The 115,343-nt window shown below is 55.9% G+C and carries 96 protein-coding genes, 1 tRNA gene, 1 riboswitch and 1 other annotated feature (1 of these 99 running past the window's edge); of the genes, 48 read left to right on the top strand and 49 right to left on the bottom strand.

From position 1 onward, the window contains the following. The 3 genes from cdd to OXR61_RS11660 all read right to left on the bottom strand — a co-directional run. Positions 1–567, bottom strand: partial view of a cytidine deaminase gene (cdd, locus tag OXR61_RS11670; protein WP_021509287.1) — the 5' portion only. Its footprint begins 330 nt before the window's first position; 567 of the gene's 897 nt are visible here — the first part of the coding sequence; its start codon is at positions 565–567; its stop codon lies off the left edge, out of view. Between the two features lie 124 nt (positions 568–691). Beyond that, the gene (locus OXR61_RS11665) at positions 692–1,384 is read right to left on the bottom strand and encodes a CidB/LrgB family autolysis modulator (RefSeq protein WP_021509288.1); all 693 of its coding nucleotides are present in this window, start codon (positions 1,382–1,384) and stop codon (positions 692–694) included. Next, the gene (locus OXR61_RS11660) at positions 1,377–1,760 is read right to left on the bottom strand and encodes a CidA/LrgA family protein (protein WP_021509289.1); all 384 of its coding nucleotides are present in this window, start codon (positions 1,758–1,760) and stop codon (positions 1,377–1,379) included. Before OXR61_RS11660 ends, OXR61_RS11665 begins: the two co-directional genes overlap by 8 nt. Positions 1,761–1,911: 151 nt before the next feature. Here OXR61_RS11660 and OXR61_RS11655 point away from each other — a divergent pair, with 151 nt between their 5' ends. After that, positions 1,912–2,259, top strand: coding sequence for an endonuclease domain-containing protein (locus OXR61_RS11655; protein ID WP_021509290.1), 348 nt, complete (start codon positions 1,912–1,914; stop codon positions 2,257–2,259). A 651-nt stretch (positions 2,260–2,910) separates the two neighbouring features. Here OXR61_RS11655 and metG read toward each other — a convergent pair. Next, positions 2,911–4,944 carry a methionine--tRNA ligase gene (metG, locus tag OXR61_RS11650; protein WP_031280054.1) on the bottom strand — a complete coding sequence of 678 codons (2,034 nt, stop codon included), beginning with the start codon at positions 4,942–4,944 and terminating at the stop codon, positions 2,911–2,913. A 162-nt stretch (positions 4,945–5,106) separates the two neighbouring features. Here metG and apbC point away from each other — a divergent pair, with 162 nt between their 5' ends. After that, complete coding sequence (gene apbC / locus OXR61_RS11645) at positions 5,107–6,219, top strand: iron-sulfur cluster carrier protein ApbC (protein ID WP_021509292.1); 1,113 nt, start codon at positions 5,107–5,109, stop codon at positions 6,217–6,219. A 3-nt stretch (positions 6,220–6,222) separates the two neighbouring features. Here the strand turns inward: apbC and OXR61_RS11640 are convergent, their stop codons facing one another. Next, positions 6,223–6,666: a GNAT family N-acetyltransferase gene (locus tag OXR61_RS11640; RefSeq protein WP_021509293.1), complete on the bottom strand. Its 444-nt coding sequence runs from the start codon at positions 6,664–6,666 to the stop codon at positions 6,223–6,225. Between the two features lie 290 nt (positions 6,667–6,956). On the opposite strand from OXR61_RS11640, the gene ahpC reads away from it, so the two are divergent. Continuing rightward, positions 6,957–7,520: an alkyl hydroperoxide reductase subunit C gene (gene ahpC / locus OXR61_RS11635; protein WP_010617942.1), complete on the top strand. Its 564-nt coding sequence runs from the start codon at positions 6,957–6,959 to the stop codon at positions 7,518–7,520. Between the two features lie 70 nt (positions 7,521–7,590). After that, positions 7,591–9,159, top strand: coding sequence for an alkyl hydroperoxide reductase subunit F (gene ahpF / locus OXR61_RS11630; protein ID WP_021509294.1), 1,569 nt, complete (start codon positions 7,591–7,593; stop codon positions 9,157–9,159). A gap of 52 nt (positions 9,160–9,211) precedes the next feature. On the opposite strand, the gene OXR61_RS11625 is transcribed toward ahpF, so the two are convergent. Continuing rightward, positions 9,212–9,409, bottom strand: a complete 198-nt coding sequence (locus OXR61_RS11625) for a hypothetical protein (protein ID WP_021509295.1) — start codon at positions 9,407–9,409, stop codon at positions 9,212–9,214. Positions 9,410–9,754: 345 nt separating this feature from the next. After that, a riboswitch (TPP riboswitch) is annotated at positions 9,755–9,851 on the top strand. Between the two features lie 33 nt (positions 9,852–9,884). On the opposite strand from OXR61_RS11625, the gene thiM reads away from it, so the two are divergent. The 3 genes from thiM to fbaB all read left to right on the top strand — a co-directional run bounded on the left by thiM (position 9,885) and on the right by fbaB (position 12,666). After that, positions 9,885–10,670, top strand: a complete 786-nt coding sequence (thiM, locus tag OXR61_RS11620) for a hydroxyethylthiazole kinase (RefSeq protein WP_031280055.1) — start codon at positions 9,885–9,887, stop codon at positions 10,668–10,670. Next, the gene (gene thiD, locus OXR61_RS11615; protein ID WP_021509297.1) at positions 10,667–11,467 is read left to right on the top strand and encodes a bifunctional hydroxymethylpyrimidine kinase/phosphomethylpyrimidine kinase; all 801 of its coding nucleotides are present in this window, start codon (positions 10,667–10,669) and stop codon (positions 11,465–11,467) included. The genes thiM and thiD overlap by 4 nt, the downstream gene beginning before the upstream one ends. 146 nt (positions 11,468–11,613) lie before the next feature. Further along, positions 11,614–12,666 (top strand): class I fructose-bisphosphate aldolase, encoded by a 1,053-nt coding sequence (fbaB, locus tag OXR61_RS11610; protein ID WP_021509298.1) that lies wholly within the window; start codon positions 11,614–11,616, stop codon positions 12,664–12,666. Positions 12,667–12,871: 205 nt separating this feature from the next. On the opposite strand, the gene OXR61_RS11605 is transcribed toward fbaB, so the two are convergent. From OXR61_RS11605 to OXR61_RS11585, 5 genes are all read right to left on the bottom strand, one after another. Further along, positions 12,872–13,558: a GntR family transcriptional regulator gene (locus OXR61_RS11605; protein WP_021509299.1), complete on the bottom strand. Its 687-nt coding sequence runs from the start codon at positions 13,556–13,558 to the stop codon at positions 12,872–12,874. Positions 13,559–13,657: 99 nt separating this feature from the next. Continuing rightward, positions 13,658–15,118, bottom strand: coding sequence for a mannitol dehydrogenase family protein (locus OXR61_RS11600; protein WP_021509300.1), 1,461 nt, complete (start codon positions 15,116–15,118; stop codon positions 13,658–13,660). 52 nt (positions 15,119–15,170) lie between these two features. Then, a complete protein-coding gene (locus OXR61_RS11595; protein ID WP_021509301.1) occupies positions 15,171–16,454 on the bottom strand; it encodes an MFS transporter in 1,284 nt (427 codons plus the stop codon). 151 nt (positions 16,455–16,605) lie between these two features. Then, positions 16,606–17,616: a Zn-dependent oxidoreductase gene (locus tag OXR61_RS11590; protein ID WP_021509302.1), complete on the bottom strand. Its 1,011-nt coding sequence runs from the start codon at positions 17,614–17,616 to the stop codon at positions 16,606–16,608. A gap of 297 nt (positions 17,617–17,913) precedes the next feature. Further along, a complete protein-coding gene (locus OXR61_RS11585) occupies positions 17,914–18,459 on the bottom strand; it encodes a chorismate mutase (protein ID WP_021509303.1) in 546 nt (181 codons plus the stop codon). A gap of 230 nt (positions 18,460–18,689) precedes the next feature. Here OXR61_RS11585 and OXR61_RS11580 point away from each other — a divergent pair, with 230 nt between their 5' ends. From OXR61_RS11580 to OXR61_RS11570, 3 genes are read left to right on the top strand one after another with little or no spacing between them, the layout of a single operon-like run. Next, positions 18,690–19,325, top strand: a complete 636-nt coding sequence (locus OXR61_RS11580; protein ID WP_021509304.1) for a hypothetical protein — start codon at positions 18,690–18,692, stop codon at positions 19,323–19,325. Between the two features lie 41 nt (positions 19,326–19,366). Next, a complete protein-coding gene (locus OXR61_RS11575; protein WP_031280057.1) occupies positions 19,367–20,197 on the top strand; it encodes a cytochrome b/b6 domain-containing protein in 831 nt (276 codons plus the stop codon). After that, a complete protein-coding gene (locus OXR61_RS11570) occupies positions 20,194–20,967 on the top strand; it encodes a molybdopterin-binding protein (RefSeq protein WP_021509306.1) in 774 nt (257 codons plus the stop codon). The genes OXR61_RS11575 and OXR61_RS11570 overlap by 4 nt, the downstream gene beginning before the upstream one ends. Before the next feature lie 55 nt (positions 20,968–21,022). Here the strand turns inward: OXR61_RS11570 and OXR61_RS11565 are convergent. Continuing rightward, positions 21,023–21,098, bottom strand: a tRNA-Asn gene (locus OXR61_RS11565). Positions 21,099–21,406: 308 nt separating this feature from the next. Here OXR61_RS11565 and OXR61_RS11560 point away from each other — a divergent pair. After that, the gene (locus OXR61_RS11560) at positions 21,407–22,528 is read left to right on the top strand and encodes a Gfo/Idh/MocA family oxidoreductase (RefSeq protein ID WP_021509307.1); all 1,122 of its coding nucleotides are present in this window, start codon (positions 21,407–21,409) and stop codon (positions 22,526–22,528) included. A gap of 132 nt (positions 22,529–22,660) precedes the next feature. Here OXR61_RS11560 and yegS read toward each other — a convergent pair whose 3' ends face one another. From yegS to OXR61_RS11520, 8 genes are all read right to left on the bottom strand, one after another. Then, on the bottom strand, positions 22,661–23,560 hold the full coding sequence (gene yegS / locus OXR61_RS11555; RefSeq protein ID WP_021509308.1) for a lipid kinase YegS: 900 nt from the start codon (positions 23,558–23,560) through the stop codon (positions 22,661–22,663). A 229-nt stretch (positions 23,561–23,789) separates the two neighbouring features. Continuing rightward, positions 23,790–25,160 (bottom strand): tRNA 5-hydroxyuridine modification protein YegQ, encoded by a 1,371-nt coding sequence (yegQ, locus tag OXR61_RS11550; protein ID WP_021509309.1) that lies wholly within the window; start codon positions 25,158–25,160, stop codon positions 23,790–23,792. A gap of 139 nt (positions 25,161–25,299) precedes the next feature. After that, positions 25,300–26,007 (bottom strand): two-component system response regulator BaeR, encoded by a 708-nt coding sequence (gene baeR, locus OXR61_RS11545; protein WP_031280058.1) that lies wholly within the window; start codon positions 26,005–26,007, stop codon positions 25,300–25,302. Positions 26,008–26,016: 9 nt separating this feature from the next. Further along, positions 26,017–27,402 (bottom strand): two-component system sensor histidine kinase BaeS, encoded by a 1,386-nt coding sequence (gene baeS / locus OXR61_RS11540; RefSeq protein WP_021509311.1) that lies wholly within the window; start codon positions 27,400–27,402, stop codon positions 26,017–26,019. After that, positions 27,399–28,805, bottom strand: coding sequence for a multidrug transporter subunit MdtD (gene mdtD, locus OXR61_RS11535; protein ID WP_031280060.1), 1,407 nt, complete (start codon positions 28,803–28,805; stop codon positions 27,399–27,401). Before mdtD ends, baeS begins: the two co-directional genes overlap by 4 nt. Before the next feature lie 98 nt (positions 28,806–28,903). Continuing rightward, entirely contained in the window at positions 28,904–31,978 is a 3,075-nt protein-coding gene (mdtC, locus tag OXR61_RS11530) for a multidrug efflux RND transporter permease subunit MdtC (protein WP_241798297.1), read from the bottom strand. Further along, complete coding sequence (locus tag OXR61_RS11525; protein ID WP_267412197.1) at positions 31,975–35,097, bottom strand: MdtB/MuxB family multidrug efflux RND transporter permease subunit; 3,123 nt, start codon at positions 35,095–35,097, stop codon at positions 31,975–31,977. Before OXR61_RS11525 ends, mdtC begins: the two co-directional genes overlap by 4 nt. Next, positions 35,097–36,326 (bottom strand): MdtA/MuxA family multidrug efflux RND transporter periplasmic adaptor subunit, encoded by a 1,230-nt coding sequence (locus OXR61_RS11520; protein ID WP_021509315.1) that lies wholly within the window; start codon positions 36,324–36,326, stop codon positions 35,097–35,099. Before OXR61_RS11520 ends, OXR61_RS11525 begins: the two co-directional genes overlap by 1 nt. Positions 36,327–36,566: 240 nt before the next feature. Between OXR61_RS11520 and OXR61_RS11515 the strand changes: the two genes are divergently transcribed. Together OXR61_RS11515 and OXR61_RS11510 are read left to right on the top strand one after the other, a co-directional pair. Then, entirely contained in the window at positions 36,567–37,529 is a 963-nt protein-coding gene (locus OXR61_RS11515; RefSeq protein WP_021509316.1) for an aldo/keto reductase, read from the top strand. A gap of 221 nt (positions 37,530–37,750) precedes the next feature. Then, entirely contained in the window at positions 37,751–39,085 is a 1,335-nt protein-coding gene (locus OXR61_RS11510; protein WP_021509317.1) for a carbohydrate porin, read from the top strand. A gap of 115 nt (positions 39,086–39,200) precedes the next feature. Here the strand turns inward: OXR61_RS11510 and yegD are convergent, their stop codons facing one another. From yegD to OXR61_RS11495, 3 genes are all read right to left on the bottom strand, one after another. After that, complete coding sequence (gene yegD, locus OXR61_RS11505; protein WP_021509318.1) at positions 39,201–40,553, bottom strand: molecular chaperone; 1,353 nt, start codon at positions 40,551–40,553, stop codon at positions 39,201–39,203. A 75-nt stretch (positions 40,554–40,628) separates the two neighbouring features. Continuing rightward, positions 40,629–43,193 (bottom strand): diguanylate cyclase, encoded by a 2,565-nt coding sequence (locus OXR61_RS11500; RefSeq protein WP_267412192.1) that lies wholly within the window; start codon positions 43,191–43,193, stop codon positions 40,629–40,631. Positions 43,194–43,536: 343 nt separating this feature from the next. Further along, on the bottom strand, positions 43,537–44,148 hold the full coding sequence (locus OXR61_RS11495; RefSeq protein WP_021509320.1) for a phosphatase PAP2 family protein: 612 nt from the start codon (positions 44,146–44,148) through the stop codon (positions 43,537–43,539). A gap of 229 nt (positions 44,149–44,377) precedes the next feature. Here OXR61_RS11495 and udk point away from each other — a divergent pair, with 229 nt between their 5' ends. The 3 genes from udk (at position 44,378) to asmA (ending at position 47,577) form a co-directional block, all read left to right on the top strand. Then, positions 44,378–45,016 (top strand): uridine kinase, encoded by a 639-nt coding sequence (gene udk, locus OXR61_RS11490; RefSeq protein WP_010615887.1) that lies wholly within the window; start codon positions 44,378–44,380, stop codon positions 45,014–45,016. 120 nt (positions 45,017–45,136) lie between these two features. Then, a complete protein-coding gene (gene dcd, locus OXR61_RS11485; protein WP_021509321.1) occupies positions 45,137–45,718 on the top strand; it encodes a dCTP deaminase in 582 nt (193 codons plus the stop codon). Between the two features lie 59 nt (positions 45,719–45,777). Then, positions 45,778–47,577, top strand: a complete 1,800-nt coding sequence (asmA, locus tag OXR61_RS11480; protein WP_021509322.1) for an outer membrane assembly protein AsmA — start codon at positions 45,778–45,780, stop codon at positions 47,575–47,577. A gap of 118 nt (positions 47,578–47,695) precedes the next feature. Here asmA and OXR61_RS11475 read toward each other — a convergent pair whose 3' ends face one another. Beyond that, positions 47,696–49,264, bottom strand: coding sequence for a TerC family protein (locus OXR61_RS11475; RefSeq protein ID WP_021509323.1), 1,569 nt, complete (start codon positions 49,262–49,264; stop codon positions 47,696–47,698). 789 nt (positions 49,265–50,053) lie between these two features. Between OXR61_RS11475 and wbaP the strand changes: the two genes are divergently transcribed. From wbaP to gndA, 23 genes are all read left to right on the top strand, one after another. Further along, positions 50,054–51,487 (top strand): undecaprenyl-phosphate galactose phosphotransferase WbaP, encoded by a 1,434-nt coding sequence (wbaP, locus tag OXR61_RS11470; RefSeq protein ID WP_021509324.1) that lies wholly within the window; start codon positions 50,054–50,056, stop codon positions 51,485–51,487. 299 nt (positions 51,488–51,786) lie between these two features. Beyond that, the gene (locus OXR61_RS11465) at positions 51,787–52,917 is read left to right on the top strand and encodes a polysaccharide export protein (RefSeq protein WP_031280061.1); all 1,131 of its coding nucleotides are present in this window, start codon (positions 51,787–51,789) and stop codon (positions 52,915–52,917) included. Positions 52,918–52,926: 9 nt separating this feature from the next. Next, entirely contained in the window at positions 52,927–53,361 is a 435-nt protein-coding gene (locus OXR61_RS11460; RefSeq protein ID WP_021509326.1) for a protein-tyrosine-phosphatase, read from the top strand. Between the two features lie 12 nt (positions 53,362–53,373). Further along, positions 53,374–55,551 carry a tyrosine-protein kinase Wzc gene (wzc, locus tag OXR61_RS11455; RefSeq protein ID WP_021509327.1) on the top strand — a complete coding sequence of 726 codons (2,178 nt, stop codon included), beginning with the start codon at positions 53,374–53,376 and terminating at the stop codon, positions 55,549–55,551. Between the two features lie 395 nt (positions 55,552–55,946). Then, positions 55,947–56,864 (top strand): glycosyltransferase family 2 protein, encoded by a 918-nt coding sequence (locus OXR61_RS11450; RefSeq protein WP_021509328.1) that lies wholly within the window; start codon positions 55,947–55,949, stop codon positions 56,862–56,864. A gap of 70 nt (positions 56,865–56,934) precedes the next feature. Beyond that, positions 56,935–57,687, top strand: coding sequence for a glycosyltransferase family 2 protein (locus OXR61_RS11445; RefSeq protein WP_021509329.1), 753 nt, complete (start codon positions 56,935–56,937; stop codon positions 57,685–57,687). Between the two features lie 155 nt (positions 57,688–57,842). Then, complete coding sequence (locus tag OXR61_RS11440) at positions 57,843–58,877, top strand: glycosyltransferase (RefSeq protein ID WP_021509330.1); 1,035 nt, start codon at positions 57,843–57,845, stop codon at positions 58,875–58,877. A 69-nt stretch (positions 58,878–58,946) separates the two neighbouring features. Then, positions 58,947–61,157, top strand: coding sequence for a phage tailspike protein (locus tag OXR61_RS11435; RefSeq protein WP_031280062.1), 2,211 nt, complete (start codon positions 58,947–58,949; stop codon positions 61,155–61,157). A 309-nt stretch (positions 61,158–61,466) separates the two neighbouring features. After that, positions 61,467–62,729 carry a colanic acid biosynthesis pyruvyl transferase WcaK gene (gene wcaK / locus OXR61_RS11430; protein WP_021509332.1) on the top strand — a complete coding sequence of 421 codons (1,263 nt, stop codon included), beginning with the start codon at positions 61,467–61,469 and terminating at the stop codon, positions 62,727–62,729. A 3-nt stretch (positions 62,730–62,732) separates the two neighbouring features. After that, a complete protein-coding gene (locus OXR61_RS11425) occupies positions 62,733–63,956 on the top strand; it encodes a glycosyltransferase (RefSeq protein WP_021509333.1) in 1,224 nt (407 codons plus the stop codon). Next, positions 63,953–65,293: an MOP flippase family protein gene (locus OXR61_RS11420; RefSeq protein WP_021509334.1), complete on the top strand. Its 1,341-nt coding sequence runs from the start codon at positions 63,953–63,955 to the stop codon at positions 65,291–65,293. Before OXR61_RS11425 ends, OXR61_RS11420 begins: the two co-directional genes overlap by 4 nt. A 525-nt stretch (positions 65,294–65,818) precedes the next feature. Then, on the top strand, positions 65,819–66,715 hold the full coding sequence (galF, locus tag OXR61_RS11415; protein WP_021509335.1) for a UTP--glucose-1-phosphate uridylyltransferase GalF: 897 nt from the start codon (positions 65,819–65,821) through the stop codon (positions 66,713–66,715). A 45-nt stretch (positions 66,716–66,760) separates the two neighbouring features. Continuing rightward, entirely contained in the window at positions 66,761–67,774 is a 1,014-nt protein-coding gene (galE, locus tag OXR61_RS11410) for a UDP-glucose 4-epimerase GalE (protein WP_021509336.1), read from the top strand. A gap of 519 nt (positions 67,775–68,293) precedes the next feature. Next, the gene (gene rfbB / locus OXR61_RS11405) at positions 68,294–69,373 is read left to right on the top strand and encodes a dTDP-glucose 4,6-dehydratase (RefSeq protein WP_021509337.1); all 1,080 of its coding nucleotides are present in this window, start codon (positions 68,294–68,296) and stop codon (positions 69,371–69,373) included. Then, the gene (gene rfbD / locus OXR61_RS11400) at positions 69,373–70,260 is read left to right on the top strand and encodes a dTDP-4-dehydrorhamnose reductase (protein WP_031280063.1); all 888 of its coding nucleotides are present in this window, start codon (positions 69,373–69,375) and stop codon (positions 70,258–70,260) included. Before rfbB ends, rfbD begins: the two co-directional genes overlap by 1 nt. A 37-nt stretch (positions 70,261–70,297) precedes the next feature. Beyond that, a complete protein-coding gene (gene rfbA, locus OXR61_RS11395) occupies positions 70,298–71,179 on the top strand; it encodes a glucose-1-phosphate thymidylyltransferase RfbA (protein WP_031280064.1) in 882 nt (293 codons plus the stop codon). Then, positions 71,179–71,727 carry a dTDP-4-dehydrorhamnose 3,5-epimerase gene (rfbC, locus tag OXR61_RS11390; protein ID WP_021509340.1) on the top strand — a complete coding sequence of 183 codons (549 nt, stop codon included), beginning with the start codon at positions 71,179–71,181 and terminating at the stop codon, positions 71,725–71,727. The genes rfbA and rfbC overlap by 1 nt, the downstream gene beginning before the upstream one ends. Positions 71,728–71,737: 10 nt before the next feature. Beyond that, a complete protein-coding gene (locus tag OXR61_RS11385; RefSeq protein ID WP_031280065.1) occupies positions 71,738–72,658 on the top strand; it encodes a glycosyltransferase family 2 protein in 921 nt (306 codons plus the stop codon). 15 nt (positions 72,659–72,673) lie between these two features. Then, on the top strand, positions 72,674–73,522 hold the full coding sequence (locus OXR61_RS11380) for an ABC transporter permease (protein WP_071813643.1): 849 nt from the start codon (positions 72,674–72,676) through the stop codon (positions 73,520–73,522). Further along, positions 73,512–74,882, top strand: coding sequence for an ABC transporter ATP-binding protein (locus OXR61_RS11375; protein ID WP_071813645.1), 1,371 nt, complete (start codon positions 73,512–73,514; stop codon positions 74,880–74,882). The genes OXR61_RS11380 and OXR61_RS11375 overlap by 11 nt, the downstream gene beginning before the upstream one ends. Next, positions 74,872–76,770 (top strand): class I SAM-dependent methyltransferase, encoded by a 1,899-nt coding sequence (locus tag OXR61_RS11370; protein ID WP_071813647.1) that lies wholly within the window; start codon positions 74,872–74,874, stop codon positions 76,768–76,770. The genes OXR61_RS11375 and OXR61_RS11370 overlap by 11 nt, the downstream gene beginning before the upstream one ends. A gap of 36 nt (positions 76,771–76,806) precedes the next feature. Then, positions 76,807–78,954 carry a glycoside hydrolase family 99-like domain-containing protein gene (locus OXR61_RS11365; protein ID WP_155519930.1) on the top strand — a complete coding sequence of 716 codons (2,148 nt, stop codon included), beginning with the start codon at positions 76,807–76,809 and terminating at the stop codon, positions 78,952–78,954. Between the two features lie 223 nt (positions 78,955–79,177). Then, positions 79,178–80,587, top strand: coding sequence for an NADP-dependent phosphogluconate dehydrogenase (gndA, locus tag OXR61_RS11360; RefSeq protein ID WP_021509346.1), 1,410 nt, complete (start codon positions 79,178–79,180; stop codon positions 80,585–80,587). A gap of 35 nt (positions 80,588–80,622) precedes the next feature. Here gndA and OXR61_RS11355 read toward each other — a convergent pair whose 3' ends face one another. The 12 genes from OXR61_RS11355 to hisL all read right to left on the bottom strand — a co-directional run bounded on the left by OXR61_RS11355 (position 80,623) and on the right by hisL (position 90,532). Further along, positions 80,623–81,738: a succinylglutamate desuccinylase/aspartoacylase family protein gene (locus tag OXR61_RS11355; protein ID WP_031280067.1), complete on the bottom strand. Its 1,116-nt coding sequence runs from the start codon at positions 81,736–81,738 to the stop codon at positions 80,623–80,625. Positions 81,739–81,850: 112 nt separating this feature from the next. Beyond that, positions 81,851–82,648: an ABC transporter substrate-binding protein gene (locus tag OXR61_RS11350; RefSeq protein WP_021509348.1), complete on the bottom strand. Its 798-nt coding sequence runs from the start codon at positions 82,646–82,648 to the stop codon at positions 81,851–81,853. 66 nt (positions 82,649–82,714) lie between these two features. Further along, positions 82,715–83,191: a YbaK/prolyl-tRNA synthetase associated domain-containing protein gene (locus OXR61_RS11345; protein WP_021509349.1), complete on the bottom strand. Its 477-nt coding sequence runs from the start codon at positions 83,189–83,191 to the stop codon at positions 82,715–82,717. A 104-nt stretch (positions 83,192–83,295) separates the two neighbouring features. Beyond that, positions 83,296–83,907: a bifunctional phosphoribosyl-AMP cyclohydrolase/phosphoribosyl-ATP diphosphatase HisIE gene (gene hisIE, locus OXR61_RS11340; RefSeq protein WP_021509350.1), complete on the bottom strand. Its 612-nt coding sequence runs from the start codon at positions 83,905–83,907 to the stop codon at positions 83,296–83,298. Continuing rightward, positions 83,901–84,677: an imidazole glycerol phosphate synthase subunit HisF gene (gene hisF, locus OXR61_RS11335; RefSeq protein ID WP_021509351.1), complete on the bottom strand. Its 777-nt coding sequence runs from the start codon at positions 84,675–84,677 to the stop codon at positions 83,901–83,903. Before hisF ends, hisIE begins: the two co-directional genes overlap by 7 nt. Then, complete coding sequence (gene hisA / locus OXR61_RS11330; RefSeq protein ID WP_021509352.1) at positions 84,659–85,396, bottom strand: 1-(5-phosphoribosyl)-5-[(5-phosphoribosylamino)methylideneamino]imidazole-4-carboxamide isomerase; 738 nt, start codon at positions 85,394–85,396, stop codon at positions 84,659–84,661. The genes hisF and hisA overlap by 19 nt, the downstream gene beginning before the upstream one ends. Next, positions 85,396–85,986 carry an imidazole glycerol phosphate synthase subunit HisH gene (gene hisH / locus OXR61_RS11325; protein ID WP_021509353.1) on the bottom strand — a complete coding sequence of 197 codons (591 nt, stop codon included), beginning with the start codon at positions 85,984–85,986 and terminating at the stop codon, positions 85,396–85,398. The genes hisA and hisH overlap by 1 nt, the downstream gene beginning before the upstream one ends. Continuing rightward, positions 85,986–87,053, bottom strand: coding sequence for a bifunctional histidinol-phosphatase/imidazoleglycerol-phosphate dehydratase HisB (hisB, locus tag OXR61_RS11320; protein WP_021509354.1), 1,068 nt, complete (start codon positions 87,051–87,053; stop codon positions 85,986–85,988). The genes hisH and hisB overlap by 1 nt, the downstream gene beginning before the upstream one ends. Next, positions 87,050–88,126 carry a histidinol-phosphate transaminase gene (hisC, locus tag OXR61_RS11315; protein ID WP_021509355.1) on the bottom strand — a complete coding sequence of 359 codons (1,077 nt, stop codon included), beginning with the start codon at positions 88,124–88,126 and terminating at the stop codon, positions 87,050–87,052. Before hisC ends, hisB begins: the two co-directional genes overlap by 4 nt. Further along, positions 88,123–89,430: a histidinol dehydrogenase gene (hisD, locus tag OXR61_RS11310; RefSeq protein ID WP_021509356.1), complete on the bottom strand. Its 1,308-nt coding sequence runs from the start codon at positions 89,428–89,430 to the stop codon at positions 88,123–88,125. Before hisD ends, hisC begins: the two co-directional genes overlap by 4 nt. A 3-nt stretch (positions 89,431–89,433) precedes the next feature. Then, the gene (gene hisG, locus OXR61_RS11305) at positions 89,434–90,333 is read right to left on the bottom strand and encodes an ATP phosphoribosyltransferase (RefSeq protein ID WP_031280070.1); all 900 of its coding nucleotides are present in this window, start codon (positions 90,331–90,333) and stop codon (positions 89,434–89,436) included. A gap of 54 nt (positions 90,334–90,387) precedes the next feature. Beyond that, positions 90,388–90,509, bottom strand: a sequence feature (His leader region). Then, complete coding sequence (gene hisL / locus OXR61_RS11300) at positions 90,485–90,532, bottom strand: his operon leader peptide (protein WP_100396937.1); 48 nt, start codon at positions 90,530–90,532, stop codon at positions 90,485–90,487. It overlaps the preceding feature by 25 nt. Positions 90,533–90,712: 180 nt before the next feature. On the opposite strand from hisL, the gene OXR61_RS11295 reads away from it, so the two are divergent. After that, positions 90,713–91,540: an SDR family oxidoreductase gene (locus OXR61_RS11295; RefSeq protein WP_021509358.1), complete on the top strand. Its 828-nt coding sequence runs from the start codon at positions 90,713–90,715 to the stop codon at positions 91,538–91,540. Positions 91,541–91,575: 35 nt separating this feature from the next. Here OXR61_RS11295 and OXR61_RS11290 read toward each other — a convergent pair whose 3' ends face one another. The 7 genes from OXR61_RS11290 to puuD all read right to left on the bottom strand — a co-directional run bounded on the left by OXR61_RS11290 (position 91,576) and on the right by puuD (position 98,500). Beyond that, positions 91,576–93,072, bottom strand: coding sequence for a glucosyltransferase domain-containing protein (locus OXR61_RS11290; RefSeq protein WP_071813649.1), 1,497 nt, complete (start codon positions 93,070–93,072; stop codon positions 91,576–91,578). A 66-nt stretch (positions 93,073–93,138) separates the two neighbouring features. After that, positions 93,139–94,431 (bottom strand): DUF6056 family protein, encoded by a 1,293-nt coding sequence (locus OXR61_RS11285; RefSeq protein ID WP_155519931.1) that lies wholly within the window; start codon positions 94,429–94,431, stop codon positions 93,139–93,141. Continuing rightward, positions 94,421–95,350 carry a glycosyltransferase family 2 protein gene (locus OXR61_RS11280; RefSeq protein ID WP_021509359.1) on the bottom strand — a complete coding sequence of 310 codons (930 nt, stop codon included), beginning with the start codon at positions 95,348–95,350 and terminating at the stop codon, positions 94,421–94,423. The genes OXR61_RS11285 and OXR61_RS11280 overlap by 11 nt, the downstream gene beginning before the upstream one ends. After that, positions 95,350–95,706, bottom strand: coding sequence for a GtrA family protein (locus tag OXR61_RS11275; RefSeq protein ID WP_021509360.1), 357 nt, complete (start codon positions 95,704–95,706; stop codon positions 95,350–95,352). The genes OXR61_RS11280 and OXR61_RS11275 overlap by 1 nt, the downstream gene beginning before the upstream one ends. A 167-nt stretch (positions 95,707–95,873) precedes the next feature. Continuing rightward, positions 95,874–97,160 carry an FAD-binding oxidoreductase gene (locus OXR61_RS11270; protein WP_031280072.1) on the bottom strand — a complete coding sequence of 429 codons (1,287 nt, stop codon included), beginning with the start codon at positions 97,158–97,160 and terminating at the stop codon, positions 95,874–95,876. Between the two features lie 21 nt (positions 97,161–97,181). Beyond that, positions 97,182–97,739 carry an HTH-type transcriptional regulator PuuR gene (gene puuR / locus OXR61_RS11265; RefSeq protein WP_031280073.1) on the bottom strand — a complete coding sequence of 186 codons (558 nt, stop codon included), beginning with the start codon at positions 97,737–97,739 and terminating at the stop codon, positions 97,182–97,184. After that, positions 97,736–98,500 (bottom strand): gamma-glutamyl-gamma-aminobutyrate hydrolase, encoded by a 765-nt coding sequence (puuD, locus tag OXR61_RS11260; RefSeq protein ID WP_021509363.1) that lies wholly within the window; start codon positions 98,498–98,500, stop codon positions 97,736–97,738. Before puuD ends, puuR begins: the two co-directional genes overlap by 4 nt. Positions 98,501–98,711: 211 nt before the next feature. Here puuD and OXR61_RS11255 point away from each other — a divergent pair, with 211 nt between their 5' ends. Beyond that, the gene (locus OXR61_RS11255) at positions 98,712–100,127 is read left to right on the top strand and encodes a glutamine synthetase family protein (RefSeq protein ID WP_021509364.1); all 1,416 of its coding nucleotides are present in this window, start codon (positions 98,712–98,714) and stop codon (positions 100,125–100,127) included. Between the two features lie 366 nt (positions 100,128–100,493). Then, positions 100,494–101,852, top strand: a complete 1,359-nt coding sequence (locus OXR61_RS11250) for an APC family permease (RefSeq protein ID WP_021509365.1) — start codon at positions 100,494–100,496, stop codon at positions 101,850–101,852. Positions 101,853–102,011: 159 nt separating this feature from the next. Here OXR61_RS11250 and sbcB read toward each other — a convergent pair whose 3' ends face one another. Then, complete coding sequence (gene sbcB / locus OXR61_RS11245; protein WP_021509366.1) at positions 102,012–103,433, bottom strand: exodeoxyribonuclease I; 1,422 nt, start codon at positions 103,431–103,433, stop codon at positions 102,012–102,014. 202 nt (positions 103,434–103,635) lie between these two features. On the opposite strand from sbcB, the gene dacD reads away from it, so the two are divergent. The 3 genes from dacD to tmaR all read left to right on the top strand — a co-directional run bounded on the left by dacD (position 103,636) and on the right by tmaR (position 106,515). Beyond that, positions 103,636–104,802, top strand: a complete 1,167-nt coding sequence (dacD, locus tag OXR61_RS11240; protein WP_031280074.1) for a serine-type D-Ala-D-Ala carboxypeptidase DacD — start codon at positions 103,636–103,638, stop codon at positions 104,800–104,802. A gap of 162 nt (positions 104,803–104,964) precedes the next feature. Then, positions 104,965–106,023: an FUSC family protein gene (locus OXR61_RS11235; RefSeq protein WP_021509368.1), complete on the top strand. Its 1,059-nt coding sequence runs from the start codon at positions 104,965–104,967 to the stop codon at positions 106,021–106,023. 171 nt (positions 106,024–106,194) lie between these two features. Continuing rightward, complete coding sequence (tmaR, locus tag OXR61_RS11230; RefSeq protein ID WP_021509369.1) at positions 106,195–106,515, top strand: PTS system regulator TmaR; 321 nt, start codon at positions 106,195–106,197, stop codon at positions 106,513–106,515. A gap of 43 nt (positions 106,516–106,558) precedes the next feature. Here the strand turns inward: tmaR and OXR61_RS11225 are convergent, their stop codons facing one another. Further along, positions 106,559–107,626, bottom strand: a complete 1,068-nt coding sequence (locus tag OXR61_RS11225) for a LacI family DNA-binding transcriptional regulator (protein WP_021509370.1) — start codon at positions 107,624–107,626, stop codon at positions 106,559–106,561. Positions 107,627–107,725: 99 nt separating this feature from the next. On the opposite strand from OXR61_RS11225, the gene OXR61_RS11220 reads away from it, so the two are divergent. Then, complete coding sequence (locus OXR61_RS11220; RefSeq protein WP_021509371.1) at positions 107,726–108,496, top strand: YdcF family protein; 771 nt, start codon at positions 107,726–107,728, stop codon at positions 108,494–108,496. Positions 108,497–108,712: 216 nt separating this feature from the next. On the opposite strand, the gene OXR61_RS11215 is transcribed toward OXR61_RS11220, so the two are convergent. Next, positions 108,713–109,624 (bottom strand): ketopantoate reductase family protein, encoded by a 912-nt coding sequence (locus OXR61_RS11215; protein ID WP_021509372.1) that lies wholly within the window; start codon positions 109,622–109,624, stop codon positions 108,713–108,715. 210 nt (positions 109,625–109,834) lie between these two features. Between OXR61_RS11215 and fusA the strand changes: the two genes are divergently transcribed. Next, complete coding sequence (fusA, locus tag OXR61_RS11210; RefSeq protein WP_021509373.1) at positions 109,835–111,934, top strand: elongation factor G; 2,100 nt, start codon at positions 109,835–109,837, stop codon at positions 111,932–111,934. 39 nt (positions 111,935–111,973) lie between these two features. Here the strand turns inward: fusA and OXR61_RS11205 are convergent, their stop codons facing one another. Together OXR61_RS11205 and OXR61_RS11200 are read right to left on the bottom strand one after the other, a co-directional pair. Next, complete coding sequence (locus OXR61_RS11205) at positions 111,974–112,759, bottom strand: PhnD/SsuA/transferrin family substrate-binding protein (RefSeq protein WP_040679873.1); 786 nt, start codon at positions 112,757–112,759, stop codon at positions 111,974–111,976. Then, a complete protein-coding gene (locus OXR61_RS11200; protein ID WP_031280076.1) occupies positions 112,656–113,723 on the bottom strand; it encodes a fatty acid desaturase in 1,068 nt (355 codons plus the stop codon). The genes OXR61_RS11205 and OXR61_RS11200 overlap by 104 nt, the downstream gene beginning before the upstream one ends. Positions 113,724–113,940: 217 nt before the next feature. On the opposite strand from OXR61_RS11200, the gene OXR61_RS11195 reads away from it, so the two are divergent. Continuing rightward, the gene (locus OXR61_RS11195) at positions 113,941–114,963 is read left to right on the top strand and encodes an LLM class flavin-dependent oxidoreductase (RefSeq protein WP_021509376.1); all 1,023 of its coding nucleotides are present in this window, start codon (positions 113,941–113,943) and stop codon (positions 114,961–114,963) included. A gap of 152 nt (positions 114,964–115,115) precedes the next feature. Here the strand turns inward: OXR61_RS11195 and OXR61_RS11190 are convergent. After that, positions 115,116–115,343: hypothetical protein (locus tag OXR61_RS11190; protein ID WP_267412160.1), on the bottom strand; the 228-nt coding region annotated here is incomplete at its 5' end.

Raw genomic sequence — 115,343 nt, 5'->3', positions numbered from 1 at the left:
ATCGCCCTGCGGCAGGAAACCGTGGTCGACCGGCGTCAGCAGCCGTTCACTGATATTGAGATCGGCCGGGCCAAAGGCATCGGGTAAATAGTCGGCCAGCGTGCTGACCGCGCGGCCCGGCAGGCTGATGCGAATCGCCGTACCGCTATTGAGTTCATTCATAAACTGGCGGCAGTGTCCGCACGGCGTGTAGTTGACGGTAATGGTTGCCAGCTGTGCTTCGCCCCGCAGCCAGGCATGCGTGACTGCGCTCTGCTCGGCGTGGACCGTTTGCTGCAGTGGCGCATGTAAGAACTCCATATTGGCACCGAAGTACCAGTGGCCACTGATGCCGCGCGCAATAGCGCCCACGTTAAAGTGCGAAACCGGTGCCACGGCACAACAGGCGGCAATCGGCAGCAGTGCGAGTGCCAGCGCATCATCATCCAGACCGGTTGCCTGTTGCAGCTGAGTCACCTCCTGCGGTCGCAGCACGCCGTGAAAATCAGCGGCATCCAGCAGCGGCTGAAGCGCGCTCTGCAGCGTAGCGGGCAGGGCAGAGAAAGCGGAAGTGAATCGTGCATGCATGATGTTATGGCCTCATTAACTCGTCAGCGGCGAAGCGCCGCCTCAAGGTTTATATGTGATCCATGTCGCTATGACAATGCAAGCTGATTGGCTTGTTTCAACTTTGCGAGATCTCTCGCAAGTTTTACCCCAGTAAGCGCATCAGCAAAGGAAAAATGAAGGGCGCCAGTAACGAGGTGATGATGCCGCAGATTACCAGCGCCAGTGAGCTAAAGGCGCCTTCCTGATAGTCAATCTCCGCGGCGCGCGCGGTGCCGAGCGCATGAGACGCGTTGCCAATCGCCAGCCCGCGTGAGGACTTGCTGCGCACTTTAAACAGATTCAGCAGCATGTGACCAAACACCGCGCCCAGCACGCCAGCAATCAATACACAAATGGCGCTGATGGCGGGAATACCGTGTAGCGAGCCCGACACTGCCATGGCGATGGGCGTGGTCACCGACTTCGGCAGAATGGTGGCTGCGATTTCCGGCGTCGCCCCCATCCACAGCGCGATCGCCGTGCCGGACACCATGGCGGTAATGCTGCCGATAAAACAGACGCTGATGATGGTTTTCCAGCGCGCGCGAATCTGGTGCATCTGCTCATACAGCGGCAGCGCCAGCGCCACCACGGCGGGCTGCAGCAGTTGATTAAGCAGCGCGCTGCCAGCGAAATAGCGCGCGTAGGGCAGGTGCGTCAGCAGCAGCAGTGGAATAATGATCGCCATGGCCACCAGCAGTGGATTGACAATCGAGAGGTTGATTCTGGCTGCCAGACGGCGTGCCAGCAGATACGCCACCACGGTAAGTGGCAGTGACCACCAGGCGTCACTCATGGCCGGACTCCTTCGGACGCTGCAGGCGCTCGGCGCTCAGGCCGACAATCAGCAACACCAGCAGGGTGCTGACCATACATGAGACGACAATCGGGCCAAACTGTGCGCTGAGGATATCGGTGTAGCCCATCACGCCAACGCTGATCGGCACAAACAGCAGCGCCATGTAGCGGATCAACAGCTGACAGCCGGGTTTCACCCACGTTACCGGGATAATCTGCAGCGCCAGCAGGGCAAACAGCAACAGCATGCCAAGGATGCTGCCGGGAATGGTGAATGGCAGCAGGGCGGCAAGGCCGTTGCCGGCGTACAGCGCGGCATAGACGATGGCAAAGGCGCGCAGATAGCGCCAGCAGGCAGATAGCACGGTGGGCATGTCAGGCTCCTGTTTTCGTGGCGCTTCATCATACGCATTAAGCGCTTAGCGTGCTAGCGATCACACTGGAATGCAGATTCAGGATTTCAACACCTCTGCTTTGAAGCTGAGTAAAGCGGCGTAAGCTGGTGGCCAGAGCGAAGGAGCAGCGATGAACCACACCGTGCAACCGCAGCGCGCGCTGCGAAAGGCGATGCCGCAAGCGGAGCAAAAACTATGGCGCTATTTACGCAACCGAAATGTGTGTGGCGCGAAGTTTCGCCGCCAGCATCCAGTTGGAGGGTACATCGTTGATTTTGCCTGCGTTGAGCAATCGCTGATCGTGGAACTGGATGGTGGACAGCACAATACGCCTGAAGATCAGGCTTACGATGCCCGGCGCACGGCGTATTTACAGCGCTGCGGCTGGCGCGTAATTCGCTTCTGGAATCATCAGGTATTTAATGAGTTTGAGGTGGTGATGGCGGAGATTTATCGCTGTCTGATATTGGCGCGATAAGCGCGGTGCGGTTTTCCCCTCACCCCAGCCCTCTCCCGCAGGCGGGAGAGGGGGTATTCTTGTGCGGGGTTTTGCTATGTGCAGGTTTGATACCTGGGTAACAACGTGCGCTGTTCGGCCCTTTTTAATGCGGGAGAGTGAGTCAAGCGAACGAGGTGCAGGCATGGCTCTGAACCCAGAGCCCGCACTCAGCGGTTCCCTCTCCCGTAAGCGGGAGAGGAGGTAGTCTTGTGCGGGGTTTTGCTATGTGCAGGACTGGCTCTGAACCCAAACCCCGCACTTAACGGTTCCCTCTCCCGTAAGCGGGAGAGGGTTAGGGTGAGGGCCAGAGCGCACCAACCCTTACTTCACCGGCATACCCGGCTGGGCACCGCTATTCACTGTCAGCACAAAGCTGCGCTTCTGGAATCATCAGGAGTTTAATGAATTTGAGGCGGTAATGGCGGAGATTTATCGCTGTCTGATGCTGGCGCGATAAGCGCGGTGCGGTTTTCCCCTCACCCCAGCCCTCTCCCGCAGGCGGGAGAGGGGGTAGTCTTGCGCGGGGTTTTGCTATGTGCAGGTCTGGCTCTGAACCCAACCCCCGCACTCAGCAGTTCCCTCTCCCGTAAGCGGGAGAGGGTTAGGGTGAGGGCCAGCGCGCACTGACCTTTACTTCACCGGCATACCCGGCTGGGCACCGCTATCCACTGACAGCACAAACAGATCTTTGCCGCCAGGGCCGGCAGACAGCACCATGCCTTCGGACACGCCAAAACGCATTTTGCGCGGCGCCAGGTTAGCGACGATGATGGTCATCTTGCCCACCAGCACCGACGGATCCGGATAAGCGGCGCGAATGCCGGAGAAAATCTGGCGCTTCTCGCCACCCAGATCCAGCTGCAGACGCAGTAGCTTATCGGAACCTTCTACCAGCTCAGCCTGCTCGATCAGCGCTACGCGCATGTCGACTTTGGCGAAGTCATCAATGGTGATGGTCTCGCCAATTGGTGCATCGGCCAGTGGACCGCTTGCCGCCGGCTGGTTCGCCGCCGCTGCGTCCTCTTTCGAAGCCGCAATCAGCGCCTCCACTTTTGCCATCTCAATACGACCATACAGCGCTTTAAACGGCGCTACGCTGTGGTTGAGCAGCGGCTGCGCAATGCCATCCCAGCTCAGTTCGCTTTGCAGGAAGGCTTCTGTGCGCTCGCTCAGCGACGGCAGCACCGGCTTCAGCCAGGTCATCAGCACGCGGAACAGGTTGATACCCATCGAGCAAATCGCCTGCAGGTCGGCATCGCGGCCTTCCTGTTTCGCCACCACCCACGGTGCCTGCTCGTCAACGTAGCGGTTGGCCAGGTCGGCCAGCGCCATGATCTCGCGGATCGCACGGTTGTATTCGCGGCTTGCCCAGGCTTCACCGATCTTCTCTGACGCATCAACAAAGGTCTGATACAGCGCCGGATCTGCCAGTTCGCTTGCCAGCTGGCCATTAAAGCGTTTGGTGATAAAGCCGGCGTTGCGTGAGGCGAGGTTCACCACTTTATTAACGATGTCAGCGTTCACGCGCTGGACGAAATCTTCCAGATTAAGGTCAATATCGTCGATGCGCGAAGAGAGCTTGGCCGCGTAGTAGTAGCGCAGGCTGTCGGCATCAAGGTGCTGCAGCCAGGTGCTGGCTTTGATGAAGGTGCCACGCGATTTCGACATCTTCGCGCCGTTCACCGTGACATAACCATGCACAAACAGGTTGGTCGGCTTGCGGAAATTGCTGCCTTCCAGCATCGCTGGCCAGAACAGGCTGTGGAAATAGACGATGTCTTTGCCGATGAAGTGATACAGCTCGGTGCTGGAATCTTTCTTCCAGAACTCGTCGAAATCGATGTCGCCGCGTTTGTCGCACAGGTTCTTAAACGATCCCATGTAGCCGATTGGCGCATCCAGCCAGACGTAAAAATATTTGCCCGGCGCGCCAGGGATTTCGAAGCCGAAGTACGGCGCATCGCGGGAGATATCCCACTGTTGCAGACCGGCTTCAAACCACTCCTGCATCTTGTTTGCAACCTGCTCCTGCAGCGCACCGGAGCGCGTCCACGCCTGCAGCATCGCGCTGAAGGATGGCAGATCGAAGAAGAAGTGTTCAGAATCGCGCATCACCGGCGTCGCACCTGACACCACCGATTTCGGCTCAATCAGCTCGGTCGGGCTGTAGGTCGCGCCGCACACTTCGCAGTTATCGCCGTACTGATCGGGCGATTTACATTTCGGACAGGTGCCTTTGACGAAGCGGTCAGGCAGGAACATGCCTTTTTCCGGATCGTACAGCTGCGAAATGGTGCGGTTTTTAATGAAACCGTTCTCTTTCAGGCGCGTGTAAATCAGCTCAGACAGCTGGCGGTTTTCGTCGCCGTGCGTGGAGTGATAATTGTCATAGCTGATGTTGAAACCTGCGAAATCGGTCTCATGCTCCTGCTTCATTTCCGCAATCATCTGCTCCGGCGCGATACCCAGCTGCTGGGCTTTCAGCATGATCGGCGTGCCGTGGGCGTCGTCCGCACAGATGAAGAACACCTGATTGCCACGCATTCGCTGGTAACGGACCCACACGTCAGCCTGAATGTGTTCAAGCATGTGACCTAAGTGGATAGAGCCGTTTGCGTACGGCAGGGCGCACGTTACCAGTAGTTTTTTAGCGACTTGAGTCATAATTTGCGTAGCATTCCGTGAATAAAAAATCGGGCTTAGATGTTAACCGAAGCACCCTCTGGCGTAAACACAGCAGCTCGGCCACGTCACTTTTAGCGCCTATCTGATATGATTGATGGCACACCGCCATCGTCTGGCGTCATGACTAAATAAGGAGTTGGGATGACCGCACAATCCCGGGACCATCATTCACCTGAAGCATTGCGCGCCGTGGTTATCGGCGTGCTGAGCGAGTTTGAGCATCCGACGCTGCAACACAATCTGACTACCCTCAAAGCGCTACGCCACGTGGCGCTGCTCGACGACAAGCTGCACATTGAACTGGTGATGCCATTTGCCTGGGCCAGCGCGTTTGAGGCGCTGAAAGCCCAGACCAGTGCAGAACTGCTGCGCCTGACCAACACGCGCGCCATCGACTGGCGGCTGCGTCATGACATCGCCACCCTGAAACGCGTGAAAAATCAGCCGGGCGTCAACGGCGTGAAAAACATCGTCGCCGTCAGCTCCGGTAAAGGTGGCGTGGGCAAATCCAGCACCGCCGTGAATATGGCGCTGGCGCTGGTGGCCGAAGGCGCGCGCGTCGGTATTCTTGATGCGGATATTTACGGTCCGTCGATCCCGGACATGCTCGGCACCGAAAAGCAGCGTCCCACCTCGCCGGATGGCACGCACATGGCGCCGATCATGGCGCACGGCCTGGCAACCAACTCAATCGGCTATCTGGTGACCGACGATAACGCCATGGTGTGGCGCGGACCGATGGCCAGCAAGGCGCTGATGCAGCTGCTGAACGAAACGCTGTGGCCGGATCTCGATTACCTGATTCTGGACATGCCGCCGGGCACCGGTGACATTCAGCTGACGCTGGCGCAGAACGTGCCGGTGACCGGCGCGCTGGTGGTGACCACGCCGCAGGACATTGCGCTGATTGATGCGCGCAAGGGCATGGTGATGTTCGAAAAAGTCAGCGTGCCGGTGCTGGGTGTGGTGGAAAACATGAGCATGCACATCTGCAGCGAATGCGGCCATCACGAGCCAATCTTTGGTACCGGCGGTGCGCAGAAGCTGGCTGAGGATTATCACACCCGCCTGCTGGCTCAGCTGCCGCTGCACATTAATCTGCGCGAAGATCTCGACGATGGTGAACCGACCGTGATTCGCCGTCCGGAGAGTGAATTCACCGCGCTGTATCGTGAACTTGCGGGCCGGGTTGCCGCCCAGCTTTACTGGCAGGGCGAGGTGATTCCGGGCGACATCGCCTTCCGCGCGGTTTAAGCCTTAGCTGCCGCTGGTGCGTGACGCCAGCGGCAGGTGCATCAACACGTACTGACCCTGTTCGCTCTCTCCCAGCGCTTCGCGCTGCCAGCCGTGCTGCTGATAAAACTGCAGCGCCGCTTCGTTCTGGAGCAGACATTTCAGCGCGCCGGTGGAGGTAAAACGTTGCTGCACCGCGTTCAGCAGCGCACTGCCGACGCCCTGGCCCTGAAAGGCCGGATCGACATACAAACTGTGCAAAAAATTATCGTTATCCATCACGCCGGCAAAGCCTGCACGGTGGCCGTCGGTCTCCGCTACCAGTACCGTTTCACCGGGGATAATCGCGTCGAAATCTTCCAGCTGCCAGTCGTCGCCGGCCAGCCATGTCCAGTTATGACGGCGCGCCGCGAGATACAGCGTGCGTAAAAAAGGGCGGTCGGCTTCTTCAAAAAGACGAATTTTCACTTCCAGACTCCATGACGAGTAAGCGGGCACGTTTTGTAGCGGCGTTGCGCACGCAGTTGAATTGTGCAGCAAAGATGATTGAATGTTTATAAAAAAATAGCAGTTGCCGCGCGCAAAGATAAAGCCTGTTAACTCTGCGGCTTTTCTGTGTAGAATGCCGCGGCAAGCCGCATCAAATCTGGCGTCGGCACTTTGATAGCTTTTGATTATCTGATTGATAACGTCTGCATATTAGAAGTTGGCCCGAAAATTATGTAGCCTGCATCACATCTTTTTAACGGAGGTCACCCATGTCTATCATCAATACCAAAATCAAACCGTTCAAAAACGCTGCATTCAAAAACGGCGAATTCATCGACGTAACCGAGAAAGACGTTGAAGGTAAATGGAGTGTTTTCTTCTTCTACCCGGCTGACTTCACCTTTGTATGCCCGACTGAACTGGGTGACGTGGCAGACCACTACGAAGAGTTCCAGAAACTGGGCGTAGACATCTACTCCGTTTCAACTGACACGCACTTTACCCACAAAGCCTGGCACGGTTCTTCAGACACCATCGCGAAAATTCAGTATGCGATGATCGGCGACCCGACCGGTGCTCTGACCCGTAACTTCGAAATCATGCGTGAAGCAGAAGGTCTGGCTGACCGCGGTACCTTCATCGTTGACCCGGAAGGCATCATCCAGGCCATCGAAATCACTGCAGAAGGCATCGGCCGTGACGCGTCTGACCTGCTGCGTAAAGTGAAAGCGGCTCAGTACGTGGCTTCTCACCCAGGTGAAGTTTGCCCGGCTAAATGGAAAGAAGGCGACGCAACGCTGGCTCCATCACTGGACCTGGTTGGCAAAATCTAAGTCACCTACGCCCTTTGATCTTTCTTCCATCGGGTGCTGCGGCACCCGATTTTCTTCACAGGAACTCACTATGCTCGACACCAATTTAAAAACCCAGCTCAAGGCCTACCTTGAGAAACTAACGAAACCGGTTGAGTTGATTGCCACACTGGACGATGGCGCAAAATCCGCAGAGATCCGTACTCTGCTGACCGATATCGCGAGTCTGTCTGATAAAGTCAGCTTCCGTGAAGAGAACGATCAACCGGTACGTAAGCCATCATTCCTGATTACTAACCCAGGCAGCCACAGCGGTCCGCGCTTTGCCGGTTCGCCAATGGGCCACGAATTTACCTCACTGGTGCTGGCACTGCTGCAGACCGGTGGACATCCGTCGAAAGAGGCGCAGAGCCTGCTGGATCAGGTTGTTGCGCTGGACAGCGACCTGCATTTCGAAACCTATTATTCTCTGTCGTGCCACAACTGTCCGGACGTGGTACAGGCGCTGAACTTAATGGCGGTGCTCAATCCGCGCATCCGTCATACCGCCATCGACGGTGGCATGTTCCAGAACGAGATCACCGAACGCAACGTCATGGGCGTGCCGGCGGTTTACCTCAACGGCAAAGAGTTCGGTCAGGGTCGCATGAGCCTGGCAGAAATCGTCGGTAAGGTAGACACCAACGCGGATAAGCGTGCGGCTGAAGAGCTGAACAAGCGTGATGCCTATGAAGTGCTGATCGTCGGCAGCGGCCCGGCGGGCGCTGCGGCGGCCATCTACTCGGCGCGTAAAGGCATCCGTACCGGCCTGATGGGCGAGCGCTTTGGCGGCCAGGTGCTGGACACCGTTGACATTGAAAACTACATCTCCGTGCCGAAAACCGAAGGGGCGAAGCTTGCCGGTTCCCTGCGTGCGCACATTGATGACTATGACGTTGACGTGATTGACACCCAGAGCGCCATCAAGCTGATTCCGGCAGCGAAAGAGGGCGGCCTGCACGCCATCGAAACCGCTTCCGGCGCGGTGCTGAAATCACGCAGCATCATCATTGCTACCGGCGCACGCTGGCGCAACATGGGCGTTCCGGGCGAAGAGCAGTATCGCACCAAAGGTGTAACCTACTGCCCGCACTGTGACGGCCCGCTGTTTAAAGGCAAACGCACGGCGGTGATCGGCGGCGGTAACTCCGGCGTTGAAGCGGCCATCGATCTGGCCGGTATTGTCGAGCACGTTACGCTGCTGGAGTTCGCCAGCGAAATGCGCGCCGATAAAGTGCTGCAGGATAAACTGCGCAGCCTGAAAAATGTCGATGTGATCCTCAACGCGCAGACCACCGAAGTAAAAGGTGACGGCAGTAAAGTTACCGGTCTGACCTACATCGACCGCAATAACCAGACCAGCCACGAACTGGCGCTGAGCGGTATCTTCGTTCAGATTGGTCTGCTGCCCAACACCAACTGGCTGGAAGGCGCGGTAGAGCGCAACCGCATGGGCGAGATCCTGATCGACGCCAAAGGCGAAACCAGCCTGAAAGGCGTATTTGCCGCCGGCGACTGCACCACGGTGCCGTACAAGCAGATCATCATTGCCAGCGGGGAAGGGGCTAAAGCGTCACTGAGCGCGTTTGATTACCTGATCCGCACCAAACCGGCTGAATAAGTTTTGCGATAGCCACGCAAGCGCCCTGCAACCTGTGTTGCGGGGCTTTTTTTTATCCCAGCCAGCGACGCGCCTGTTCATCGCTGATATCGCGATAATAAATTTTATGGATGCGCTCGCCGCAGCGTTTGCATTCGGCTTCGAGGTACGTGGAGTACCGGTAACGGCCACCGGGGGCAACGGCGCCTTGACGGGAAATGGTGATATTGTGCCAGTGGTGCGCGTGCGGAAGAAAACTGAATAAAGTCATTAGCGATTCCGGGTGAAGGTGAAACAGCGGTCTTCAAATCCGGAAGGGAATTAGGCCGTGTTACGCCGCCGGCCGGTTTGATATTAATCAAGTTGCGCGCTTTCTTCTGTTTATTTCCCGCCTACTGCCCCGGCAGATTAAATTAACTATCCTGATGAATTTTAGGGCTTTTGGAAAAATTGATCTCCGTCGATTTGTTTATATTTTCCTGATGATCAAAAAATCATGAAAATTGATGGCGCACGTATTTTTGCTCATCGTTGTCCGGCAAAAAAAGCGCACCCGCCGCAGGATTTACAACTTTAAGCTGACCCTTTATGCTGTGAAGGCACGTCTGACACGGACGTGCATGACTCGGGGTGCCCTTCTTTGTGAAGGCTGAGAAATACCCGTAATACCTGATCTGGATAATGCCAGCGTAGGGAAGTCAGATGCCTGACCGCATTCGCCTTCCTGATTGCCGGTTGGGAGCCTTATGACACAGCCTGCCCCTCTTTCCCCGGCGCAACTCGCGCACTCTCTGCAACTGCTGCGGCAGCAGGCACCGCTGGTGCACTGTATGACCAACGACGTGGTGCAAACTTTTACCGCCAACGTGCTGCTGGCACTGCAGGCTTCGCCCGCGATGGTGATTGATGGCGATGAAGCGGCGCAGTTTGCCGGTTTTGCCGATGCGCTGCTGATTAACGTCGGCACCTTAACCTATGATCGCCGCGATGCGATGCTGGCGGCGGTACAGGCCGCTAACCAGGCCGGCACACCGTGGACGCTCGATCCGGTGGCGGTAGGCGCGCTAACCCTGCGTACGGAATTCTGTCAGCAGCTGCTGAGCCTGCGACCGGCGGCCATTCGCGGCAACGCTTCAGAGATTCTCGCCTTAGCCCACCAGGCCACGGGCGGACGCGGTGTGGATAGCGTGCACCAGACCGATGCTGCACTGAACGCCGCGCAGCAGCTGGCGCAACGCTGCACCACTATCGTCGCGGTAACCGGCGAAGTCGATTACGTCACCGATGGCCGCCAGACGCTGGCAATTCCCGGCGGCAGCCCGCTGATGACGCGCGTGGTCGGCACCGGTTGTGCGCTATCCGCCGTAGTCGCGGCGTGCAGCAGCCTGCCGGGTGAGCGCATCCAGCACGTGGCAGCGGCGTGTCGCTTGATGTCGCTGGCCGGTGAACAGGCCGCGCGTAGTGTGGCAGGGCCGGGCAGCTTCGTCGCCGCTTTTGTGGATGCGCTGTGGACGCTGGAGGTGGCTGCATGAAACGCATTAATGCCCTGACTATTGCCGGCACTGACCCCAGCGGCGGCGCAGGTATCCAGGCCGATCTGAAAGCGTTTTCCGCGCTCGGCGCGTACGGCACCAGCGTGATTACCGCGCTGGTGGCACAGAACACCCGCGGCGTGCAGTCGGTGTATCGCATCGAACCGGCATTTGTCGCGGCGCAGCTCGACTCGGTGCTGGACGACGTGCGCATTGACGCCGCGAAAATCGGCATGCTGGCAGAGACGACGATTGTCGAGGTGGTGGCAGAGAAGCTGAAACGCGCCAGTCTGCCGTTTGTGGTGCTGGATACGGTGATGATTGCCAAAAGCGGCGATGCGCTGCTGTCGCCTGATGCGGTAGCCAGCATTCGTGAACGACTGCTGCCGCAGGTATCGCTGATCACGCCCAATCTGCCGGAAGCCGCAGCGCTGCTGGGCTGCAGCATGGCGCAGGACGAGGCGACTATGCTGGAGCAGGGCGATGCGCTGCTGGAACTGGGCTGCGAAGCGGTGCTGATGAAGGGCGGTCATCTCAGCGATGCGGAAAGCCCGGACTGGCTGATCACCCGTGCCGGCCGCCAGCGCTTTACCGCACCGCGCGTTAACACCCGTCATACGCACGGCACCGGCTGCACGTTGTCGGCGGCGCTGGCGGCATTGCGACCGCGCCATGCGGACTGGGCGGGCACCGTAGCGGAGGCCAAGGCCTGGCTGCAGCAGGCGCTGCTGCACGCCGATTCGCTGGAGGTCGGCCACGGCATTGGGCCGGTGCATCATTTTCATCAGTGGTGGTAGGGCGTAACGCCAGATTGCCGTTTTTTCACTGCGTATCCGTCTGAAAAATGGAGTCAGCAATTTGCCAGCCTGGCGCGTTTCGGTCCAGGCTGTGGGGGCGAATCGGCAGGTGCCGGTTCTTTTCCAGCCATTTATCAGGAGCGAACATGACGGACATCGTACAGTTATTGGGTAAAGAGGCGGATACGCTTCTTCAACATCGCTGCATGACCATTCCAGCGGATAGCCTTTATTTGCCGGGCGCGGATTATGTCGTTCGCGTGATGATTGATAACAATCGTTCTCCTGCGGTACTGCGCAATATGCAGACGCTCTACAACACCGGCCGTCTGGCGGGTACCGGCTATCTGTCGATTCTGCCGGTGGATCAGGGCGTGGAACACTCTGCTGGCGCCTCGTTCGCTGCCAATCCGGCCTATTTCGACCCGAAGAATATCGTCGAGCTGGCGATTGAAGCTGGCTGTAACTGTGTGGCATCAACCTATGGCGTGCTGGCCTCCGTGTCACGTCGCTACGCGCACCGCATCCCGTTTATGGTCAAGCTGAACCATAACGAAACCCTGAGCTATCCCACGCAGTATGACCAGACGCTCTACGCCAGCGTCGAGCAGGCGTTCAACATGGGCGCGGTTGCGGTCGGCGCCACCATCTATTTTGGTTCTGAGCAGTCACGCCGGCAGATCGAGGAAATTGCAGCGGCCTTCGAGCGCGCGCACGAGTTGGGCATGGTGACGGTGCTGTGGGCCTATCTGCGCAACAACGATTTCAAGAAGGATGGGGTGGATTATCACGCCAGCGCCGATTTAACCGGTCAGGCTAACCATCTGGCGGCCACCATTGGTGCCGACATTGTGAAGCAGAAAATGGCAGAGAATAACGGCGGCTATAACGCGGTGAAGTTTGGCCACACCGATGAGCGCGTGTACAGCAAGCTGACCAGTGAGAATCCGATCGACCTGGTGCGCTACCAGCTAGCCAACTGCTACATGGGCCGCGCCGGGCTGATTAACTCCGGCGGTGCTTCAGCCGGTGCGACCGATGTGGCAGAGTCGGTGCGTACGGCGGTAATCAATAAACGCGCCGGCGGCATGGGGCTGATTCTCGGGCGCAAGGCGTTTAAGAAGTCGCTGAAAGAGGGCGTGGCGCTGATTAATGCGGTGCAGGATGTGTATCTGGCGAAGGATGTGACGATTGCCTGATGGTGTGAGGTGCGTTTTTCACCCTCACCCTAACCCTCTCCCGCAGGCGGGAGAGGGAACAGTATTGTGCGGTTTTTTAATGCGTTAATTCTCTGACAGCTTACTGGAACAGCTCCCTCTCCCGGTGGGAGAGGGCCGGGGTGAGGGCATCAAACCGCACCGCATCACACCCCACAGCATCACATCGCAAGCTCACCCCACAACACTACGGCCCTTCAAACCATTCGCTGTTGCGCTCGGCAATCGGCGTGATGGTCAGAATCATCTCCTGCAGATGTCGCCGCATCGCCTTCTCCGCCGCATCGGCATCTTGCGCTTTCAGCGCGGCAAATATCTCTTCGTGCTGCTGAATCAGGCTCTCCGGCGGCGACACTTCGCTTAGCGTCAGAAAGCGCACGCGGTCCATCGTCGCTTTAATGTTCTCCACCGTTTCCCACGCCAGCAGACAGTCAATGCCTTCGGCAATCAACCGGTGAAACTCATCGTCGAGCGCCAGAAACGCCTGGCTGTCGTGGCGTTCCGCTGCCAGACGCTGCAGCTGCAGATTGTGTTCCAGCGCCATCAGTCCGGTGGCAGCGATCTCCAGCGCGGCGCGGCGAACCACGGCGATCTCCACCGCTTCACGGATGAAACGGCCGTCGGCGACGCGCTGAGCGGAGATTTTGCGCACGAAGGTGCCGCGCTGCGGCAGAACCTGCACCAGACCGGCTTCCGCCAGTTTGATGAAGGCTTCCCGCACCGGCTGCCGCGACACGTTGAAGCGCGCCGACACTTCTTTCTCCGACAGCAGCGAGCCCGGATGGATCACGCAGGTCACGATATCCTTCCGCAGATAGCGATAAATCTGCTGATTTACCGGTTCGCTGGTGGTTATGGTATAGGCAATCGACATGCAGCAATATCCGTATTACGGCTGGCCGCCGCCAGCCCGATGAGAAAGCGTCAGTCTAATCAGCACGCTGCGTCTGCGCTACACATTTGTGCAGGCGGCTTAGCCTTCTGTGACCAGCGCCTGCACCGTGGCGTGTGCACCGGTAAGCCGCAGCTGCTGATACAGCTCGGTAAGCCGCGTAACAAACACTGAGTGATAACGTAAATCGTCGCCGAACACCGCCTGCAGGCGCAGTAAGGCCTCAACGCGTTGCGGGCCATCCTCGCTATTGGCAACAATGCTGGCCAGCTGCGCGCTGAGCGGATCGCGAACCTCAATCGCCGCGCCCTGCTCATCGACGCCGCTGATATAGCGCATCCAGCCTGCTACGCCCAGCAGCAGATAATCACAGGCCGTCCCGTTACGCAGATGCCAGCGCACGCTATCCAGCAGGCGCTGTGGCAGCTTCTGTGTACCGTCGGTGGCGATTTGATAAGTGCGATGTTTAATCGCCCGGTTTTCGTAACGGGCGATCAGCGAGTCGGCATAGGCGACCAAATCAACATCCTGCGTGCGCAGCGTGGATGCCTGATCCTGCAGCATCAGCGCGCGCGCCGCCTGACGAAAATTGGCATCGGCCATGCAATCGCTGATGTGCTGATACCCGGCCAGATAGCCGAGATAAGCCAGGAACGAGTGGCTGCCGTTGAGCATGCGCAGCTTCATCTCTTCGTACGGCAGCACATCACGCACCAGCTCCGCACCGGCCTGTTCCCACGCCGGGCGGCCGCTGACGAAGTTATCTTCAATCACCCACTGGAAAAAAGGTTCGGCTTCCACCGCCACCGGATCGCGACTGCCCAGCCGCGCTTCCAGCGTCGCGAAAGCTTCATCAGTCATCGCCGGTACGATGCGATCCACCATGGTTGAGGGAAAGGTGAGGTGGGTCTGAATGTAATCCGCCAGCGCCGGGCTGCGGCGCTGCGCCAGCTGGGTAATCACATTGCGCGTAACGTGGCCGTTCTCCGGCATGTTGTCACACGACATCACGCTGAAAGGCGGCAGATCGCGCTGGCGACGGCGTTCAATCGCCGCCAGGATCACGCCGGGCAGCGAGCGCGGCGCGTCAGGATGCGCCACATCGTGCACGATGTCAGGATGCGTCAGGTCGAGCTGGCCGCTCGACGGCAGCGAACAGTAGCCTTTTTCCGTGACCGTCATCGACACGATGGCGATTTCCGGCTGGCTCATCGCTTCAATCACCGCCTCAATACCGTCACTTTTCGCGTGCAGCGCCTGGGTAATTATGCCAACAATGCGCGTGTGCAGGCTGTCGTCGGCCATTTCGGTCACGCTGTACAGCAAATCCTGCTGGCGCAGAGCGGCGATCAGCGCGCCGCTGTTGAGATTCACTTCGCAGTAGCCCCAGTCGCTGCCGTGCTGCGCCAGTTGGTCAGTGGCCAGCGCCTGATGCGCGCGGTGAAAGGCACCAAAACCGATGTGCACCATGCGGGTTTTCAGCTGGCTGCGGTCGTAAGTGGGGCGCTGTACGTCAGCGGGAAGGCGATCGGGTTGTAACATGCATAATCCTTGTGGCAAACGGGGCGCGCGGCGCCCCGGCAGAGTCATTCGATTAAACGGAAACCGGTTTGTCGCTGGCTTTCGGGCTGCGAATCACAAACAGCACCAGCAGCGCGCCAAGTGCCGCTACCACGCCCGCCAGCACAAAGGCGCTGTCAAATTTGCCGGTGTGCTGCACGATGAAGCCGGTAACGATCGGGCCGATAATGCCGGACAGGCTGCCAATCAGGTGAATAAAGCCGCTGATGCTGCCGACGCGGCTCTTGTGCACCACATCCTGAATAATCGCCCAGTAAATGGCACCGGTGATGTAGAGGAAGAAGATGGAGATCGACATCATGATCACTGCCGAATTCACCTCTTTGATGGTGCCCGCCAGCGCCACACATATCGCTGCCGCCAGCAGCGACACTACCAGCACAATCTTGCGCGATAGCAGCAGCTTACCGGTGATATTAAAGATTTTATCGGAAATCCAGCCGCCCAGCGCCAGGCCAATGAAGCCGACAATCCACGGGATCATGGTCGTGATGCTCATGGCTTTGATATCCAGCCCGTGCGCCTGCACCAGATAGGCCGGGAACCAGCTCAGGAAGAAGAACAGAATGTAGTTGTAGCAGAAGAAGGCGAACGCGGTGACGAGGATAATCGGCTGACGCAGATAGTAGCCCATGCCGTGCGCTTTGCCGTCCGCGTCGATGATATCTGCCGGCTCTTCCGCTTTCAGTTTCTCTACCAGCGCGCGCTCCTGCGCAGAGACGCGCTTACTGCGCGCCGGATTGTCGGCGGCGAAGAAGAACCACAGCGCCATCCACACCAGACCAATCAGGCAGATCACCACAAACGCCGGACGCCAGCCGAAGGAGAGCGCCAGGTAGCCGACAATCGGCCCGGCGACCGCGCCGCCGAGCGGGGAACCGGCACTCAGCAGGCCCATGGCGGTGGCGGCCTGCTTTTTCGGAAACCAGCCATTGATGGCTTTGTTGGCCGAGGCGCAAATCGGACCTTCCGCCATGCCGAACAGTACGCGCAGAATCATCATCGACCAGAAACCGGTCGCCAGTGCGGTCATGCCGCAGAACAGCGACCACATGCCGACGGCGGTGCCGAGCACAATCGTCGGGCCGAATTTATCGGTGGCTAAACCGCCAATAAAATTGAACAGCGCATAGCCGAAGAAGAAGCTGCCGAAGATCAGGCCGAACTGCTCGGCATTGATCATCAGATCTTTTTCCACCAGCGGCACGGTGAGCGACAGGGCAATACGATCGAGGTAGTTGATCATATAAACCAGGAACAGCAGCAGTACGAGGGTCCAGCGTAGATTCTTCAGCATAGAAACTCCGTTTCCCTGTTCTTCTTCAGGCTGCAGCGTCACGGGGAGATGACCTTGATGACCGCGGCGCTGCGCCTGATTTATGCAGGGGATTATTGTTGTGGCCGGCGGGTACGCACCGGTATCAGGGACATCTGGTGTGGCGCATCACTCAATCCATTTGCAGGATCACTTTGCAGCAGGTGCGCGGGTCTTGTTCAAACAGCGTCATGGCGCGCTCGATCTGCGCCAGCGGGAAATAGTGGGTGACCAGTTTCTCCGGCTGGATCAGCCCCTGTTCCAGCCACGCAATTACCTCCGGGAAGCGGTTGCTGTTCAGGCGCGAGGTAAACAGCGACAGCTCTTTGCTGGTCAACGCCTGCTGCGTCAGGCTGCACGGCTCAGCAGAAAACCCGAGCAGGCCAATGCGCGCTGCCGGCGAGGCCAGCGCAGCCGCTTCAGCGAGGATCGCCGGATGGCAGGCGGCGTCGATAAGCAGCGTCGGCTGAACGCCTTCCAGCTGCGCCGCCAGCGGGATCTCGCTGTTGTTGAACAGGCGATCGGCACCGTTTTGCTGCGCCAGCGCCAGCCGCTCTGGCAGGCGGTCCACCACCAGTACCTGCTGTACGCCGTATACGCCTTTCAGCACCTGAATGGCGGTCAGCCCCATCGGACCGGCACCGTAAATCAGCGCCACATCCTGTGGCTGCGGCTTGAGGAACGCCGTGATATTCGCGGCAATGGTGAAGGGCTCAACCAGGCTGGCGAGTTGGTCGGGAATGCTCGCCGGCAGGCGATGGGCATTTTTTGCTGGCGCCACCGCATACTCGCTGAAGCCGCCGTCGCGGTGGACGCCAATCACCTGCAGTGACTGACAGACATTAGGACGGCCAACGGAGCAGGGATAGCAGTGGCCGCAGCTCACCACCGGATCGACCGCCACGCGCTCGCCCAGCCGGCTGGCATCAACGTCCTGTCCGACCGCGTCAATCACGCCGAAGAACTCATGGCCGATGACGCGCGGATAGCGGGCAAATGGATTGTGACCGTGCCAGATGTGCACGTCAGAGCCACAGATGCTGGCAAATTTCACTTTTACCCGTACTTCATCAGCGGCGGGCTGCGGCAGCGCGCGCTCGGCCAGCAGCAGTTTGCCCGGTTGTTCAATCACCACACTTTTCATCATTCACTCCTGGCTGGTGGCCTGAAGGCGCGGCACACCAGTAATAACGCGACAGTAATGACGAAAAAATACGCGCAATAATACTACCATACAAGTTGCTGTTGCAGAGTTGTGAACGCAATCACAGAGCGGATGGGGTAGTTGTAAAGAGAGGTTTAAGAATGGCGTTGCGGTGCGCATCACTGCGCACCCTGTAAAGTCGTTACCCGGATTACAGGGTCGGCATTCAGGGCGACCGGAATAAACGCAGCAAAATGACAGGCCTGCGGCGATCGACGGCTCGCTCGCCGCGTAACATCACGGCTGCCGTAGCGTCACCGCGCTGAGCGTGCGCCACAATAACTCTTTATCCTGCGGTGACACATTACGCTGCTGAATGTCGCGCATAAATTCGGCCTTCTGTGGTGCCTGCAGCGTCGTGCCCTGTTTCAACTGCGCGGCAAGCTGCGTCAGAATCGCGTCGCTGTAATGACCAATGCTTTTGCGCACCTCATCCAGCGGACGCGGCTGCCAGTGCGGCTCCGGCGTTGCCAGCCAGTCGGCGCGATAGCGATACTGCACCGCTTTCGCCACATCCATCTGTGCCTGAATAAACGGCTGCACCGTGGCATCGTCCAGGCCCAGCTGACGCGCTTCCGCCAGGGCTTTGTCCAGCACCTTGCGCTCCTGACCCAAATCTTCAATCGGCTGATGATGCTGCGCTTTATAACCCGCCACATCCTTCATGTAAGACAAGCGCGTGTTAATAAGCTGGCCCGGCGAAGGACTGCTGAGTTCTGCCGCGGCGGCGGAACAGCTGCAAATCAGCAGCGCTAACGTGGCCGATCGTAACTGCATTTCCATACTGATGCTCCCAATGTTCAACCCAGGCGCTGGATCTGCGCGAGGCTCAGGCTAAGACAAAATAATGACATGACAAAGTACAGGGTGAAAAATTATCTTGTTTTTTAATCTACCAACTAGTAGGTTTGTTTTCCAGCGCCTTTTGCCGCAATGTTATTGCGCTTTGGGTTGAATGATTTCTGGCACAGGGCTGCCGCTGAGGCAGCGCTTATCATCAAAAGGAACACTCCATGACGGTCTTATCACATCACAAACGCCTTTCACTGCTGATTGCCGGTTCACTGCTGGCCGGCGCCACGCTGTCGCCGGCGATGGCGGCAGAGATGGCAGGGCAAAAAGTGCAGGTACGTGGCGTTGTTGAATCGGTAAACGGGCAGCAGCTCACTATCAAGTCACGCGAAGGATCGGAGGTCAGCGTGGCCATGAAGCCAGGCGCGATGGTGTCTGCGGTGGCGAAGGCCAGCATCAGCGACATTAAAAAGGGCGATTACGTGGGCATTGCCTCGCTGCCGAAAGCGGGCGGCGGAGATGGCGCGCTCGAAGTGCTGATTTTCCCGGCGCAGCTGAAAGGCGCAGGCGAGGGCAACTTCAGCTGGGATCTGAAGCCGGGCAGCTCAATGACCAACGCCACGGTCGCCAATAGCGTCACCTCGGTGGATAACAGCGAAGTGACGGTGAGCTATCACGGCCATCAGAAAAAAATTGCCATTCCGGCCGGTACGCCGGTGGTGACGCTGGCGGCGGCCACCCCGGATGACCTGAAACCCGGCACCACGGTGTTTGTTCCGGCCGAGAAGGGCGCCGACGGTAAGCTCACCGCAGGCAATATCATTGTCGGCAAAAACGGCGTAGTGCCGCCGATGTAATCCGGCTCCAGCCAGGCCTCGCCTGGCTGGTAAGGGGCTTGATGATGCAACAGCCTTCACCTTCCCGCAGTAAAACCCTAATCCGTCGTCATTCGCTGCTGGTGCGCGTGACGCACTGGGTCAACGCCCTGTGTTTTGCCGTACTGCTGATGAGCGGACTGCAAATCTTTAATGCACATCCGCGTCTGTATGTCGGCCTGTATGGCGCGGACCATGAGCAGCCGGTGTTTGAAATCGGCAATCGTCAGCAGCAGGGATTTGTCCGGCTCGGCTCGCTGCAACTGAATACCACCGGCGTGCTCGGTGTCTCGAAGCTGGAGGGCACGCTCACAGCGCGCGCGTTCCCCGGCTGGATGACGCTGCCGTCGTGGCAGGATTTGGGAGCCGGTCGCCACTGGCACTTCTTTTTTGCCTGGCTGCTGCTGTTCAACGGCGTGATTTATCTGCTGCACGGTTTCTGGCATCGGCATTTCCGCCGCGATCTGTTGCCCGACCGTCAGCAACTGGGCGCGCGTCATTTGTGGCAGGAGATTTGCGACCACGCCCGGCTGCGCTTCGCCCGCGGTGAAGCGGCGCGGCGCTATAACGCGTTGCAGAAACTCAGCTATCTGCTGGTGATCTTCATACTGCTGCCGCTGATGCTGCTCAGTGGATTAACCCTGTCGCCAGCGCTGGATGCGGCACTGCCGTTTTTACCCGATCTGTTTGGCGGCCGTCCCACGGCGCGCACGGTGCACTTTATCACCGCCACGCTGCTGGTGCTGTTTGTGCTGGTGCATGTGGTGATGGTGCTGGTATCAGGCGTGTTCAATAACCTGCGTTCGATGATCACCGGCCGTTACGCGATCGACAAAGAGGATACCCCATCATGAAAATCGAGCTGTCGCGTCGCCGCCTGCTGCTGGGCGCGCTGTCCGGCGCCGGCGCGGCGCTGCTGAGCGGTTGCGATCAACTGACGCAAAACGACACGGTCAGCGGCTGGCTCAATCAGACCGAGCGGCTGACGCGTGCCAGCCAGCGCCTGCTGGGCGGCCAGCGGCTGGCACCGGAGTTCAGCGAGGCCGATATTTCACCGCTGTTCCGCGCCAACGGCACGCAAATGCCCGACTCCGACGAGTATGCGCGTTTGCTGGCGAACGGGTTTGCCGACTGGCGGCTGCGCGTCACCGGGCTGGTGCAACAGCCGCTGAGTTTATCGCTCAGCGATCTGCAGCGTTTTCCCAGTCGCACACAAATCACCCGTCACGACTGCGTGGAGGGCTGGAGCGCGATTGGCAAATGGCAGGGCGTACCGCTCGGACTGGTGCTGGATGCAGCGCGCCTGCGGCCAGGTGCCCGCTACGTGGTGTTCCTGTGTGCCGATGAGCTGGAGCAGACGCTGGACGGCAGCGGACGCTACTATGAAAGCATCGATCTGCAGGATGCGTGGCATCCGCAAACGCTGCTGGCTTACCGCATGAACGACCAGCCGTTACCGGTGGCGCACGGCGCGCCGCTGCGTCTCCGGGTCGAGCGCCAGCTCGGTTACAAGCACGCCAAGTATCTGATGGAAATTAAAGTGGTGGATTCGTTTGCCCAGCTGTGGGGCGGACGCGGCGGCTACTGGGAAGATCGCGGTTACGAGTGGTATGGCGGGATCTGAAGTTCAGAACGCCGAAAAGCAAAAAGCCTGCTTTAAAAGCAGGCTTTTCTAAATCTGGCTCCTCTGACTGGACTCGAACCAGTGACATACGGATTAACAGTCCGCCGTTCTACCGACTGAACTACAGAGGAATCGTTTGGAACGGGGCGCATATTATCGGGCAGGCTGTGGCTTGTCAAAGCTCTTTTTCACAATTTTTTCTGACTGCTGAATAAAGCGTCAATTGCCCGACGCGGGCCCGCGCGATGGCGCGAATTAGCGCCAGCACTGCGCCTGATTGTGAGAGATGTCACCAATGCTATGCAAAATTACATTCTGATTTGTCGCTTCTGTCAGATACCTCGCATGTATGATCACAGATATTTCATTTCGCCGTTGTCGCCGCCCAAAACGAAACATATATTCCGGGAAACTCATCCCCGTGAACCGCAGGTGCAGCATGAACAAAGTCAGAATCGGTATGATTGGCAGTGGATATATTGGGCGTTGTCACGCGATTGCCTATGCGCAGGCACCCACGGTGTTCGCCCTGAAGGGCGAGATTGTGCGCGAGATGCTGGCAGAGGTGAATCCGGCGCTGGCGGCGCAGCAGGCGGCGACGTTTGGCTTTGCCCGTTCGACGGGCGACTGGCGCGAGCTGGTGCGCGATCCGCACATCGACGTGGTCGATATCTGCGCGCCCAATTTCCTGCACAAAGAGATGGCGCTGGAGGCGATTCGCCACGGCAAGCACGTTTACTCCGAAAAGCCGCTGTCGCTCTCGGTGGCCGATGCCGAAGAGATGGTGCAGGCGGCAGAGCAGGCGGGGGTGAAAACCCTGGTAGGCTTCAACTACATGAAAAACCCCACCAGTCAGCTGGCACGGGAGATTATTGCGTGCGGTGAGATCGGCGAGGTGGTGCACTTTTACGGCACCCATAACGAAGATTATCTGGCGCGCGCGGAGACGCCGCTCGACTGGCACTGCCAGAAAGCGCTGGCCGGTCTCGGCGCGCTTGGCGATCTGGCGGCGCATATCGTCAACATGGCGCACTATCTGGTCGGTGATATTGATGAGGTGAGCGGTGACATGATGACGGTGATCAAACAGCGACCGGATCCGAAGGCGCCGTCACGTCTGCTGCCGGTGGAAAATGAAGATCAGGCCAGCGCGCTGCTGCGCTTTAAAAATGGCGCGCACGGCGTGATTGAAACCTCGCGTATCGCCTGCGGCAGCAAGATGGGGCTGACTTATGTGGTGACCGGCACCAAAGGCACGCTGCGCTACACGCAGGAGCGCATGGCTGAACTGGAACTGTATCTGCACGACGATCCGGCCGGTCGCCAGGGCTTTAAAACCATTCTCACCGGTCCGGCGCACCCGGATTACGCCAGCTTCTGCGTCTCGGCCGGCCACGGCATCGGTTTTAACGATCAGAAAACGGTCGAGATTCGCGATCTGATTAACGGCATCGCCGCCGGCGATCGCATGTGGCCGGATTTTGCCGAAGGGCTGCAGGTGCAGAAGGTGCTGGAAGCGGTGGCGATTTCCGCCGTGGAGCGCCGCTGGATGAAGGTGTGATGCAGAGCGTCAGCCGCAGACGCACGTAACCGGTCGCCATCAATGGCGACCCTACACTGTGCGTGCAGGGATGGCGATCCTCACAGGGTGCGCATTTATGCGCACCGGGATAATGCAGAAATTTTCCAAAGATTACGCCAGCAACGGACACTGCGGCGGCAGGCGGCAGCTCAACGCGCCGGGCTGCACCTCAATCTCAAACTCGCTGCCGGACAGCGGCTCGCCGTCGAGGTTAAAGGTCATCTCATGCGGTGAACGGATGGTCAGTGACGTCAGCTGTGCCGCGACAATGTTCGGGTTTTCATCGTCGCGCGTCAGCGAGTGCAGCAGCGTTGGCAGCAGCTCTTGGGCGGTTACGATGCTGAGATTGAGCTGTCCGTCGTTGATCAGCGCTTCCGGGCACAACCGCTGCCCGCCACCGGCCTGACGGCCATTGCCAATGCCAATCACCAGCGCGTCACCCTGCCAGTGAAAGCCCGGTCCGCTGATTTCGCAGCTGTCCGGCTTCAGCGCATCAACGCGCATCAGGCCATGAATAAAATAGGAGACGCCGCCCAGCGCCGATTTCAGTTTCTCCGGCGTTTCGGTGGTGATGCGCGTGCCAAAACCGCCGGTCGCCATGTTGATGAAGTAACGGTCGCCGTTCACCCGCGCCAGATCGATGGCCGTGGCTTTGCCCAGTACCGCCAGCCGCAGTGCCGCTTCCATTTCTGCCGGGATACCGGCGCTGGTAGCAAAATCGTTGGCAGTGCCAAGCGGTAAAATCCCCAGCACCGGCCGCTGCGCGGGCGGCAGGGCGGCCAGCGCGGTGGCAATCTCATTGATGGTGCCATCGCCGCCGCCAGCCACCACGGTTTCCGCCTGCAGCTGCAGCGCTTCCTGCACGTAGCGGTCACCGTCGCCTTTTTCCCAGGTCACGCGCACCGCCAGGTTAAAGCCTTCGTCGCGCAGGGTATTCACGGCGGCACGCAACTCTTCATTGCCTGCGCCTTTTCCATTCAGAATCAGCAAAGTGAGGGGTTTATTTTGCATTATCGCTTCCCTGATGAGTAAGACAGAGCTGTGGTTATAGCATAGCTGCGGCGGGAACTTTATCGGCGAACGATGAAAAAAAGAAAACCCGCACGGGGGAGCCGGGCGGGTGAATGAGGTGGTTCCTGGTACTACCTGCTGTTTGTTGTTACTCGTTAGCAGCAGGCGCGATTCTAAAGCGCGGCGAAGCGGCGGTCTGTGATCCTGTTCTAACTTCGCCGTTTTCTTTTCATTTAGTGCGATTTTTACCGTGTGGATCGTAAGTGCTATTACCGTCGGTAAAATTGCGCAGCAGCAGCGCATAGGCCAGATCGACCCCCTCCGGCACGCTGATCCAGACGCGATGACCATCACCCGGCGCCACCTCAACCGCGGCACCCTTGTCATTCTGCATCGCCTGCAGCGTGCAGTTGAGATTGCCGTCCGGCGTCATGATCTCCACGCTATCGCCCAGCATGAATTTGTTCTTCACCGCCACCTGCGCCCACGTACCGCGCCGTTCACCGGTAAATTCACCAACAAACTGCTGACGCTCCGAAATGGAAAAACCCTGCTCGTAGTTTTGATAGCTGTCATGGGTATGGCGACGCAAAAAACCTTCGGTATAGCCGCGATGCGCCAGCCCTTCCAGCGTCTCCAGCAGTGCCGGATCGAAAGGTTTGCCGGCGGCCGCGTCGTCGATTGCGCGGCGGTACACCTGCGCGGTACGCGCGCAGTAGTAGAACGATTTGGTGCGGCCCTCAATTTTCAGCGAATGCACGCCCATCTGGCTCAGGCGTTCGACGTGCGCCACCGCGCGCAGATCTTTCGAGTTCATGATGTAGGTGCCGTGCTCATCTTCGAACGCGCTCATCACCTCGCCTGGCTTCATCTTCTCTTCCAGCAGGAATACCCGGTCGGTGGGCTGACCGACGCCGAGCGTCGCGGGCTGCACCGCAACCGGCTGATGAAAGCCAACAATGTTGCCGACCTCATCCTGCTGGCCTTCGGCCACGTTATATTCCCAGCGGCAGGCGTTGGTACAGGTGCCCTGATTGGGATCGCGCTTATTCAGATAGCCAGAGAGCAGGCAGCGGCCGGAGTAGGCCATGCACAGCGCGCCGTGGACAAAGATTTCAATCTCCATCTCCGGCACCTGCTGGCGAATTTCGGCGATCTCCTCCAGCGACAGCTCGCGCGACAGAATCACGCGCGTCAGCCCCATCTGCTGCCAGAACTTCACCGTGGCCCAGTTCACCGCGTTAGCCTGCACCGACAGGTGAATCGGCATCTGCGGGAAGGCTTCGCGCACCAGCATGATCAGGCCGGGATCGGACATGATCAGCGCATCCGGCTGCATCTCGATAACCGGCGTCAGATCGCGGATAAAGGTTTTCAGCTTGGCGTTGTGCGGGGCAATGTTCACCACAACGTAAAACTTCTTGCCGAGCGCGTGCGCCTCGCTGATGCCTTTGGCGAGGTTTTCATGGGTGAATTCGTTATTGCGCACGCGCAGGCTGTAGCGCGGCTGGCCGGCATACACCGCATCGGCGCCGTAGGCAAAGGCGTAACGCATATTTTTCAGCGTGCCTGCCGGCGAAAGCAGTTCGGGTTTAAGCATGGGAAGTTCTCACTGATGTCAGGTCAGCATGCCATCACGGATGGCACGTGCAGCGGCCGCGTCAGGCGGCCCTGCAAAAGGTGGGGAATTGTAGGCAGGGCGACTCCCGATGTAAATTGACCTGGATCAATCTAAGCGGTTACAGCAGGCGGCCAACATCCGCTTCCCAGCGATATCCCATGCCGTACACGGCGCGAATAAACGGCTGTTCGGCATCAAGGTTCTCCAGCTTGCGCCGCAGGTTCTTGATGTGGCTGTCGATGGTGCGATCGGTGACCACGCGATAGTCGTCATACAGATGGTTCAGCAGTTGCTCGCGCGAGAACACTTTGCCCGGCTCCAGCGCCAGCGTTTTCAGCAGGCGGAACTCGGCGGGCGTCAGCTCCAGCGGCTGTTCGCGCCAGCTGGCCTGAAAACGCCCTTCGTCGATCAGCAGATGCGAGGCCAGCTGCGCCTCTTCTGGCGAACGTTTCACCCGGCGCAGAATGGTTTTCACCCGTGCCACCACTTCACGCGGGCTGAAGGGTTTGCAGATATAGTCGTCAGCGCCAATCTCCAGCCCGAGCAGGCGATCGATCTCTTCCGTGCGTGCGGTCACCATGATAATCGGCAGTTCAGAGAAGCGGCGGATTTCCCGACACAGCGTCAGGCCGTCACGGCCCGGCAGCATCAAATCCAGCAGCATCAGGTCTGGCGGCGTTTGTTGCACATAACTCAGTACCGCGTTGCCATCGGCGAGGTGATGCGTGCGGTAGTTTGACGCCTGCAGATAATCAATCATCAGCTGCGCCAGTTTGGGTTCGTCTTCCACAACAAGAATCAGGGGATCGCTATTTTCCGTGCTCATAAAGGGTGTCTAGTAAGGAACATACGGCAAGTTTAGCGTGATTTTCAGCCCACCTAAATCAGAGTCGGCCGCATTAATGCTGCCGTCATGCGCCTCAACAATATTCTTGCAGATCGCCAGACCGAGCCCGGAGCCGCCGCTGGCGCGATTGCGCGAGCTTTCGGCGCGGAAGAAGCGCTCAAACAGCTGTGCCTGCTGCTGGCGCTCGACGCCCGGTGCGCTGTCGGCAAACTGCAGCTGCCACTGCTCGCCGCTGAGCTGCATACTGAGCTGCACCGTGCCGCCGGCATCGGTGTAGCGCAGGCTGTTTTCCAGCAGGTTAGTAAACAGCTGCATCAGCCGGTCCGGATCGCCAAAGCTGCTGGCCTGCGCCGGCAACATCAGGCTGAGCGTCAACCCCCGGCTGCGATAGCGTTCGCCAAAACTGCCCGCCACCACCTCCAGCAGACTGACCAGATCCACCGGCTGTTTGCGGTAGGCGAGGGCGCCCGCGTCGGAGAGCGACAGCTGGTGCAGGTCTTCCACCAGTTGGGTCAGCAGCGCGACTTCACTCTGCAGCGAACTGATGGCGTCGGGCGTAAGCTTGCGTACGCCATCCTGCATCGCCTCCAGCTCACCGCGCAAAATCGCCAGCGGCGTACGCAGCTCATGGGAAATATCGGCCATAAAGGCGCGCCGGTTGCTCTCATTTTTCTCCAGCGAGCGCGCCAGCTGGTTGAAGTCGCGTGCCAGCTGACCAATTTCGTCGCTGCTGCCGACCTCTACCCGGGTGGTAAATTTGCCCGCCGCCAGCTGATGGGTGCCGTCCACCAGCCGTTTCACCGGCGCCAGCAGACCGCGCGCCAGCAGCCAGGTGACCAGCGCGGCCAGCAGCGTGGTGAGGCCGACAATCAGCCAGCTGGTCTGGCGCTGCTGATGGTCAAAGTTGATATCGGTGCTGCGCGTCAGTCGCTCGGCGGGCGACGCAATCACCCAGCCAACAATCTTGCCGTTGCTGGTGGTGATATTGCGGCGCGAGCCTTCCGGCGGCACCGGCGAGCGCGGGCCGGACAGTATTTTGTACTGCTGATCGATAATCCAGAACTGGGTGCGCCAGCCGTGCGGCGGCAGCTGCGTGCCGCTGCCGGGGTTCTGTTCCAGCGAGCGCAGAATGGTGAAAATCAGCCGGTCGTTGTTACGCAAAAAATCCCAGCTACCGTGCTGTTCGTATTGATCGGCCAGCGCATCGCTCAGCAGCGTCAGGCGCTGCTCGTTGCCCTTTTTGATGTAATCGACAAAGCCATGCTCAAAGCTGAGGCGCACGCCCCAGTGCATGGTGATGATCACCAGCATGCAGGTGGAAAAAATCGCCATGAACAGTTTGGCGCTGATGCCGAGTTTTACCGGCTGCTTCATCCTTTTCTCCTGCCTCTCAGGTCCACGTTTTTACTCACATCGGCGGGTACGCGCCAGAACACCAGTGCCGGCAGCGCAATCACCAGCGCCATGCACAAATAGGTGTACATAAAGGTTTGATGGGTCGCGGCGCTGTCGCTCACCGCGCCATGGCCGAAAGCGCCGAGCAGCAGACCGGCCACGGTGACGCCGATACTCATCGACAGCTGCATGATCATCGACAGCAGGCTGTTGCCGCTCGAGGCCAGCTCGTCCGGCAGCTCTTTCAGCGTCAGGGTATTCATGGACGAAAAGCGGATGGCATTGACCATGCCCTGCAACAGCAGCACCACGGGCAGCAGCCAGATCCAGCCGAGCAGCGCCACCACGGGAAACAGCAGCACCACCAGCGCCAGCGCCAGCGTGCCGCCCACCAGCGCGTTACGATAGCCAAACAGGTTCACGATGCGCACCACCACACGTTTGATGCCCATGTTGCCCAGCACCATCGGGATCATCATCAGCCCGGCGTGGAACGGGCTAAAGCCGAGACCCACCTGCAGAAAAATCGGCGTCATGAACGGCAGCATGCCGCTGCCGATGCGGCCGGTGAAGCTGCCGAGCAGGCCGATGGCGTAAATGCGGTTATCAAACAGCTTCAGGCTAAACAGCGCGTTATCGTTGTTGCGGCCGTGCATCAGGTAGAACAGCAGGGAAAACACCCCCAGCAGAATCAGCAGGCACAGCAGCAGCGGTGAGCCGCCGGCGCTGCGCTGGCCGTCGAGCGCCAGCGTCAGCGTAGCCATGCCCACCGCCAGCAGCACAAAACCAAGGAAGTCAAAGCGTCGCGTCTGCATGGTGTAGTTCGGCATCAGCAGAAGCGTGGCAATGGCACCGATGATGCCGACCGGAATGTTGATCAGGAAGATCCAGTGCCAGCTGGCATACTCCACCAGAATGCCGCCCAGCGCCGGGCCGAGCAGCGGGCCAATCTGGCCGGGCAGGGTGACAAAGGTCATGGCCGACATGTACTGCTCACGCGGCACGATTTTCATCACCGTCAGCCGGCCTACCGGCACCATCATCGCGCCGCCGATCCCCTGGACCACGCGCGCCATCACCAGCTGGTCAAGTGACGTGGCGAAGGCACACAGCAGCGAACCGAGGCTAAACAGCACGATGGCGCAGAAGAAGATGTTGCGCACGCCAAAGCGGTCCGCCAGCCAGCCGCTGAGCGGTAGCGTAACCGCCACGGTGAGCACGTAGGAGACAATCACCGAGTGCATATGCAGCGGGCTGACGTTGAGATCGTGGGCCATCGCCGGAATCGCGGTGTTCACGATCGTGGTATCCAGCGTCTGCATAAAAAAGCCGAAGGCCACAATCCACAGTTGCCAGCGGACAGTGGCGGTTTGTGCGTTCATGGTCATCCCTTGTTAACAGTTTCATCAACCGCAGGTCGCGTAGCGGCGCAATTTATCGCGCGTTAAATTGCGCCGCTACGCTTAGTGCAGGTATGACGTTATGGCTCCGTTATCAACCGCGGCTGCTTTTTCCGCCGGCGCAGTTTATCCATCATCAGGTACACCACCGGTGTGGTGTACAGCGTCAGCAGCTGGCTCATCACCAGCCCACCGGCAATGGTGATGCCCAGCGGCTGGCGCAGCTCCGCGCCGTCCCCGCTGGTCAGCACCAGCGGCAGCGCACCAAACAGCGCCGCCAGCGTGGTCATCAGAATCGGGCGGAAACGCAGCTGGCACGCCTGGAAAATGGCGTCGCGCGCCGACAGGTTGCCGTTGCGCTCCGCCTCCAGCGCGAAATCCACCATCATGATGGCGTTCTTTTTCACGATACCGATCAGCAGCAGGATGCCGATTAGCGCAATCAGGCTGAACGGCGTATTAAACAGCTGCAGCGCCAGCAGCGCGCCGACGCCCGCCGAGGGCAGGGTAGAGAGAATCGTCAGGGGATGCACGTAGCTCTCATACAGAATGCCGAGCACGATATACACCGCGGCAATCGCCGCCAGCATCAGCCACAGCTGGTTCGATTGCGAATCCTGAAATACCTGCGCGGTGCCGGCGAAGCTGCCGCGCACGCTGGACGGCACGCCAATCGCCGTAATGGTGCGGTCAATGGCCTCTGACGCCTGCGACAGCGAGACCCCTTCCGGCAGGTTAAACGAGATGGTCGAGGCCGCCGACAGCCCCTGATGGTTGACCGACAGCGGCGCGTTGGCCGGCTGCCATTTGGCAAACCAGCTCAGCGGAATCGCTTTGCCGTCGCTGTTGATCACGAACATCTGATCCAGCGCGCTGACATCCTGGGTATAGCGCGGATCCACTTCCATCACCACTTTGTACTGATTCAGTGGCTGGTAGATGGTGGAGATTTGCCGCTGGCCGAAGGCGTTATTCAGCAGCGCATTGGCCGCCGACACGTCGATGCCGAGGCGCGCCATGCTTTCGCGATCGTAAGTCAGCGCCATTTCGCTGCCGTTGTCCTGCTGATCCGAGTTCACATCGGCCAGCTCTGGCAGCGCGGCGAACGCCTGGCGGATTTTCGGCTCCCACTCACGTAAATCGGCGAGGTTATCCGACAGCAGGCTGTACTGATAGCTGGCGTTCGATTCGCGTCCGCCGACGCGAATATCCTGCACCGCATTGAGGTACAGGTTGGCACCCGGTTCTTTCGCCAGCTTCACGCGCAGGCGGGCGATCACTTCCTGCGCGCTTTCGCTGCGTTCTGACAGCGGCTTGAGTGACACAAACATCGAGCCGCTGTTGGTGCGCGAGCCGCCGGTGAAGCCGGTGACGTTATCGACCGCCGGGTCAGCCTTGATGATGTTCATGAAATCCTGCAGCTTACCGCGCATCGCCTGGAACGAAATGCTCTGATCGGCGGAGATAAAGCCGTTGAGACGGCCGGTATCCTGCTCGGGCATAAAGGTTTTGGGGATGGTGATAAACAGCCAGATGGTCAGCCCGACGGTGCCGAGCAACAGCAACAGCACCCAGATCGCGTGGTTCAGCACCCAGCCGAGCGAGCGCGCATAGCCCTGCTGCACTGCCAGCAGCACGCGGCCAAAACCACGCGTGCGCGGCTGGCTGCGCTTCGCCTGCGGTTTCAGCAGATACGCGCACATCATCGGCGTCAGGGTAATGGAGATAAACAGCGAGATGAGAATCGCCACCGACAGCGTGATGGCAAACTCCGAGAAGAAGCGACCAATAATGCCGCCAATCATCAGCAGCGGCAGGAACACCGCAATCAGCGACAGGCTCATCGACAGCACGGTAAAGCCCACCTCGCGCACCCCGGTGAGTGCCGCCTGCAGCGGCTTCATGCCGGCTTCGACGTGGCGCGCGATGTTCTCCAGCACCACAATGGCGTCATCCACCACAAAGCCGGTGGCGATGGTCAGCGCCATCAGCGACAGGTTATTCAGGCTGAAGCCGCACAGGTACATGGCGGCGAAGGTACCAATCAGCGATACCGGTACCGCCGCCGCCGGAATTAGCGTGGCGCGGCCGTCGCGCAGGAAGAAAAACACCACCAGAATTACCAGCGCCACGGCGATCACCAGCGACTGCTCCACTTCGTGCAGCGAGGCGCGGATAGTGGGCGAGCGGTCCTGGGCGATTTGCAGGTCGATAGCCGCCGGGATCACCTCATGCAGCTCCGGCATTTCCGCCCGGATGCGGTCGACGGTATCAATGATGTTGGCGTCCGGCGACTTGCGCACCACCAGCAGCACCGCCGGTTTGCCGTTGGTCATCCCGGCGTTGCGCACATCCTGCACCGAATCCTGCACGTTCGCCACATCGCTCAGCCGTACCGCCGCGCCGTTGTTGTAGTGCACCACCAGCGGCTGGTAGACGCTGGCGGTTTGCAGCTCATCGTTGGTCCGTACCTGCCAGCGCTGCTGGGTATCGTCGATGGCGCCCTGCGGACGGCGCTGGTTGGCGTTGCTGATGGCGGTGCGCACCGCATCCAGCGACACGCCCTGATTAAACAGCGCCTGCGGATTGAGGTCGACGCGCACCGCCGGCAGCGAACTGCCGCCTACCGTGACATCACCGACGCCATCAATCTGCGACAGTTTCTGCGCCAGTTGCGTCGACGCGTAATCATACAGCTGACCGGGATTATAAATGTCCGAGGTCATGGTGAGGATCATGATTGGCGCATCGGACGGGTTGGCTTTGCGGTAGGTTGGACGATTAGGCATGCCGGTCGGTAGCAGGCTCTGGGCGGCATTGATCGCCGCCTGCACGTCGCGCGCCGCGCCGTTGATGTCGCGGTCGAAATCAAACACCAGAATGATGCGCGTGCTGCCCAGCGAGCTGGTGGAGGTCATTTCACTGACGCCGGCAATGCGCCCCAGCGAGCGCTCAAGCGGCGTGGCGACCGAGGCCGCCATGGTTTCCGGCGACGCGCCGGGCAGCGAGGCCGAAATCAGAATCACCGGGAAATCCAGCTGCGGCAGCGGCGCCACCGGCAGCATACGGAAGCCAAGAATGCCCGCCAGCGCAATCGCCAGCGTCAGCAGCGTGGTGGCAACCGGCCGATGGATAAACAGGGCGAAAAACTTCACGACTGCGCCTCCGTGCCTTTCAGACGCCGGCGCGTGGCGTGGGCAAGGCGATCAAACAGCAGATAGATCACCGGAGTGGTAAACAGCGTCAGCACCTGGCTCAATACCAGGCCACCGACCATGGCGATGCCGAGCGGACGACGCAGTTCCGCGCCGACGCCGGTGCTGAGCATCAGCGGCAGCGCGCCAAGCAGCGCCGCCAGCGTGGTCATCAGAATCGGCCGGAAGCGCAGCAGACAGGCCTGATAGATCGCCTCACGCGGCGCCATGCCCTGTTCACGCTCGGCGGCCAGCGCGAAGTCGATCATCATGATGGCGTTCTTCTTCACGATACCGATCAGCAAAATGATGCCGATGATGGCGATGATATCCAGTTCGTTGCCGCTCAGCATCAGCGCCAGCAGCGCGCCAACGCCGGCGGTGGGCAGCGTCGACAGAATGGTAATCGGGTGGATGAAGCTCTCATACAGCACGCCGAGCACGATATACATCGCCACTACCGCCGCGACGATCAGCCAGATGGTGCTGGTCAGCGCCGCTTCAAACGCCAGCGTGCTGCCCTGGAACTGCGTCATCATCTCTGCCGGCATGCCGACCTGATCTTCCGCCGTGGTGATCGCCTGCAGCGCATCGCCGAGCGAGTAGCCGTGCGCCACGTCAAACGAGAAGGTGGCCGACGGGAACTGGTCGAGATGATTAATGCTCAGCGCAGCGTGGCGCTCTTCGACTTGCGCGATGGCGCTGAGCGGCACGCTGCCGCCGTCGCTGCTGTTCAGGCGAATCGCGTCGAGGCTGGCGAGACCGGGGGTTTGCGTGTTGTCCTGCTCCAGCACCACGCGATACTGATTGGCCTGAGTGTAAATCGTTGAGATCAGGCGCTGACCAAAGGCGTTGTACAGCGCGTTATCAATGTCGGCCATGCTGATGCCGAGCCGGCTGGCGCTGTCGCGATCGACGCGTACAAAGGCTTCCAGCCCCTGATCCTGCCAGTCGCTGCTGACATTGCGCAGCTGTGGCAAGGTGTTGAGCTGTGCCAGCAGTTTCGGCACCCAGCTGCCCAGCGACTCCAGCGAACCCGACTGCAGGGTAAACTGGTATGGCGTGCGGCTCGCCTGGGTATCAATGGTCAGATCCTGTACCGGCTGCAGCCACAGCGACACGCCGGGCAGGCGATCGATCGCCTGCTGCAGCCGCTGCTGCACTGCCGGAATACGATCGTCACGCTGGTCCAGCGGTTTCAGGTTGATTTGCAGCCGCGCGCTGTTGAGCGCCGCGTTGGTGCCATCCACGCCGACGAACGAGGTCAGGCTCTGCACCGCCGGATCTTTCATAATGATCGACGCCACGTCGCGGGTGCGCTGCGCCATACTGGCGTAAGAGACCGACTGCGGCGCCTGCAGCGTGCCCTGAATGATGCCGTTGTCCTGCTGCGGGAAGAAGCCCTTCGGAATCACCACCCACAGCAGCACCGTCAGCAGCAGCGTGCCAAGCGCCACCGACAGCGTCAGCCACGGATGGCGCAGCACGCGCGTCAGCCAGCGGCCATAGCCGGCAATCACCTTATCGAACATCGCCTCGCTGGCGCGGGAGAAGCGGTTCTGCCTGCGCAGCGATTCGGCGCTCAGCATGCGCGCGCACATCATCGGCGTCAGCGTCAGTGAGACCACCGCCGAGATCAGAATCGCCACCGCCAGCGTCACGGCGAACTCACGGAACAAACGGCCAATCACATCGCCCATGAACAGCAGCGGAATCAGCACCGCGATCAGCGAGAAGGTGAGGGAGATAATGGTGAAGCCAATCTCACCGGCACCTTTCAGCGCGGCGGTCATCGGCTTTTCGCCTTTTTCGATGTAGCGCGAGATGTTCTCGATTACCACGATGGCGTCATCGACCACAAAGCCGGTGGCGATGGTCAGCGCCATCAGCGTCAGGTTATTGATCGAAAAGCCGAGAAAATACATGGCGGCAAAGGTGCCGACCAGCGACAGCGGCACCGCGACCGCCGGAATAATGGTGGCCGGGACATTACGCAGAAACAGATAGATGATCATCACCACCAGCCCGATGGCCAGCATCAGCTCATGCTGGGTATCCGCTACCGAGGCGCGAATGTTGGTGGTGCGATCGGTGAGCAGTTTGACGTCAACCGACTTCGGCAGCGTGGCGGTCAGCGACGGCAGCAGCGCGCGGATGCTGTCAGCGGTAGCGATAATATTGGCGCCCGGCTGGCGCTGCACGTTCAGCACAATCGCCGGCTGACGGTTGGCCCAGGCGCCCAGCCAGCTGTTTTCTGCGCCCTGTTCAACCGTGGCGACGTCGCCCAGCCGCACCGGCGCGCCGTTGCTGTAGCTGACGATCAGCTTGCGGTAATCCTCCGCGGAGGTCATCTGGTCATTGGCCGACAGCGTGATGGAGCGCGTTGGACCATCAAGGCTGCCTTTCGCCGAATTGACGTTGGCGTTGCTGATGGCGGTGCGCACCGTCTCGCTGGTGAGGCCGAGGGCCGCCAGCGCCTGTGCGTTCATCTTCACCCGCACTGCCGGACGCTGGCCGCCGGAGAGCGTGACCAGACCGACGCCGGAGACCTGGGAAATCTTCTGCGCCACCCGCGTTTCCACCATGTCCTGCACCTGCGTCAGCGGCATGCTGGTGGTGGTAACGGCCAGCGTCATGATTGGCGGATCGGCCGGATTGACTTTGTTGTACACCGGCGGATTCGGCAGATCGTTAGGCAGCAGGTTAGTGGCAGAGTTGATCGCCGCCTGCACTTCCTGTTCGGCAACGTCGAGCGCCAGCGTCAGCTGGAACTGCAGCGTAATCACCGAGGCACCGCCGGAGCTTTGCGACGCCATTTGCTTCAGGCCGGACATCTGCCCGAACTGGCGCTCGAGCGGCGCGGTAATCGACGAGGTCACCACATCCGGGCTGGCGCCGGGATAGAGCGTGACGACCTGAATGGTCGGGTAATCGACTTCCGGCAGCGCGGAAACTGGCAGGAAGCGATAGCCCAGCACGCCGGCCAGCAAAATCGCGATCATCAGCAGCGTGGTGGCCACCGGGCGCAGAATAAACTGGCGTGACGGGCCGCCGCTGGCGTCGGGAGGCATCACCTGCATTATTGACGTTCTCCGCGAGCCGGTTGCGCCGCGCGCGTGCTGTGCGTGGCGGTACTCTGTGCGGCGACAATCTCCACCGTGGCGCCTTCGGTCAGGCGGTCGAGACCGTCAGTGACCACGCGCTGACCGGCCTGCAGCCCGGCATCAATCACCACTTTCTGGCTATCCTGCAGCCCGGCGGTGACGCGTTTCTTACTCACTTTGTTATCGCTGTTCACCACCCAGACAAAGTGGCCGTCGTTGCTCATTTGCAGCGCGGCAGTCGGGATCACCACCGCGTTTTGCAGCGTATCCACCTTCAGCCGGGCATTAACAAACTGATTGGGAAACAGGGCGTCGTCCTGATTGCTGAAGCGCGCCTTGAGTTTAATGGTGCCGGTGGTGACATCGATCTGGTTATCAATGCTCAGCAGCGCACCCGTGGTCAGCAGGGTTTTATTGCTGCGATCCCAGGCTTCAACCGGCAGCGGCTGGCCGCTTTTCTGGGCTTTCAGGATCTGGCTGATATTGTTCTCGGCAACGCTGAACACCACGTCAATCGGGTGCGTCTGGGTGATCACCACCAGACCATTGGTATCGCCGGCGGTAATGTAGTTGCCGACATCCACCTGCTTCAGCCCGACGCGTCCGGCAATCGGCGCGGTGATGCGGCTGTAGGTCAGATTGAGCTGCGCGCTGGCCACATTGCCTTCGTCGGCTTTGATGGTGCCGAGGGTTTCACTGACCAGCGAGCGCTGGGTATCCAGCTCCTGCTGCGACACCAGCGAGGTTTTCGCCAGCTTTTCATAACGGCTGAGGTCGCGGCGCGCGTTAGCCAGCGTCGCCTGATCTTTGGCCAGCTGGCCCTGCGCCTGGGTGAGCGCTACCTGCCATGGGCGGGGATCGATTTCTGCCAGCAGCGCGCCGGCCTCCACCTGCTGACCTTCCGTGAAGTGCAGCGCCATCAGCTGGCCATCGACCCGACTGCGCACCGTAACGGTATTGGCCGCGGTGACGGTGCCAAGTCCGCTGAGGTAATAGGGCACGCTTTCGGTGGTCGCCGTTGCGGCCTGCACCGGTGCCAGCGGACGGCGTCCGCCGCTGTTGTTGCCACCGCGTCCGTGATGCGGCTGACCATCAGCCTGGTTAGCCTGTGCTGGCTCGGCCGGATGCTGCCACCAGTAGTAAGCGCCCGCCAGCGCAGCCAGTACCACCACGCTAATCAGGCCTGTTTTTAATCGTTTGTTCATTGCTCTGTGTGCTCTCCGGCGGTTTCGTTTTCCCCACATGCGCGCGCAAACGAACCGCGGCGCAAACGAAATGATTGTAGTCGCCCGGGCCGGGCAAAAATTGAAGGAATTAAGAATATCGCCCCGGGCACGCTAAGTATTCATATTCAGTAAATATTTTGGCAGCAATACGCATAAGCGTGACTTTTTCCTTTGCTAAGCTGAATGACAGACCAGTCTCGTTTCACTAAGGAGGATCACATGCGTCAACACAAAACCCGTCAGCTGGGCGACAGCGGTATCAGCGTGCCGCTGCTGACGTTTGGCGGCAACGTTTTTGGCTGGACCGTCGATGAAAAAACCTCGTTTTCACTGCTCGACGCGCTGGTGGAAAAGGGGCTGTTCTTCATTGATACCGCAGACGTTTACTCACGCTGGGCGCCGGGCAACGCCGGCGGTGAATCGGAAACCATCATCGGTAAATGGCTGAAAAAAAGCGGTAAGCGCGACAGTATCGTGCTCGCCACCAAGGTAGGCATGGAGCTGACGCCGGAGAAAACCGGGCTGAAACCGGCCTATATCCGCCAGGCCGTGGAAGATTCGCTGCGCCGCCTGCAGACGGATGTCATCGATCTCTACCAGGCGCACCGTGATGACGACAGCACGCCGCTGGTGGAGACGCTGAAAGCCTTCGACTCGCTGATCAAAGAGGGGAAAGTGCGGGCAATCGGTGCGTCCAACTACAGCGCGCAGCGCCTGCAGGAAGCGCTCGACATCAGTAAGCAGGAGGGACTGGCGCGCTATGAAACCCTGCAGCCGGAGTACAACCTGTACGATCGCCAGGAGTATGAAAGCGGACTGGAGCAGGTGGCGGTGAAAAACGGTCTCGGCGTGATTAACTACTACTCGCTGGCCAGCGGTTTCCTGAGCGGGAAATACAAAAAGCCGGAAGACGCCAGCAAAAGCGCGCGCGGCCAGGGCATTGTAGAAAAATACCTCAACGATCGCGGTAAGCGCATCATTGAAGCGCTGGAAGATGTCGCGGCCTCGCACGATGCCTCTGCTACCCAGGTGGCGCTGGCGTGGCAGATTGCGCGACCGAGCATCACGGCACCGATTGTCAGTGCCACCTCGCTGCAGCAGCTGGATGAGCTGGTGAAAGCCACCGAGCTGGAGCTCAGCAAGCAGGAGATTGAAGAGCTGGCCAGCGCCAGCAAGCCGTAACGCGAAGCGGGACGCTGCGGCGTCCCGTCACGTAATAATTTTTTCGCCACGCAAAAAATGCCTTTTTCCTCCAGAACATATCCATTCATCGATCGCTGTCACAATTGCGTTAAGTCACTGTCACCTTTGCACTCACTGCGCACAGATTTGCAAAAACTGACATAACCTCAGCATTATTCTCTGCCCGTTCCTCTCCGGAAATTCACAGAAGAATAATCATCATGAACAGAAAAAAAGCAGTGCAGCATATGCCTCGCCTGGCAGCGGGCACCCTGATGTTTGCCATGTTGAGTGCGTCGGCGGTGGCAGCCGATGCGTTCAGCTACGATTCTCCCTATATGTTTGGCGACTGGGGCGGTAACCGAACGCAGCTGGAAAACGACGGCGTGAAGTTCGACGTTAACTACACCATGGAAAGTGCCTCGAACCTGGGCGGCGGTGCCGATACCAACACCTCGATGCGCTACAGCGATCAGTGGGCGTTTGGCCTGAATCTTGACCTGCAAAAACTGCTCGACTGGCAGGATGCGCAGTTCCAGATGACCATTACCGACCGTAACGGTCGCAATATCTCCGATCAGGTGGCAGACCGCCGTACCGGCATGCTGTCATCGGTGCAGGAAGTGTACGGACGTGGCCAGACCTGGCGTCTGACGCAGTTCTGGCTCAGCAAAGGGCTGTTTGATAACACCGTCAACCTGAAAGCCGGTCGCGTTACCGTCGGGGAAGATTTCGACAACTTTGACAGCAAGTTCCAGAACCTTGCATTCGGCAGCGGCCAGGCGGGTAACTGGCGCGGCGACCGCTGGTTTAACTGGCCGGTTTCCCAGTGGGGCGGGCGCGTGAAGGTAAACTTCACGCCGGAAGTGTTCTTCCAGGTGGGCTTCTACAACCAGAACAGTGCCAACTACGATCGCGGTGACGGTTTCCGTCTGGATACCAGCAACTCCGAAGGCAACCTGGTGCCGGTGGAACTGGGCTGGAAGCCGACCTTCGGGCCGGCCAACCTGCCGGGTAACTACCGCATTGGTTACTACTACTCGTCGGCCAACGGCGATAACTACGGCAGCTGGCGCGATGGCGCTTATCAGAGCAAGGATCACGCCTACGGCGGCTACGTGCTGTTACAGCAGCAGCTGACCGCGCAGGGCGGCGATGCCAGCCGGGGTCTTGGCGTAACGGTGCAGGCGGTGATGAACGATCACAAAACCTCGAAAACCGACAACTATCAGTCGATCAGCTTTACCTGGAAAGGGCCGTTTGATGCGCGTCCGCAGGATGAGATTGGCGTCGGCGCGGCGCGTATTCACGTCAACAGCGCGTATACCCGTTCGCTGCGTCAGCAGAATGATGCCAACGGCGAAACTGATTTCGACAGCCCAACCTATCTGCCGATTCAGGATGGTTCCGAGTACAACTACGAGGTTTATTACAATGCGCAGCTGACCAAATGGCTGCAGCTGCGTCCAAACCTGCAATACGTGGTGGCACCGGGTGCGGTGAGCGAAGTGAAAGATGCGTTTGTGGGTGGGATCAGTGCGAACGTGAATTTCTAATCTGGCAGAATGTGTGACTTTTCCCTCTCCCTTTGGGAGAGGGCAGGGTGAGGGGAAAATCGCACGGAGCTGTCTGGCCCTCACCCTAACCCTCTCCCGCAAGCGGGAGAGGGAATTATCTGAACATCACTTCGGCCCAGCGCGCCAGGCCGGCGGTGACCGAGCCGAAATCATCGCCGCTGGCGATGGGCGTGTCGGGTAGTGCCTGCTGCAGCGCGGCGCGCAGGATCGGCGAACGGGCGCTGCCGCCGGTGAGGTAAATCACCTCCGGACGAGTGTCACAACTGGCCAGCGCCAGCTGCACCTGCTCAAGAATGCGCGCCAGCGGCTGATTGATCGCCTCTTCCAGCTGCGCGGCGCTGATCTCCGCCTGCAGCGTTTGCGCAATAAACGCCAGCGAGGCCGCAGTCTCGCGCTGATCGGAGAGCGCAATCTTGCTCTCTTCCGCCGCGCGCACCAGCCGGTAGCTCAGCTTCTGCTGCCAAACTTTCAGCAGATGTGCGACTTTATCGCCCTGTTCGGCATCACGCACCAGATCGCGCAGCAGCTTACCGCTGGCGGCCGAGTAGAAGTCGCTTTGTGCCGGCACATCGTTAATCGCCACCGCGTTCCACCACGGCAGGGCGGGCAGGGCAGTGCCCTTCAGCGTGTTACCGCCCAGACCCAGCAGCGGCATCAGCGTTTTGAACGCCAGCATGATATCGAGGTCGTTACCGCCGACGCGGCAGCCGCTGTGGCCAAGCAGGCTGGCACGGCGATCGGACTGATTACGCCACTGCGGACCCATCAGCAGCATGGAGCAGTCGGTGGTTCCGCCACCAATATCCACCACCAGCACGCGTGTCTCCTGCTGCAGCGTGGCTTCAAACTCCAGACCGGCGGCAACCGGCTCGAACTGAAACTCGACGTCGCGGAACCCGGCACGCTGTGCGGCACGCAGCAGAATGCCCTGCGCCTGCTGGTTGGCGTCTTCACCGCCCAGTCCCTGGAAGTTGATTGGCCGGCCAATCACGGCCTGGTCAATCGGTTGATCGAGCTGGGTTTCACCCTGCTGGCGAATGTGCAGCATCATGGCGCACACCAGATCTTCGAAGAAGGCGATCTGCTGGGGTTTCAGGCCACTGGCGCCGAGGAACGACTTCGGCGATTTGACGAACCACACCTCTTCCGGATCAACCATATAGTGCTGCAGCGCGGTCAGACCAAACTGTACGCTGGCAGGCGTTACCTCGATATCCTCTTCGCGGTTATAACGCAGCGCGCGCTGCAGCAGCGCGGTGCTTTCGCTGTCTGGCGTGGGGACCTGATGATGGCGATGCAGCCATTCACTGATGGCTTCGCGCGTGGGCGCGCAAATCATGGAGGGAAGCAGGCGCTGACCGTTTTCCAGTGTCAATAACCGCGGTGTGCCGCTATCCGTTACTGCGATGGAACAGTTAGCCGTGCCGTAGTCGAATCCGATAAACATTGTATCCCCCATGCCAGAAAAAAGGGGGCGACTTTAGCGCAGCCAACGCGGGCTGGCAATGGGCAGCGCCGCAGTTTATCCCTGAACTTCCTGGTAAACCTGATACTGGCCGCGCCCGGCGTGTTTGGCGCTGTAACAGGCGACATCGGCCTGCGACATCACCACATTGCTGATGCAGTTATGCTGATCGATTTGCGTGATACCGGCGCTGGCGCCGACGTGATACGGCCGGTCCTGCCACATAAAGGTAAAGTCATGCACCGCGCTGACGATGCCCTGCACCACCTCGCGCACCTGGTCAACATTGCTGTAGGGCAGCAGCAGGCCAAATTCGTCACCGCCGAGGCGCGCCAGCACATCGCTATTGCGCAGGTGCTGCTGCATGAGATCGGCCAGTGCGCGCAGCAACGCATCGCCAGCGGCATGGCCGGCGGTATCGTTGACCGCTTTAAACTTATCCAGATCGATAAACACCAGCACGTGCTCACTGTGATGCGCGGCGGCGTCATTCACCAGTCGCTTTAGCTGCTGTTCAAAGCTGTGACGGTTCGGCAGGCGAGTCAGCATATCGTGAGAGGCGCTGTAGCTCAGGCGTTTCATCATGCGGCGCGACTCGCTGACGTCATGAATGACCATTACGGCACCAATGTCGCTGCCGGTCAGGGTTTTCAGCGGCGTGATGCTGTAGTGAATCTCGACCTGGGCACCATCCGGGGTATGCAACACCAGCTCCTCTTCCAGGTCCGGTGTGGTTTTGCTGGCGGGCAGGCTGCACAGCAACAGATTCTCCACGCGCGGCCCCTGCGCACCACGCGTAATCGTCAGCAGTTCGCTCAGCGCCACGCCAGCCGCTTTCGCCTGCGGCCAGCCGCTCAGCGTCTCGGCCACCGGATTCATGAAGGTCACCCGCATCTCATCGTCAGTACAAATCACCGCTTCACCGATCGAGTCGAGGGTGATCGCCATACGTTCCTTCTCCTGGAACAGCGCTTCATTCAGCGTGCGCAGCGAAGTGATGTCCTGGCAAATGCCGAGCATGCGTTCGATCTGCCCATCCTTACTGATGATGCTATTGGCCTCGGAGCGCACGTAGCGCACGCCCTGCGGCAGATTGATGCGGTACTCCAGCTGGAAGGCGCTGCGGCGTTCAATCGCCTGCTGAATGGTGAGCGCGGCCGCTTCACGTTCCTGAACATCGACCAGATGCAGCCACAGGTCGTAGCTCGGTACCCGGTGCGGCTCCAGCGCAAACAACTCGTACATGCGCTTGTCCCATAACATCTCGCCGTTTAGCAGGTTCCACTCCCACACGCCGATGCCGCCCGCTTCGTTGGCCAGCGTGATGCGCTCCATCAGCCGCTGGTTGACCTGCTCGCTCTGCTTCAGCTCGGAGATATCCACAATCTGCGCGATAAAGTAGAGCGGTTGCAGCCGCGCATCACGCACCATCGAGACTGTGAGGCGTGCCCAGACGATCTCGCCATCTTTGCGGAAATAGCGCTTCTCCAGGGTATAGGTCAGGATCTCACCGGCGATCAGCCGCTCCAGCTGCTGCAGGTCGCTGTTGAGATCGTCCGGATGGGTGATCTGCTGGAAGGTGAGTTTTTTCAGCTCTTCCGCCGCGAAGCCCAGCGTGCGGCACAGCGACTGGTTGACCTGCTGCCAGCCGCCTTCCGGTGATACCAGCGCCATGCCGATGGCGGAATACTCCATGGCGTTGCGGAAGCGGGTTTCGCTTTCGCTGATGTGGTGCTTTTCACGCTGGAAGGCATCCATCACCAGCGACATTACGTGGCTCGGCAGCAGCACCAGCAGAAACGGCAGCCAGGTGCTAACCTGGCCGAGCAGCAGATCGTTGCGCGCCAGGTTGACCCAGTCGAGCGCCAGCAGCAGCGAGATAAAGCTGGCGTTGAGGAAAAACAGCAGAAAGGCTTCGAATTTGGGCAGGCGCACCGCGCACCAGAACAGAATCACCACGATAAAGGTAAACGGCCACGGCAGGAAGCGCAGCGCCAGATAGCTGGCCAGCAGCGTGACGATCAGCGTGAGCAGCGTCTCCAGCTGACGTTCCGGCGTGATCAGCTGGCGCAGGGGTTTATCAGGCCACAGCAGCAGCACCGGACCGAAGGCCAGTACGCCAATCACTTCAGAGATCACCCAGGTGGAGAAAAACGGCAGCGAGGCGTGGCCGTCGACGTGCAGCATCCACAGCGCCACCACGCCGCCCAGCAACGGCGCGATCAGGCCCGCAGCCAGTGCAAAGCGTATCCAGTCGGCCAGTGAGTTGAGCGGTGCTTTGCGGTCGAGCAGCGCGCGCAGCATCAGCCCGCCGAGGATGGCCTGCACCATATTAAGGATGGCGAATTTGACATTGCTCAGGGCCGGGCCGATCACCAGCAGATTGGCCAGCGCCGTGCCGAGCACGCAGCTGGCCAGCAGCAGCGGTACCTGTCGCGAGGGGGCGCGGAACACCACGACGGTCATTAACGCGGTGGAGTACCAGAGCGGGGAAATGCGGCCGCTGACGACAATCAGTTCCAGACAGAACAGCGTCAGTAAAAATGCCAGCGCGCAAAGCAGCAGGGCGCTGAGCCACTTTTTTTGCGGATTATTCTGCGAGGTTACTATCTCAAGAGTCATGCACGAATCCAGCAGCGCGCATTGATTACTCGAAGAAAAATGCGCCAGTCAATCTCTTAATCCATGCTAGCACATCTGTCAGATATCTTTGTGCGGAAATGTTTTTTTGCGGCCTGCATCCAGGTGCGCATGAATGCGCACCCGACAAAACCGTTGAAATCTGCTGGCAGTATCGCGCCTGCTGGATCTGCAGCGATTCAGGTAAGGACACGACAAATTGCACAATTTTGTAGCGGCGCGATTTATCGCGCAATAAATTGCGCCGCTACCGTATGTGCAATCATTTGTGGAACGTGTTCAAAACGTAATGGACAGACCTTACACCCTTTACCGCCCAACGCACTCAGCGGAACAAATCGGCGCGGGTGAAGGGCTTTTCCAGCCCGGCGAGGTCAGCGGAAAAACGCTCGAGGAACTGCTGGGTGGTGGCGACGCGGCCGTGGCCCATCAGCAACAGCGGAATCAAAAATGCCACTGCCACCTGCACCACGCTAAAACCCTTCAGCGCGGTGCGGCGCTGGCTCAGCAGGAACGCGCTGCTCAGGGTAAAGCCCAGCATCAGTCCGGCCAGCACTTCACTCACCGAGTGCGCATGGATCACCAGGCGCGATAATCCCACCATCAGCGGAATCAGATAGCCGATACCGATAGTCAGGGCGCGCCAGAACGTAGGCCAGCGGCCGGAAATCAGCCACATCATCACCGGCCACAGCGTCGCTGACATCGCGCTATGACCGCTGAAACCGGTAAAGTTGTAGCGCGCGCTGCCAATGCCGAAGCCGAGAAACATAATTTTCGAGATGCTGACCAGCAGGCCCGCCAGGCCAAACGCCAGCAGCCAGTACCAGACGGTGCGACGGTTGTCGCTTTTCCATGGCAGCACCAGTGCGATGATCACCGCAGTGGGGATCAGCAACATACTGTCGCCGAAATAGGTCAGGGTTCTCCAGCTCATACTTTTCCTTGCAACGACTATCGGGCTCCCGCCAGTCACACGGCGGGCAGAGAAACAGTGTATCGATTAAGCCGCTGGCTGCAAAACGGGATAGTCTGAAAAGGCGGCGCGCCGGTTTTCACTGGCATCAACCCGGTGAAATCCCTATAATTGCCGCCAACTAACCCTCTCAATCGGCCTGTTTTTGTGCAGACAGAAACCGGCTCCAGTTATCAGGTCTTAAAAAAGTATGACTGACAAGTCTCATCAGTGCGTGATCGTTGGCATTGCAGGTGCATCCGCATCCGGAAAAAGTCTTATTGCCAGCACGCTCTATCGTGAAATCCGTGACCAGGTCGGTGACGAGCATATCGGTGTGATCCCCGAAGATGCCTACTATAAAGATCAAAGCCACCTCACCATGGAAGAGAGGGTGAAAACCAACTACGACCATCCGAGCGCGATGGACCACGATTTGCTGCTGCAGCATCTGCGCGCGCTGAAGGCCGGCGAAGATATCGACCTGCCGGTTTACAGCTACGTTGAGCACACCCGCACCGACGAGTGTATTCACCTGAAGCCGAAGAAAGTAATTATTCTGGAAGGAATTCTGCTGCTGACCGATGCACGGCTGCGCCAGGAGCTTAACTTCTCGATTTTCGTTGATACCCCGCTGGATATCTGCCTGATGCGCCGTATGAAGCGCGACGTCAACGAACGTGGGCGCTCGATGGACTCGGTGATGAGCCAGTACCAAAAGACCGTACGCCCGATGTTCCTGCAGTTTATTGAGCCTTCCAAGCAGTATGCCGACATCATTGTGCCGCGCGGTGGTAAAAACCGCATCGCCATTGATATCCTCAAGGCCAAAATTAACCAGTATCTTTGACGACGCCCGTCCGGTTCAGCGTGACCGGAGCGGGACACCGTGCGTCCGGATGGACGTGACGCGAACGGTTTGTCACAACCTGACCACCTTTCGCTACACTTAAATCATGGAGTTTCTGCGATGAGATTATGCGATCGCGATATTGAAAGCTGGCTGGACAGCGGCAAGCTGGCCATCGATCCCCGTCCGCCGGTTGAGCGCATCAACGGTGCTACCGTGGATGTGCGCCTCGGTAACCAGTTCCGCACTTTTAGCGGCCACACCGCACCGTTTATTGATTTGAGTGGTCCAAAACACGAAGTGAGCGCGGCGCTGGATCGCGTGATGAGCGATGAGATCGTGCTGCCGGAAGGCGAAGCGTTCTTTCTGCATCCGGGCGAACTGGCGCTGGCGGTAACGCTGGAATCCGTCACCATTCCCGACGATCTGGTCGGCTGGCTGGATGGCCGCTCGTCGCTGGCGCGCCTCGGGCTGATGGTGCACGTTACCGCGCACCGTATCGATCCGGGCTGGCAGGGCCGCATCGTGCTGGAGTTTTACAACTCCGGTAAGCTGCCGCTGGCGCTGCGTCCCGGCATGCTGATTGGCGCACTGAGCTTTGAACCGCTGTCCGGGCCGGCGGCGCGTCCTTACAATCGCCGCGAAGACGCCAAATATCGCGGGCAGCAGGGCGCTGACGCCAGCCGTATTGATAAAGACTAACGTTTCTCCTGGAGTGATTTCGCGCCAGCGGCCTGAAATCTGACGGTGATGAGGATGCAATGAGAAGACTGATAACCACGCTGGCCATCCTGTTAGTGGTGGTCGTAGCGGGCATGACGGCACTGGTGTTGCTGGTCAATCCCAACGACTTTCGTACCTATATGGTACAGCAGGTAAAACAGCGCAGTGGTTATCAGCTTGAAATGAGCGGCGACCTGCGCTGGCACGTCTGGCCGCAGCTCAGCATTCTGGCGGGCCGCATGAGCCTGACCGCGCCCGGTGCCAGCCAGCCGATGGTGACCGCCGATAATATGCGTCTGGACGTCAATCTGTGGCCGCTGCTGTCGCATCAGCTGAGCGTCAGCCAGGTGATGCTGAAAAACGCGATTATTCGCGCCACGCCGGACAGCGCGGTGCAGAAACCGCAGGGCGCGCCGATTGAGCCTGGCGACAGTGAACCGGCCATCGCCGCCAGCAATGGCTGGACCTTTAACATCAGTAAACTGCGCATCGCCGATAGCCTGCTCATCTGGCAGCAGCCGGGCGGTGACGAGTACAACTTCCGCGATCTCAACCTCAATCTGAATCAGGACGATAACCGGCAGGCCAGCGTTGAGCTGGCGACACGCGTGTCGCGCAATCAGCGTAACCTCAGCCTGAACCTGAAGGGGCAGATGGACGTGGCGCACTATCCGCACCGTATCAGCGGCCAGCTGGATGAGCTGGAGTACACGCTGGACGGCGCGAACCTGCCGCCGCAGGGCATTAAAGGGACTCTGAGCGGGCAGGCGCAGTGGGATGGCGACCAGCAGCAGTTTGCGCTGAGCAAGCTGCAGTTAACCGCGAACGACAGCGCCCTCGACGGCAGCGCTGAGGGCCGGCTGGCCCTGCCGCAGCAGCTCAACCTCGCGCTGCACGCGACCTCGCTCAATCTGGATAACCTGATGGCCAGCGCGCCCGCCAGCGATAACAGCACCACGCAGCAGGCTAACGTGATGCGCACGCCGGTGATCGCTGAGCCGCACGCACACAATAACGCCGACTCGCCGCTCAATAGCATGGATTTGCAGCTGACGCTCGACGCTGACAGCAGCGTGTGGCGCGGTCTGACGCTCAGCAATCTGCAAATTGACGCCCGCAATCAGCGCGGGCTGCTGACGCTCAACAAGCTGCAGGGCAAATTTGGTGATGGCCACTTTTCCATTCCCGGCTCGGTGGATATCCGTCAGCCGGTCACGCAGGTGGCGTTTCAGCCGGAGCTGAGCAGCATTGCCATTGCGCCGCTGCTTAAAGCGCTGGAACTGCCGGCTTCGCTGCAGGGCACGGTCTCGCTCAAGGGCGACATCAGCGGTGCCGGGCTGAGCGTGGCGGAGGCGAAACAGAACTGGCAGGGTAATGCAGAACTGGAAGCCACTAATCTGCAGCTGGCGCAGCTGAATCTGCAGCAGATGGTGCGCCGCGCCGTGGCGCGCGTCAGCAATCGCGTCAGTAACGATCAGCCGGATGATCAGGGAATTGAACAGTTAAGCGGGCGCATCAGCCTGAAGCAGGGCAACGTCACGCTGCCGGATCTGCAGGGCGGCAGCAGCCGGCTGGCGCTGCAAACCCACGGCAACGTGGATGTGGTGAAGCAGCAGCTGGATGTCACCATTAATATGATTCTGCGCGGCTGGCAGGGCGACGACCGGCTGGCGAAAGTACTCAACGGCCAGCCGATTCCGCTGCGCATGTACGGCAGCTGGGGCAATCTGCAGTATTCACTGCCAGTGGACGACGTGGTGCGCCAGCAGTTGCAGGGCGAAGCCAAAACGCGCCTCAATCAGTGGCTGGATAGCCAGAAGTCTGCACCGCGGCAATAAAACCCGATGCCGGTGCGCATGAATGCGCACCCTACAAAAAACCGATGCTTTCCGTGTAGGGTCGCCATTTATGGCGACCAGCTAAGCAACACGCGATAAATCACGCCCCGGCACCGGGTTAAATAAATGGTGCGGGCGCGACCGGCACAATCTCGACTTTTTGCACCCGATGGTTCTCCACCTGCAGGGTGCGCAGCAGATAATCCCCGACGCGCAACTCCTCACCTTCGGCCGGCACGTGCTGCAGGCTATCCATCAGCAATCCCGCCAGCGTATGGTAATTGCGCCTCTCGTCGAGCGGCAGCGCTACGTATAGCGCTAAATCTTCCAGCGGCATATGGCCGTTGGCGATCCAGCCGCCATGTTCCGCAGGCTGAATATCGTAACGGGCATCAATCTCTTCCCCTTCATTGGGCAGGTTGCCGGCGATAGTCTCCATCACGTCGCTCAGCGTCACCACGCCTTCTACCGAACCAAACTCATCCACCACAAAGGCAAAATGGGTGCGCGCATGGCGAAACTGCTCCAGCGCCTGCAGCAGGGTGACGCGCTCGGGAAACACCAGCGGCTGGCGGATCAGCGCACGCAAATCCAGTGATTTACTGTGCAGCGACTGATGCAGCAGATCAATCACATGCACCACGCCCAGCGGCTCGCGTCCCTGTTCGGTGATTAGCAGGCGCGTATGCTGGTTGCGGTCGAGTTTATCCATGATCGACTGCGGGTCTTCGCTCAGATCGATGTGCTCGACGTCATGGCGTGACGTCATGATGCTGTTGATCTGGCGCTGACCCAGACCCAGCACGCGCATGATCATGCGCCGCTCCTGACGGTTAAACAGCGCTGCGCCCTGGTTATCGCTCAGTAGCGATGCCGTGTCGGCATCCAGATCGGCGCGCTGCGCTTCACCGCGCAGAATGCGCAGCACGGCTTCGGCAGTGCGCTGGCGCAGCGGCCGTCCGGCGGTAAGAAAACGGCGGCGATTAAACAGCGCCAGCTGGTTAAAGATCTCAATCACAATCGAGAAGCCAATGGCCGCGTACAGATAGCCTTTCGGGATGACGAAGCCGAAACCCTCTGCCACCAGACTAAAGCCGATCATCAGCAGAAAGCTCAGGCAGAGAATCACAATGGTAGGATGGCCGTTAACGAAGCGCGTCAGCGGCTTGCTGGCCAGCAGCATTAACAGGATGGCGATGGTCACGGCGATCATCATCACCGGCAGGTCGTTGACCATACCGACAGCGGTAATGACGGCATCAAGTGAAAAGATGGCGTCCAGCACCACGATTTGCGCCACCACCGGCCAGAATTTAGCACCGCTGTTATTTTGACCCGATTCCTCGTCGCTGCCCTCCAGCCGGGCGTTCAGTTCGGTGGTGGCTTTAAACAACAGGAAGATACCGCCGCCCAGCAGCAGCAGGTCGCGTGCGCTGAAGCTGTGCTGGAGGAGGGTGAACAGCGGTTGGGTCAGCGTAACCAGCCACGACAGCGACGCCAGCAGCACCAGCCTTGACACCAGCGCCAGCAGCAGGCCGAACACCCGCGCGCGGTCGCGCAGCGTCGGCGGCAGCTTCTCCACCAGGATGGCGATGAAAACCAGGTTATCAATACCCAGCACCAGCTCAAGAACGATTAGCGTGACTAATCCTGCCCAGAGCGACGGATCGATGATCCACTCCCACATACTTTCATCACCATAATGTCTAAAAATGAGCTTAGTCTGATGATAGTTAATCGTCAGACAGGGTACAAATACGCCCCGGCCGCGCGGAAGTCGCGGGCTGGCGGCTTATTAGGATTAATCTTACCTTGTTCAGCCGGGCGATAAGTGAAAAGTATGGATAAACATCCTGTGTGGATGAAGACCACTATTTATTCTTATCCAGCGGCAAAAGCGTACATTTTTAATGCGACTAATCTGAAGACGGGTATCGAATTATTCTGAAATTTGGCGTGAAATTGCCTGGCGGGACTGGCATCAATACTTATGGCTGGTAGTCTTTTTCCTAAAATAGTGCAGGGAAGACGGGGCCTACTTGTAAACAAGCCAGTAATAACTAGTATAGCAACGTGTTAGTAAATGTCTGCGCCAATGTTGTTAATAGCGCGCTGTTTAGCTTCTTAATGTTGTGAATTGTGATCGTGCACGGGTTAAGGCGGGTATTTCCCGGCGTGGCGACAAAGCGCGGACAAAAAATAGGGTGTTGTAAGCGGTATTGGCAGCGACAGCCAAGGGCGGTAGCGTGCCTGACGTGGTTTTCACAGGTTAAGAATTGTCTGGCCTTGCGGCAAAAGGAAGTCAGACTAATCTGTTGGTATTTATCACAATTTTCTTGCTTAACTGGAAAGAGAATTGGCCTAAATGCCGGGGAGTTCGCCGCAGTTTGTCTCGCTGGTTTAGTTAGTGCATCGCTCATTAATTACTCAGGCTTAGGCGTTAGGGATTAAGGGAAATAAAATAAAAGAGTCAAATATGCGCGATAATGAATTTACATATAAAAGTCTTCTGACAAAAATTTTACTGGCGTGCTCGGATTTAATTTGTTTCAACGCGGCATTGTTTATTGCACTCGCGCTGATTAATTCGTTCGCCGATTCTCCACTGGCAGATATTTCTGAAAAAGACCTCAACTTAAAAATCGCCACCCATGTCTGTCTGTCCTTAATTTGTACAGGCTGGTTCTGGGTTCGCCTGCGTCATTATACCTATCGCAAACCCTTCTGGTTTGAGCTGAAAGAGATCTTTCGTACCATTCTCATTTTCTCTGTCATCGATTTGTCAATTTCAGCATTATCACAATGGCAGATGTCCCGTTTTGTCTGGGTATTAACGTGGATTTTAGCGCTGGTGCTGATTCCGCTGGCGCGCGCTATTTCCAAACGCGTACTGAATCATTTCGGTATGTGGAAAAAGCAAACCATTATTATTGGCAGCAACCGTAACGCGCAGGAAGCCTGGCAGGCGCTGCAGAGCGAAGAGGTGATGGGCTTTGATGTGATCGCCTTCTTCGACGTCGATGGCAGCTGCCCGCAGGCCAGCATCTCCGGTGTACCGGTGCTGCATAACGAGCAGGAGCTGTGGCAGATGACCAACAGCGAAACCCAGTTTATCGTCGCGGTTGAGTTTGAGCAGAGTCAGCACCGCGACCGCTGGCTGAAAATGCTGGCGATGCATAACTGTCGCTCGGTCTCGGTTATCCCGACGTTGCGCGGCGTACCGCTGTACGGCACCGATATGGCTTACATCTTCAGCCATGAAGTGATGATTCTGCGTGTGAATAACAACCTGGCGAAACGCACCTCGCGCGTCCTGAAGCGGGCATTCGATATCGTCGGCGCGCTCAGCATCATCATCGCGCTGTCACCTGCGCTGCTGGTACTCGGCTTCATGGTTGGCCGTGATGGCGGACCACCGATTTACGGTCACGAACGTGTGGGTCTCAATGGTCGCAAGTTCAAGTGCCTGAAGTTCCGCTCAATGGTGATTAACTCGAAAGAGGTGCTGGAAGAGGTGCTGCGCACCGACCCGGTAGCCCGCGCCGAGTGGGACAAAGATTTCAAACTGAAAAACGATCCACGTATTACCAAAGTCGGTCATTTCATCCGTAAAACCAGCCTGGATGAGCTGCCGCAGCTGTGGAACGTCGTGCGCGGTGACATGAGCCTCGTTGGCCCGCGCCCGGTGATTGAAGATGAACTCTGCCGTTATGCCGGTGATGTTGATTATTACCTGATGGCAAAGCCAGGCATGACGGGATTGTGGCAGGTCAGCGGTCGTAACGACGTTGACTATGAGACGCGCGTCTATTTCGATTCGTGGTATGTCAAAAACTGGTCGCTGTGGAATGACATCGCGATTCTGTTTAAGACGGTCGGCGTGGTACTCAAACGCGACGGCGCTTATTGATAGACAGCAAGGGCAGGGGACGAAATAACGTTCCCGCCTGATAACTGCCGGTGCTGGGAGTGTCTGTAACTGATAACTGCCATTATCGAGCCCGAACAGAGCGGGTTATTAAGCCGCTTAACGATAACCCACTTTAATTGAAGTCGTCTGCAACCAGGATGACAACATAAACCAGGGAGCTAATGATAATGAACCTCAGTTTCAGTGTTTAATTCCTTGCCTTTATTTTTGTTAGACGCTTACACAGCGGCGTTTTCGCCTCTATCAATCATTAACTGATAGCGAAGAACCAGATGATAATGAAAACTAAATTGATACCGTTACTGGTATCCGCGACTTTCCTCTCCGGGTGCACCATCGAACCAGGTTCGCACCTTTCCACTAGCGGAAAAGATGTCATTGAGCAACAGGATAGCAATTTTGACATCGACAAATACGTTAACGTCTTCCCTCTGACGCCGCGTCTGGTTGAACAGATGCGTCCGAAGCCGCTGGTTGCTCAGGCTAACCCGCTGCTGCAGAACGAGATTCAGAGCTATCAATACCGCGTTGGCATCGGCGACGTACTGAACGTCACCGTATGGGATCACCCTGAGCTGACCACGCCGGCCGGTCAGTACCGTAGCGCCAGCGACACCGGTAACTGGGTGCAGGCAGACGGTACCATCTTCTATCCGTACATCGGTAAAGTACGCGTTGCAGGCCGCACCGTGACGGAAATCCGCAGTGAAATCGCGCGTCGTCTGGCGCAGTTCATTGAAAGTCCGCAGGTGGATGTCAACGTGGCCGCGTTCCGTTCGCAGAAAGCCTACGTGACCGGTTCGGTCACCACGTCCGGCCAGCAGCCGATCACCAACGTGCCGCTGACCGTGCTGGATGCGGTGAACGCCGCGGGTGGCCTTGCCGCCGACGCCGACTGGCGCAACGTGGTGCTGACGCACAATGGCCGCGAGCAGCGCATTTCGCTGCAGGCGCTAATGCAAAACGGCGACCTGAGCCAGAACCATCTGCTCTATCCGGGCGATATCCTTTACGTACCGCGTAACGACGATCTGAAGATCTTCGTGATGGGCGAAGTGAAACAGCAGACCACGCTGAAGATGGACCGCAGCGGCATGACGCTGGCTGAAGCGCTGGGTAACGCACAGGGCATGGATCAAACCACCTCTGACGCCACCGGCGTATTTGTCATTCGTCCGATTCGCGGTGCTAACCGCACCAAGATCGCCAACATCTATCAGCTGAACACCAAAGATGCGGCGTCGATGGTGATGGGCACCGAATTCCAACTGGAGCCGTACGACATTGTCTACGTCACCGCAACACCAATCACCCGCTGGAACCGCGTGATTTCCGGACTGCTGCCGACCATCGTGGGTATCGACGATGCAAGCTCCGCAGCGCTGCGTTTCCGCAACTGGTCGGACTAAGGTTTTACCATGATTAAGTCAGTGTTAGTCGTCTGCGTCGGCAACATTTGCCGCTCCCCCACCGGGGAGCGTCTGTTTAAACGCGCACTTCCGCATACCCGTATCGCTTCTGCCGGTCTTGGTGCCCTCAAGGGCCACCCGGCGGATAAGACGGCCAGCGCCGTCGCCGCTGAACATGGCGTCTCGCTGGACGGTCATGAGGCTCAGCAGTTAACGGCCAGCATGTGCCGTGACTTTGACCTGATTCTGGTAATGGAGAAGCGCCACGTTGAGCAGGTGAATCGCATCGATCCGGCCGCGCGGGGGAAGACCATGCTGCTGGGCCACTGGCTTAACCAACAGGAAATTGCGGATCCGTACAAAAAAAGCCGTGAGGCCTTTGAAGAGGTTTACGGGTTACTGGAAAACGCTACCCAGAAATGGGTTAACGTACTAAGCCGATAGTTGGGAATATCCATGAATATCAAAAACAAGGTTATGACTGCGCCAAAAGAAGATTCGAATGGATGGGATCTGGCGCATCTTGTGGGACAGCTGATCGATCATCGCTGGATCATCGTGGCGGTCACCGCTTTCTTTATGCTGATGGCAACGCTCTACACACTGTTTGCTACGCCAATCTATAGCGCGGACGCTATGGTGCAGGTGGAGCAGAAAAACACCGCCTCGGTGCTGAACGAATTACAGGATGTGATTCCGACCACGCCAGCATCAGACACCGAGATTCAGATCATCGAATCCCGCATGGTGATTGGTAAAACCGTTAACGACCTCGGTCTGGACACGGTCATTCAGCAAAACTACTTCCCGGTGATCGGTAAAGGTCTGTCGCGCCTGATGGGCAACAAGCCGGCGCAGATTGCCATTTCACGCCTGGAAATTCCGCGCAGCATTGACAAACGTACCGTTGAGCTGGAAGTCACCGGTCCGCAGACCTATACCGTGAGCAAAGACGGCGACGAGCTGTTCAAAGGCCGCGTGGGTCAGCTGGAGCAGCACGGCGACGTCACCATGCTGGTTAGCGGCATTCAGGCTGACGAAGGCACCAGCTTCAGCGTCACCAAGCTGAGCGACCTGCAGGCGATTAAAACCGTGTTGGGCGCGCTGACCGTCGCCGATAAAGGCAAAACCACCGGCGTGCTGGGCCTGGAGTTCCAGGATGAAGATCAGGAGCAGGCGAGCCGCGTGCTGAACCAGATCGTCAACAACTATCTGCTGCAGAACGTTGAGCGTAAGTCTGAGCAGGCGGAGAAGAGCCTCGAATTCCTGCGCACCCAGCTGCCTAACGTGCGTGCCAAACTGGATGATGCGGAAGACAAGCTGAACACCTTCCGTCGTCAGAACGAGTCGGTCGACATGTCGCTGGAAGCCAAATCGGCGCTCGACTCGTCCGTTAGCGTCCAGAGCCAGCTGAACGAGCTGACCTTCCGTGAAGCCGAAGTTTCCCAGCTGTTCACCAAAGACCACCCGACCTACCGCGCGCTGCTGGAAAAACGCAAAACGCTGGAAGCGGAACAGGCGCAGCTGAACAAGAAAATCTCGGCCATGCCGCAGACCCAGCAGGAGATTCTGCGTCTGACGCGTGATGTGCAGGCCGGTCAGGAAATCTACATGCAGCTGCTGAATCGTCAGCAGGAACTGGGCATCAGCAAGGCCAGCACCGTGGGTGATGTGCGCATCATCGACCGTGCCGAAACCAGCACCAGCCCGGTGGCACCAAAGAAACTGCTGATTATTGTCGCGGGCCTGATTGTTGGTCTGATGCTGTCGGTTGGTCTGGTGCTGCTGAAAGCGCTGTTCCACCACGGTATCGACAATCCGGAGCAGCTGGAAGAGCTGGGCATGAACGTCTATGCCAGCGTACCGCTCTCCGAGTGGCAGCGTAAGAAAGACACCGAAGCGCTGGCGCGACGCGGCAGCAAAGAGAAGTCGGATCCGCACAACACGCTGCTGGCGCTGGGTAACCCGACTGACCTCTCCATCGAAGCGATTCGTAGCCTGCGCACCAGCCTGCACTTCGCCATGATGGAAGCGAAAAACAACATCCTGATGATCACCGGTGCCAGCCCGGGTATTGGTAAAACCTTTATCTGTGCCAACCTGGCGACGCTGGTATCCAAAGCAGGTCAGCGCGTGCTGTTCATCGATGGTGATATGCGTCGCGGCTATACCCACGAGCTGCTGGGTGCGGACAACAAGACCGGCCTGTCTAACGTACTGTCAGGCAAGAGCGAGTTCTCGCCGGCGATGATTCAGAAGGGCGTGTACGGTTTTGACTTCCTGCCGCGCGGTCAGGTGCCACCGAACCCGTCTGAGCTGCTGATGCATCGTCGCATGCAGGAGCTGCTGGACTGGGCAAGCAAGAACTATGACCTGGTGCTGATCGATACGCCGCCGATTCTGGCTGTGACCGACGCTTCCATCATCGGTAAGCTGGCCGGTACCTCGCTGATGGTGGCGCGTTTCGAAACCAACACCACCAAAGAGCTGGATGTCAGCTACAAGCGCTTCGCCCAGAACGGTATCGAGATTAAAGGCGTCATCCTCAACGCCGTGGTCCGTAAAGCGTCGAATGCCTATGGTTATGGCTACGACTATTACAACTACGAATACGGCAAAGAGAGCAAAAGCTAAGCACTATCGGGGGCGGATTTTCCGCCCCTTTTTATGGCGCGTCTCTGGCTAAGCGCCATGCCTTGTGCCTCTGCAAAACATACGGATACACCGCAGAGTATTGTAGCGGCGCGATTTATCGCGCAATAAATTGCGCCGCTACGGAACGTGCGGTGATTAAACGCATAAAACTGCGGCGGTGAAATTGATACCGCGAACATAATAACGATTTTTTCGGTGCGTTTTGCACCACCCAACATACACACAGCACAATCTTAGGTATTTCCGTGACGGTACGAAAAGTCTTATTGAAAAAGAATACTAACGGCATGATTTTTCAGAACAAAGCCGATTCCTTTCTACAGGCCGCTCGCGTTACCGTTGAATCTGGAACAGCTGTTTAAGAGGTGCTGGCAATGCAGGACATCCGCTTCTCAATTGTAATTCCCGCTTATAACGCGTCGAAATCGATTGTCACGACGCTGGATTGCGTCAAAGCGCAAACCTATCGCAACTTTGAAGTCATCATCGTGGATGACAAATCCGCCGATGCCGCGGAACTGGCGCAGGTGGTGCGCGGCGAGCGCTATCAGGATCTGGACATCAAACTGGAGCTGTCTGAGGTCAAACTCAACGGCGCCGGCGCGCGCAACAAAGGTATTGAACTGGCGCAGGGCGACTTCATCAGCTTCCTCGATGCCGACGATGAGTGGCACGCGGACAAGCTGCTGGAAGTGTGCGATACCATCCGCAAGCTGGAAGCGCAGGGTAAATCGCACTATGTCATCTTCAGCCAGGTCAATATTCATCAGGACGGCAGCTTTCTCAAAGTGATGCCGATGCAGCCGCCGGGTAAAAACGAGACCGTGGCGGAGTACCTGTTTGGCTGTTACGGCTTTATCCAGACCAGTACCATCGTGCTGAAACGCGAAGATGCCGCCAGAATCCAGTTTGATGCGCGCTATATTCGCCATCAGGATTATGACTTCTGCATCCGCGCCGACCGCATGGGCTATGAATTTGTGATGATCGCCAAACCGCTGGCGACCTACCATCTGGTGACCAAATTTGGTTCCAAACACAAAGGCGAGTCGGTGAAGTACTCCTTCTTCTGGCTCGACACCATGAAGCCGCACCTGACGGCGCGCGATATCCATACCTACAAAGCGTTCAAGCTGCCGCTGCGCTACAAAATGGATGGCAATTCGCTGCTGGCCAGCGTCAGTTTTGCGCGCTACTTCTTCCTCACCAACCGTGATAACCGCGCCTACTTCATCAATCGCCTGGTCGATAAGCTGAAGTCGCGCTTTACGGGGCGAAGAGCGGTTTCCTGATCGATTTACAACTTTCACTTGCTCCCGCAGCGGGAGCATTTTTTCGGTTCCTGACACTCCGGGTATACAAATGACAAATCATGTTGGCACCATCGGTATCGTGATGCCGATGTACAACGCGCGCAACACCGTGCTGCGTGCGGTTGAGTCGATCGTGAATCAGACCTACAGCGACTGGCATCTCTACCTGGTCAATGATAAATCCACCGATGATTCACTCGCTTTTGTGCGCGAGCACTGCCGAGACGCGCGCATCACTATCCTCAGCAACGAGGTCAACCTCGGCGCGGCGGAAACGCGCAACGTGGGCCTGCGCGCGGCCAAAGAGGAGATCATTGCGTTTCTCGACAGCGATGACGAATGGCACGCGGAGAAACTGGCCGAGCAGGCCGCGGCGCTGGCCGCCGGTGACGACTTCGTCATCACCCATTATCACTACAAAACCAAAACCGCCGATCACGACATCAACTACCACAAACCTTATCTGCAGCAGGAAAACTTCGTGAAGAAGCAGTATCGCGTCTGCTTCTCCTCGGTGTGTTTCCGACGTCCGCCACAGGGCATCTTCTTCCAGCGTAAAGGCCATGAAGACTTCCTGTTCCTCTATGAGCTGTTCCTCCGCTACAAACAAGCCCGGGTGATCCAGAAGACGCTGGTCAACTACTACGAGCTGGGCGATTCGCTGTCGCGTAACAAAAATAAAGCGGCGAAATGGCACCTCGAATTATTAAGAATTATCTATAAAAACAATCCTTTAAAAATCTATTACTATTACGGCTGGTATATGGTGAATGGGGTTCTTTTCACCCTTAAACATCGCTAAGACCCTGTGTCCTTCGCGCTGCCGCTACGTTGGCTGCGCACGTCCATCCCGGTCACTTACTTGAGTAAGCTCCCGGGAATGAACGCACTTGCCGCCTTGCGGCAACGCAAATGACTTGGGTCTGGATTTGAGCAATTTGAGGTGAAAAGTATCAGATGAAAAAGATTGTTTTGGTTATTAAGGATGCCTACTCCTACGCAGGCACGGAGAATATCTGCAACTTCATGTCGGAGTGCCTCGGTGAAGAGCATGCCGTTACCATTTACTCGCTGGAAGGGCACGGCAAAACCTTTTACCCGTTTGAGCGGGTGAAAGAGATTGTCAGCTTCGAAGGCCACAGCAACCCGATTAAAAGTGCCGTGGCGCGCATCCATCAGGAGGGCTTCGACAGCGTATTCCTGATCAGTATGGGGCGCCTGAGCGTGATGTTTGCCTTCTGGAACCTGATGGCAATGAAGAAAAAAACCTTCAAAGCCTACGCCTGCGAGCACATCGCTATCAACTCGTTCAGCAAGCCGATCAAACTGCTGAAGTGGCTGCTGCTGCGCTACTACGACCAGGTGATCGTGCTGACTGACAAAGACCATCAGGTCTTCACCCGCTGGCATATCCCCAGCCAGCAAATTCCTAATCCGGTGGTGTACAAATCCTGGCAGCGCGAGACGCGCAGCCGTCAGGCGCTGGCGGTAGGCCGCCTCGATAACCAAAAGGGCTTTGACCTGCTGCTGGATATCTGGGCCGACTTCAGCAAAAAACACCCGGAGTGGAAGCTGGTGATCGCCGGTGACGGCGAACTGCGCCAGCAGCTGCACGATCAGGCTGCGGCGCTGGGCATCACCGGCAGCGTTAACTTTGTCGGCAAAGTCAGCAATATCAATGATTACTACCGCGACAGCGACATGGCGCTGATGACGTCACGTTATGAAGGACTGCCGCTGGTACTGCTGGAAGCCAAATCCTGGTCGCTGCCGGTGGTGGCCTATGACTGTCCGACCGGACCGCAGGAGATCATCAATCACGGCGAAGATGGCTTCCTGGTGCCAATGAACGACAAAGCCACTTTCCTGGCGCGCATGGAGCAGCTGGCCAGCGACGATCGCCTGTTCTTTGCCATGAGCGAAAAGACCAAAGAGACGGCGCTGAAGTTTGACGGTAATCAGATCAAACAGAGCTGGCTGGCGCTGGTGTAACCACTTTTATCGTGCCTCGGGGATACCTTTTCGGCCGCCATGCGGCCCCATGACCACGGGATTGTTAGCATGAAAAGAAGAGAAGTCTTGCAAACTGCAGCCTCCTCCATTGTTGCCGCGCTGTCGGTGAGCGCGTTTTCCAGTTACGCCGCCAAAAGTGGTCAGCCGGCGCTGAAAGCGGTTGATGCCTCCAGCGTCCCGCCGGGCGATGTGCCGATTCTGACGCCGGAAAATGTCTATACCATGCCACCGCAGTTCTGGCAGAACTTTGAGGGCAAACTGTGGATTGGCGCAGCAGGCAAAGATGCCAGCCAGGCCGGCAACCAGATTCCGGTGTATCTGCGCGACGCCAGCGGTAAGGTTTCCCAGGTGAGCCAGCCAATTGCACTCAATAAAGGCAACTTTGCCCAGTTTATTCACGATAATGCCGCGTTAATCGCCAATCCCGCGCACTCGATGGTGGTGGAAGATAACCAGGGCAATACGCTGTTTTCCATCAGCGACGTGTCGCGCCCGAACGCCAGCAACTTCAGCCAGCGCCTGGCGCAGCCGAACGGCTATCAGCTGATCGGCGAAATCCCGTCGGTGGAAGAGCTGCGTAAAACCCGACCGCTGTTTGCCGGAGCGAAAATCAAGCTGAAGAGCTGGCACGAAGGGCTGGAAGTGGGCGGCGGCGAGTTCGTCGGCGTGTATGGCGAAGGCGAAGATGATGGCGGCGTGATTTTCAGCGGCAACGGGTTCTACTGGCGCCGCGTGGTGGAAGATTTCAACCGCCTGACGCTGTTTGACTTCGGCGCCATCGCCGACGGCAAAACCGATACGGCACCGGCGATCAAAGCCATGTATCAGTGGTCGCTTAAGGCTAACCAGCAGATCTGCGTGCAGTTTCCGGCAGGCACCTTCTTCGTGACCGGCTGTGACTTTGGCGATCAACAGCAGCGCTTCTTCCGCATTTCCGGCGCGATGGTTAACTTCGGCTATTTCCCGGCGACCACGCTGGTATCTGACGGTCGTTCCGAATTCCTGTTCCAGGTGAATGCGCGCTGGACCGAAATCTCCAACCTGATCTTCAACGGTCAGAACGACAAGCGGCCAAACAAACAGGGGCTGTTCCGCAACACCTGTCCGGGCGGCCAGTTCTTCCGCGGTGCCTGCCTGCGCTTCAACCGCGTCGGCGGCACCTCGATCAGCCTGCTGGATACGCTGGACTGCAAAATCGACCAGTGGTACGCCGACACCTGTACCGGTGACGTGATCAAAGCCAGCTGGTCCGGACAGAAGCAGGGTGCATGGGACCACAGTACGGCGATTGAGCTGTCGAACTTCAACGCCCAGCGCTGTACCGGCGGCATGGTGCTCAACCTGCCGCGCTGCAGCCAGTCGATCATTCATAACGGCTGGATTGAGCACAGCGAGCACCCCGGCGACATCTCGAACGGCCAGTGGATTATTGATGCGCTGAGCCTGGAAGATTGCAAAAACCCGCTGAACGCGCGCAATTCCCGTCTCAACATGCGCCAGACCAATCTGCAGTCTGGCAGCTGGATCGATAACTCGCTGGAAGGCGAGCGCTGGCTGAACATCTGGGAGATGGGCTCAACGCGGGTAGAGTCTTACGGCGTGGCCATCGACGGCAGCCTGAAATACAACTACATCACATCGCGTTTCCGTCTGACCAACAACACCAATCAGGCCACCTGGTTCGAGCTGGGGAATTTTTACTCGCCAACCGTGGGTGACAGCTGGGAGATCGAGCTGTTTGGTCAGTCGCAGTTCAGCAACGGCAGCGACAAGCAGCCGCTGCTCGATGTGATGGGCGGTAAACAGACCGGCGGTCGCGCGGTGATTCATCTGCAGCGCAAAACCAGCAAGGCGGAAGCCAGCTGGTCCGCGGAAGGCAGTTCGCCGGTGCTGGAGGTGCGCGTCGATGCGCGCAGCGATACCGATAGCAAAGTGTTCGTCAAACTGGCGGGCTGGACGCCGACGGCGGTGGTGCTGATTAAGAGCACCGCCAAAGACCGGTTCCTCACCGGCCGCTGTGCGCGCGTTGACGCCACCATGGCGCAGGGCAGTCCGACCAGCGGCAGCCAGCCGGCCCCGCAGCGGTTTAGTCTGCACAACGGTAAAGCCGGCATCGGCGGCAACGAGCAGGGCGATTTGCTGCTGGCGTCGCGCGCGCTGAAGCCCGAAGAGGTAGATACGCGCCAGCCGAAGGGGTTTGTTTCAGTGGTGATCAACGGCGAGCAGGTGGCGCTGCCGTATTTTGCGCTGAAGTCGTGAGGATTTAACGCAGGTAACGGTGCAATTTATCGCGGAGGCCACAGCGGCAGCGAGCCGGGCCGGGCAAAGCGCAATAAATTGCGCCGCTACGGTTTGTGCAGAGGAGAGTTCTGCACTGACCCTTTGCACAGTCTGTAGCGGCGCGATTTATCGCGCATGTAACACCTGTCGCAGGTATCAATTACGTCACAACAGGTAGTCGTTAATTTCGGGCCGCTGGCCCATTAGCAGTTTTTTCTTACAGAGTTCACTTAGCCAGTATGGAACTGGCGGCTTGTAAAAAATTACAAAAATTTATCTGGAGTTTTTATGAAGATTTTATTGGTGGGTAACCATACCTGTGGAAATCGTGGGGATGGCGCGATTTTACGTGGACTGATTGATTCATTGCAGGCCGCGCGTGGGGATCTGGATATCGATGTCATCAGCCGCTATCCAACCAGCTCCGGATATTTACTGCAGCAGCACATCCAGCAGGATTCGCTGTTTCTGCACAACAGTAAGGCGCCAAAAGGGCTGGTCAGCAGCCTGAAGCGCAAAGTCGCCAACCGTCTGATGCCGGACATCATGATGGCGCACCTTGGCAAAGGTGGCGTATATAAATCCTTCTCGGTGCCGCCGCATCTGGCGGAATTCACCCGCAGCCTGGCGAAATATGACGCCATCATTCAGGTCGGCGGCTCGTTCTTCGTCGATCTGTACGGCGTCACTCAATTCGATCACGCGCTGTGCGCGCTGATGGCGAAGAAGCCGCTGCACATGATCGGTCACTCGGTAGGCCCGTTCGAAAACCCGCGCGTTAATGCGCTGGCAAACTTTGTTTTTGACCGCGTCGACAGCCTGGTGCTGCGCGAAGAGGTCAGCCTCGATCGCCTGAAGCAGGATGGCGTGACCACCAGCCGGGTGAAGAAGGGCGTGGACACCGCGTTCCTGGTGCAGGCGCGCCAGGTGGAAAATCCGAGCCACAACCTGCTGCACTGGCAGAACATCATTCAGTCGCGCAAAACCATCGCTATCACAGTGCGTGAGCTGGCACCGTTCGACAAACGTCTTGGCGTCACGCAGAAAGAGTACGAAGCCGCGTTTGGCCGGGTGATCAACGCCATGATCGCCGAAGGTTATCAGGTGGTGGCGTTCTCCACCTGCACCGGCATCGACAGCTATGCCAAAGATGACCGTATGGTGGCGCTGACGCTGCGCGACCACGTTGAGCAGCCGGAGCACTACCATGTGATCATGGACGAGTTCAACGACCTGGAACTCGGCATCCTGCTCAGCCACTGCCATCTCACCATCGGCACGCGCCTGCACTCGGCAATCATCTCCATGAACTTTGGCACACCAGCCGTGGCCATCAACTACGAGCACAAATCGCTCGGCGTGATGAACCAGCTGGGGCTGCCGCAGATGGCCACCGACGTGCAGAGCCTGATGGACGGCTCGCTGATCGACAAAGTGCAGACGGTGCTGGCGGACTACGACAACGTGAAGCAAAAAGTGAACACCGCGGTGGCGCAGGAGCGTGAAATCGGCAACCGCATCACCGAAGAAATTCTCAACGTCCTGGGGTAAGTGATGAAGCTAACCTTTTTCACCATGCGTTTTCCGGTTGCCTCTGAGACGTTTGTCCTCAATCAGGTGACGCATTTCATCGATGCCGGCTATGACGTCGAGATCATCTCGGTGTTTCCGGGCGACATGATCAACCGTCATGCCGCGTTCGATGAGTACAATCTGGCGGCGAAAACCCACTATCTGCTGCCGGAAGAGAAGGTATCAAACCTCGACAAACTGACTCAGCGCATCGGGCTGATGCTGCCGAAAATCGCCAAACCGGCGCTGCTGAAGTCGCTTAACGTTGGCCGCTACGGTGCGCAGGCGAAAAAACTGCTGCTGCCAGCCATTGTCGCCAATGCCCGCCAGACCTTTACCGCCGATGTGTTCCTGGTGCACTTCGGCTATGCCGGTGCGCTGGCGAATAAACTGCGCGAGCTGGGGGTACTGAAGGGCAAGCAGGCGACGGTGTTCCACGGTGCGGACATCTCGCGTCGCCACATTCTTGAAGAGCACAAACAGGATTACATCAACTTGTTCAGACAGAGCGAACTGATGCTGCCGATCAGCCATCTGTGGGAGAACAAGCTGATTGAGATGGGCTGTCCGCGCGAGAAAGTGCACGTCACGCGTATGGGCATCGAGCCGGAGAAGTTTAACTTCCAGCCGCGCGACGCGTTCCACAAACCGCTGCGCATCGTTTCGGTGGCGCGCCTGACCGAGAAAAAAGGGCTGGACGTGGCGGTGAAAGCCAGTGAAATTCTGCGCGATAACGGCGGTCAGTTCCAGTTCACCATCATTGGTAACGGCGAGCAGGACGGCATGATGCGCGAGCACGTCGCGCGTGCTGGCCTGGAAGACATGGTGACCATGCCGGGCTTCAAGCCGCAGGAGGAGATTCGTCAGGCGCTGAGCGAGGCTGACATCTTCCTGCTGCCGTCGAAAACCGCCGCCGATGGCGATATGGAAGGCATTCCGGTGGCGCTGATGGAAGCGATGGCGGTTGGCCTGCCAGTGGTGTCCACCTACCACAGCGGCATCCCGGAGCTGATTCAGAATAACGTCAGCGGCTGGCTGGTGTCGGAAAATGATGCCGATGAGCTGGCGGACACGCTGCTGCGCCTGTCGCGCGGCGACGTTGACGTTGCACCGGTGGTGGCCGCAGCGCGCCATAAGGTGGAAACCGAGTTCAATCAGCACATCGCTTACGGTGAGCTGGCGAAAATTCTGGAGCGCATGGTTTGAGTGGATTAAAAAAACAGGCGGTGTGGCTGTTTGGCAGCACCTGCTTTGCCGCGCTGCTGCAGGTGCTGCAGCTGGCGGTGCTGGCGCGCAAGCTGGAAGCGCACGAGCTGGGTTTGCTGGCGATCATCAACGCCATTCTGGCGGTAGCTACTGTGCTGCAGGACATGGGCATGAGCAGCTATATCGTGCATCGTCAGGAGATTACACGTCGTGAGCAGAGCACCATTTACTGGGTTAACGTCTCGCTGAGCTTCTGTACCGGTCTGATCATGCTGGCCATCGCCTGGCCGGTGGCGTGGTTCTACCATCTGCCGGAGCTGACGGCGCTGATTATGCTGACCAGCCTCAACTTCCTCGTGCTCGGTCACCTGTCGCAGTATCAGGCGCACTATGTCAAAACCAAACGCATGGTGACGCTGGCGAAGATTGAGATGGGCACCAAGCTGTTTGCCTTCCTGTGTACGGTGGCGATGCTCTATTTCACCTCCCTGACGGTAGCGGCGGCGATTCTCGGGCTGTTCATCAACGCCTTCACGCGCATTCTCTGCATGATCTACTTTGGCGAGAAGTCGTGGCGGCCAACGTGGGAGTTCGACGGCAAAACCTTTGTCAGCGCGGTGCGTTACGGTATCTATCAGCTGGGTTCACAGACCATTAACCAGCTGCGTACTCAGGCTGATGCGCTGATCGTCGGTAAAGTGATGGGTGCCGAGATGCTGGGGATTTACTCACTGGCGAAAGAGCTGATTCTGCAGCCGCTGAAGCTGGTGTCGCCGGTGATTAACCGCCTGGCGCTGCCGCGCTTCGCCGAGAAGCAGCACGATCCCGAGCAGCTGAAAAAACTGTTCCTTAAGGGCACCTTCGTCATCATGCTGTTCAGCAGCGCGATGTACCTGGCGATTGGTATTCTCTCTCCGGTGATTGTGCGTGTGCTGTATGGCGCTTCGCACGAGCAGGTGTATCACCTGATCCCGCTGATGCTGCTGTTCGGTATGCTGCGCCCGATGGGCGGCCTGACCGGCGCGATCTCCCAGGCGAACGGACGCACCAACGTCGAGTTCTACTGGAATATCGTCGCCAGCCTGGTGGTGGTGGTGGTGCTGGCCACTACGTGGATCTGGCCGAACGTGATTTACGTGGCGCTGACGCTGTCGATTTCACAGGTGCTGATCTCCGCCTTCGCGCATCCGTTCTTCATCAAACCGGTGATTGGCATCCGCTTTATGCCGTATGCGCGCCAGTGGGTGTCGGTGTCGGTGGTGTTTGTCGGCCTGATGCTGCTGGTGAATCATTTCAACTTGTTCGTGATGCCCGAGTGGTTTGAGGGCTGGCTGTAAGCGGTGATGACGGGAGTGGTCGTTGGCAATGACAGCACGTTTTTCAGTTAAGCTCTGAAACCGTTCAGCAACCGTTGCACTTTTGGTAGCGGCGCAATTTATTGCGCGATAAATCGCGCCGCTACGAATTTTATGCGATTTGTATGTGCTGTTACTGAACGGCATTACGCCATTTTGCGACCAAACCCTGACGCCACCGGTCAAAACAACATCCTTAATCGCCGCCAGCTTTTTCCGCTGCAACACCACACCTTCGACCCAATGATGTTTCCGCAACGCCGGTCTAAACGCTCAACAATCACTGGCCTCACCGGTCATCGCCCTGCACTCTGCCTTCCACTGTTTTTCAGCCATTTAGCCACTTTTTTTTCCCGACTCATTGCCGGATGGCAGATGGACTTTTTGACGATTTTTTATGTGTTGACAGAGAGTTAGTGCCGGTTTTTCAGATAAAGATTATACTTGCTCAACCGGCCGATCCTGCATAATCGACCCCACGTATTCACTTCATGAAATGGAATAAATATGACCAAGCTTAAAGCAGTAATCCCGGTTGCGGGTCTCGGTATGCATATGCTCCCTGCGACTAAAGCCATTCCGAAAGAGATGCTGCCTATCGTCGATAAACCAATGATTCAGTACATTGTCGACGAGTGCGTGGCGGCGGGCATCAAGGAGATTGTGCTGGTCACCCATGCTTCCAAAAATGCAGTGGAAAACCACTTCGATACCACCTACGAGCTGGAAGCGTTGCTAGAAGCGCGCGTGAAACGCCAGCTGCTGAGCGAAGTGCAGTCAATCTGCCCGCCGGGCGTGACTATCATGAACGTGCGTCAGGCGAACCCGTTGGGTCTTGGCCACTCGGTACTGTGTGCCCGTCCGATGATTGGCGACAACCCATTTGTGGTGGTCCTGCCAGACGTGCTGCTGGATGACTCCACCGCTGACCACCTGCGTTACAACCTTGCCGCGATGGTGGCACGCTTCGAAGAGACCGGCCGCAGCCAGGTTCTGGCGAAACACATGCCGGGCGAAGACCTGTCTGAGTATGGCGTGCTGACCACCGAGCAGCCGCTGGATAACCCGGGTGATATCAGCACCATCACCAACTTCGTGGAAAAACCTGAGCATCCGTCCGAGCTGAACTCAGACCTGACCGCCGTGGGCCGTTACGTGCTTTCTGCGGATATCTGGGGTGAACTGGAGCGCACGGAGCCAGGTGCCTGGGGCCGTATCCAGCTGACCGATGCCATCGCCTCTCTGAGCCAGAAAAAACCGGTTGATGCCCAGCTGCTAACCGGCACCAGCTTCGACTGCGGTCGTAAACTCGGCTACATGCAGGCCTTCGTCTCTTATGGTCTGCGCAACAACACCCAGGGCCGCGATTTCCGCGAAGCAATCCAAAAAATTCTGGCAAAATAATCTCTTTCCCCGCCGCGCAGGTTGCGCGGTTTTAAAGGAGTACACATGGCTATTTTGGTAACGGGCGGAGCAGGGTACATCGGCTCCCATACGGTGCTGGCGCTGTTAGAGCGCGGCGACGACGTTGTAGTCCTGGATAACCTTTGCAATGCCTCGCGCGAAGCAATCAATCGCGTTGAGAAGCTGGCCGGTAAGAAAGTGGTCTTCGTTGAAGGCGACATCCGCGACCGCGCCTGCCTGCGCGATCTGTTTGCCAGCAATGACATCTCAGCCGTCATCCACTTCGCCGCGCTGAAAGCGGTGGGCGAATCCACGCGCATGCCGCTGGAATATTACGAGAACAATGTCGCCGGGACCGTGGTGCTGCTGGAAGAGATGCGCGCCGCCGGCGTGTGGAACTTTATCTTCAGCTCATCCGCCACCGTATATGGCGCTGACGCACCGGTTCCGTACGTCGAAACGACGCCGATTGGTGGCACCACCAGTCCGTACGGCACCTCCAAGCTGATGATTGAGTTCGTGATGCGCGACTTCGCCAAAGCCGAGCCGAACTTCAAAGCCATCGCGCTGCGCTACTTCAACCCGGTCGGCGCGCACGAATCCGGTGAGATTGGCGAAGACCCAACCGGTATTCCGAACAACCTGCTGCCGTACATTGCGCAGGTGGCGATTGGGCGTCTGGACAAGCTGGGCGTGTTTGGCGATGACTACGCGACGCCAGATGGCACCTGCCAGCGCGACTACATTCACGTCGTCGACCTGGCGGAAGGGCACCTGAAAGCGCTGGATCACCTGCCAAAAGTTGAAGGTTACAAAGCTTACAACCTCGGCGGCGGCAAAGGCTTCTCAGTATTGGAGATGATCAAGGCATTTGAGCAGGCGTCCGGTAAACAGATTCCGTTCGAGTTCAAACCGCGCCGCGACGGCGATCTGCCAGCGTTCTGGGCGGATGCCAGCCTGGCCAACAAAGAACTCGACTGGCGCGTCACGCGCGGTATTGATGCGATGATGCGCGATACCTGGAACTGGCAGTCGAAGAACCCGAATGGCTTTAAGTGATTAAGCAGGTAATGAGTAAAAACCCGGCATATGCCGGGTTTTTTTATGGGCAAATAATTTACTTTGGTGTTTTTTTGTTCAGGCATTCATTTGCGGGATGCAGAAAAATCCTAATCAGCGCCAGACCAATGCATCAAGTTCACAACTCATCATATTGATTTAGTGAAACCCCGCTGCAGCCTTTCATTCTGCGAATCGCCAGCTATATTCTTTCCGACTCAGTAGCTTGCAGTTAACCGCAACGATGAAAAGAAATTAAGATTCGCCGCGCCGGCATCAGACAATAACCATGTTAATTCGGCAGCACAAAATGTATTATTTGCGATGGTCTCAGACAAAGCGGTTGATGCTGCAATATTGACCATAATTAGCCGAGACGGAAAGCACAGGATTGACTTGTTACACAGCATATTGGTTGCTGCAAGCCAAGGGCGGTAGCGTGGTCCGTTTCTGGTGCATCATTAAATTTCTACGCTGGCCGGGGCTCTTCGGTCGCAATGTCAGGAATAGCTCAACGTCATGAAGATTTTAATTACGGGTGGTGCAGGTTTTATCGGATCAGCTGTGGTGCGTCACATCATTGAGGCAACGCAGGATGAAGTCGTTAATGTTGATAAGCTCACCTATGCGGGCAATCTCGAATCATTGAAAATGATTAGCAATGATTCACGATACACCTTCTGCCATGTTGATATCTGTGACGGGAGCGCGCTTGCAAAAGTGCTAACCGAACATCAGCCAGATGCTGTGATGCATCTGGCTGCCGAAAGCCATGTTGATCGTTCAATCACCGGGCCGGCAGAATTTGTACAGACCAATGTAGTAGGGACATACACCTTACTGGAAGCGAGCCGTCAGTACTGGATGAACCTGCCAGATGCTCGCAAAAATGCATTTCGTTTCCATCACATTTCAACGGATGAGGTCTATGGTGATCTGCCACATCCTGATGAAGCTTCCGGTGAGTTACCGCTATTCACTGAAACCACACCTTATGCGCCTAGCAGCCCGTATTCTTCGACCAAAGCCGCCAGCGACCATCTGGTTCGCGCCTGGGGCCGCACTTACGGCTTGCCTGTTGTCGTAACCAACTGCTCCAATAACTACGGCCCATACCATTTCCCGGAAAAACTCATTCCGTTAATTATTAGCAACGCGTTGGAAGGTAAGCCTCTGCCGATTTACGGTAAAGGTGACCAAATCCGTGATTGGTTGTACGTAGAAGATCATGCACGAGCGCTGTATACCGTAGTTAGTAAGGCGAAGGTCGGTACCACGTACAACATTGGCGGACACAACGAAAAACAGAATCTTGAAGTGGTACATAAGGTCTGCGAGTTGCTGGATGAATTGCGCCCGAAAAACACGCCTTATGCCCAGCAGATTACTTATGTCGCTGATCGCCCCGGCCACGATCGCCGTTACGCTATCGATGCGTCTAAGATCGAACGTGATTTGGGCTGGAAACCACAAGAGAGTTTTGAAACGGGCCTACGTAAAACCGTTCAGTGGTATCTGGACAATGAGGAATGGGTTGAGCACGTAAAAAGCGGCGCATATCAAAACTGGATTGAACAAAACTACGAGAAACGTAGCTAATGAAGATTTTGCTATTAGGTAAGAATGGTCAGGTAGGCTGGGAACTTCAGCGCGCTCTGGCTCCGCTGGGTGAAGTCGTTGCGCTGGATCGCCATTCAACTCATTACTGTGGTGATCTGACAAATCCGGAAGGCATGGCAAAAACGGTTCGGGATGTCAAACCTGACGTCATCGTGAATGCTGCAGCCTACACCGCCGTAGATAAGGCGGAGAGTGACTTGTACAACGCGGAGTTAATTAATGCCGTCAGTGTAGAGGCGCTGGCATGTGCTGCGCGCGATGTAAACGCTTTGCTGGTTCATTACTCCACTGATTATGTATTCGACGGAAGCGGTGAGCGCCCATGGAATGAAGACGATGTTACTTCGCCTCTCAACGCCTACGGTAGAACCAAGCGTCAGGGTGAAGAGGCGATTATTGCTCATGCGCCTCACTATCTTATCTTTCGTACCAGTTGGGTTTACGCAGCAAAAGGCAACAATTTTGCCAAAACCATGATCCGTCTGGCACAGGAACGAGATGCGCTATCCGTGATTAACGATCAATTTGGCGCACCCACCGGCGCCGAGTTGATCGCTGACTGCACGGTGCATGCCATAAAAGCAACGTTGGCACAGCCAGAAAAAGCAGGCCTCTATAACCTGATTGCCTCAGGCGTTACGACCTGGCATGCTTATGCAGAATTGGTTATTGGGTATGTCCGTGAGAAGGGCCTGCCACTTAAGGTCGCTGCAATCAATACTGTGGATACCGCTGCGTTTCCAACCCCCGCTAAGCGTCCATCTAACTCCAGACTCAATACTGAAAAACTGACCACCGCATTTGGATTAACACTGCCGGAATGGCAACAAGGTGTTATTCGTATGTTGGATGAGCTGTATAGCTGAGTCATGTTCGGTCTTGCAAAATTCAAAGGGTAACGTTGTGAAAAGTAAAAAAGGAATAATTCTGGCAGGCGGATCTGGAACGCGCCTTTATCCGGTCACTATGGCAGTGAGTAAGCAACTTCTGCCAATCTATGACAAGCCAATGATCTACTACCCACTGAGCACACTGATGTTAGCGGGAATTCGCAATATTCTAATTATCAGTACTCCGCAAGATACGCCGCGTTTTGAAAGCCTTTTGGGTGATGGATCTCAATGGGGCCTGAACCTTCAATACATCGTCCAGGAAAGCCCGGATGGTTTGGCCCAGGCGTTTATTCTGGGCGAAGAATTCATTGGTGAAGATAACTGCGCATTGATTCTTGGCGATAACATCTTTTACGGTCATGATCTGTACAAACAGCTTGAAGACGCATCCAACAAAGAGAAGGGTGCGACGGTATTCGCCTATCATGTGCATGATCCTGAGCGTTATGGCGTGGTTGAGTTCGATAAATCCGGTAAAGCCATCTCGCTGGTGGAAAAGCCTACCGAGCCGAAAAGCAACTATGCCGTGACTGGCTTATATTTCTATGACAACAGCGTGGTTGAACTGGCGAAGAATCTTAAACCTTCTCCGCGCGGCGAACTTGAAATCACCGACATCAATAATCTCTACCTGGAAAAAGGCGAGCTGTCTGTTTCTATTATGGGACGTGGTCATGCTTGGTTAGATACTGGCACCCATCAGAGTTTGATTGAAGCGAATAACTTCATCCAAACTATCGAGACCCGGCAGGGTTTGAAAGTGGCTTGCCCGGAAGAGATTGCTTATCGCATGGGCTTCATTGATGCCGAAAAGTTGAAAGAGCTGGCGCAACCGCTGCTGAAAAATGATTATGGCAAATATCTGATGGCATTATATAACGGAAAACTATAATGAAAATTATTGATACTAAAATTCCTGATGTGAAAATTATTGAGCCGAAAGTTTTTGGCGATGAGCGTGGCTATTTCTACGAAAGCTTTAATCAGGATATTTTTAACAAATCTGTAGGAAGAAAAATAGAGTTTGTGCAGGACAACCACTCTATGTCCAAAAAAGGTGTGTTACGAGGCTTACATTATCAACTTGATCCGCATGCCCAAGGCAAGTTAGTTCGTTGCGTTGAAGGTGAAGTATTTGATGTTGCAGTCGATATACGAAAATCTTCTGTGACTTTTGGTCAATGGGTCGGGGTTCATCTAAGTGCGGAAAATCACCTTCAGCTATGGATTCCAGAGGGGTTTGCTCATGGATTCGTGACATTAAGCGAACGAGTACAGTTTGTTTATAAAACGACTAACTATTATGCTCCACAATCTGAAAGAAGTATCATTTGGAATGATCCTGAAATTGGCATCGAATGGCCGAAATTAGATTCATATACATTATCTAGTAAAGATGAAGTAGGGTTAAATCTTAGCAGCGCTGAGCTTTTTAAATGATATGAGACATATGAAAAAAGTTGCCATACTTCTTTGCACTTATAATGGAAGTCAATACTTAAAAAAACAAATTGATTCTATTGTTTCTCAAACTGTCACTGATTGGGTAATATTTGCATCAGATGATGGTTCAACTGATGATACTTTAAAAATTCTTGAAGAATATCAAATTAAATTGGGTAGTGATAAGTTTTTTATTGTCAAAGGTCCAGGCAAAGGATTTGCCTGGAATTTCATCTCACTTCTTGAAACCAGTGGTGATGGATTTGGTTACTACGCTTTTTGTGATCAGGATGATGAGTGGATGCCAGAAAAGTTGGCTACGGGAATTATATCCTTAAATGAATATTCTCCCGATTCGCCTTCTGTATATTGTAGTAGAACTCAATTAGTTGATGAGAACAATAACGACATTGGTATGTCACCTCTTTTTGAAAAACCTCCCTCATTCAGGAATGCTTTAATTCAAAGTATAGCGGGGGGAAATACCATGATGTTAAATCTTCAAGCTCGCAATTTGATTATAAAAACTCCTCACTACGAAAAGATTATTTCGCACGACTGGTGGGTATATATCATTATTACAGCCGTTGGTGGAAAGATTTATTATGATCCTGTCCCTAATATAAGATACCGACAGCATACAGGTAATATTGTCGGGTCTAATCTGGGTTGGCTAGCGCGATTGAAGCGCGTTGCAGGATTGCTAGACGGACATTTTAAAACATGGATAGACGCAAATATTACCGCATTGAAGAAGTTGAACTTGGAATTAACTTCAGAAAACATAAATGTTTTAAATGATTTTGAAATGGCCAGAACTAGCAGGCTGTATAAGAGGATCAAAATCTTTCTTAGATTGGGATTGTATCGTCAGACTTATTTGGGAACGCTAGGTTTATTTGTGGCGATTCTCTTAAACAAGTTGTGATTTAAGAAACGACTCATGAAAGGTGAAATTTTGCAGCAGCAAAAAAAACATGGCACATCTTTATTTTCGTTATGTAAAAATACATATCAAAATCGCAATATCATTTTTGAAATGACAAAAAGAGATATTGTAAGCAGATACAAAGGTTCTGTAATGGGGTTGATGTGGTCATTTATCAATCCTATATTTATGCTGGCAGTTTATACTATTGTTTTTTCAGAAGTATTCAATGCTAGATGGGGGGGGGGTAGTGCCAATGAGTCAAAAACTCAATTTGCGATTATCCTTTTTGCAGGTTTAATTGTTCATGGGATATTCAGCGAAGTATTAACCAAGTCCCCAGTTCTGATATTAAACAATGCAAATTATGTTAAGAAGGTAGTGTTTCCTTTAGAATCATTCCCAATTATAGCATTGTTTTCGGCCTGTTTTCAGGCAATAATTAATACTGTTGTTTTACTATTGGCATTTATGCTAGCAAATGGGTTTATACATTGGACAATTGTTCTAATTCCAGTTGTATTTATACCACTAATGATTTTGACTCTCGCACTTAGTTATATAATATCGTCTTTAGGCGTTTTTTTGCGAGATTTGGGGCAGTTTATAACTTTAGTTGTTACTGTTGTATTATTCCTTTCTCCAGTGTTCTATCCTCTGTCGGCAGTACCTGCAAAATATCAGTCAATAATATTGTTAAACCCTCTGACGTTTATCATTGAACAAACAAGGGAAGTAATTATTTGGGGACATATACCTAATCTAACGGGATTACTCATCTATACGCTGATATCGCTACTGACTTTATGGTTTGGTTATTTTTGGTTCCAAAAAACACGTAAAGGGTTTGCTGATGTTATCTAAAGAAAATGCGCTTGAAATTATTGATGTCAGTAAATGCTATCAGGTATATGACAATCCATTAAGAAGGCTTAAACAATTTATTGTCCCGAATTTGCAAAGTAGATTAGGGAAAGTGCCAAGAGTATATCATGAAGAGTTTTGGGCACTTCAGGATATCACTTTCAGCCTTCCAAAAGGAGAAACTGTAGGTATTGTCGGTCGAAATGGATCTGGTAAATCAACTTTACTTCAAATAATTGCTGGTACCTTATCTCCAACACAAGGAACTGTTAATGTTAGTGGGAGAGTCGCGGCTTTATTAGAGCTCGGTGCTGGTTTTAATGGTGACTTTACAGGTAAAGAAAATGTTTATCTAAATGGAGCACTTCTGGGATTAAGCAAAGAAGAAATCGACGAAAAGTTAGATGATATCCTATCTTTTGCTGATATCGGTCATTTCATAAATTCACCGGTTAAATCTTATTCCAGTGGAATGATGGTCCGTTTGGCATTTGCGGTACAAGCTCAAATTGATCCTGATGTTTTAATTGTAGATGAAGCATTGGCTGTTGGGGATGCTAAATTTCAATCTAAATGCTTTGCCAGATTAAGGCAGCTTAAAAATAATGGCACTTCAATTTTGTTTGTTTCTCATGCTACTGAGCAAATAATTACTCATTGTGATAAAGCTATTTTATTAAATGATGGTGTTATTGTTGATAATGGTGTTCCTAAAAAAATTATCAATCAATATCTTGATCTTCTGTTTGGAAAATCTTCTCCATCGAATCAAGAAAGAAAAAATGAAGACGAGCATGTTGAGCTTGCAAGTGAGCAAGAAAAAAAACAATCGGATATGTTTTCTGAGAGAGGCGGTTCTATTCTTTCGCTTAAAGTTGGTGGATTTGAGGGGAGGAGAAACTATAATGAAAATGAATATCGCTGGGGAGACAGAAAGGCCGAATTATTAGATTTTCATTTGGCCCAAGGCGATAAAGAATATCCAGTTACTGTAAATGAACTTGATAATCTGATCTTTCATTTCCTTGTAAGATTTAATGAGACTATTTTTAAACCCATCTTTGGTTTTGCGATAAAAACTAAGGATGGTGTTACCATATATAATACAAACTCTAAAATATTAGAATTGCCTCTAATTGAAGTGGCAGATCCTAATGAAACATACAGAATAAAAGTGGAAATACCTACAAAGCTATATCAAGGTGACTATTTTGTCTCAATTGGAATAGCAAGCTACGATACATCAGGAGAAGTTGTACCTCATGACCGTCGTTATGATTCAATTCATATTACTGTTGAACCAACTCCTCAATTTTTAGGGCTTGTAAACTTAGAGGCGAACATTTCCTGTGACAAATAATCAGATTAATGCAGTGCTTGAAGAAAATAGTTTTGTTTTTGATTCTGAACTCGGCATCTGGATTGAGAAAGAAAAAGAACATTTTAACTACAATGATGGTGATGTTCATGAAAATTATATTTTAGATGTCGTTAAAAATGCCAATGATTGTTCAGTCTTATCTAATGAATTGGCTAATCATATTATTGATTGGCCATCTCAGTACCATTTTACACCAAAACGTGCGAATCTATTGCGCCCTTTCAGCGAAAAATTTAAAGGTAAACGAGTACTTGAAATAGGATGTGGGTGTGGAGCAATTACTCGCTTTGTTGCTGAATGCGGAGCGGAATTAATCTCCGTTGAGGGAAGTAAAAGAAGGGCAGCAATAACTCGTCAGCGTTGTAAGGATTTAAATAATGTAACCGTAATTTGTTCATCAAGCCAAAACTTGCCTGATATTGGTGACTTTGATTATATTCTTCTAATCGGAGTATTAGAGTATGCTCAATGCTTCTTAGGTAATGACGGTCAAGCGATTTTACTTAAATCTTGTAAGTCCCGGCTGAAATCAACTGGTTCATTGTTTATTGCTATTGAAAACCAGTTAGGGCTTAAATATCTTGCTGGCGCTAATGAAGATCATCTGGGAATTCCAATGGTAGGTGTAAACGATGCCTATCATAAAGGCGGAGTAAGAACGTTTGGTAGAGATGAGTTAAAGAGTATCATCCAAGATTCTGGTTTCAAAAAAATTGAAGAGTTTCTTCCTTTTCCTGATTATAAACTTCCTTCATTATTGATTACACCTGTAGGACACGAGAAGTATAGCAACACTTTATATCCATTAATCAGTGAGACATGCTTTAAAGAAGCGCAACGCCCTAAGTCATACACTTTCTCTCTTGAACAGGCATCTAAACTGATTTGGAAAAATAATCTCGGGGCTGATTTATCGAATTCATTTTTAATGATTGTAACTGAGGAAGGAGAGCCGTTAAGTAGTGATAATTTATTGGCATGGTACTATTCAGATGTTAGATTGAATGGTCAAAATAAGAAAATCAGCTTCTCAATTGATGATGGTGATTTTCGAGCCAATTCTTTTGCATTGAATGGTGATGTCATTTCTTTTGATAAGTACTATCAAGGTGAAAGTTTATGGCTTAGTTTAGCTAAAATCACCAATAAACATGGTTGGTTATGTGAAGATGTCTTAAATTGGACCCTCAAATGGATTGATGTTATCTTGACGAGGTGTGGCGAGAAAAATAATATTCGGTGGGACTTGGAATTACCTGGAGTCTATCTGGATGCTACACCCTTCAACATTATATGTGGTGAAGCTGATAACTATATCTTCGATCTTGAACTTAATGCCGATAAACCTTTACTTCTTTCGCAGCTAGTTTTCAGAGGTGTGCATAATTCTCTTTTGCGTTTAACGTCAATCTCTCCGACAACTGATTTAGATGACTACAATATTTATAATTTAACTCGGCGAGTAGTTCTAAGTGTTTTTCCAGACATCAACAATTCTTTGTTCGAAAATTTACTGCTTGAAGAGATAGATTTGATTTCCAATGAGATCAATGTTGATAAGAATGATCTTAGGGAAAGATATATGAATTCTTACTTTACAGTCAGAAATTCATTGGATGATTTAACCAAAGAACTAGTCAATGCTTATAAGTTAAATGAAGATCTAAAGTTATCCAATGGTCATAATGACTTGTTGAAGGAAATAAATAATAAATTACAGGCACAATTAGATGAGCAAAGGGCTATAGATGCGGCTGTTCGCGAAGATTTAAAAAATAAAAGTGAGTACATAAAAGCGATTCATTCATCAAGAACATGGAAGTTAGTTGCTGCTTTTAAAAGAGTCTTGGGCGCTTTTAGAAATTAATTTATGTTTGTCATACTAGGATTAGAGGGTTAGGCATTGAAAATCTATCATTTTGCAAAGAGAATGCTATCTCAAGGTGAACATGATCTGTTGAAATACCGGATAAAACTTATCACAAAGATTATCAGGGAAGAGGGAGTTAAAGCAGCCTGTAAAAGAATCCGGGTTGCCTATGGGAATACGTCTAATCAAGTTAATTCCAATCTGCCAACGTTCCATTCTTTAAATAACCCAGATCAGTATCAAAATCGGAGCTCTCTTTTAGAAGCATGGCTTAAACATGACTATAAAAAAGCTTCTCTGAAAGTTAATGAACAGAGCCACTATGTTCCCAAAGCACTGGATAGTCTGGAAGGTACTGAGCTTCCTGTCAAACTAATTGCATATTACCTCCCCCAGTTCCATCCATTTAAGGAAAACAACGAATGGTGGGGGGAGGGATTTACTGAGTGGACAAATGTCACTAAGGCAAGGCCTCAATATATTGACCATCAACAGCCCAGGCTTCCTGGTGAATTGGGTTTTTATGATTTGCGCTTGCCAGAAGTTATGCGTCAACAAATCAGTTTGGCAAAGCAGTATGGTGTAGGGGGTTTTTGTTTCCATCATTACTGGTTTGGCGGAAAGCGCCTGATGGAAACGCCTGTCCAGAATTTATTGCAGGATAAAACGTTAGATATAGATTTTTGCTTATGCTGGGCTAATGAAAACTGGACGCGTCGCTGGGATGGTTTAGAAAACGATGTATTAATCGCTCAAAATCACTCTCCTGATGATGATATAGCCTTCTTAGATGACATTCTTCCTGCCCTCAAGGATGAACGTTACATAAAAGTTGATGGTAAGCCGGTATTAATATTATATCGCGCTGCGACATTACCGGATGCAAAAGAGACGGGTAAACGTTGGCGTGAGCATGCTGTTAAGAATGGACTGCCGGGACTATATTTAGTTGTGGTCAATGCATTTGAGGTTACTAGCCCAATCCCCTATGATTTTGATGCTATTGTTGAATTCCCACCACATCAAGTTGGTGCAAAAGATATTACCGATAGTGTCAAAGTTATAAATACCGATTTTAAAGGTCGGATTTATGATTATGAAGAATTGGCATTGCGCGCCGGGAACATCACTAACGAGAGTTTTCCTTACTTTAAAGCAGTTATGCCTTCGTGGGATAATGAAGCCAGAAAACCTGGTCAAGGTTTTTCTTTCTACAATGCAAAACCTGAACTCTATGCGAAATGGTTAGATTCTGCTATAAAAACGACAATGAAGCGCCGTCCAGAAGAGCGGTTGGTGTTTATTAACGCATGGAATGAATGGGCTGAAGGCGCTCATTTAGAACCTGACCGCCATAACGGCTATGCTTATCTGCATGCAACTGCCAATATACTAAGGAATTCATTATCTAAATATCAGTGTGATAACGAATTCATCGCGAAAATAAACCAAAATTTTAGGCCGGAGAATGACTCTGCCGTCATTCTGCATGCTTATTATGAAGATTTAGCGTGTGATTTGGTAGAAAGATATATAGCACAGCATAGCAGCTTGGTTGATCTTATTGTTACAATTAGAAGTGATGTTAGAGAATCAACGTTGAAGCATATTAAAGATAAATTCAACAACGTATTTTTCATTTTGGTCGATAATCGTGGCAGAGACATCAGACCTTTTATTAAAGCATTAAAAGTTGCTGAAGGATTAGGCTATAAATATATATGTAAGGTACATACTAAAAAGTCCCCACATCGTGTAGACGGTCAAAAGTGGAGAGAAAGCTTATTTGATGACCTTCTTTCCTCGCACGAACGTGTAGTTAGGATTATCAATGCATTTGAAAAATCATCTGATCTAGGTGTGATTGCGCCAGCGAACTCCATTACAGATTTGGCGGTACCCGAAATAAATCTGGGTAATCGCTATTGGCTCGACATACTCTTCAGTCGTATGCAGCAGCCTGAGTTATCAAAAGACTACAAGACTTCTTTCCCCGCCGGTTCAATGTTTTGGTTCAGAAAAGATGCGCTCGAACCATTATCTAATAACCTGATTGATGAAGATGAATTTGAACTTGAGGCAGGCCAACTTGACGGTACTTTAGCCCACAGTGTTGAAAGGGTCATCGGAGCAGTAGCTGCCAGCCAAAACTATCGACTCGTTGATACAACTGCGCTGTAAGTTTAAGGTACCAATGTTCGGTTAGAGTAATGATTTTCATACTCTTTTTCCTTACTCAATTTCTTAAATGCAAGCACTTGTTTCAAGGGTATTTTGGTATGTGAATTCATCTTATGATCGCACCAATCATTACCCTTTCTCTGCAATCATGAGTTAACATATCGGTCACTTATAGAATGGTGTTACCAGTAACACTATGTGAGACCTCAGACAGGAGTATGTAATGTCCAAGCAACAGATCGGCGTTGTAGGTATGGCAGTGATGGGCCGTAACTTGGCTCTTAACATTGAGAGCCGCGGTTACACAGTGTCTATCTTCAACCGTTCTCGCGAAAAGACTGATGAAGTCATCGCTGAAAACCAAGATAAAAAGCTCGCTCCTTATTACACCGTTGAAGAATTCGTAGAATCTTTAGAGAAACCGCGCCGTATCCTGCTGATGGTACAGGCAGGCGAAGCGACAGACAAAACCATCGCTTCACTTACGCCACACCTTGATAAGGGCGACATCCTGATTGATGGTGGTAACACTTTCTATAAAGACACTATCCGTCGTAATAAAGAACTGTCTGATCAGGGCTTCAACTTCATTGGTACCGGTGTCTCCGGCGGCGAAGAGGGCGCGCTGAAAGGCCCATCGATCATGCCTGGCGGTCAGAAAGAAGCGTATGAACTGGTAGCGCCAATTCTGGATAAAATTGCTGCGCGTGCAGAAGACGGTGAAGCCTGCGTTACTTACATCGGTCCGGACGGTGCAGGCCACTACGTGAAGATGGTGCACAACGGTATCGAGTATGGCGATATGCAGCTGATTGCAGAAGCATACGCGTTACTGAAAGGCGCACTCGGTCTGAACAATGAAGAGCTGGCTAAAACCTTCACTGACTGGAACAACGGTGAGCTGAGTAGCTACCTGATCGACATCACCAAAGATATCTTCACCAAGAAAGATGAAGAGGGTAAATACCTGGTTGATGTGATTCTGGATGAGGCAGCTAACAAAGGTACCGGTAAATGGACCAGCCAGAGCTCCCTGGATCTTGGCGAGCCACTTTCTCTGATCACTGAGTCTGTGTTCGCACGTTACCTCTCTTCACTCAAGTCACAGCGTGTTGCCGCGTCTAAAGTGCTGAGCGGCCCTCAGGCGCAAGCCTTCACAGGTGACAAAGCTGAGTTCATTGAGAAAGTACGCCGTGCGTTGTATCTGGGTAAAATCGTTTCTTATGCTCAGGGCTTCTCTCAACTGCGTGCGGCTTCAGAAGAGAACAACTGGGATCTGCATTACGGTGAAATCGCGAAGATCTTCCGTGCTGGCTGCATCATCCGGGCACAGTTCCTGCAGAAAATTACTGATGCATATGCTACCGATGCTAACATCGCAAACCTGCTGCTGGATCCATACTTTAAAAACATCGCAGATGAATATCAGCAGGCGCTGCGTGATGTCGTCTCTTATGCCATTCAGAACGGTATTCCAACGCCAACCTTCTCAGCGGCAATTGCATACTACGATAGCTATCGCTCAGAAGTGCTGCCTGCCAACCTGATTCAGGCGCAGCGCGACTATTTTGGTGCGCACACTTATAAGCGTATTGATAAAGACGGTGTATTCCACACTGAGTGGCTGGACTAATTGTAAAAAAGGCTTCCTTCGGGAAGCCTTTTTTCTTAAACCACCAGCAACTCCCCCTTACGTCCCGCATTCTCCCCTGCCAGCCTCACCGCCAGCATTCCAGCCGTGACAAACTTGGTCAGGTTTCGTGCATACAGCACGCCGCCAAACTCAGCGACCAGCGGTGTCACGTAGTCATTGATCGGGTCGACAATCTCCGCCACCACTTCGCCCGCTTTAACCCACTCGCCTAACTTTCTGCGGTTCAGCAGCAGTCCGGAGTGAGGTGCGTGGATGTACTCACAGCCTGCCAGCTGGGTTGGTGCATGGATCAGGGCAGGGGAGTCTCCGGTTTCTCCGGCAATATACCCCCCTTCAATCAGCGCATTGATAATCGCATCCGCATCTTTCTCCGCCTGTTCCGGCGACACATCGGCTACACCGCGCAGTTCCAGCGTCACCGGCAGCAGGCCACGCGGCATCGGGTAATCTTTGCCAAAACGCTCAGCCAGTGTCAGCCAGGGTTCGCAGCAGGCCTCATCAAACGGCTCTCCGCCGGAGATCTGTGCCAGTAGCTGCACTTCACTGCCAAGCCAGCGCGCCAGCGGCTCAATCTCCGGCCAGGCGTGCGGTGTGGTGTAAAGATGCGGCAAGGCATCCCAGTCGCAGTGCAGGTCAATCATCAGATCTGCCTGGCTGGCCATGCGCATCAGGGTGAAGCGCTGGGCTTCCAGTTCGCTTTTGGCGATGCGGTCGCGGTAGTGACGATCGATGGCGTCGCGAATCAGTCGTTTGTTTTCATATTCACTCTGTGTCAACGAGCCCGCCAGTTCTGCCGCCAGCGTATCGCCCAGCGCCGGGAAGCGACGGTTAAAATCCTGACCAGAAAGAGTATGAAAACGTCCGAGGTGAGTGCCGTGCCAGTGCTGACCCAACGCGAGCGGATTCGCGACCGGCACTAAAGTGATTTTGGCTTTTAGCTTGCCCGCCGACTCCAGCGCCAGCAGCTTCTGCTTGAGATACCACGCCACCGCCATGCCCGGCAGTTCATCGCCGTGCAGCGCCGCCTGAATATACACCCGCTGCTGTGAGTCGGTGCCGAAGTGGAAGCTGACAATTTCCCGCTGGGTGCCCAGCGTCGCGCTTAACAAAGGATGATGTTGTTGTTGCATAACGCAGTCGATGTCCTGTGTCTGGGGCACGCTCGTGGCCGCGCCGCATGAAATTGATGAAGGGAATTATAGTTCTGCTGGAAAAAGGGCGGCAAATGCGCCGCCCCATCGATCACTGCTTAATAGAGATATCCGTCGCAAAATACTTCTTCTGCAAGGTATCAAAGGTACCGTTCTTTTTGATTTCCGCGAAGGCGTTGTCCAGCGCGGTTTTTAATTCGGTGTCGCCTTTGCGCAGGCCGATGGCGGTGCCGGGGCCGATAATCGGATCCTGCACAATCGGGCCAGCCAGCTCGAAATCTTTGCCCTGCGGATGTTTCAGGAAGCCGTTTGCGGCCTGTGCGGCATCGGTGAACACCACGTCAAGGCGTCCGGAAATCAGGTCGCTCTCAACCTGTGCCTGATCGCCATACGGCACCACGTTCACGCCGTGCGGCTGCCATTTTGCCAGCGCGTAGCGCTCCTGCACGGTGCCCTGTTCCACGCCCACGGTTTTGCCTTTCAGCGATTCCGCGGTGGGCAGCAGGCCGGAGCCTTTACGCGCAATCAGCTGGGTGTGGGTGTCATACAGCGGCACGGTGAAGTCGATCTGCTTCAGACGCTCTTCGGTGATACCCATATCCGACAGGATGGCGTCAAACTTACGCGCCTTCAGCGCCGGGATCATGCCGTCGAACTGGCTCTCGACCCACACGCATTTGGCCTGCATCTGCGCGCACAGCGCATTGCCGAGGTCGATGTCAAACCCGACCAGCTTGCCCTGCGGCGTTTTGGATTCAAAAGGGGGATAGGTTGGATCAACGGCGAAACGCACCTGATCGATTTTTGCCTGAGCGCCGAACGCGCAGCCTGCCAGCACAGCCAGTGCCAGCGTCTGGCGCAGACGGGCGGTAAAACGGGAACTTGCCATAGTTGCGGTCTTCTTTTGTCGTGATGATAAGTCATCGAGAGTACCGCTCAGCGTGGTGTATGGCAATTAGAGTATTATTTTCATCACGTTACCATTATGCAGTGCGCGGTAATCCTCCACCTGCAGTATCACCGACTTCTCCAGCAGCCCGGCGTTAAAGGCAATTTCGTCGTAGCGCTCGAACAGCAGCGGGTCCACCACCAGCTGTAAATCCGCATGAAAGCTAAACGGCGGAATCGCGCCAAACACGCAGCCGGTCAGCGCATCCACTTCAGCCGGCGAGGCCAGCGAGGCGCGACGGCCACCCACGGCGGCTGCAACTTTACTCAGGTCGGCCTGCTGGTCGGCTGGCAGCACTGCCAGCACATGCTGTTTGATGCCGTTGCCCTTGACGTGACACACCAGCGCTTTGGCGCCTTGTCCCACTTCCGTGCCACGAATCGCGGCCACGGCTTCACACTTTCCGGTCGCTTCATGCTCCATGAGTCGGTAACGGGCGTTGTGCTGATTGAGCAGGGCGAGCAGTTTTTCATGGGTGGTCATGGGGGTTTCCATTCTGATGAAGTGCAATTAATCGCATTCTTTTGAGATGAATGCTGCTCAAAATCGAGCCAGAAAGCCCGTTTGAGCAGCATGGCGCACAATTGTTACTTATGGCGTGCGCGCAGGTTGTTGATGATGGTGCTGAGATCCAGTTCCTGATCCTGCAGCAGCACCAGCAGATGGTACAGCAGGTCGGAGGCTTCGTTAGTCAGTTCGTGGCGGTCATTGACGGTAGCAGCCAGCGCGGTCTCAACACCTTCTTCTCCCACCTTCTGTGCGATGCGCTTGGTGCCGCTGGCGTACAGCTTCGCCGTATAGGAGCTGGCCGGATCGGCGCTTTTACGCGAGGCCAGCAGTTGCTCCAGCTGATACAGGAAAGTCCAGTCCGGTGCGGCAGGCGAAAAGCAGCTCGAGGTACCGAGATGGCAGGTGGGGCCAATCGGATTGGCCAGCACCAGCAGCGTGTCGTTATCGCAATCCGGCGTGATGCTGACCACTTTGAGGAAGTGGCCCGACGTTTCGCCTTTGGTCCATAAACGGTTTTTGGTACGGGAGAAGAAGGTGACGTTGCCGTCGGCCAGCGTCTTGTGCAGCGCGTCCTCGTTCATGTAACCGTGCATCAGCACTTCGCCGGAGACGTTGTGCTGGACGATGACGGGCATCATGCCCGCGGTTTTGGCCCAGTCCAGTCTGGCCAGTTGTTCTGCAGTTAACACGCGCGAATCTCCACACCGTTGTCGATCAGGAAGTTTTTCAACTCGCCGATATTGATAATTTGTTTGTGAAACACCGAAGCCGCCAGCGCGCCGTCGACGTTTGCCTGCTCGAAGGCTTCGAGGAAGTGCGCCATGGTTCCTGCACCGCCGGAAGCGATCAGCGGCACCTTACACACGTCACGCACCTTCTTCAGCTGCACCAGGTCGTAGCCGTTACGCACGCCGTCCTGGTTCATCATATTCAGTACGATCTCGCCGGCGCCCAGCTTCTGCACTTCCTCTACCCAGTCCAGCGTTTCCCATTGGGTGACGCGGGTGCGCGCTTCGTCGCCGGTATACTGATTGACGTGATACTTGCCGCTGGCTTCATCAAACCAGGTATCGATGCCGACCACGATGCACTGCACGCCGAAGCGGTCCGCCAGCCGGGTAATCAGCGTCGGATCGGCCAGCGCGGGTGAGTTGATGGAGATCTTATCTGCGCCAAACTGCAGAATGCGCGCCGCATCTTCCGGGGTTTTAATGCCCCCGGCGACGCAGAACGGGATATCGATCACTTCCGCCACGCGCGATACCCAGCTTTTATCCACCACGCGGCCGTCGGAAGAGGCGGTAATATCGTAAAACACCAGTTCATCAGCGCCTTCCTGAGCATAGCGCTGCGCCAGCGGGACGATGTCGCCAATGATTTCGTGGTTGCGGAACTGCACGCCTTTCACTACTTGCCCGTCACGCACGTCCAGACAGGGGATTATCCGTTTTGCCAGCATGCAATTGCCTCCGCTACCGTAAATTTATCTTCCAGCAGGGCGCGACCGACAATCACACCCTGTGCACCGCTGCCGCGCAGGGCAGCGATATCGTCCAGTGAACCGATGCCGCCGGAAGACTGGAACGCGATGTCCGGAAACGCCTGCGATACTTCCTGATACAGCGCCACATTGGAACCGCTCAGCGTGCCGTCGCGCGAAATATCAGTGCACAGCACATGTTTCAGGCCCACCGGCTGATACCAGCCAATCACCTCTTCCAGCGTCACGCCTGCCGCTTCCTGCCAGCCGCTGATCGCCACGTCTTTGCGATTGCTGGCGTCAATGCGCACGTCAAGCGCCAGCACAATGGCGTCGGCACCGAATTCGCTAAACCAGCCTTTCACTTCTTCCGGCTGCTTGACTGCGGTGGAGCCAACCACCACGCGCGTGGCACCGGCTGCCAGCAGGGCGGCCACATCGTCACGATGACGAATACCGCCGCCAACCTGTACCGGCACGCTGACGCCGCGTAAAAGCGCGGTTAGCAGCGGGATCTGGCGCTTTGCCGGATCTTTCGCCCCGGTCAAATCCACCAGATGTAACACTTCCGCGCCCTGGCGTTCATAATCCTGCAGGCGCGGCAGGGGATCGTTGCCGTAATCGCGCTGCTGGCCGTAGTCGCCCTGATGCAGGCGTACCACTTTGCCGTCGATCAAATCTAATGCGGGGATAATCATCACATCTCCAGGAAGTTTTTCAGCAGCTGCGCGCCGGCTTTACCCGAGCGCTCCGGGTGGAACTGCACGCCGAAGAAGTTATCTTTCTGCAGGGCGGCGGTGAACGGCAGGCCATAGTCGCACTGGGCGATGGTGGCGGCATTCACCGGCATGGCGTAGCTGTGCACAAAGTAGAAGTAGCTGCCGTCCGGAATGTTGCGGAACAGGTGATTGCCGGCCTGCGCGGTGATCTGGTTCCAGCCCATGTGTGGCAGCGGTAAACCCTGGGTATCCATCAGCGATACCGGCTCATCAACGATGCCCAGCGTGCTGACGCCGCCGTTCTCATCGCTGCCACGTCCGAGCAGCTGCATGCCGAGACAGATGCCGAGCACCGGCTGGGTGCAGGCTTTCACCAGCTCGATCAGATCGCGCTCCTGCAGCTGGTCCATCGCCGCCCGTGCGGTACCGACGCCGGGCAGAAACAGTTTGTCGGCGCGCAGCACCACGTCCGGATCGCGGCTCACCGCGGGCGTGTAGCCAAGGCGCTCAATCGCCCACTTAACCGAAGAGAGGTTGGCGCAGCCGGTATCAAGAATCACCACGTTCATTACAGCACTCCTTTCGAGCTCGGCAGGGTGTTGCCCTCAACGCGAATCGCCTGACGCAGTGTGCGGCCAAAGGCTTTGAACAGGCTTTCCACGCGGTGATGATCGTTGCGGCCTTTGGTTTTCAGGTGCAGCGTGCTCATCATGGCGTACGACAGCGAGCGGAAGAAGTGCTCGACCATTTCGGTGCTCAGGTCGCCAACGCGCTGGTAGCTGAACTCGGCTTTGTATTCGAGGTGCGGACGGCCGGAGATATCCAGCGCGCAGCGCGCCAGGCACTCATCCATTGGCAGCACGAAGCCGAAGCGGCCGATGCCGCGCTTGTCGCCCAGCGCCTTCAGCAGCGCTTCGCCCAGCGCCAGGCCGGTATCTTCTACCGTGTGGTGATCGTCGATATACAGGTCACCTTTTACCTCGATGTTCATGCGGAAGCCGCCGTGCACGGCGATCTGATCCAGCATGTGATCAAAGAAGCCGACGCCGGTGTTGATTTTGCTGCCGCCTTCGCGATCCAGCCACACTTCCACTTTAATCTGCGTCTCTTTGGTATTGCGGTTCACCAGCGCGTGACGATCGCGTTTGGTCAGGCGCGCCTGAATCGCGTCCCAGTCTTCGCCTTCCGCACCGTAGCGCAGGCCCTGAATGCCCATGTTCTGCGCCAGCTGGATGTCGGTCAGACGGTCGCCAATCACATAGCTGTTGGCGGTATCCAGCGCGCCGTCGGCCAGCCAGGCTTCGACCATTTTGGTCTTTGGCTTACGGCAGTCGCAGTTCTCTTCCGGCAGATGCGGGCAGATCAGGATGTCGCTGAAGTTCACGCCCTGGGAGCGCAGGATCTGCATCATCAGGTTGTGCGGGCCGTCAAAATCGGCCTGCGGGAAACGTTCAGTGCCGAGGCCGTCCTGGTTGGTGATCATCACCAGCTGATAACCCGCCTCCTGCAGCGCCAGCAGGGCCGGGATGGCGTTCTTCTCAAACGCCAGCTTCTCCATACGGTCCACCTGAAAATCCGTCGGCGGCTCAGAGATGAGGGTGCCATCGCGGTCGATAAAAAGGATCTTCTGACTCATGCTTGCTCCACAGATAAGGCTTGCAGCGCGGCGATCAGGCGCTCGCACTCTTCACGGGTGCCGATGGAGATGCGCAGACATCCCGCCAGGCCAGGGTTTTTGTTTTGGTCGCGCAGAATAATGCCCTGATCCCACAGCGTTTTAAACACTTTTGGCGAGTCGGTGAAGCGCGCCAGAATATAGTTGGTTTCGCTCGGGAAGACCTGCTGCACTACGCTCAGCTGCGGCAGCTGTTCGCACAGCCAGGCGCGGTTGTCGTTAAGCTGCTGCGCGTGCTGACGCATCAGCGCAATGCCTTGCTCGCTCAGCGCCTGCGCCGCCACGTCGGCCACCGGCGTTGCCAGCGGGTAAGGTGCAATCACCTTCAGCAGCAGATCGATCACCGGCTTGTTGGCCAGCGTAAAGCCGCAGCGCAGGCCCGCCAGCGCAAAGGCTTTTGACAGCGTGCGCAGAATCACCAGGTGCGGGAATTCCTGCAGCCAGCCGGCCAGCGTTGCTTGCGGGCAGAACTCGATATAGGCTTCGTCGGCGACCACCAGCGCTTTGCCGGCGGTCATCGCCAGCAGCTGGCGAATGTCATCCTGATTAATCAGATTGCCGGTCGGGTTGTTCGGGCTGCACATGTAAACCACTTTCACGCCGTCCAGCTGGTCCGCGATGGCGGGCAGGTTGAGCTGCCAGTTGTCCAGTGCCGGCACGGTGCGGTACTCAATGCCGATGGTTTCGGCGCTGACGCTGTACATGCCGTAGGTCGGCGGGCAGAACAGAATGGCGTCTTTGCCCGGCTCGCAGAAGGCGCGCATCAACAGCTCAATCCCTTCATCCGCCCCGCGGCTCACCAGCACCTGCTCCGGCTGGACGCCGGCATAGGCGGCGTAGCGCGAAATGACTAATTTGGGCTGGCACTCCGGATAGCGGTTCAGCGTCTGCTGCGACAGTTCAAACGGCACCGGCAGCGGAAATTCGTTCGCATTCAGCCATACGTCACCGTTGCCACCGAGGCGACGAGCAGACTGATAGGGCGTCAGCGCGCGCACGTTGGCGCGGGCTAAATCTTCAACGTTGTTGCTCATGCTTGCTCCTTCAGGGCGGCGACGCGCAGGGTCACGGCATTTTTGTGCGCGTCCAGCTGTTCCGCGGCGGCGAGGGTTTCAATGGTGGCGGCGAGGTTGAGGAAGCCCTGCGGCGTCAGCTCCTGGACCGTCATGCGTTTCTGGAAATCGGCCAGCCCAAGGCTGGAGCAGGTCGCGGTGTAGCCATAAGTCGGCAGCACGTGGTTAGTGCCGGAGGCATAATCACCGGCGGATTCCGGCGACCAGTCGCCGAGGAACACCGAACCGGCGCTGGTGATCTCCTCAACCAGCGCGCGCGGCTGGCGCGTCTGGATAATCAGGTGCTCCGGGCCGTACTGATTGGAGATTTCCACGCACTGCGCCAGATCCTGCGCTACGATCAGGCGGCTGCTCTCCAGCGCCTGACGTGCCGTAGCGGCACGCGGCAGCTGCGCCAGCTGTTGTTCAACCGCCAGCGCCACGCCTTCGGCCAGCTGTAGTGAAGGCGTCAGCAGGATCACCTGGGAATCCGGACCGTGTTCGGCCTGCGACAGCAAATCTGAAGCGACAAATGCCGGCGTCGCGCCTTCGTCGGCAATCACCAGCACTTCAGACGGACCGGCAGGCATGTCGATCGCTGCGCCGTCGAGACGCTGGCTGACCTGACGTTTCGCTTCGGTCACGTACGCGTTGCCCGGGCCAAAAATCTTGTCTACTTTCGGTACGCTTTCTGTGCCGAAGGCGAGGGCGGCAATCGCCTGCGCGCCGCCGACCTGAAACACTTCCTGCACGCCGCACAGCTGCGCCGCATACAGAATTTCATCGGCAATCGGCGGCGGCGAGCACAGCACCACGCGGCCACAGCCGGCGATGCGCGCTGGCGTTGCCAGCATCAGCACGGTGGAGAACAGCGGCGCCGAGCCGCCGGGAATGTACAGCCCGACCGACTTCACCGGACGGGTGATCTGCTGGCAGCGCACGCCCGGCTGGGTTTCCACGTCCACCGGCGGCAGAATCTGCGCGTTGTGGAAGGTTTCGATATTCGCCATGGCGTCTGCCATCGCCTGTTTTAAGCTGTCGCTCAGCCGCTCGCCGGCCGCCTGCATCTCAGCGGCGGACACGCGCAGATTCTCCACCTGAGCTTTGTCGAAGCGCGCGCTGAACGCCCGCAGCGCCGCGTCGCCCTGCTGTTTCACCTGCACCAGCACGTCCTGCACGGTAGCGCTGATGCTGGCCGATGCCGAGATTGCCGGACGCTGCAGCAGCGCCTGCTGCTGTTCGGCACTGCACGCCTGCCAGTCGATAGGTTGCATGATTGCGCTCATCGGTTACTCCAGCATTTTTTCAATTGGCAGCACGAGGATCGAACTGGCGCCCAGCGCCTTCAGTTTTTCCATGGTTTCCCAGAACAGCGTTTCGCTGCTCACCATGTGCATCGCCACGCGGCTCACTTCACCGGCCAGCGGCAGCACGGTAGGGCGCTCGGCACCCGGCAGCAGGGCGATAACTTCTTCCAGCCGCTCGCTCGGCGCGTGCAGCATGATGTATTTGGATTCACGCGCTTTTATCACGCCCTGGATGCGCGTCATCAGCGTATCCACCAGCTGCTGTTTCGCCGCTGGCAGTTCGCCATCGCGCTGAATCAGCACCGCTTTGGAGCGGTAAATCACCTCAACTTCACGCAGGCCGTTGGCTTCCAGCGTGGCGCCGGTGGACACCAGGTCGCAAATGGCATCGGCCAGACCGGCGCGCGGTGCCACTTCAACAGAGCCGTTCAGCAGGCAGGATTTAAACGCGATGCCTTGTTTATCAAGGTATTTCTTCAGCAGGTGCGGGTAAGAGGTGGCGATACGGGCATTATTCAGGCATTGCGGACCGGTGTACTCGGCATCGACTGGCATTGCCAATGACAGGCGACAACCGCCGAAATCGAGGCGGCGCAGCGTAAAGTAGCGCGGGTCTTCGCCCTGCGCGCGGCGCGTCAGCAGCTCCTCTTCCAGCACGTTTTCGCCAACGATACCGAGGTCGACCACGCCATCCATCACCAGGCCAGGGATATCGTCATCGCGCACGCGCAGGATATCGATCGGCATGTTCTCCGCAAACGCAATCAGACGCTGCTGCTGAAGGTTAATTTTAATACCGCAGCGTGCCAGCAGTTCGCGTGATTCATCACTCAAACGGCCAGATTTCTGCATAGCTATGCGTAAACGGGTGTTATCTAACATGGTTCCTGTCCTCTTATTCAATCCTGTCTGAAGCGTATCGGGTTGCGTTCGCCCATAAAAAAACCCCCGGAAGATGATCTTCCGGGGGCTCTCTTTGCGCTCGCACCACTGGAAGATCCTAAACGTCTTCCAGCACACATCGCCTGAAAGACTAGTCAGGGTGATGGTGATGATGGTGGTTGAACTGAACGCGTGTCATAAAAAATTCCGTTGCTGAATGAGTATTCATTTGCGTGCTGATTAACCTAACGAAGATGGCGGCGCTTGGCAACCCTTTTTTAACGTCAGTTTTCGCAACCTTCGGCAACAGTTTGCGCTGGTCTGGCTGACGCGCTGGCACTAAGATGGGGTGTCTTAGCGCGGGAGAGCAGGAGTCGATATGAAAAAGGTCGCGATTGTAGGTCTGGGATGGCTGGGAATGCCGCTGGCGATGGCGCTGTCAGCGCGCGGCTGGCAGGTGACCGGCAGCAAAACCTCACCGGATGGCGTCGATGCGGCGCGCCGCTGTGGTATTGATGCGTTTCAGCTGGTGCTGTCACCGGAGCTGGAGTGTGAAGCAGATGATTTGGCCGCACTGATGGCGGTGGATGCGCTGGTGGTGACGCTGCCCGCCAGCCGCACCGTGCAGGGTGGCGAAGATTACATGCAGGCGGTGCAGAACGTGGTTGATACCGCGCTGGCGAATAAAGTGCCGCGCATCATCTTTACCAGCTCTACCTCGGTATACGGCAGCGGCGACGGCGTAAGAAAAGAGAGCAGTGCGCTGCAGCCGGAGACGGTAGCGGGCAAAACGCTGGTGGAGCTGGAAAACTGGCTGCATGACCTGCCGGGCACCAGTGTGGATATCGTGCGTCTCGCCGGACTGGTCGGCCCGAACCGCCATCCGGGACGTTTCCTCGCCGGTAAAACCAACCTGGAAAACGGCGCGCATGCGGTGAACCTGGTGCATCTTGATGATGTGGTCGACGCCATTGTGTTGCTGCTGCAAACGCCGAAGGGCGGGCACGTCTACAACCTGTGCGCCCCGAAACATCCGTCACGCGACAGTTTCTATCCGAGCGTGTCAAAGCAGTTAGGCCTGGTGCCACCGACGTTTATTGCCGAGCCGGTGCGCGCCAGCGGCAAGGTGATTGACGGTTCGAAGATTTGTCACGAGCTGGGGTTTGATTACAGCTACGATGACCCGATGAAGATGCCGCTGGAGTGAAATGAAACAGCCTGCAAAACAGGCTGTTTTATAATTTAAAGACATCTACTAGGATCAACATTCTTATAAGTACCGTTTGCGCAGTTCCCAAGATTGTTACCTAATTTAACAATAACTATATCTGAGAACACTAAAATACTTCCTTTTCTTGGCCAAACAGGCATCATGTTGATCAAGTTCTGATGTTCTTTTACATCATTGAATGAAACAGAGGTGATATTAGCTATCCCAGTTCTATTAATAAAAGCAGATATTCTCGCGGAATTTCCGGAATCCCAGTTCAAGAATGATGTGCCAAACATGTCGGAATTTTCTATTTTATTATTATAGTTTAGGTCAAGCCCTCCATAAAAATACACTTTCAAAGGTTCTTCAGTTGAAGAGTTAATTACAGTTGATATGTCATTTACTATATGTGTAGCCAAACGATAATCTTTGTTGTAGGCCGTTGTTTCTGAATAGAATAAGTTGCTGACACTAGATGTGCCATACAGAATTGATACTACAGGAATAAGCCACATCACCTTGTTATCTTTAAATGACGAAAATCCTATTACACAAGATGCAGCAAAAACAACACCAAGACATGTCATCGCTCGTGCTGGTAATGCGCCACCAATTATAATGTTAAGAGCAAAAGCTGAAAAAATTAACGTGGCAGCGTAAAATGAATACTTTATTTTTTTTCTTAATGGGGTTAGCAAAGGAAGCGCCAATAGAAACGCAGATAAAGAAAATATATTAAGCCCAAATGTGGTTTCGAATGTTAAGAATCCTTTTATAAAATCAAAAAGGATTTTTATGCTTTCAAATGGCGAGGCGTGCAACCAACTGATCATATTAGTAAAGTATGAGTCAGAGTTAACATTGTAGATATTTTGTATAACCCTAGTTAGTATCGCATATAAAACCATTCCAGTTACAGACGATATCAGGAAACATAATGAAACTTTAAGTAAAGATATTTTATTTACATTGCGAGTGGTATCAATGCATATGCTTGCGATTAGAATTGAGAGCGGATAGAAAATAATTGATTGATAAATTGAAATTGAAATGCACAAAAATATCGATGGTAGTATTATATTGAAAATAACACCATTTTTTTTGATGATGAAAAATACTATTATCGATGATAGCAATAATGAGGTAGCTAATGTGTCAAATTGATTCAAAAATTGCAACTGATACGCCAGTTGAGGCATCGAGGCGTAAACTAACGCAAAGAAAACAGATTGTTTTAAGCTAAGCCCCATCGTTATTGTTATGATAGTGCATGAAATAGATAATAGAATAAAGGACAAAAGTTCGGTGAAGAAGGGAGTGAAAGGTTCTGGAAAAATGAACTGTTTGAGAAATGAATGTCCCCATCTCCCCATGCTAATAGTATGAATGATATTATCATTAAATTCCTCGTCTATTGATAACGTAAAATGACTGAGCTCGTATGCATAGACTGTAATAAAGACTGCTAAAGCAGCCAAGAAAGGATAAAGTGCAGATTTGAGGAACTCTTCTTTCTTATCAAACATTTATCTAACCTTTTGTTGTATTTAAAGGTGGATTCAATTTTATTTTTTTGCTGGCATTGAGCGAGCTCATAAGCTACCTCCTATTAGTTTGCAGTTATAATAATAAGTACCAACAGAATTGGCATTATAAAAGAACCACTCATCTCTGTTATTAATATAGCGATAAGGATAGCTTGTGTTAATGAGGTTTATTTTATAACCTTTTTTGCAGGCTTCAGAACCTAACGCGCTGATTATGCCAGCGTTTCTCTCATTCAACTTTGTTGCATATGATGAGTAAATACTAAGGGTGTACAGCCCAAAAAATAATGACATTAATAGAACTGGTGTTGTGTATGTATGTAAATTATTACGTTCTATAAATATCGACAATGCATAGCAACTAATTGAAAACATCACGCACCAAGCGAAAAGAAAACTACGGGCTTCGGTGTAAGGAGATGCAATCATTGAACCGACTACTAATACGGATGCAACAACTAAACAAATGTGGTATTTAGTCAGCAGACCTATTTTTTTTAAGTATGCTAACGAAATTATTGATATGATAAATAATATTAGTGATGTGTTGAAGAAAGTCGAAGCTACATCTTTTATTCTATCTAAATAATGGCTTAAGTTACTACCATTTTGAGGGTAAGCATTGGAATAGAATCCACGTCTGATAGATGTTGAATGTGCGGTTATTAATGTGAGCCAGCCAGCTATCAATGAAAGAATAGGCAAGTAATTATATAGACTTCTTCTTTGTTGCCAAACACAGAGCATCAGTAAGGAAGCTGATAAAGCGAATGGAACATTTTCAAAACTACACCCTGCGAGATAGCAAATTAACAGATATCCCAAATATTTAAATCGATTTTTTTTCAACACATTGAGTGTTTTTTTATCTGAATAAGGGATAGCAGCAATAAGAGTCAATATCATCGGTTGTAGGTAGCCAGAGTTTGCAGTTTTCCAAAAAAAAACTTCCATTCCAGGCCAAAGAAGAAAAGTTAAACTTGCTGTAAAGCCAGTAGTAAGTTTCCAATCAAATTTTCTCTTGTTACAAAAAAGTTTTCCAATCGTTAAAGTAAAAGCAATAAATGACGAGCTGTATAAAGTCAAGGACATCCAATTAGGTAGGCTTAATTCTAAAATGGTTAGCTGCTCACCTAAACGCGCATTCCACGTAATGATCTGAGTATGAGATCTATCAATTGCATAATAAATGCGACTTAAAAGACTCTCGTCGTGAAATAATTTTGTTAAGCCGTAATCTTCACCCGCTAATGGAGCTGCAATAACGATTGCAGTAAATATAGCCAATGAAATAAGGCCAAATAAATTGAGTTCTTTACTATAAAATTTATTGTTCATAGTTTCTTTTTTCTTTGATCATGAAACGAGGTCGTTTTTTTGTCTCAATGTAAATTCTGCCAATATACTCGCCAAGCACACCAATTCCTATTAGCTGGACCCCACCTAAAAACAGCATCGAAACCATAATTGAAGGGTAGCCTTTAACTGGATTCCCCCAGAAAATAGTGTCTAATATCATCCATGCGCCATAGATAAATGACAATGCTGCAACAAATAATCCTATATACGTCCATATTCTAAGCGGGAAGGTTGAAAACGAAGTTATCCCTTCCAGTGCCAGATTCCACAGCTTCCAACCATTGAACTTCGTCTTGCCAGCTACACGATCAGCGCGAGCATATTCAACAATGGCTGTTTTACCGCCGACCCAACTTAGCACGCCTTTCATAAACAAGTTACGCTCTTGAAGTAGTTTAATATTTTCAACCACCTCGCGGGACATTAACCGAAAATCACCCACGTTCTCTTCAATTTTGGGTGAGCTGATTTTGTTGTGTAATTTATAAAACCATTCGGCCGTTTTTCGCTTCAGGTGAGAGTCTGTACTACGGTCAACGCGTTTAGCGAGCACGATGTCTGCACCTTGCTGCCATTTTTCAATCATCTCAGGAATAACTTCAATGGGATCCTGCAAGTCCACATCAATAGGAATGATGGCGTCACCCGTTGCGGCTTCTAGCCCGGCAAAAAGTGCTGGCTCTTTACCAAAATTACGCGTAAATGTAATGTGTTTCACCAAGCTGTCATTAGCTTCTAGTTGCATTAACACCGCCTCAGTGCTGTCGGTGCTTCCATCATTAATAAACACTAATTCAAGGCTGTGTTCTTTAAGGGGGGCAAATTCGCGCACAGCATTATAGAAGAGGGGAAGAGCCTCTTCTTCATTCAATACTGGGACGATTAAAGAGAATTTCATTAACTTTTCCTAAACACAAAAAACTTCGAATAGACGAAGCCGCAAATCAAACTCAGTGCGGAGAAGAAAATCAGTGTTACGATGGGGTTAATATGAAGGTGGTCTGCTGTCCAACCGATTGTCACCGCCATGCCTCCCATAAAAAATATATAGAGGAAATACCGCGCAGTGGTGGCTTCGGCGTTAAAGGTCCATTTCGCATTTGCAAAGAAGGAGAATGTGACAGCAACACAGAAGGCAGCAAGGTTAGCCCAAGATTGCTTGGCACCACTGGCCAGGAGCGCACCAAAAACTGCCCAATGGATGGCTGTATTAACCACTCCGACAGAGGTATACCTTGCAAACAACCTAAACATTTCTGCACCCGTAAAATGAAAGTGCCTGATCCTCGCATTACCGTCGGAATATAGCAAGTTTTGGTAAAGAATGCCGTAATGAGTGAATTGCTAATTGGTAACGTTTCTTTGGGATTTGTTGAAGGTCATAAGTGCCGTTTTGTTAAGGGAGCAAAGCCCCCTGATGTTTAAACCCCCAACCGATCCCTTAACGCATACCAGGCCGCGCCCATCGCCGTCAGTGGCACCTTAAAGCGTCTTCCGCCGGGAAACGGCAGGTGCGGCAGCTTCGCAAACGCATCAAACCGCTCTGCATGGCCGCGCAGCACTTCGGCGATCAACTTGCCGGAGAGGTGCGTACAGGTCACGCCATGTCCGCTATCGCCCTGCATAAAGAACACATTCTTCTCCAGCTGACCAAACTGCGGCATGCGCGACAGCGTGAGCAGGAAGTTACCGCTCCAGCGATGGCTGATCTTCACGTCGCGCAACTGCGGAAAGGTGCGCAGCAGCTTGGGCCGGATCAACGCCTCGATGTCTTCCGGCTCGCGCGCCCCATACACCACGCCGCCGCCGTACAGCAGGCGGTTGTCGGCAGTCAGGCGGAAGTAATCCAGCAGATAGTTACAATCTTCCACACAGTGGTTATTGGGCATCAGCCCCAGCGCCTGATCGCGGCTCAGCGGCTCGGTGGTGACGATCTGCGAGCCGCACGGCATGCTTTTGCGCCCCAGCCGCGGTTCCAGTTGCGATGGCAGATAGGCGTTGCCGGCAAAAATCACAAAGGTGGCACTGACTTCACCCTGTGCGGTTTTGACCCGATTGGGTGCGCCGTAGGTCACTGCCAGCGCCGCCGACTGCTCATATATACGGCCGCCATGCCGGCGAATCGCTTCGGCTTCTCCCAACGCCAGATTGAGCGGGTGCAGATGGCCGCCGCGCCGGTCCAGCAGGCCGCCGACGTAACGGTCGGTGGCCACTTCACGGCGGATGCCGCGCTCGTCCAGCAGCTCCAGATCGCTATTGCCGTAGCGTGCCCAGCTGGCCTGCTGGCTGCGCAGATGCCCCATCTGGCGCTGATTGAGCGCTGCGAAAATGCCGCCGGGGCGATAGTCGCAGGCGATGGCGTAACGATCGATACGGTCGCGGATAATCTCCGCCCCTTCGAACATCATGCTGCCCAGCATCTGCGCAGTCTGTTTGCCGTAGCGCTGCTCAATCACATCGACATCGCGGCTGTAAGAATTCACCACCTGGCCGCCGTTGCGGCCGCTGGCGCCAAAGCCGACGCGGGCCGCTTCCAGCACCACCACATCGTAACCGGCTTCGGTGAGAAACAGCGCGGAAGAGAGCCCGGTAAACCCGCCGCCGATGATGCAGACGTCACACTGAATGCTCTCCTGCAGCTGCAGCTGCGGCCACGGCGCGTGCGCGTTGGCGGTCGCGGCGTAATAACTTTGCACGTGGTGCATCATAACCTCCTGTAGCGCGTGAACTCAGAAATTGGCGGGCGTATGCGCGCTGACAATGCGACACGGCTGATCTGACGTATTGGTAAAACTGTGCGGCAAACCGGTATCAATCACGTAGCTTTCGCCGCGGTTAAGGTGATAACTCTGACCGTTCACCACCAGAGTGATTTCCCCCTCCAGCACCGTGCCGGTCTCTTCACCGGGATGGCGCAGCTTTTCACCGGTGCTGGCCCCCGGCTCGTAGCGCTCCAGCAGCATCGCCAGCGCGCGCTTCGCCGCACCGTTATCAATCAGCTGTAAAGAAACACCGAGACTGCCGATCTCAACGCAATCATCCGGCCGTACGATGATGCGCGGCGTGGCATTCACTTTCGGCTCCGAGAAAAACTCCGACAGCGACAGCCCATACACTTTGAGTAGCTTTTGTAACGTGCTGACTGCCGGGCTGACTTTATCCTGCTCAATGGTACTGATGGCGCTGTGTGTTAAACCTGACAACTCAGCGACGCGACGCTGAGACAATCCCAACTCCTGCCGGATTTGCGATAAGCGTCGTCCGGGCGCCAGAGTGGCATCATTCATGGCTGCTTTTCCTTGTGATAACGTGCTGCGGCGTGGATAAAGGCCTCGAATAAACGGCGCGAGACCGGATCGCGATCGGATTGCCACTCCGGATGCCATTGCACCGCCAGCGCAAACGGATGCTGGCGCAGGCTGACGGCTTCGATCAGGCCATCCGGCGCGCGCGCTTCTATGCGTAACTGCGGACCCGGCTCGCGGATGCCCTGGCCGTGCAGCGAATTGACCGCGAACGCAGCAGCACTGCCCAGCAGCTGGCTCAGCAGGCCGTCGGGTTCGGGCTGCACCAGATGCGCCGGCGCGTACTGCTGCTCCAGCGGCTGACTGTCATCTTCGCGGTGCTCCTGAAACAGATGCGTCTGATGCAGCTGGCGATGCAGCGCGCCGCCGTTGGCAACCACCAGCTCCTGCAAACCGCGGCAGATGCCCAGCATCGGCATTTTTTTCCCGCTGGCGTGGGTGATAAGCGCAAAGGACAAGCGGTCACGCGACGGATCGGCATGCGCCTCATGACCCTCTTCACCGTAATGCCAGGGTTCAATATTGCTTGGGCTGCCGGTGAGCAAAATGCCGTCCAGCAACGTCATACTGTTTTCTAATAGCTGCGGCGCGTGCATCAGCTGATGCGGCAAAGGCAGCGGCACGCCACCGGCCAGCACCACGGCGTCGAGGTATTTGTTATGCACGGTCTGCCCAACGTGGTTGCCGATGGGGTTCTGGCACATCACTACGCCAATCAAAGGCTTGTCAAAAATAATGCCCATTACGTCTCCACGCTACTGTTCAATATTTTCGCCGGTTTTGCGCGCTAAGTAGAAAAAGTGTGCAATATATTGTCAATCTAGCAACCGTCTGGTTGTTCTTCAAACAGAATTGTTACATTTGCACACCATTTGCGTTAGAGCTATGTTAGAGGTGTGGCTGTTATTTTGAGCATGTGCAAACCATCTTAAACGGTATAGGGCGGGTGGGAAGATGACGAACCTCGTGGAAGTAGAAGACTTCACGCGACACAGTGAAGAAAAACGAACCAGCGCGTTCCAGCTGGAGGTGAAAACCTGGCTGGAACGCCATCCGGAAACGCAGTATGTCGATATTCTGTTAAACGATCTCAACGGGGTATTTCGCGGTAAACGCATTCCCGTCTCCGCGTTAGCCAAGCTGGAAAAAGGGTGTTACTTTCCGGCCTCGGTTTTCGCCATGGACATTCTCGGCAACACCGTCGAGGAAGCCGGCCTCGGACAGGCGCTCGGCGAACCTGATAACCTCTGCATACCGGTCCCCGGGACCTTAATTCCTTCCGCCTCTGACCCGCAACGTATCGCCCAGCTGCTGCTGACCATGTGCGACCAAGATGGCACTCCCTTTGACGTTGAACCCCGAAACGTGCTGAACCGGCTGTGGCAACAGCTGCGCAATCGCGGTCTGTTTCCGGTGGTAGCGGTAGAGCTGGAGTTCTATCTGGTGGACAAAAAGCGCGATGCCGAAGGCTATATTCAGCCGCCGTGTGCGCCGGGTAGCGAAGAGCGCAACATGCAGAGTCAGGTGTATTCGCTGGATAATCTCGACCATTTCGCCGACGTACTGCGCGATATCGACGCGCTGGCGAAACTGCAGAATATCCCCGCCGACGGCGCGCTGGCGGAAGCCTCGCCGGGCCAGTTCGAAATTAACCTGCACCATACGCGCGATATCCTCAAAGCCTGCGACGACGCCATTCTGCTGAAGCGGCTGGTGCGTCAGGTGGCAGAAAATCACGGCATGACCGCCACGTTTATGGCCAAGCCGTATGAGGAGTATGCGGGCAGCGGCATGCACGTTCACATCAGTATGCTGGATGCCGCCGACCACAACGCCTTTGCGCTGGATGATGGCAGCGATTCGCCGCTGCTGAAGCGGGCGCTGGCTGGCATGATCGATCTGATGCCGGCATCAATGGCGCTGCTGGCGCCTAACGTCAACGCGTTTCGCCGTTTCCTGCCGGAGGCGTTTGTGCCGCTACAGGCTTCATGGGGACACAATAACCGCACGGTAGCACTGCGCATTCCCTGCGGCGATGTAGAAAACCATCGCGTCGAGTACCGTGTGGCGGGCGCCGATGCCAATCCGTATCTGGTGGTGTCAGCAATTATTGCCGGTATCTTGCACGGTCTGGATAATCAGCTACCCTTACCGCATCCGGTGAAAGGCAATGGCCACGAGGCAGAAGGGCTGGAACTGCCGATTCGCCAGAGCGATGCGCTGTACGAGTTTGAAAACAGCTATCCGCTGCAAAAGCTGCTCGGCGAGCGTTTCAGCGGCGTGTGGCACAGCTGCAAACAGTATGAACTGCGCGAGTTTGAACGGCTGATCACCGCCACGGAAATTGACTGGATGTTAAAGAACGCCTGACCGACAGAAGAATTGATCCAACATCTTGTGTCGATGGCCTAAGTTGGGGCAAAATACGCGCCCTGCAAAAGACAAAACATAACCGACGCTTATTACGTCGGTTATTTTTTTGCATGGTGCTTTCACTACATGAACGAGGCCGGACACGCATCCGGATAGATAGACACTGAAACACGCTTGTGCGTGAGATTTGAGGAACAAAGATGGGACTGTTTACAATTGCACCAGCGCAGGCTGGTTCTCGCTTCCGTGATGATTATGGCGCGGCGACAATCGCAAACACTAATATCACTTCTCACTGCAGCACATTGCGCAGTATCCCTGTGGTACAACTGAACTCAGTTGTTGCTGTAGGGGGCCTGAACAATGTCGCTTAATACCTCTGCCGCACCACAGCGTGCACATCTGAAAAAATCTCTGACTCTGATCCCGGTCGTCATGATGGGCCTGGCGTATATGCAGCCAATGACCCTGTTTGATACCTTCGGCATCGTGTCAGGCCTCACCGACGGTCACGTCGCCACCGCTTATGCTTTCGCGCTGATCGCGATACTGTTTACTGCCGTGAGCTACGGCAAGCTGGTACGCCGCTTCCCATCTGCGGGCTCCGCTTACACCTATGCTCAGAAGGCTATCAGTCCGCACGTCGGCTTTATGGTGGGCTGGTCATCACTGCTGGACTATCTGTTCATGCCGATGATCAACATCCTGCTGGCGAAAAGCTACTTTGAGTCGCTGGTGCCGGGCATTCCGTCGTGGATTTTCGTGGTGCTGCTGGTGGCGTTTATGACCATCTCCAACCTGCGTGGTATCAAAACCGTGGCCAACTTCAACAGCGTCATTGTGGTGCTGCAGGTAGTGGTGATGGCTGTGATCACCGGTATGGTGGTGTATGGTGTGGCACATGGTATTGGCGCCGGTACGCTGACCAGTACGAAGCCGTTCTGGTCTGAAAATGCGCAGGTGGTGCCGATGATTACCGGTGCGACCATTCTGTGCTTCTCGTTCCTTGGCTTTGACGGTATCAGTTCGCTGTCGGAAGAGACCAAAGATGCCGAGCGCACCATTCCACGCGCGATTTTCCTGACCGCGCTGATTGGTGGGGTGATCTTTATTGGCGTCTCGTACTTCCTGCAGCTGTACTTCCCGGATATCTCGCGTTTCCAGAATCCGGACTCTTCACAGCCGGAAATCATGCTGTTCGTGGCGGGTAAAGCGCTGCAGATCGGCATTCTGATTTTCTCGGTGGTGACGGTGCTGGCCAGCGGCATGGCGGCACACGCCGGCGTTTCGCGTCTGATGTACGTGATGGGCCGTGACGGCGTATTCCCGCAGCGTTTCTTTGGCTTCGTGCATCCAAAATTCCGCACGCCGTCGCTGAACGTGCTGCTGGTTGGTGCGGTAGCGCTGCTGGCGATCAACTTCGACCTGGTCACCGCAACGGCGCTGATTAACTTCGGTGCGCTGGTGGCGTTCACCTTTGTGAACCTGTCGGTGATTGCCCAGTTCTGGATTCGTGAGAAGCGTAATAAAACGCTGAAAGATCACCTCAACTATCTGGTGCTGCCCATTATGGGTGCGCTGACGGTGGGTGCGCTGTGGATCAACCTGGAAGAGACCTCGATGGTGCTCGGCCTGGTGTGGGCGGCGATTGGTATTATTTACCTGGCGTTTGTGACCCGCACGTTCCGCAATCCGGTACCACAGTTTAGCGAAGAGGTGTAAGGCTTTTCCCTCACCCTAACCCTCTCCCGCCCGCGGGAGAGGGAACCGCCCGAGAGTGTGTCAGGTATCAGCTCTGTAGCTGCACCAGAACGCGCTATGCTTCCCCTTCTCCCCGTGGGAGAGGGCCGGGGTGAGGGCATCAGCCCGCACGAAACCCTGCTACGAAACCAGCTCCTGCGCATACAAATACAGCGCTTTCAGCTGCGCCATCTTCTCTGCATCGGCCTCATGTAAACTGGCCAGCGACTCCAGCTCCAGCAAAAACGCCTGCACCCGCTCCGCATTAAGCTGCTCGCGGCGGTGCTGCAGCCAGCGCTGCTGCTCTTTATCATCCAGCGTGCCGGGGAAGTTGCGGGCGCGATAGCGGAACAGCAGCTTCGCGATACGTTTATCCTCAAAGGTCAAATCGAGCGCCGGCAGGTTCTGCGGCGGCGTCTGGCGCAGGATGTTCATGCCGGCGCGATCGGCGTCGCTGAAGAAACCGTCATACAGCTGCGCATCGACATCCTCCGACGGCGTGAACGGCTCCGCTTCGGCAAACAGCGTCACCACATTTTCCCGCACTTCGGCATGCTGGCGCAGCAGGGCCAGATTCGCCAGACAGTGCTGACGATCGATACCCAGTCGTTCGGCATCTTCCGGGCGCAATGTATTGGCCGGCGCCAGAACCGGGCACTTATTGATGTGCACCAGCTTGATCGGCACCGCCGGCAAATCGCCCAGATCGCTGTGTCGCGTATACAGCCGCTCGCGCAACTCATCCGGCGACAGTGTCAGCAGCGGCGTCATGTCGCCGGCCAGATCGGCCACGATCAACGCGTTTTTGTTATCCGGATGCCACGCCAGCGGCACAATCCAGCTGGTATTGCCGCGCGCCGCGCCGAACATGCCGGAAACGTGCACCAGCGGCTTCATCTGCGGAATATCAATCAGCGTCATCAGTTTCTGCTTGTTGCGATGGGTAAACAGAAACTCAAACAGCTTCGGCTGCTTCTCCTGCACCAGCTTTGCCATCGCCAGCGTGGCGTACACATCGGACATCGCATCGTGCGCCTGTTCGTGTGCCACGCCGTTAGCCTGGGTGAGATGCTCCAGCTTAAAGCTCGGGAAACCGTCGTCGTTCTCCGGCCAGACGATGCCTTCCGGGCGCAGCGCATAACAGGCGCGCATCACGTCGAGCAGATCCCAGCGCGAATTGCCGTTCTGCCAGCTCCAGCCATACGGGTCGATAAAGTTGCGGTAGAAGATATTGCGCGTCACTTCGTCATCGAAGCGCACGTTGTTGTAACCGATCACACAGGTCTGCGGTTCGCTGAACAGCGCGTGAATGCGCTGAGCAAACTCCACTTCCGGCACGCCGCGCGCGTTGGCCACCTGCGGCGTGATACCGGTGATCATTACCGCTTCCGGCTGCGGCAGGTAATCGTCCGCGAGCTGGCAGTAAAACACCTGCGGTTCGCCCACGGCGTTAAAGGCTTTGTCGGTGCGCAGGCCTGCAAATTGCGCCGGACGATCCAGCGACGGGCTTTTGCCGAAGGTTTCATAATCGTGGAACAGAAAAGTGAACTCAGAGGCGGGCACGGCGTTATCCTGGCTATGGAAAATCAACGCACAGAATAGTCGTCAGCCCGGTACAGCACAACCTCGATCGCCATCGCTGCGAGCGGGCGCGCAGCATTTGTCCGCGGTTCATACTTTTTTTCAATTTATTCAGATATCAAAGCGCTATTTGCCGTAAAACGTGCGGCGGTAAATTCATTTATTTGATGTTGAGGAAGAAGTGTTGAAAAGGCGTCTGTTGGTAACTGTATCTGGAATGATTGTTTGGGCATCGCTGGCGCACGCGGATGACAGCATGCCGTTTCCCCTGACGCCGCCGGCCATTGATGCCGCGTCCTGGGTGCTGATGGACGCCACCACCGGGCAGATCCTCACCGCAGGCAACCCGGATGCGGAACGCAACCCGGCCAGCCTGACCAAACTGATGACCGGTTATGTCGTCGACCGCGCGGTCGATCAGAAGAAAATCACCCGCGACGATGTGGTCACGGTAGGCAAAGATGCGTGGGCCGCCGGCAATCCGGTGTTTAAAGGCTCGTCGCTGATGTTTCTTAAGCCGGGCGATAAAGTCACCGTGCGCGACCTGATGCGCGGCGTGATCATCGATTCCGGCAACGACGCCTGCGTGGCGCTGGCCGACTATGTGGCCGGCAGCCAGGAGAGCTTCGTCAACATGATGAACAGCTACGTGCAGAAGCTCGGTCTGACGCACACCCACTTCGAAACCGTGCACGGTCTTGATGCACCGGGGCAGCACACCACCGCGCGCGATCTGGCGGTGCTGTCGCGCGCCATCATCAACGGTGAGCAGGATTTCTACGCCATGTACAGCGAGAAAACCCTCAGCTTCAATGGCATTACCCAGAACAACCGTAATGGCCTGCTGTGGGATCAGAATCTGCACGTCGACGGCATGAAAACCGGCCACACCGAGAGCGCCGGGTTCAACATCGTCGCCTCGAACATCGTTGGTCGCCATCGTCTGATTGCGGTGATCATGGGCGGGAAAAGTTCGAAGGGACGTGAAGAGCAGGCGCGTAAACTGCTGGTGTGGGGACAGAACAACTTCGACACCGTGCAGCTGTTCCACGCCGGGAAAAAGATCGGCAGCGAAAACGTCTGGTACGGCAACCCGCACAAAGTCGACGTCGGTACCACCGAAGATATCTATCTGTCACTGCCGCGCAGCGAAGTGTCGAACGTGATGGCGAAGTATGTGATCAATCGTAAAGACCTCGAAGCGCCACTCAAAGCCGGCGAGCAGGTGGGCGAAATTCAGGTGCTGGATAAAGACAAGCAGCTGGCCAGCTATCCGCTGTACGCGCTGCAGTCGGTCGATGAAGCAGGCATCATCACACGCATCAGCGATTACGTGAAACAGAAACTGTAAGCCGTCGGGCGATAAGCAAACGCTGCGTTACATCCTTGTGTGCACTGAGAAAACAAGATGTAGCGCAGTTGTATTATTGCGCAAAAAGTTGCGCCAGCCCCTCAATGTTCGTGCTGCGCCAGGGTAACATAGCGCGCAAATTTTTATCGCACCCGGACCACCATGTTACGCGCTGACAAGCCCATCTCTCCGATTGAGTTCTGGTTTTACCGCCACTACCGCGCCGTGCACGGCGTACGCATCGCTATCGCCTTTGTGCTGTGCTTTCTGTTTGTCCGTCTGACCGATATTCCGGAAGGCACCTGGCCGCTGATCACGCTGGTGGTGGTGATGGGACCGATCTCCACCTGGGGCAATGTTTTGCCGCGCGTGGTGCAGCGTATCAGCGGTACCTTTGCCGGGCTGATATCAGGGCTGATCGCGCTGAAGCTGGAGCTGCTGTCACTGCCGCTGATGCTGGTGTGGTGCTTTATCGTGATGATCGTCTGCGGCTATCTGACGCTGGGCAAACACCCGTATATGGCACTGCTGATCGGCATCACGCTCGGCGTGGTGGTCGGCGCGCCGGCCGGCGATTTCACCGTGGCGCTGTGGCGCGGCGGCGATGTGATCCTCGGCTCGCTGATGGCCCTGCTGTTCAGCGCCATCTGGGCGCAGCGCGCCTATACTCACTGGCGCATTCAGCTGTCCGACGCCTTTATCAACATGGCGAAGATTCATCACGCTGGCTTTTCCGCCAATCTGGTGGAGAAGCCGCGCCTCAATCCGCGCTTCCAGAAGCTGCTTACCAGCGTGATCAAAATGCGCGCGCTGCTGGAGCCGGCGAGCAAAGAGACGCGCATCCCTAAATCGGTGTTTGAAGCCATTCAGACCATTAACCGTAATATGGTTAACACCATGCAGATGCAGATTGAAGCCTGGTGGGCGTCGCGCGAAAGCCATCTGATTCTGCTTAACGCGCCGACGCTGCGCCGCACGCAGCAGATGACCGAGAACACCCTGAACGCGCTGGCGGCGCTGATGGTGAAAGGCGAGACCGAACAGGTGATTGCCAACAGCCACGAGCTGGAAGCCATTACCCAGGAGCTGGAAGCGCTGATCGCCAACGGCAGCGCGCGGCTGGAGACCACCGCGATTTACGGTTACGTCTGGCTGAGTCTGGAGCAGGCGCGTCAGCTGGAGCGCATGACAGACCTGGTGCGTCTGGCGCTGCGCAAATAGTTTTCTCAGGCAATGACTTAGTGCGAATTGCCCTTTCTTTGCGCTAAGATAAGTGCCAGTCCGAATTTAGCGGTGAAAATTGCGAACCCGGCTTATAAGCCGCTAAGCTAAATGTCTTCCCGGTTTATGACTATTTTGCCTGCCGCGGCAGGCCACAAGAAAGGTGCCAACATGGAAAATGCCAAGCAATCATTTCAGGACGTACTGGAGTTTGTGCGTATGTTTCGTCGTAAAAACAAACTGCAGCGCGAAATTACGGACAACGAAAAGAAAATCCGTGATAACCAGAAACGTGTGTTGCTGCTGGACAACCTGAGCGAGTACATCAAACCTGGTATGAGCGTGGAAGCGATTCAGGAAATCATCGCCAGCATGCGCGTGGATTATGAAGATCGCGTAGACGAGTACATCATCAAAAACGCCGATCTGTCGAAAGAGCGTCGCGAGCTGTCGAAAAAGCTCAAAGCGATGGGCGAACCAAAAGGGCAGTAAGCTTCACGGGCTCGATAGCCGCGTTTTACTCCAGGGTCGCCCTTTACGGCGACCTTTTTAATGCCCGCGCCAGCTGCTGTAACTGCTGCGCAATCTCCGCCACATCCACCTGCTGCTGCAACGGCGCCGCCGTGGTGGCGCGCAGGACCAGCTCGGTCTCCAGCGGCTGACTGTCCGGCATCTCTCCCTCCAGCTGCGCCAGCAGACGATCGACGCTCACCGTGCCTAACTGCTGTAAATCCTGGCGCACCGTGGTCAGCGGTGGCTGATACCATGCGCTCTCCGCCGTATCGTCGTAACCGATGATCGACATCTCCGCCGGAATTCGTACGCCATGCTGATGCAGCGCGCGCATCGCCCCCAGCGCCATTTGATCGTTAGCCACCAGCAGCGCCTGCGGCAGCTGGTCGGGCAGCAGTGTCAGCAGCGCCTGGTAGCCGGACGCTGCGCTCCAGTCGCCGCTCAGTACGCAGTCCGGCACCAGCTGATGACGCGCCAGCGCCTGTTGCCAGGCGCTAAATCGCGCCCGCGCTGACGCGGAGCTGGCAGGCCCGTTCAGCACGCCAATCTGCCGGTGGCCGAGCGCCACTAGATGATCCACCGCCTGCTGCGCACCGCTGGTGCTCCGGTACTGACACTGCGCCACGGCCGCGCTGCGCTCCACATCCAGAAACAGCGTCGGTTTGCTGCCGCACTGCTGCTGAATCTGCGCCGCCTGCGCGGCATCCAGCGGCAGGTTGATCAGCAGAGCATCGACGCGCTGCGCCAGCAGTTCATGTACCGTGTCCTGTGCGTGGCTGGTGGCATTGGCCATGGCGATCACCAGATGATAGCCCTGCGCCGCCGCGCGCTGCTGAATCGCCGAAGCAATCTGCGCTGGCGCCATTAGCGCCAGATCGCTGGTCGCCAGACCGAGCGTGCGCGTGGCCTTGCCGGCCAGCTGCTGCGCGACCCGGTTTGGCACGTAGCTGAGCTGCTGCATCGCGGCTTCCACCCGCGCGCGGGTGCGGGGTGACACCTGCGCCGAATGGTTCAGCACCCGGGAAACCGTTTGATAGGAGACGCCAGCCAGCCGGGCGACATCGTCAAGCGTTACGGAACGCGCTGTCATTGATCCCTCCTGATGAGAATGCGGCGAGTGTAGCAAATTTTTCCCTGCCGTCGCGGTATTAAGGCGTTACACTGCCAGTGATAACGCAAGGAGAAAGTGATGCAGCTCAATGACCATCAAATTCAGGATATCAACACCATTGCCGCCTGGCTGGCGCTCGATCAGCTGCCAAAGGACGGTACGCTGGAGGTCGATTTAGCCATACTTGCCGGACATGCGGTGCTGCCGAACGTCGAAGCGGTGATTGCGCTGGCGAAGAAATATCAGCTGCCGTTGCTGATCAGCGGCGGCATCGGTCACTCAACCGCGCTGCTGGCCGCGATGATTGCCAGCCATCCGCTCTACCGCCAGATCGACACCGTCGGCAAGGGCGAAGCGCAGCTGCTGGGCGAGATGGCGCGCGTGTTCGCTGAGCTGCCTGACGATCAGCTGCTGCTGGAAACCGCCTCACGCAACTGTGGCGAAAACGCCGCCCTGAGCCAGCGCCTGCTGGATGAGCAGCAGTGGCAGCCGCAGCGCGTACTGCTGGTGCAGGATCCGTTGATGCAGCGTCGCAGCTGGGAAACCTTCCGCTGGCAGTGGCGCGATCGCGAGCATGCGCCGGAATTCATCAGCTGGCCGGTATTTGTGCCGCAGGTGATGATGGATGCGGGCATGCTGCGCATCGTTGGCGCGCCGCCACAGGGGTTGTGGTCAGTGGAGCGTTTTCTGTCGCTGCTGATGGGCGAGGTGCAGCGCCTGCGTGACGACGCCAGCGGCTACGGCCCGAACGGCAAGGGGTTCTTCGGTCACGTTGATGTACCCGACGCGGTCGAAGCAGCCTGGCAGCGCCTGATGCAGCTGCCCGGCGTGCAGTCGCGGTTGGGTTGAGCCGTCACCAAAAGCATATGTGATTGAGTAAAGAGAATATTCTGCCTTATCCGTAGCGGCGCAATTTATTGCGCAACCGGCCGCGGTGCGGAAATGCACATTGCGCGATAAATCGCGCCGCTACGGTTTGTGCGACTGGCTGGTGCCGCAATGACATGTCGCACAAATAACAGGATGCGCATTCATGCGCACCTGGCACGCCACGCACCGGACTGATCACCGCGTCTGCAAATACACCTGCAAGTTCACATACACCGCGTTCAGCAGCGGCGTCGCCACCGCATGGCGCGCGCCGCGCACCAGCAAATCGCCGATGATCTGATCGGCTTCGATATCGTAGCCCTGGGTTAAATCGCGGTACATGGATGAGGTCATCGCCGCATCAGGATTGTTCAGCGTCTCATAAATCTTCGCCGTCACGGCCGGACGCTGTTGGTAGCCATCAGCGGTGATCACCGCCAGCACCTCGGCGAAAATGCCCTGTAACAGCGCTTCACCACCGGCTGAACGCAGGATGTGCTGCGTATTGCCGCGCGCCACACAACACACCGCACCCAGCGTGCTCAGCAGCAGCCACTTCTCCCACAGCTCACTGATAATGTTATCGGCGAACACGCTGTCAAACTGCGCGTCACGCAGCGCGGCATCCACGCGCGCCAGACGGGCATCGTTGTTGCCGTCCAGCGCGCCGTAGTAAAGCACGTGCAGCGGCGACAGCTGCATCACTTCGCCGTGCTCGCCCAGCGTGGCGTGAATCTTACACAGCCCGCCAATCACCTTGTCACCGAAACGTGCGCGCAGCGTATCAATATGACGCATACCATTGAGGATCGGCATGATCAGCGTCTGCGGCCCAACCGCCAGGGCGATGTCTTCCATCGCCTGTTCCAGCGCAAAGCTTTTCACCGTCAGGATAATCAGATCGTAATCACCGGTCAGCGTCGAGGCCAGCGCCAGCTGCGGCTGCAGCACCGTGCTGCCTTCCGGCGTTTGCAGCACCAGTCCGGTCTGTTGCAGCTGCTGCTGGCGGCGCTCGCGCACCAGAAAGGTCACATCACGGCCGGCCTGCGCCAGGCGCGCGCCAAAGTACCCGCCGGTGGCACCGGCTCCCACAATCAGAATACGCATGGACTGTTTTCCCGTTAAGCATGAAAGCCTTACCTTAAAGCGCTGCGCGTCACTGCGCCACACCGCAAATGCGGAAAACCGTGACAATCTCAGCGATGAGCAAAAAAAGCTCAAACTGTTCGTATTCATTCGTACAATGGGTTTATGCTGGGGCACAGCGGCGGGCAATGGTGCCTGCCGGTTTTTTCGTCAACAGACTAAGGACGCATCATGCCCCGACCCCTCCCCATCGAACGTTATCGCAACATCGGCATCTCCGCGCACATCGATGCCGGTAAAACCACCACCACTGAGCGCATCCTGTTTTACACCGGAATGAGCCACAAGCTGGGTGAAGTGCACGATGGCGCGGCAACCACCGACTGGATGGCGCAGGAGCAGGAGCGCGGCATTACCATCACCTCGGCGGCGGTCAGCTGCTACTGGCCGGGCATGGACGGCAGCTTCACGCCGCACCGTATCAACATCATTGATACTCCCGGACACGTTGACTTCACCATTGAAGTGGAGCGCTCAATGCGCGTGCTGGATGGCGCCGTGATGGTGTACGACGCGGTCGGTGGCGTTCAGCCGCAGTCAGAAACCGTGTGGCGGCAGGCGAATAAATACCACGTGCCGCGCATTGCGTTCGTCAACAAGATGGACCGCCAGGGCGCGGACTTTTTCCGCGTGGTGCAGATGATGAAAGATCGCCTGCAGGCGCATCCGGTGCCGATTGTCATTCCCATCGGCGCTGAAGAGCAGTTCAGCGGGGTCATCGATCTCAACAAAATGCGCGCCATCTACTGGGACGACGCCAGCCAGGGCATGAGCTTTAGCTATGCGCCGATTCCGGACGCGCTGCAGGCGCAGGCGGCGGAGTGGCGGGAAAACATGGTGGCAGCAGCGGCAGAAGCTAGCGAAACGCTGATGGATCGCTATCTGGAGCAGGGCGATCTCAGTGAAGACGAGGTGATTGCCGGGCTGCGGCAGCGCACGCTGGCGGGCGAAATCCAGCCGATGCTGTGCGGCAGCGCGTTTAAAAACAAAGGGGTGCAGCGCATGCTCGATGCGGTCATCGAACTGATGCCTTCGCCGCTCGACGTGCCACCGGTCGCCGGCATCAACGAGCGCGGCGAACACGACGAACGCCATGCTGACGATGAGGAACCTTTCTCGGCGCTGGCGTTCAAGCTGATGAGCGATCCTTATGTCGGTCAGCTGACCTTTGTGCGCGTCTATTCTGGCGTGCTGCGCAAGGGTGACAGCGTGTGGAACGCGGTAAAAGGGCGTAAAGAGCGCATTGGCCGCATCGTGCAGATGCAGGCTAACGATCGCATCGAAATTGATGAGATCCGCGCCGGCGATATTGCCGCCTGCGTCGGGCTGAAAGAGGTCACCACCGGCGAAACGCTGTGCGATCCTAATGCGGTAATCACGCTGGAGCGCATGGAGTTTCCCGATCCGGTGATTTCGCTGTCGATTGAGCCAAAGACCAAAGGCGATCAGGAAAAAATGGGGCTGGCGCTGCAGCGGCTGGCGGCAGAGGATCCGTCGTTCCGGCTGCACACCGATGAGGAGTCCGGTCAGACCATCATCTCTGGCATGGGCGAACTGCATCTGGAGATTATCGTCGACCGTCTGAAACGCGAGTTCGGCGTGGAAGCCAATATTGGCCGGCCGCAGGTAACCTACCGCGAAACCATCCGCAAAACGGTGCGCGAGGTGGAAGGGAAATTCGTGCGTCAGTCGGGCGGTAAGGGCCAGTATGGTCACGTGGTGCTGACGCTGGAGCCGCAGGCGGCCGGAAGCGGTTTCGCCTTTGAAGACGCGACCAAAGGCGGCGTGGTGCCGCGCGAATTTATTCCTTCAGTGGAGAAGGGCATTCGCGAAGCGCTCAACAGCGGCGTGCTGGCCGGTTATCCGGTGGTCGACATCAAAGCCACGCTGACGTTTGGCTCTTATCACGACGTTGACTCGTCCGAGATGGCGTTCCGCATGGCGGCGATCTTTGGCTTCAAAGCGGCAGCGAAGCAGGCCGATCCGGTGATACTTGAGCCGGTGATGCAAGTGGAAGTGGAGACGCCGGAAGAGTATGCCGGCGGCGTGATGGGCGATTTGTCATCCCGGCGCGGCACGCTGCAGGGCATGGACGAGCGTTTCGGCGCGCGCATTATCCGTGCTGAAGTGCCGCTGGCCGAGATGTTTGGCTACGCCACCACGCTACGCTCAATGTCTCAGGGCCGCGCCACGTATAGCATGGAGTTTGCCCACTACGCCGAAGCACCGCGTAACGTCGCAGAGGCGATTATCGCGGCTCGCGCACAGTAAGTCCGCTGGCGGCAGGGATGCCGCCGGTTAGTGCTTTATTTACAGCGCCGTCACGCCCAGCGCGGCGGCGTCATCTTCCCAGCGTTTAACCTCGTCAAACCAGTCGCGCTGCGGCACAGAAAAGCCCGCCAGCAGGTTGGCCTTCATCACATCCTTGTAATCCTCCACATTGGCCAGCTCAAACAGCGTGCTGCGCAGCTTTTCCAGTAGCAGACTGTCGGTTTTCGCCGAGGTTATCAGCGGCAGCGCGGCACACAGCGGGGTTTCACCGATAATGGCTAAGCCCTGCAGCTCCTGCGGCCGGTATTTGCGCAGCAGCGCCCAGGTGATGCAATCAATGGCGGCGAGGTCGGCCTCTCCGGCGCGCAGCGCGGCCAGCGACTGGCGGTGGCTGCCGCTGAACCGGGTAGTGGCGAAGAATTTGCCGTCCTGGGCCAGCGGCGCGACCACGTAGCGCAGCGAATTGTATCCGGAGTGTGAGTCATTGCTGTTGCACACTGCGCGACGGTCGCGGAAATCGGCGAGGCTCAGGTTCTCATCTTCCTGCCGTGCCACCAGCCAGCTGCGATAGCGCAGATCATGGCAGCCAGGCGCATTGGACTGAAACGTGCCCACCAGTTGCACGTCAGGCAATAGCGCGACCAGCGGATAGCCGCAGGTCTGACTCAGCAGCAGATTGTCATCACGCCAGTGTGGCAGCAGGTCGTCGTGCCACTGCACCTCAGCCTGCACGCCGCGCTTCGCCAGCAGCCGCGTCAGCACTGAGGTCATGGCCAGCGTGCTCGGGTGGTCGATGTCGTACATCGGTAAAGAGATGATGTGCATTCTGTGCGTCCTTGTGGTGTCCCGGGTGGGCGTTAACGTCGATCGGCTGACGCCAGAAGCGCTTCATCCATTCGCCGTAACCGGCAACGCGAAAACCCTGATTACGCTGATAGTAGCCGTCGCGGTAGAGCAAATAGACTTTGCGCAGACCGTACCAGGGTAAACCGGGCAGATCGTGATGTACAGAATGATAGTTGAGATTCAGGAACAGCAGGCGCCACGGCCAGGCCGCTTCGTTATTCACCGAGCGCGCCAGCGGCGCCTCATCGGCACGATGTTCGTAAAATGAGCGCACCTTGGTCAGCATCAGCGCCGGATAGCTCACCGCCAGCACCAGCCACAGCGGGGAAAAGCCGTGCAGGCTGAGCCAGTAAAAAAGTCCGGCCAGCAGTAGCAGGTGCACCAGCCACATCATCATCGCCGGCACGTCGCGCTGCACCACGCTTTGCGTCAGCGCGCGCAGCGTGGCGAGGATATCCAGCAGCGGTCCCAGCAGCAGACGTCCCGGAAAGGTGTTGCGCAGATGGATAACGCGCTGCTGCCAGGGTTTGAGCCGAGCCCAGTGCGCCGGCGACAGATAATAGGTTTCCGGATCATCATGCGGATCGGTCAGGGTGTGGTTGCGGTGATGCGCCAGGTGCGAATCCCGGTACAGACCATACGGATACCACACCGCCAGCGGCAGCGTGCCAAACAGCTGATTAAGGCGCGGCAGGCGCGTCGGATGGCCATGAATCAACTCATGCTGCAGCGACAAATACCAGGTGGTGAACAGGATCAGCAGCAGCGTGGCGAGGGGCAGGCCCAGCGTTTGCCAGTACAGCACGCTGGCGAACCAGCCGCTATAAACGGTAATGATTAACAGCCAGGTCGGCAATTCGCTGCGCCAGAGCCAGCTGCGCGCCAGCTGATGCACCACTTCGCGCTGTTGCGCACTGAGGTAGGCGGAGGTTCCTTTGACCATGTTCATGTGTTCAGTCAGCGAGACGGGAAAAGATGCGCTCACGATGCGCGATACGCGTGATAAACACAAAGACGGAAAATTGCTTTGTTATGCAAAAAAGTTGAAGAAGCGCGCGAAAACTATTGGCTATCAGTCCTCTTCGCACAGGCGTAACCTTACCTCATCGAATTCTGATTGATGACGCCGGCGCCGTTCTGGCCCGCGAGGAGCATTTAGCATGAAAAAAATTGGCTTTTTATCTTTCGGTCACTGGACCCCGTCACCACACTCGGCCACCCGTTCGGCGCAGGATGTGCTGCTGCAGTCGATTGACCTGGCTGTCGCCGCCGAAGAACTGGGTGCCGACGGTGCCTATTTCCGCGTACACCACTTTGCCCGCCAGCTGAGTTCACCGTTTCCGCTGCTGGCGGCGGTCGGTGCCAAAACCAGCCGCATCGAGATTGGTACCGGTGTGATCGACATGCGTTACGAAAATCCGCTGTATATGGCGGAAGACGCCGGGGCAGCGGACCTGATCGCCAACGGCCGTTTGCAGCTCGGCCTGAGCCGTGGCTCGCCGGAGCAGGTGATTGAAGGCTACCGCTACTTTGGCTTTAATCCGCGCGAAGGGGAAACCGATGCGGATATGGGACGTCGTCACACCGAAGAGCTGCTGGAAGTGCTGCGTGGCGAAGGGTTTGCCAAACCCAATCCGCAGCCGATGTTCCCGAATCCACCGGGGCTGCTGCGCCTGGAGCCATATTCCGAAGGCCTGCGCGAGCGTATCTGGTGGGGCTCCGGCTCGAACGCCACATCGATCTGGGCGGCCCAGCTGGGGATGAATTTGCAGAGCTCGACGCTGAAGGATGACGAGACCGGCGAACCGTTCCATGTGCAGCAGGCGAAGCAGATTCGCGCCTATAAAGAAGCCTGGCAGGCGGCAGGGCATCAGCGTGCGCCGCGCGTGTCGGTCAGCCGCAGTATTTTTGCCCTGATGAACGACACCGACCGCGCTTACTTTGGTCGCGGCGGACAGGAGCAGGATTCCGTCGGATTCCTCGATGAGAAAACCCGCGCCATCTTTGGGCGTAGCTATGCTGCAGAGCCGGAGCAGCTGATCAAACAGCTGGCACAGGATGAAGCGATTGCGGAAGCCGATACCCTGTTGCTGACCATCCCTAATCAGCTTGGCGTGGATTATTGTGCGCACGTGATCGACAGCATTCTGACCCACGTCGCGCCAGAACTCGGCTGGCGTTAAGCGGCGACAGTGCGCAGGGAAGCGCACAATTATTGCGCGATAAATCGCGCCGCGACCAGGTGCGCATAAATGCGCACCCTGGGAAATGCGGCAAGGTCTTTTGACGCGTATTAGATTCTGCAGGGTTGCCATTGATCGCGACAACGCGTCCTTCACGAACGGACCCAGACCTTGTAACCCGCATTCAACCCTGTAGGGTCGCCATTTATGGCGACCAACCATTGCGCGATAAATCGCGCCGCTACCAGGTGCGCATAAATGCGCAACCTGGGAAATGCGGCAAAGGCTTTGACCCGTATTAGATTCTGCGTTGTCGCCATTGATGGCGACAACGCGTCCTTCACGAACGCACCCAGACCTTGTAACCCGCATTCAACCCT

This window comes from Pantoea sp. GM_Pan_4 (assembly GCF_026541005.1).
GTDB lineage: Bacteria > Pseudomonadota > Gammaproteobacteria > Enterobacterales > Enterobacteriaceae > Pantoea > Pantoea dispersa.
The sequence above is the reverse complement of the archived record's forward strand: the minus strand, read 5'-3'. Positions and strand labels throughout refer to the sequence as shown.

Bases quoted from the DNA above. Each gene is read 5' to 3' on its own strand.
- hisD (WP_021509356.1), bottom strand. From the start codon at position 89,430: ATGAGCGCAATCATGCAACCTATCGACTGGCAGGCGTGCAGTGCCGAA.
- OXR61_RS11655 (WP_021509290.1), top strand. From the start codon at position 1,912: ATGAACCACACCGTGCAACCGCAGCGCGCGCTGCGAAAGGCGATGCCG.
- metG (WP_031280054.1), bottom strand. From the start codon at position 4,944: ATGACTCAAGTCGCTAAAAAACTACTGGTAACGTGCGCCCTGCCGTAC.
- OXR61_RS11285 (WP_155519931.1), bottom strand. From the start codon at position 94,431: ATGAACAATAAATTTTATAGTAAAGAACTCAATTTATTTGGCCTTATT.
- hisF (WP_021509351.1), bottom strand. From the start codon at position 84,677: ATGCTGGCAAAACGGATAATCCCCTGTCTGGACGTGCGTGACGGGCAA.
- OXR61_RS11385 (WP_031280065.1), top strand. From the start codon at position 71,738: ATGAAAAAAGTTGCCATACTTCTTTGCACTTATAATGGAAGTCAATAC.
- OXR61_RS11355 (WP_031280067.1), bottom strand. From the start codon at position 81,738: ATGCAACAACAACATCATCCTTTGTTAAGCGCGACGCTGGGCACCCAG.
- OXR61_RS11200 (WP_031280076.1), bottom strand. From the start codon at position 113,723: ATGGTCAAAGGAACCTCCGCCTACCTCAGTGCGCAACAGCGCGAAGTG.
- asmA (WP_021509322.1), top strand. From the start codon at position 45,778: ATGAGAAGACTGATAACCACGCTGGCCATCCTGTTAGTGGTGGTCGTA.
- udk (WP_010615887.1), top strand. From the start codon at position 44,378: ATGACTGACAAGTCTCATCAGTGCGTGATCGTTGGCATTGCAGGTGCA.
- OXR61_RS11465 (WP_031280061.1), top strand. From the start codon at position 51,787: ATGAAAACTAAATTGATACCGTTACTGGTATCCGCGACTTTCCTCTCC.
- mdtD (WP_031280060.1), bottom strand. From the start codon at position 28,805: ATGAACGCACAAACCGCCACTGTCCGCTGGCAACTGTGGATTGTGGCC.
- rfbB (WP_021509337.1), top strand. From the start codon at position 68,294: ATGAAGATTTTAATTACGGGTGGTGCAGGTTTTATCGGATCAGCTGTG.
- OXR61_RS11660 (WP_021509289.1), bottom strand. From the start codon at position 1,760: ATGCCCACCGTGCTATCTGCCTGCTGGCGCTATCTGCGCGCCTTTGCC.
- baeS (WP_021509311.1), bottom strand. From the start codon at position 27,402: ATGAAGCAGCCGGTAAAACTCGGCATCAGCGCCAAACTGTTCATGGCG.
- OXR61_RS11525 (WP_267412197.1), bottom strand. From the start codon at position 35,097: ATGCAGGTGATGCCTCCCGACGCCAGCGGCGGCCCGTCACGCCAGTTT.
- OXR61_RS11295 (WP_021509358.1), top strand. From the start codon at position 90,713: ATGAAAAAGGTCGCGATTGTAGGTCTGGGATGGCTGGGAATGCCGCTG.
- gndA (WP_021509346.1), top strand. From the start codon at position 79,178: ATGTCCAAGCAACAGATCGGCGTTGTAGGTATGGCAGTGATGGGCCGT.
- OXR61_RS11500 (WP_267412192.1), bottom strand. From the start codon at position 43,193: ATGACTCTTGAGATAGTAACCTCGCAGAATAATCCGCAAAAAAAGTGG.
- fusA (WP_021509373.1), top strand. From the start codon at position 109,835: ATGCCCCGACCCCTCCCCATCGAACGTTATCGCAACATCGGCATCTCC.
- OXR61_RS11225 (WP_021509370.1), bottom strand. From the start codon at position 107,626: ATGACAGCGCGTTCCGTAACGCTTGACGATGTCGCCCGGCTGGCTGGC.
- OXR61_RS11590 (WP_021509302.1), bottom strand. From the start codon at position 17,616: ATGAAAAGTGTGGTGATTGAACAACCGGGCAAACTGCTGCTGGCCGAG.
- OXR61_RS11595 (WP_021509301.1), bottom strand. From the start codon at position 16,454: ATGCTGAAGAATCTACGCTGGACCCTCGTACTGCTGCTGTTCCTGGTT.
- ahpF (WP_021509294.1), top strand. From the start codon at position 7,591: ATGCTCGACACCAATTTAAAAACCCAGCTCAAGGCCTACCTTGAGAAA.
- puuR (WP_031280073.1), bottom strand. From the start codon at position 97,739: ATGAATGATGCCACTCTGGCGCCCGGACGACGCTTATCGCAAATCCGG.
- OXR61_RS11250 (WP_021509365.1), top strand. From the start codon at position 100,494: ATGTCGCTTAATACCTCTGCCGCACCACAGCGTGCACATCTGAAAAAA.
- OXR61_RS11560 (WP_021509307.1), top strand. From the start codon at position 21,407: ATGAACAAAGTCAGAATCGGTATGATTGGCAGTGGATATATTGGGCGT.
- OXR61_RS11205 (WP_040679873.1), bottom strand. From the start codon at position 112,759: ATGCACATCATCTCTTTACCGATGTACGACATCGACCACCCGAGCACG.
- rfbD (WP_031280063.1), top strand. From the start codon at position 69,373: ATGAAGATTTTGCTATTAGGTAAGAATGGTCAGGTAGGCTGGGAACTT.
- dcd (WP_021509321.1), top strand. From the start codon at position 45,137: ATGAGATTATGCGATCGCGATATTGAAAGCTGGCTGGACAGCGGCAAG.
- OXR61_RS11570 (WP_021509306.1), top strand. From the start codon at position 20,194: ATGAAAATCGAGCTGTCGCGTCGCCGCCTGCTGCTGGGCGCGCTGTCC.
- hisH (WP_021509353.1), bottom strand. From the start codon at position 85,986: ATGAACGTGGTGATTCTTGATACCGGCTGCGCCAACCTCTCTTCGGTT.
- OXR61_RS11215 (WP_021509372.1), bottom strand. From the start codon at position 109,624: ATGCGTATTCTGATTGTGGGAGCCGGTGCCACCGGCGGGTACTTTGGC.
- OXR61_RS11350 (WP_021509348.1), bottom strand. From the start codon at position 82,648: ATGGCAAGTTCCCGTTTTACCGCCCGTCTGCGCCAGACGCTGGCACTG.
- baeR (WP_031280058.1), bottom strand. From the start codon at position 26,007: ATGAGCACGGAAAATAGCGATCCCCTGATTCTTGTTGTGGAAGACGAA.
- OXR61_RS11440 (WP_021509330.1), top strand. From the start codon at position 57,843: ATGAAAAAGATTGTTTTGGTTATTAAGGATGCCTACTCCTACGCAGGC.
- OXR61_RS11605 (WP_021509299.1), bottom strand. From the start codon at position 13,558: ATGTCGATTGCCTATACCATAACCACCAGCGAACCGGTAAATCAGCAG.
- OXR61_RS11220 (WP_021509371.1), top strand. From the start codon at position 107,726: ATGCAGCTCAATGACCATCAAATTCAGGATATCAACACCATTGCCGCC.
- wbaP (WP_021509324.1), top strand. From the start codon at position 50,054: ATGCGCGATAATGAATTTACATATAAAAGTCTTCTGACAAAAATTTTA.
- OXR61_RS11195 (WP_021509376.1), top strand. From the start codon at position 113,941: ATGAAAAAAATTGGCTTTTTATCTTTCGGTCACTGGACCCCGTCACCA.
- OXR61_RS11375 (WP_071813645.1), top strand. From the start codon at position 73,512: ATGTTATCTAAAGAAAATGCGCTTGAAATTATTGATGTCAGTAAATGC.
- apbC (WP_021509292.1), top strand. From the start codon at position 5,107: ATGACCGCACAATCCCGGGACCATCATTCACCTGAAGCATTGCGCGCC.
- galE (WP_021509336.1), top strand. From the start codon at position 66,761: ATGGCTATTTTGGTAACGGGCGGAGCAGGGTACATCGGCTCCCATACG.
- OXR61_RS11665 (WP_021509288.1), bottom strand. From the start codon at position 1,384: ATGAGTGACGCCTGGTGGTCACTGCCACTTACCGTGGTGGCGTATCTG.
- hisA (WP_021509352.1), bottom strand. From the start codon at position 85,396: ATGATTATCCCCGCATTAGATTTGATCGACGGCAAAGTGGTACGCCTG.
- rfbC (WP_021509340.1), top strand. From the start codon at position 71,179: ATGAAAATTATTGATACTAAAATTCCTGATGTGAAAATTATTGAGCCG.
- OXR61_RS11255 (WP_021509364.1), top strand. From the start codon at position 98,712: ATGACGAACCTCGTGGAAGTAGAAGACTTCACGCGACACAGTGAAGAA.
- OXR61_RS11475 (WP_021509323.1), bottom strand. From the start codon at position 49,264: ATGTGGGAGTGGATCATCGATCCGTCGCTCTGGGCAGGATTAGTCACG.
- OXR61_RS11280 (WP_021509359.1), bottom strand. From the start codon at position 95,350: ATGAAATTCTCTTTAATCGTCCCAGTATTGAATGAAGAAGAGGCTCTT.
- OXR61_RS11435 (WP_031280062.1), top strand. From the start codon at position 58,947: ATGAAAAGAAGAGAAGTCTTGCAAACTGCAGCCTCCTCCATTGTTGCC.
- OXR61_RS11575 (WP_031280057.1), top strand. From the start codon at position 19,367: ATGATGCAACAGCCTTCACCTTCCCGCAGTAAAACCCTAATCCGTCGT.
- OXR61_RS11275 (WP_021509360.1), bottom strand. From the start codon at position 95,706: ATGTTTAGGTTGTTTGCAAGGTATACCTCTGTCGGAGTGGTTAATACA.
- OXR61_RS11345 (WP_021509349.1), bottom strand. From the start codon at position 83,191: ATGACCACCCATGAAAAACTGCTCGCCCTGCTCAATCAGCACAACGCC.
- galF (WP_021509335.1), top strand. From the start codon at position 65,819: ATGACCAAGCTTAAAGCAGTAATCCCGGTTGCGGGTCTCGGTATGCAT.
- OXR61_RS11515 (WP_021509316.1), top strand. From the start codon at position 36,567: ATGCGTCAACACAAAACCCGTCAGCTGGGCGACAGCGGTATCAGCGTG.
- thiD (WP_021509297.1), top strand. From the start codon at position 10,667: ATGAAACGCATTAATGCCCTGACTATTGCCGGCACTGACCCCAGCGGC.
- OXR61_RS11460 (WP_021509326.1), top strand. From the start codon at position 52,927: ATGATTAAGTCAGTGTTAGTCGTCTGCGTCGGCAACATTTGCCGCTCC.
- OXR61_RS11445 (WP_021509329.1), top strand. From the start codon at position 56,935: ATGACAAATCATGTTGGCACCATCGGTATCGTGATGCCGATGTACAAC.
- OXR61_RS11380 (WP_071813643.1), top strand. From the start codon at position 72,674: ATGAAAGGTGAAATTTTGCAGCAGCAAAAAAAACATGGCACATCTTTA.
- wzc (WP_021509327.1), top strand. From the start codon at position 53,374: ATGAATATCAAAAACAAGGTTATGACTGCGCCAAAAGAAGATTCGAAT.
- yegQ (WP_021509309.1), bottom strand. From the start codon at position 25,160: ATGCTTAAACCCGAACTGCTTTCGCCGGCAGGCACGCTGAAAAATATG.
- yegD (WP_021509318.1), bottom strand. From the start codon at position 40,553: ATGTTTATCGGATTCGACTACGGCACGGCTAACTGTTCCATCGCAGTA.
- hisC (WP_021509355.1), bottom strand. From the start codon at position 88,126: ATGAGCAACAACGTTGAAGATTTAGCCCGCGCCAACGTGCGCGCGCTG.
- OXR61_RS11425 (WP_021509333.1), top strand. From the start codon at position 62,733: ATGAAGCTAACCTTTTTCACCATGCGTTTTCCGGTTGCCTCTGAGACG.
- OXR61_RS11235 (WP_021509368.1), top strand. From the start codon at position 104,965: ATGTTACGCGCTGACAAGCCCATCTCTCCGATTGAGTTCTGGTTTTAC.
- thiM (WP_031280055.1), top strand. From the start codon at position 9,885: ATGACACAGCCTGCCCCTCTTTCCCCGGCGCAACTCGCGCACTCTCTG.
- yegS (WP_021509308.1), bottom strand. From the start codon at position 23,560: ATGCAAAATAAACCCCTCACTTTGCTGATTCTGAATGGAAAAGGCGCA.
- OXR61_RS11520 (WP_021509315.1), bottom strand. From the start codon at position 36,326: ATGAACAAACGATTAAAAACAGGCCTGATTAGCGTGGTGGTACTGGCT.
- wcaK (WP_021509332.1), top strand. From the start codon at position 61,467: ATGAAGATTTTATTGGTGGGTAACCATACCTGTGGAAATCGTGGGGAT.
- fbaB (WP_021509298.1), top strand. From the start codon at position 11,614: ATGACGGACATCGTACAGTTATTGGGTAAAGAGGCGGATACGCTTCTT.
- OXR61_RS11585 (WP_021509303.1), bottom strand. From the start codon at position 18,459: ATGGAAATGCAGTTACGATCGGCCACGTTAGCGCTGCTGATTTGCAGC.
- OXR61_RS11270 (WP_031280072.1), bottom strand. From the start codon at position 97,160: ATGATGCACCACGTGCAAAGTTATTACGCCGCGACCGCCAACGCGCAC.
- hisB (WP_021509354.1), bottom strand. From the start codon at position 87,053: ATGAGTCAGAAGATCCTTTTTATCGACCGCGATGGCACCCTCATCTCT.
- OXR61_RS11510 (WP_021509317.1), top strand. From the start codon at position 37,751: ATGAACAGAAAAAAAGCAGTGCAGCATATGCCTCGCCTGGCAGCGGGC.
- OXR61_RS11580 (WP_021509304.1), top strand. From the start codon at position 18,690: ATGACGGTCTTATCACATCACAAACGCCTTTCACTGCTGATTGCCGGT.
- OXR61_RS11625 (WP_021509295.1), bottom strand. From the start codon at position 9,409: ATGACTTTATTCAGTTTTCTTCCGCACGCGCACCACTGGCACAATATC.
- tmaR (WP_021509369.1), top strand. From the start codon at position 106,195: ATGGAAAATGCCAAGCAATCATTTCAGGACGTACTGGAGTTTGTGCGT.
- OXR61_RS11290 (WP_071813649.1), bottom strand. From the start codon at position 93,072: ATGTTTGATAAGAAAGAAGAGTTCCTCAAATCTGCACTTTATCCTTTC.
- OXR61_RS11600 (WP_021509300.1), bottom strand. From the start codon at position 15,118: ATGTTACAACCCGATCGCCTTCCCGCTGACGTACAGCGCCCCACTTAC.
- puuD (WP_021509363.1), bottom strand. From the start codon at position 98,500: ATGGGCATTATTTTTGACAAGCCTTTGATTGGCGTAGTGATGTGCCAG.
- ahpC (WP_010617942.1), top strand. From the start codon at position 6,957: ATGTCTATCATCAATACCAAAATCAAACCGTTCAAAAACGCTGCATTC.
- OXR61_RS11495 (WP_021509320.1), bottom strand. From the start codon at position 44,148: ATGAGCTGGAGAACCCTGACCTATTTCGGCGACAGTATGTTGCTGATC.
- hisG (WP_031280070.1), bottom strand. From the start codon at position 90,333: ATGTTAGATAACACCCGTTTACGCATAGCTATGCAGAAATCTGGCCGT.
- OXR61_RS11450 (WP_021509328.1), top strand. From the start codon at position 55,947: ATGCAGGACATCCGCTTCTCAATTGTAATTCCCGCTTATAACGCGTCG.